This window comes from Microcoleus sp. SVA1B4, from assembly GCF_036700545.1.
GTDB lineage: Bacteria > Cyanobacteriota > Cyanobacteriia > Cyanobacteriales > Microcoleaceae > Microcoleus.
In genome coordinates, this window is sequence record NZ_JAUBPB010000004.1 from 1 (window position 1) to 115,343 (window position 115,343).

Below are 115,343 nucleotides of genomic sequence, written 5' to 3' on the forward strand. Positions count from 1 at the left end.
ATTTTTGACCCCACCCCAACCCTCCCCTTATCAAGGGGAGGGAGTAAGAAATTCACAAATGATTTAGGATGGCTATATAAAATAAAAGGACGATCGCCCAGGCGATCGTCCTTTTATTGGCTGCACGTATTATCCGGTTTTAGGCTTGTCTGAATCCAAGATTATTTGCGGTTGTTGAGCCATTTAGCAGCAACTATTCCCAAAATACCTGCAACAACTGGATTTCCCAAAAACTTCATCAAACTTGGCTGTTCGGCCAGCACTTCTTGGAAAATATCCGGGTGATTGTGATAGGTGAACGAGGCCAACTTGGTAACATCGTCAGCATTCATGCGGCTGGCGTGGTGGGTAGAAAGTCCTAGCTGCTTTTCCAATTTGCGATCGTCCAATCCTCTCTTGCCCAAATGCTTGAAGAATTCCCGCGCTACATCGTCGCGTTCGTTTGGCTTAATTTGGGCGATCGCCTTTTGCAATTCCGGTTCCAACTGAGCCGGCGGGAGGGAGTCGTGATTCAGGGAACGCCCGAATAATTGTTTGCGCTGAGCAGGCGAAGTTCTCTGAGCAAAATCGTCAAAGTTTTCGTAATCTTCACCAGTTGTCTCCGGCATCATTTCTCGATCGCCCTGGGCTAAATCGTTCATGATTTGACGCTTGTAATTATCGCTGCTACTCATGGTAACTCTCTTCCAATCTACACAACATTTCAGTCTTAAATTGAGATTGTTTCGCCTTCAAAAAACTGCGGAATATTAAACCGCTACGCGGCTATCATTTAAGCTTGCTAACTCGGTCAAGACTTGTATTCAATCTGATTTGATTGCTGGTCGTACTTAGCAGTCAAAATCAGTTTTTTGTCAGGAGCGTAAACCAAAACACTTACATCCTGATTTGGGAAATTGCGGTGAAAACCTTGTGCTAAAGATTTGGCCAAATCTTTCACTTCAGTCGGGCGAACTTGCGGGGTAATTACAACTCCCAATTTGTTATTGTCGCGCACGTAAGCATCCTGAACCAAGCCCTGAGCCGTCTTTGTTACCCATTGACCAAAATCTTGACCTGCGGCGGTATTGCCACGTTCTAGCTGCGCGTAATAACCCTGACTGCCACCAATTGCTACAGGTACATCCGTCGGTTTTTGGGCTGAAACGCTGGGCGCGCAGGCAGTCGTAATAGCCAGCATTAAAACCAAGAGTAAGCCCGCAATCATTTTGCGACTCTGCTGCAATAAACTCACCTTTTTTCCTCCCTTCTGAAAACAACTTGAAGACTTGAAAGGGTGAGGTTGCTCGACCCTCTCAATTAGTATTAGGCTTAGTCTAGTTTCTTTTTGAGCTCATCTTTTACATCTTCGATGGCGTGACCAGCTTCAGCTTTTGCCTGCTTGGCTTTGCCTTCTGCTTTATCCTTCGGGTCGCCAGTAACATTACCTAGGGCTTCTTGAGCTTTGCCTGCGATGTTGTCGCCAGTTGCATTTGCTCTATCTTTAGTGGTCATGGGTTTCTCCCTATCTGTATCTAATTTGACGTTTTTTACTTAATGAACTCATCATAGGTAACTAGGAGCTGCGTTGCACTCTACCTCTAGGAAGAAAGAATAAATAACAAATGGAATAGGGAATATGGAATATGGCATAGGGAACAGTTATTTGCAGTCTTGAACTAACTGCGACTTTCATACTTAATTATTGTTTTTCTACCGTTTCTGCTGGCTGCAATCAAGTATTTTTGTAAAAAACTGCTGGAGGGTCGCCCGTGCGTCCAAGACTATTTTTTTAAACCCAAAAGAATTTATGCTTTTAAAATTTTATTTAATTCGCCTTAAAAAGGCGGGTGTGGGCAAGACCGCATCTTACCCACACCCGAACAAATGTCGTATTAGTTTTAATTTACCTTGTGATGACATTCTTCATCTATTCTGTCCTGAAGTTCTTCTTTCAACTGTTCGACAGCGCGCATAGTTTGAGCATTTTCTTGTTTTTGCTGACCGAGGGCTTTTTCTGTTTCCTCGCCGAGCAAGGTTTCCTTTGATTTTGGTAGCGTTACTTGATTTTCGCTGCCAGTGTGGGTCGCCTTTTCTTCAATATTCATTAGTTTTTCCCCTATTGTTTGCAAAATTTATTTTTAACAAGGGTACTTAGAAGTTAACCTTATATTTATCATAAGGGAAATCACGACGGCTTCCCTCTGTCTGAAGGGAGATAGGGGCTGGTGAAGAGTTTTGAGTTTTATAGTTAAGATAAATTACGGAAAATTGCATTAGCCCGAAAGGAGATAGGGGAAGGGGAATAGTGCGTGAGATTGCTTGGTGAGTAGCAAGGCGCGGGCAGTGAATGAGTTGGGGAACGGCGAGGAGGGGGGAGAATTGTTCTGCAGCGCGCGCGATGGCATTAAGTGTCGAATGTTGTTGTATGAGGCTCTTTGGACATCGGTAAAAGATGAAGAGAGAAATGGGAGGCTGTTTAGTCCAGACTTAAGTCTATGCTGAGAGTTTGACCGTTAAAATCAACAGGGTGCAGCAATTTCCAAGTTTGGTGGCGATCGGGTTAAATAATCTGCTAAACAAGATTTAGCCTCAAGGCTAACTTCGTGCAGGATCGAACTAAAATTTCTGTTATTAGTAAAAATTATCTAAAACCCTATGGGAGCAAGGAGCAGTAACCCCCTCGCAGCAGCAGGCTCGACTCGTGAGCCGATCAAAATAGGCGTTTTGCATTCGCTGACGGGCACGATGTCCATCAGCGAAATTTCTGTTAAAGATGCGACGCTGTTGGCTGTTGAGGAAATTAATGCGGCGGGAGGGGTGCTCGGACGCCCCTTGGAAGCGGTTATAGAGGATGGAGCCAGCGATTTGCAAACTTTTGCTCAAAAAGCTAAGCAATTGCTCCTAGAAGCGCAGGTGGCGGTGGTATTTGGCTGTTGGACTTCGGCGAGCCGCAAAGCTGTACAGCCGGTTTTTGAACACGGCAGCGGTTTGCTGTTCTATCCGGTGCAGTATGAAGGGCTAGAAAAGTGTCCGAATATTTTCTACACTGGTGCTGCCCCAAACCAACAGATTGTGCCTGGGGTGAATTACTTGCTGGCACAGGGGAAGCGGAAAATTTTCCTGTTGGGTTCGGATTATATCTTTCCCCGCACGGCAAATCGGATTGTGAAAGTTCAACTGGCGGCACTGGGGGGAGAGTTGGCGGGGGAAGTGTATCTGCCGCTGGGTTCGAGGGAAGTGGGCGAGGCGATCGCACATATCTTAGCAGTGAAACCGGATGCGATTCTCAACACTCTCAACGGGGACAGCAATGTGGCTTTTTTCCAAAAGTTGCGGGAAGCTGGCGTGAAACCCGATGATTTGCCGGTGATGTCGGTCAGCGTAGCAGAAGAGGAAGTGCGGGCGATCGGGCCGTCCAATATTGCTGGACATTTTGTGGTTTGGAACTATTTTCAAACGGTGGATACACCGGAAAATCGGAAATTTGTCAAGGCTTATAAAGCCCGATACGGGGAAAATCGAGTCACGGATGACCCGATCGAAGCGGCTTATTTGGGCGTTTACCTGTGGAAGCAAGCAGTAGAAAAAGCTGGTTCGACAAATGTGGTTAAAGTCAGGGCGGCTGCTAAAAATATTGAGTTTGCAGCGCCTTCGGGGAAGGTAAAAATAGATGCCCAAACTCAGCATATTTGGAAAACAGTGCGGATTGGCAAGGTGAGGCTGGACGGTCAAATTGAGGAGATTTGGAATTCCGGCGCACCGGTTCGGCCTGATCCTTTTCTCAAGGGCTATCCTTGGGCGGCGGCACTTGCTACGAGGGGTATTTCTCTGGGAACTCGGGCGTCTTTGAGCGGGCTGTTTGTCATCTTGGTACTGATAACTTGGATGGCGGTGGGAGTCGGGTGGATGGGTTCTGTGGAGATGAAGAACTATTTGCTGGCAATAGAGGCTGCCTCAGCTCCTGCGGGGGTTTCTGAGGCAGCAATGGCGGTGCTGGTGCAGCAAACTCTGTTTGTGGCGAGCCGCACTCAGCACTGGCTGATGGGGGCTTTGGCTTTGAGTTTGATCGCGGGAATAGGGGGTTTTGTGTCGGTGTCAGCAATTATTCGGAATCTCGGCTTGCTGCGGGAAACTGCCGAACAGATGGCTAGCGGTGATTTGACGGCTCGATCGCCTGTGGTTTCTAATGACGCGATCGGGGTGCTATCTTCTACTCTCAATACAATGGCTCAGCAAATTAGCAGTTTGCTCAACGGTTTGGAGGTGCGGCAGCAGCAGCTAGAGGAACGATCGGAGGAATTGGAAGTCGCTAAGAATGCTGCGGAAGCTGCCAACCGGGCGAAAAGCACTTTTTTGGCAAATATGACTCACGAGTTGCGGACGCCTTTGAATGCGATTATCGGCTACAGCGAGCTGCTGCAAGAAGAGGCTCTGGAACTCGGCGAAGAAGAGTTTGTGATGGATTTGGCAAGCATTAATATGGCAGGCAAGCAGTTGCTCAACATTATTAGTGACATCCTGGATATTTCTAAAATTGAAGCAGGAAAGATGACTCTTTTCTTGGAGACTTTTGAGGTGTGGGATTTGATCGAGCAGGTTGTCACTACTGTTCAACCGACGCTAGGGAAAAATGGCAATACTTTGATCGTCAATTGCGATCGCAATATTGGCACGATCTACTCGGATTCGTCGAAGCTGCGACAAGCGCTGTTGAATTTGGTGAGCAATGCTGCTAAGTTTACCGATCGAGGCAAAATTACGATTAATGTTTGGAAGGAAGAAGGGGAGGTTTTGCCGATCGGCAATTCCGAAGAACTCTCGGCAGATCCTTCTCGGTGTCAAAAGTCTTCGATCGTGTTTCAAGTCACCGATAGTGGCATCGGCATGACTGAGGATCAGGTGTCGAGGCTGTTCGGAGCTTTCGCTCAAGCGGACGATTCTACTACCCGCAAATACGGCGGCACCGGTTTGGGGCTGACAATTAGCCGGAAGTTTTGCCAGATGATGGGCGGAGACATTACCGTTGAGAGCGAGTTTGGCTGCGGTTCTAGTTTTACGATCCAGTTGCCGATTGCGGTTAAAAACCCAAAAGAAGCGCAGGACGATCGAGAAATTGAAGAAATGCAGCCGAAGTCTTGCGAGGAGTTAGAAACGAGTGTAGCGACGACTGAAGCGAAGCAAAAAGCAGTGCGATCGCAGCCGCTGGATTTGCCCGATGCTGCTACTGTGCTGGTGATTGACGACGATCCAGATGCGCGGGATTTGATGACTCGCTGCTTGTCGAAACAGGGATTTCGGGTGCGATCGTCGGCTAGCGGTCAAGGGGGGCTTCTGTTGGCTAAGGAGTTGCTGCCCGACGCGATTATTCTGGACGTGATGATGCCAAGTATGGACGGCTGGGCGGTGCTGTCGGCGTTGAAAGCCGATCAAGATTTGGTTGATATTCCAGTGATTATGATAACTTTTTTGGACGACCAAAATCAGGGTTTGGAATTGGGAGCGGCGGAGTATGTGAGGAAGCCTGTGGATTACAAGCGCTTTGCTGCTTTATTGAGCAAATATCAGGGTATCGAGAAGTAATTAGTTGGCTGTTGACTGTTGACTGTTGACTGTTGACTTTTGTCAGTGGTTATTACAGTCTTGGACGCAACAAATTGTTAGATCCGCTATTGATAAGGGTAAGGTGCATCGCCCGGAAAAATCTGCAAGTTTCATTTCTCATCTGAGGGCGACGCACCCTACAGATTAGCATTTCACTTCAAGAGAAAACCGCTATACATCCCTATCAATTACCAATTACCAGACGTACCTCATTCAACCCAGAAGTGCTATGGTTATTGCTTATTAGTAGCAGGTAACAAATAAGAAATAACCACAGTCAACTGACAACAGTCAACTGTCAACTGTCAACTGACTAATTAATCTAAAAAGCCCATTAATGTTGAGCTATCGTCAATTTCGTTTGAAGCAATTGGCCGATTACCTCCCATTGTCGAGTAAACTTCATCAATATGAAGAGTGCTGATTGCTATAGGGCGGGCACCGGACATACTGAACATTTCGCTGACTTGCATGGCGCTGGAGCCGATCGGGCGATTGCCGATTGTAGCAACCACTTCAAAGTCGCTGGATTCGACCGGGCGATTGCCTACAATGCCGTAGGTTTCGCTGAGGTGCAGGGTGCTAATGCCGATCGGACGGTTCCCCGAAATCGAGACGGTCTCACTGATGGTAAAATCGTCTGGGCCGACGGGGCGATTGTCATGCATGAGTTGCGGCCGATAAAGTTGAATTCCTGTTGCTTTGGCATCCGTGGGTTCTGTCGGTTGGCTTTTGGAACCTCCTTTGCCACGGCGGGCGAGTGCTTTGCCTTTGCCTGTACCTGTGCTCCTCGTATCCATAATTCTTTTCCTCGCTTATTACTGTTGATTGCTGGGTTCGGACAACTGCTACTGCTTTTGTGGGCTTTCTGCTTTCTATTTGGGCCGATGATTAAAATAATATTACCAAAAACTTGGGTTTAAAGCCCCGTCCTTATAGGACGGCTTTGTGTTAGACTTTTAACGTAGCGAGTTCTCACGTAAGATGTTCGTTTTAGAATTCAAGGCTAAAGGCAAACCAAATCAGTACGCAGCAATAGACGAGGCAATCAGAACTGCTCAATTCGTTCGGAACAAGTGCATCCGATTTTGGATCGACAACCGAGGAGTAGGGCAAAAAGACTTGTATCGGCACAGCACTGCGCTCAGAGAAGAGTTTGCCTTTGTCAAAGATTTGAATTCTAGTGCTTGCCAAGCTTCTGTGGAAAGAGCTTATTCTGCGATTGCTCGGTTCTACGACAACTGCAAGAAAGCCGTTCCCGGAAAGAAATGCTATCCGACTTTCAAGAAAAACAGTCGGTCTGTTGAGTACAAAGTCAGTGGCTGGAAACTTTCAGAAACTCGGAAGCAAATAACATTCACTGACAAAAAGGGAATTGGCAAGCTCAAACTAAAAGGGACGTGGGATCTTAACTTCTACCAAATCGATCAGATCAAGCGACTTCGCTTAATATGTCGCGCTGACGGCTACTACGTTCAGTTTGCAATCAGTGCTGATCACAATGTAGATACAACGCCAGCAGGTAAAACAGTTGGATTGGACGTGGGCTTGAAAGAGTTTTATACAGACTCCGACGGTCATACTGAACCAAATCCCAAGTTTTACCGAACAAGCGAGAAACGGTTGAAGTTTCGACAGCGACGTGTCTCTCGCACAAAGAAAGGCTCTGCCAACCGAAAGAAAGCAATTAATCGATTAGGGCGAGCACACCTCAAAATAAGTAGGCAACGTGAAGAACACGCTAAGAGACTGGCGCGTTACGTAATCCAATCTAACGATTTGGTCGCCTACGAAGATTTGAGGATTAAGAATCTTGCAAAGAATCACTGTCTGGCTAAATCGATTAACGATGCTGGTTGGTATCAATTCAGGAAGTGGTTGGAATATTTTGGCGTAAAGTTTGGCAGGGTAACGGTTGCTGTCAATCCTGCTTATACTTCGCAAAAATGTTCTAACTGCGGTGCAATAGTCAAAAAATCCCTATCAGTAAGAACCCACGTTTGTGAATGTGGATTTGTTATGGATAGGGATTGGAACGCCGCGATTAGCATTCTGAAATTAGCCTTGAGTACGGTAGGGCATACCGGAACTTGGGTCAAAGACCCGAACGCTTTGGGAGATTCAACCTCTACTTTGGCTGGAGAAATCCAGTCGCAAGCAAGTTGAGTCTGTGAACAAAGAATCCCCTCGCCTTAATAGCTGGGGAGTGTCAAAAAGTCTAACTATTTTCTTAGAGAAATTGCAGAATATCTGCATTTTTGTTAAGATTTATGGGTAATAGCTACATTTTCCTATGGTAACTGCGGCAGCATCTTTTCAATTGCAAGCGCCCTTCCAGCCCACAGGCGACCAACCGCTAGCGATCGAGCAACTTGTCAAAGGCATCGAAGCGGGCGATCGATTTCAAACCTTACTCGGTGCCACAGGTACGGGTAAAACCTTCTCCATTGCCTCGGTGATTGAAAAAGTCGGCAGACCCACCTTAGTCCTAGCACACAACAAAACCCTAGCAGCTCAACTGTGCAACGAACTGCGAAATTTTTTCCCGAACAATGCAGTCGAATACTTTGTCAGTTATTACGACTACTACCAACCTGAAGCATACATCGCCGTCACCGATACTTTCATTGAGAAAACGGCAGCAATTAACGACGAGATAGATATGCTGCGGCACTCCGCCACGCGATCGCTCTTTGAACGCCGCGACGTAATTGTAGTTGCTTCAATTAGCTGCATCTACGGTTTGGGAATGCCCGCCGAATATCTGAAAGCTGCTATTCCTTTGCGAGTAGGAATGGAAGTCAACCAGCGGCAAGTTTTGCGAGATTTAGTGAACGTTCAATACAGCCGCAACGATATAGATTTAGGCAGAGGCAAATTTCGCGTCAAAGGCGATGTTTTGGAAATTGGCCCCGCTTACGAAGATAGAATTATTCGCGTTGAATTCTTCGGGGATGAAATCGATGCCATTCGCTACGTTGACCCTGTAACAGGTAAAATCCTGCAAAGTTCAACGGCTTTAAATATCTATCCAGCCCGCCACTTTGTCACGGCAGAAGATAAATTAGAGGCAGCTTGTCAAGGAATAGAACTAGAATTAGAAGACCGATTGGCAGAATTTGAAAAACAGGGGAAACTATTAGAAGCTCAGCGGTTGGAACAGCGCACGCGCTACGATTTGGAAATGCTGCGCGAGGTAGGTTACTGCAACGGAGTCGAGAATTATTCGCGGCATTTAGCAGGGAGAAATGCGGGGGAACCGCCAGAATGTTTAATTGATTATTTTCCGAAAGATTGGATGTTGGTGATAGATGAATCTCACGTCACAGTGCCGCAAATTCGGGGGATGTACAACGGCGACCAAGCGCGGAAAAAAGTATTAATTGAACACGGTTTCCGCTTGCCCAGCGCGGCAGATAACCGCCCTTTAAAAGCAGAGGAATTCTGGGCAAAAGAGAATCAGTGCATCTTTGTTTCTGCTACGCCTGGGGATTGGGAAATGGAAATATCTGAAGGCAGAGTTGCAGAGCAAGTAATTCGCCCTACCGGAGTAATAGATCCGACTATTTTTGTGCGCCCGACGGAAGGACAAATTGATGATTTGTTGGGGGAAATCAAGGAGAGAGTAAGTCGAGACGAGCGAGTTTTGGTGACGACTTTAACCAAGCGGATGGCGGAGGATTTAACTGAATATTTGCAGGAAAGGGGAATTAGAGTGCGGTATTTGCACTCGGAAATCCAGTCAATTCAACGCATCGAAATTATCCAAGATTTGCAGGATGGTAAGTTTGATGTATTGATTGGCGTTAACTTGCTGCGAGAAGGTTTGGATTTGCCGGAAGTGTCGCTGGTGGTAATTTTGGATGCGGATAAAGAGGGGTTTTTGCGATCGGGACGTTCGTTGATTCAAACGATTGGAAGGGCGGCGCGGCACATTCAGGGACAGGCGATTTTGTACGCGGATAATTTGACGGATAGTATGGTTAAGGCGATCGACGAAACGGATCGACGCCGGGGGATTCAGCTAGCGTACAATAAGATGCACGGGATTACGCCGCAGCCGATCGCGAAAAAGCGATCGAGTAATGCGATTTTGGCATTTTTGGATGTGTCGCGCAAGCTGAATTCTCAGCAGTTGGAGGAGGTTTACGAACAGGTAAACGAGTTATCTTTGGATGAGATTCCTCAGTTAATCGGGCGGTTGGAAGCGCAGATGAAGGCGGCGGCTAAGAAGTTGGAGTTTGAGGAGGCGGGTAAATTGCGCGATCGAATTAAGCATTTGCGGGATAAGCTATTGGGACATTAAGGAAGAGTGGGAGGATATGATGTTCGATCGCATTACCTTCGATCCAAAAATTATGGGAGGAAGAGCTTGCATTCGAGGAATGCGAATTACTGTTTCTTTGGTAGTGAGTTTAGTAGCAAATGGGATGAGTGTAGAGGAAATTTTGGCAGCTTATCCCTATTTGGAAGCAGAGGATATTAAAGCTAGTCTCCAGTATCAACTCTCAACGTCAATGCTATGAATGCACCCACTCGTTTAGAGTTTCCCATTGCTAAGGCGCAATATCTCTTCAGCAGTGCCACGGAAGCAGGAGTAGGCGGAGATAAGCAGAAATTCTGGGGGGAGGTGATGGGGTTTGAGTCACCGGAGGCGATTCGAGACGCAATTATAGCCCAAATCTCGCTAGAATTGTTACAGCCAGTCGGACAGAATGACTATGGAGAACGCTACCAAGCTATTATTTTAGTTACAGGGCGATCGGAAGTATCTTGGCAAATCCGTACAGGTTGGATTGTTTTATTTGGTGAAGATATTGCTAGATTTGTTACCGCATTTCCTCAACGCTTTGGGAGACAGCAATGAGCAAATTTCAGTTATTGGATGCAGTGACTTTAACCGAAGCAGTCGCCCTCGCTGATGGCGAGATTGCACTGCCACAAACAGCCGGGACAATTGTTGAGGTTTTCAAGAACGGTGAAGCTTATTTAGTAGAATTATTTGGGGGATGGGTGAAAGCAGAAGTTGGCGGGGATTTTGTGCCTGCAACTCAGGATGAACCGGGCGCATTTATGGAAACGATTGGTGTTGAAACAGTTTATCCGCATCAGTTGCAATTAGTAAAATCTGGCGACGAAATGATGGGGATTCGAGAGCATTTACTGTCGGTTTTAAATAATTTACCTGACGAGTTAGTGGCTGAAGTCTGCGACTTTGCGGAGTTTTTGCAGGAAAAACAGCAAAAAGTGCGATCGTATTAAGCATTTAGGTGAAGTGCGATCGCCCTTTACCATTGTCCTATTTTTTGGATGGGAAGGGCGATCGCAGTTTCTATCAGATTCCTAGTCTTTCGGGTGAATATTCGCGTTCCAAGGAGTCGGCTTTTGATAAACCATTGTTATCCCAGGAATCTGACTCATACTCCCATCCACGGTTTTTATCTTTCCGATCCTCATCCTCAGAGTGTAAGCGTTCTAAGGTAGTCACTCTGTCTTTGAGTTTTTGCAGATCGCGCTGAATGTCCGATGCTGTAAGCTCTTGACTGTTTGGGTGCGACCCATAAACCATACGGGCTATCTCCAAACCATTAGGATGATCGAGCAGCTTTTCGAGTAGCGATCGCGGGTGATTTTGTGGTATCATTGTTTTGCATAAATTAAATAACATCCAGAATCCTGAGAACGGCTTAATGCAGTTCAATGCTACCGTTCTAGAATTTGTGGTTTGAATAGAGCGTCCCTAACACCTCCAAGTAGTAAGGACGTTCTTTATTTATTATTAGCACATTAGTTGGCTAGTAGTCAATCAAAAGTTTAGGATAAATTACTGTTTTTTTTCTCCATGCTGTGTTACCAAGAAAGCAGAACGGGAGAGATAAAAATGAAATCGGATAGGAAATGAGATACTAATTGAATGGGAGGTATTAATTAACTTAATTAAGGATTGACACCGCCAAGCGGGTATTTAGCGTTAAATCCTGCATGGTCGCAATTAACCTCAATCCCTATTAGGGATTTAAACAGTTTTATTCTCTGTTAAAAGCGCAACTGGTTGCGTTTTTAAGTGGCAATTAACCTAAATCTCTATTAGGGATTGAAACCGATACATTTAGCAAGATGTGGGACGGAAATTTTAAAAATGCAATTAACCTCAATATTTATTACGGATTGAAACTTGTCCGTCATTATTTTAAAAAAGGTCGATCGCCCAAAACACCACCAAAACCAACTACTTGCTCAACACCGCAGCATCGGTACTGCTAGCCAAAGCCGGACTAATAAACTCATCCTTCTCTTCCAGCGTGATGTAACCTTTATCTACAGCTAGCTGCATCACTTCCTGAAGAAAACCTCTGAGCACATCTAATACGTGAGTGCGATCGAACTCAAACTGCTTTTCCCAGCACGAAGTCCCAAACTTGATCCAAGTGCAGTTAATCTTATTGTCGATCGGTACCAACATAATAGTGAACCAACTCTCACCAAAGTCTATTTCTATTGGTTTACCTTGCGATAGCTTCGCAATTTCCTTGGGAAAGTAATTGTCAATCATCATACAGATATCTGGATCTAAAAATACCTCTTTTTGAGCCTCACCTATTTCTATGAAAACTTTATGGTTGTATTCAAAACAGAAACATCGCCATCCCATTTCAAAATGAGAAAGCTCTCCCAATGGATCTTCAGGAGGATCTGCGTAGTTTTCTAAGAAACGCTCGGATAATTTAAAATTAAATTTTTGACTGCTATTCATCGCTGTTCATCCTAAACAATATAAAAGCTTAATAAGTTGGGTTTCGTTTCGTGAAATCAACCCAACCTACTAATACCAAATTTGCGGTAAATTTCCCCTCTATCTCTTAGTCCGCGCAGGCGGACTTTGTGTGACAAGAAGCGGTTTAAACCGCCGAGATATCTTACGGTGTCGGATTCGGATACTTAGCGTGCACCGCATCGATTTCCGCTATAATCTCCCGATCCAAATTCACCTCCAAACTACCGATATTTTCCTCCAACTGTTCGAGGCTGGTTGCACCGATAATTGTGCTAGTTACAAACCAGCGCGATCGCACATACGCCAAAGCCATCTGCGCCGGACTTATCCCATGTTTTCCCGCAATCTCAACATACGCTTTCACCGCATCGTTCAGATTAGTTTTATCGTAACGCTGGCCGAATCCCGCGAATAAAGCCAACCTAGAATTTTCGGGAATTCCATTCAAGTATTTACCCGTTAACAGCCCAAATCCCAAAGGACTATAAGCCATCAATCCCACATTCTTAAAGCGGCAAGTTTCTGCTAAATTTAGGTGAAATGTCCGATTGCTCAAACTGAAAGCATTCTGAATCGAAACAACTTTCGGCAAGCCATGTTTTTCAGCCAAAGTGCAAAACTCGCAAACTCCCCAAGGCGTCTCGTTACTCAAACCCAAATAGCGGATTTTCCCAGCTTTAATTAAGTCAGCAAACACCTCTAACTGTTCCAAAATCGGTACAGTTTCGTGTTCTTGGGCGATGTCGTAATCGGGCGCGCCAAATAAGGGCACGTAGCGATCGGGCCAGTGGATCTGATACAGGTCGATGTAGTCAGTTTGCAAGCGCTTCAGGCTGTCATTCACCGCTTTTTCGACATTTGGGCGATCGATCTGATTTTTCCCTTCCCGAATCCACTTTAATCGAGTGCTTCTGCCGGCTACTTTAGTCGCTATAATGACTTTATCCCGCTGCTGTTTCGCCAACCATTCCCCGATATATTCCTCTGTTTTTCCCTGAGTTTCCGCCTTTCCAGGAACGGGATACATTTCTGCCGTATCGATAAAGTTGATGCCTCTATCGATCGCAAAATCGAGCTGTTGGGCCGCTTCCTCAACGGTATTCTGCTGGCCGTAAGTCATCGTACCCAAACAGATTTCAGATACTGATAAATCGCTGTCGCCCAGTTTTTTGTATTCCATGAGTTTGATTACGGGAAAAATATCTGATTCTATATTACAGAAAAACCTTGATTTAATTTACAACTCAAGAAAAGTGCGCGAGGCTTTCTCCTCTCTTCATCTGCGCTCTCTGCGACCTCTGCGGTTAAAAACTTTTAAAAGATATCCGCACTTAAATGTTAATATAAATAATTCGTATTCCTCTGATGTATGAGTAGTCGCCAGCCAAAAGTTCCGTTTGTCAACCTCTCCCTGCAACACCAACCAATCCAATACCAAATAACAGAAGCAATTAGAAAAATTATCGAGCAAGGAGACTTTATTTTAGGTCAAGCACTCGCAGAATTTGAAACAGCATTTGCAGCAGCTTCTGGAGTAAAATACGGCGTAGGAGTGGCTTGCGGAACAGATGCGATCGCTCTGGGACTCCAAGCTTGCGGTATTAATCCAGGCGACGAAATTATCATACCCGCTAACACTTTTATCGCTACGATAATTGCCGTCCTAAAAGCCAAAGCTATACCTATTCTTGTAGATTGCGATCCGGAAACCGCCCTGATTGACCTCACAGCAGCCGCAACAGCAGTTACCTCGAAAACTAAAGCAATTATCCCCGTACACCTCTACGGTCAAATGGTATCGCCTCGGCAGCTTTTAGATTTTGCGAAGCGCCACGATTTAATCATATTTGAAGATGCCGCCCAAGCGCACTTAGCCGAAAGAGAAGGATACCGCGCGGGTTCCATTGGAAAAGCAGCAGCATTCAGCTTTTATCCCAGCAAAAACCTTGGTTCTTTTGGCGACGGCGGGATGTTAATTACTAACGATGCACAACTCGCAGAAAAAATGCGAACTCTCCGCAATTACGGAGCACCCAGCAAATATTTGCACACAGAAATTGGTAGCAACAGCCGCCTCGACAATTTGCAAGCCGCCGTGCTCAACGTTAAATTGCCTTACTTAGAAAAATGGAATCGCGATCGCACCGCCGCCGCCCAATACTACAATAGTCTATTAGAACCCCTGAAACGCAAAGGCATTGTACCCATCGCCAACCACAGCAGCAGCGGTCACATTTATCACCTATATGTTATCAAAATTACTGAGGAAAGCTCGATCGACCGCAACACCCTTCAGGAAAAACTCGCCCAACACGGCATTCAAACAGGCATACACTATCCCGTACCTTGCCACCTGCAACCCGCCTACCAAAACTTAGGTAATCGGGGCGACTTCCCCCACGCAGAAACCCTGTGCCAACAAATTTTATCATTGCCAATGTATCCCGGATTGAGCAATACTCAGATCGAGCAAGTTGTTCGGGCGATCGTACTATCATTGAATTGCTAATTGTTCATAAAAGTTATGCGGAACCTGTTTCCAGCAGTAGAGTGCAGTTATAAAAGCATTTAAGTTCCGAATTAACTCACATCAGGCACCCATATCAAAAACCCGTAGGGGCGGGTTCACCAATAGCTTTAAAGGGTGCAGACAGGTTAAATAAACCCGCCCCCACCCTGCGCGAGAGTCCTTTATTGATATTGATGCCTGATGTCGGGAATTAACAAATCTTTAACTCACACTTTAAAACCCCAAAGCGTTGCGAATCCAGCGCGGCAATCTTAAAACTTCTCAAACCATGCAAATCCAGCGCAAAATTCGCATTGTTTTCAAGCGATACCTCCTGGGGGAAGGTATCACGGCGCTCCTAGTGCTGCTGTACGCCCCCTTGCTAGTACACTGGTACGACGGCTGGTTCAACAAAAGCATCAGCCTCGAACACGAATATTTCAGCCACGGACTAATTGGTTTGCCCTACGCAGCTTATATTGCTTGGATGAACCGAAAGTGCTGGCGCAACTTGCCCAATTCACCTCATCCTTTGGGAGGCTTTTTGCTGGTACTAGCCACGCTTTTTTATCTGAGTCGCTTGAGCGATTTAGTAAATTTATCCCTCCCCATAATGCTGGCCAGCATTTGCTTATCTTTAAAAGGAATTCCCGGCTTACAATTGCAGGCGATGCCACTTTTATTCGTATTTCTGGCCTCGCCAAACCACATTCCTTACCTCATAGAACCCTACGCCTTGCCCTTACAGCAATTCATTGCTGAAACATCAGGCTGGATATTAATTAAGGTTGGTATCAACGTGAGAGTGGAAGAAATTTATCTGTACGTAAACGATCGCATTGTAGAAGTTGCTCCACACTGTGCAGGCTTAAAAATGCTGTTTACCAGTCTTTACGTTAGCTTAATTCTGCTGGATTGGACGGGAGTTTGGAACTCGGGCAAAAAAAGTCTTTTGTTTTTAGTGATTACATCCATTATTAGCATCACTTCCAACATTTTTCGCAATACTTTGCTAACTTACTTTCACGGAACCGACAGAGAGACGCTTTTTAATTGGCTACACGCCGGATGGGGCGGAGATTTGTATTCTGCTTGTATACTAGGGTTATTGGTACTTCTCCTCAACGGGATGGAAAAGTATTTCCCAAGTCAGTCTGGCAATTAATGAAACAGATGATTTCAGCACAGAAACTCCTGCGGCGGTATCAATTATCTAAAATTATGGTACTGGTGTTTTTGCTGGTATTAGTTGGAGCAGTAGCAATTCCAGGCTACGCGACGGGAAGGTGGCCTTGGACAAACCCGCCAACCCTTGCCAACCTCAAGCAATTAAGAAGTGTGCGCCAAAACGGGATAAAAATTCCTGGGTGGCAGGTTATAGCCGTTCAGAATAACGTTCAAATTGGCACTCACAGATGGTTAGTTCAAGAAATTAAAAAGGATAAAACAATTGCCATTTTATTGCTGTTGCCTCAAAATTACCCCAAAAACCAGCCCCAAGTAGAATGGCTAGATATCGATGGATTTCACCGATGGCAAACCGATTCTCATCGCACTTTGAGGTTTACAGTTAAATTAGCACCAATACCCGGCCAGCCACCGCCTACTGTCGAGGCGAGGTTTTTCCGAAGCTGGACTCCCCAACAAACTTTTGCTGTCGTGCAGTGGTACGCTTGGCCTAACGGGGGTTCTCCAGCAACCAGTCGCTGGTTTTGGGAAGACAGCATGGCTAGACTCTCGAACCGCCGCGCCTCTTGGGTTGCTGTCAGTATCATCCTTCCCATTCAACCGCAGGGCGAGATTAAGATAGCTCAACCATTGCTGGAATCTCTTGCCGAAAGTGTCCAGGCTAAATTAATTACAGAAACTTTTCGGTTTCAGTAAGCAGGTAGGTGCAAATAAATCAGTCTAGCGCGTGGGCGAGTTTTGCCAAACTCAACTGTTTTTTAGTAAATATCCGGGGGATTCAACTCGCCCCTAAAATATCTTATTGTTTTTTCTAGTCGCTATATTTAGATGAAACTTACAAATCAGGTCATTATTCAAAATATTACTTTTTTAAATCCTCTGAAAATGCGGCAAAAATCCACTATTAAAAATCGCCTCGCTTTTTACTTGGCAGGCCTGCATTCAACTGCTTGGACTCTATCTTTTGCTGCTGTATTCTGGGGTTTTAATAGCAAAAATTTTTCGCAAACGGCTTTAGCTCAATCTGTTGTTCCCAGAGACGAGCGACTCGTGGCGCCACCGCCACCGCCTGTACCGCCACCGCCGCCTGCCAATTTCAACCGGGATATTAACCCAGCTTTTCGGAATCGGCCCTACCGCCTGGGGCCGGGAGACCAGATTTCTGTTCAAGTTCAGCGCTTCCCAGAGCTAGGTTTTACGGGTGCAATCAGCCCTGAAGGGGTAATTGTACTGCCGCTAATCGGAACAGTAAATGTGCGCGGCCTTACTGTCGAAGAATCACAGCAGCGCCTCCGGGAGCGCTTTGGCCAATTTATCAAAAATCCTCAAGTCTCGGCTGCTTTGCTGGTTCAGCGCCCCGTAGTGGTGACGGTGACGGGGGAAGTGGCCAGACCGGGTTTTTATCCGCTGCAAACCCCCCAGCTTCCTGCGGCTTTGGCGGCTGCTGCTGGGACTAATCCTACGGCGGAACTGCGGGCGGTGCGGGTGCGGCGGACTCTGCCGTCCGGTGCTGTGGCGGAGCAAGTTGTTGATATTTTGACACCGTTGCAAACTGGTATTGCTCCACCGGATTTGCGTTTGGAAGATGGAGATGCGATCGTCGTACCGTATAAACAGGTTACGCCCGATCGCAAATCCGATCAAGATTTAGCATCCAGGTACAGCCTCGCTGCTGCTGCTGTCCCCGTCCAAATCACTGTCACCGGAGAAGTCAGCAAACCTGGTTTTTACACGCTTCCGGCGGGTTCTGGTCGAATTTCGGCTGCTTTGGTGACTGCGGGGGGAGTCACGGGAAAAGCCGATTTGCGGGAGGTGCGAGTGCGGCGGACGCTGATGGACGGCTCCTCGGTGGAGGAACCAATCGACCTCTACACTCCCCTAGCAAACGGTAACGATTTGTTCGATTTTCCTTTGGCATCGGGAGATGTGATTGTCATCCCGGAATTGGACGCTAGTACCAAAAACCTAGACTACGATAAAGCTCTGGTTTCGCGGTCTACTCTGATTAAGCCCAGGATCTACGTTCGAGTTTTGAGTTACGCTAGTGGTGGTTTGACCTCGTTCTATGTTGAAAATGGCAGTCGGTTTTTGGATGCTCTCAACAACTTGCCTGTTAATCTTGCTGACTTGCGAAAAATAGCCCTGATTCGGTTCGACGAAAAGCAAGGTAGAGCAATCAACCGTTCGATAGATGCTAAAGCTGCTTTGGAGGGCAATGTTTCTCAGAACCCGATGCTCGAAGATAATGATGTGATTGTGATTGGTAGGAATTTGGTAGAGCGCATTGGTTATGTAATCAATACTTTTACTCGACCATTCCGCGATACTTTGGGATTTATTCTGTTCTTTGAGCAGTTGAGAAATGGGGTAACAGATTTGTTCGGCCCGTCACGTAATGATAGGTAGTCATACCATTTTAGATTTTAGATTTTAGATTTTAGATTTAAGATGGAGAATGACTTAGGCGATATGGGTTTTAATCACCGACCGAAAGTTCTAAGGTTTTTGGGGGATTTGTAGAATTAGTCCGCAATCATTAGTTATCGTTAACACTTAGCAATCTAAAATCTAAAATCTAAAATCTAAAATCGTCATGACTTTATCAGTTGTTAAACGTTATTTAATTGCTTTCGACCAATACAAGTGGGTGGGACTGGCTACTCTCGCGGTGACTGTTGGCGTGTCGGGAGTAGTGGCCGTGCAGCCAAAGCCGGCGCCAGTTTACGTTGCAATAGGTACGCTGGCCTACGACAGGCCGAGCGTGATTTTTTCATCGACTACTACTAAAATTCAACAGGAAGGACAAGAAATAACTAAAGATATGCTACTGGATACAAGGGTGGTTGAACCAGCAGCCGAAAAACTCATCAAACCCGAAGAAAAATTAAACAAAGAAGAAGCGAAAGAAAAAATACAAGCTTTGGCTAAAAAGCTGGAAAAAGATGTGCAGATAAAGATGCCAAGTAAGAATAATGACCCCAGCGCTTTGATTCAAGTATTGTATAAAAATGCCGATCGCCAAAAAGCAGTAAAGGTAGTAGAGACCCTGATGCTCGAAATGGTGGCTCGCAGCGAAACTCTTAATACTTCTAGACTTCGTGAGACGATCAACCAAATTAACAAGCGTTTGCCGACAGTAACTCAGGAACTCAGAGAGACGGAAGCAAAACTTGAAGCCTACGAAAAACGAGAAGGAACTTCAATTTTAGCAGCTCAGAGCGGTGCACTGCCGCAAGCGATTACCAGCAGCCAACAGCAGCAGCGGCAACTTCGCGTGCAGTTGGGAGGAATTGAAGCTCAAATTAACAGTTTGCAGGATCGCTTGGGATTGAATGTGGAGCAAGCTTACGTCGCTCAAGCACTCTCTGCCGATCCAATTATTGCCCAACTGCGAGTGCAATTGTTTTCGATCGAATCTCAGCTCAAAATTCTCCGCAGCGACTTGCAGGAGGAACACCCGAAAATTGTGGAATTGCTTAAACAAAAACTTGCTTTTGAGCAGCAGTTGCAGCAGCGGCAGTCTGAGGTACTAGGCGGTAACGGGGTGGCGGCTCCGCTCAGAAGTGCCGATCGAATTCGGGTAGACTCTTCTTTAGATCCGGCCAGACAGCAGTTAGCTCAAACTTTGATTGCTTTGCAAACGCAGCGGGATACGGTGCAACAGCAACTCCAAGGAATCGAGAAAACTGAACAAGAATTGCGTCGGGAACACGCGACAATCCCCAACAAGCAGTTAGAACAAGCGCGGTTAGCCCAGCAAGTCGCGTTCAAAAAAGCTCTCTACGACAAGATGCAGTCGGCTTTGGTAGATGCTGAGGCGGCGGTAGCTGAGACAACGGGGAGTTTGAGAATCGCCCAATTGCCGCAAACTGATGACGTTGAGTCAAACAAGAGAGGTTTGCCCGTGATGCTGGCGGTGGGCGGCTTTGTGGGATTGCTGCTGGGCGGGGGATTGATATTTTTGTTGGGGATGCTCAACGGCAAGTTTTACAGTTGGGAAGAAGTGCGGGCGGCTTTGGTGGAAAAAGAGGTGCCAATACTGGGAGTTTTGCCTGAAGTGACGGTGTTTGATTCCTACGGCGATGAAATAATGCCGCTCGCCTTGGAGGCAAATTCTCCCTATTTGGAATTTTACGAGCGGTTGCGTACTAATTTGCGCCGGATCGGGAACAAACCGGTGAAGGTGGTGTTGCTGACTTCGGCGGCGCCTTTGGAGGGGAAAAGTTTTAGTGCTTACAATTTGGCAATTGCATCGGCTCGATCGGGTAAACGGACTTTGCTAATTGAAGCAGATTTGCGATCGCCTTCTAACGTTGAATCTTTGAAAATTGCTGCTGATCCTTTGGCGACGGTGGAACCTTTGCACTATTACGGCAATATTAGCGAGTGCGTCCTTTTGGTTCCAGAGGTAGAGAACCTATACGTCGTGCCGAGTCCCGGCTTTTTGCGACAGGCCTCGGCCGTACTCGAATCCAGCGAAATGCGGAGGTTGTTTGAGGATGTTCGCAACCGCTTTGATTTTGTGGTTGTGGATTCTCCGGCGTTGAGCGAGTGCAACGACGCGCTGACGCTGGAACCGTACACGGACGGTATGATTTTGGTGGCGCGGCCTGGTTACACTTTGTCTAGTATGTTGTCTGAGGCTGCAGATCAGTTGCTGGAATCTGAGGATGAGGAGTCGCATAAATCCGGGCCGCGGCTGTTGGGAGCGATTATTAACGGTGCTGATATTCCGGTGAAGTTCCGCAATGATCTTGATATTGATGAATGGGAGTTGCCTGTGAGTGCGATCGGCGATCGGGCGATCGAAGTGCGATCGAGGCAATTACCGCAGCACTCAAAGCCTAAAAATAAGGCTATTAATAGTAAATTTAGATAATTTATCAGGCTTGATTATTGTAAAGCCATCCTCAAGCAAATGTGAATGTTTTGTAGGTGGAACCTAAGCAGGTTAAGCCGAAAGCACCGTTAACAGCCAGTCGATTTTAGATTTGGAATTGATATCAATTCTGGTTGCTGTGGAATGATTAAACCGCAGAGGACACAGAGATCACAGAGTCAGAGAACAGAGAGAGGAATGATTCCTCTGCTATTAGATTTGAGATTTGAGATTTTAGATTGATATCAATTCTGGTTGCTTTGGAATGATTAAACCGCAGAGGACACAGAGAACACAGAGTCAGAGAGCAGAGAGATGAATTATTCCTATGCTGCCGAATTTGACATTAAAAATTGACTCCACAGATTCATCTGGGAGCGTGAACCTTAATCTAAAATTTTTCGCTTGTCAACAGTCAACAGTCAATCGATTTTAGATTTTAGATTTTAGATTTTAGATTGACTTGCGCGAGATAAATGCTCTTTCTTGAGGATTTTAGATTTTAGATTTTGGATTGATTCCACGGATCAATCACGTGGCGGGTACCACCTTTGAAATTCGCTTGTCAACAGTCAACAGTCATTACTTGAAAATGTGTCATCGCACTATTGATTGGATTCCGGGCGTTTGGAGTGTTTTTTCTGGATAAACTGTTCCAAATCGGCGATCGCATCTTCAAAATCCGACAAATTAATTTTCGCAGGTCTAGTCTTCTTCGGCAAACTCGAAGACTGACTCGAAGGTTTAGCCGGAGGCGGTGGAGATTTCGGTTGTGCAGCTTGCGTGCTGTTCGATTCTATAGAATCGAACAATTCATCCAGGGACTCAAAAAATGATTGAGCCGAGGCCCGGCGTAAATCTTTCTGGTCGTCGTCATCCGTCATAAGCCACTCCATAGGGTCTAAAATTTGCCAACAAAGTCTGTCTGCCCCGGCGCGTGCAGATATTAGACATGAAAACCGACTAAAACAAGCAGGAGGACAGAATTTAACCGGGCGATGGGAATGCCTGTGGCTGAACTTGCTGCCCCATATAAAACCCAGGGCTGTTTCATTCTCACCAAAAACGAGGTTTTTGTAGGGGTAGTGCTACCCCTACTCCCCGTGCCTACCCCTGCCACCAACCATCGAATGGGGGTTTCAGCCAAAAGGGCCGGCACGGGGGCACGGCCCCTACCAAGAATGAAACCGCCCTGCTATAAAACCTGCAGCGGGCCTTGTCAGCCTTCAAACTATATTTAACTCTACACCCGCCTACTGAGTGATTTGAGACTTGGTGCAGACCCAGCTCAAAATCATTGACCCTGAAAAAATCTCAGTTAGGGCTCTTTCGTTGTCTAATTAACCCTAGTCTAGTCGAGAATAAGGAGACAGGACTTATGCAACTATTACCGCTGTTCAAGGGTTGCGATGGGAACGCGCCACCCCGAAAGGACGGAAATACGGTGTTTTTTGCTTGAGTCCTAAGATTTCAAAGGCATTAGGAGATTTTAAGGTGACTCAGGGATTTGATTACGATTTAGCAATTATCGGCGCTGGCGTGGGCGGACACGGGGCGGCCATACACGCGGTTAGCTGCGGGCTGAAAGTGGCAATTATCGAAGCGGGCGATATGGGGGGGACTTGCGTCAACCGTGGCTGCATTCCCTCGAAGGCGCTGTTGGCGGCTTCCGGGCGGGTGCGAGATTTGCGGAATGCCCACCACCTGAAGACTTTGGGTATTCAGTTGGGGAGTGTGGATTTCGATCGCGGGGCGATCGCCAATCACGCTAATACTATTGTTAGCAAACTTCGCGGCGACTTGACTAACAGCCTCAAACGTTTGAACGTCGATGTCATTCAAGGTTGGGGCAAAATTGCCAGTGCTCAAAAAATTACCGTCGAAACCGATAAAGGCGAGAAAACTATTACCGCCAAGGATATTATTCTCGCTCCCGGTTCGGTTCCCTTCGTCCCCCCTGGGATAGAAATTGATGGCAAAACTGTATTTACCAGCGATGATGCTGTCAGGTTGGAATCGCTACCGAAGTGGATTGCAATTATTGGTAGCGGCTATATCGGTTTGGAGTTTTCGGATATTTACACGGCCCTGGGCTGCGAAATTACGATGATTGAAGCTTTAGACCAATTGATGCCGACTTTTGACCCGGATATTGCTAAGTTAGCAGAACGAGTGTTAATTGCACCCCGCGATATTGAAACAAAAGTTGGGTTGTTGGCTAAGAAGATTATTCCTGGTTCGCCGGTAATTATTGAATTAGCTGATTTCAAAACTAAGGAAGTTGTCGAAGTTTTGGAAGTTGACGCTTGTTTGGTAGCAACTGGTCGCGTGCCGGTGAGCAAGAATTTGGGGTTAGAAACTGTTGGCGTGGAAACGATGCGCGGTTATATCCCAGTTAACGATAAGATGCAGGTTTTGGCGGCGGGAGAACCGGTGCAAAATTTGTGGGCGATCGGCGATGTTAATGGCAAGATGATGTTAGCCCATTCTGCGTCTGCTCAGGGAATTGCTGCGGTGGAAAATATTTGCGGGCGTGCGCGTGAAGTTGACTATTTGAGTATCCCGGCGGCGGCATTTACTCACCCGGAAATTAGCTATGTGGGGATGACTGAACCTGCGGCCAAAGACTTAGGAAAAATTGAAGGGTTTGAGGTCGGTTCTGTCAAGAGTTATTTTAAGGGAAATTCTAAGGCTATTGCGGAGGGTGAAACTGACGGTATGGCTAAGGTGATTTACCGGAAAGATACTGGGGAGTTGTTGGGAGTTCACATTTTCGGTTTGCACGCTGCGGATTTGATTCAGGAGGCGGCAAATGCGATCGCCCAGCGCGATTCTGTTAATACTTTAGCATTCCGAGTTCACACTCACCCGACGCTTTCGGAAGTGCTTGATGAGGCGTTTAAACGGGCTGCTGGAGCGGGTAGTCATTAATTTGTAGGGGCAGTTTTATTGTTTTAAATCCCCGGCTTCTTGAAGAAGTCGGGGATTTAAGTATTCTGTTTTAGGGCGGTGGTAGAGCAAGTTAAACGAGATGAAAGTGTTCGCAATTGCATCTTTTAGCATTGTCCAGAACAGGCAAGATGCCTGTTCCACAAAGAGTAAGTTTTTTTGTGGGGAGTAGGGTTTGGGCTTTAATTCTTTAATTCCTTGTATATTCAGAAGCTCTGTTAGAACTTTAGTACCTTTTTTGTGGTGATGACTATAATTCGCTCCCCCAAACTAAGAGTGACTATTTATAGTTAACAATCAAACTCGCTTAAATGTCAAGCCTGAGAAGGACTTGATTGGCATTTTGACCTATTTGTTCAATTTATTTTACTGATTTAACTATTTATTTAGCATAGTAAGTAACGAAGAAGCTAATTTTAGCTCAACTTTATTCCCAATCAAACTGCCTCCCAAAATATTGCTCTAATTCCTGATTGTAAGGTCGGAAATAATCGCTCAACCTGTCGCGAACCGATTGCTCGATCGGCTGGTAAGAACCGGGATTAGCATTTTGGTATTGAGACAATTGATATTCCGGCAAATCTAAGAATTCTAAAACTTGCTTGACGGTTGTCGCCGCACCTGCATAAAAATCTTCGCTTTTCAAAATTAACAACTGTTCTTGGGGAAAGAAAGTCCGCCAGTTTTTGATAAATTCTATGTACCTACCGCGAGCTAAATAATTCCCCGGTTCCTCGCCGATGATGTATTCTGGATTTTGATTCAACCGTTCAATTTCATCGCTAATTACTCGATCGAGCGATCGCGCTTCCCAATTTAAGTCAGTCAAGCGGTAGAATTGAGAAATCGCCCGATCGACCGGATTTCGCAAAAGTACAATCAGTTTAGCCTCTGGAAACAGGCTGTAGAGCCGTTCCGGTGCTTCCCGACAGTCAAAATAGCTCGGACTTGCTTCGCCCGTCAAAAATTGCTCTCCCGGAGGCATTGGCGGAAAATGAGCCAAATACCAATCAATCCCTCTGTCAAAGTGCCACGAGAAAAAATCCATCTCCTTTTTAATCGGAGTCAAAATTTGCGGGTGTTGAGCTAAATAAGTATACAGAGAAGTCGTCCCGCACCGCTGACAACCAATAATTATAAAGTTAGGAACTTTGACTGGTTTTAAGTTCCAATTTTGTGGAACAGGCATCTTGCCTGTTTCTTCTTGTGGAACAAGCATCTTGCCTGTCTCTTCTTGTGGAACAGGCATCTTGCCTGTTCTCTTACTGATAAGAGATGCCAAACTTTGTTTGTAACTGACAGTGCGATAAAAATCAATCGCCTCGGCAATTTTACCTTGCCTCGTCAAAGCTTCCCCCAAATTCAGATAAGGCCAAAAAGCCTCCGGTTTAGCTGCAACAACTTCGCGGCACAAGTTCTCAACTTCATCCAGCTTGTTTTGCCTAACAAAAACTTCCCACAAATTGTAATAAAACCACCAAGGAAGATCGGGATTTATTTCTATTGCTTGGAAAAATGCCGCCGCCGCTTCCTCCCAATATTTTTGGTGGCTCAGAACAGCACCTAAATTGTAATAAGACCAGCAATCATCTGGTTTTTGGGCGACAGTTGCACGAGATGACGCTAATGCGCGATCATACTTTTCTTGCTGCTGCAACAACTCCTCTAATTCCGCTGATACATTACCACAAGTCGGCATTGATGTCAAGAGAGCTTGGTAAATAATAATTGCGCTTTTTGGGCGATCGTACTTGGCTAAATTCTTTCCTAACTGCAAATAAAAATCCCAATTTTCCGGTGTAATTTGCAATTGAGATTGTTCTAACACTAAGTTTAAATGCGACTTTGTTTGTCCGAGAGCGTATCCCAACTTCTCGTAAATTCCTGGCAAATCTCTGTCAATTTCAATAGCTTTTAAATACGTAGCGATAGCTTCATCCCACTGTTTTAGTTTAGTTAAAGCGTCGCCTAAATTGCAAAAAGACCAAGCAAAATCCGAGTTGAGTGCAATCTCGCGGCGGTAAGCAACAGCAGCCTCTTCCCATTGCTGAAGTTTCAGGAAAGCATCGCCCAAATTGTGATAAGACCACGAAAAATTAGGATTTAACTCAACCGCTTTTTTGTAAGCAGCGACAGCTTCCTCCCATTTTTCAAGTTTCAGTAAAACATCGCCCAAACTGTGATAAGACCAAGAAAAATTAGGATTTAATTCAATAGCTTGTTTGTAAGCAGCAACAGCCTCATCAAACCGACCGCTTTCTTGCAGAGAATTACCCAAAGTGTGGTAGTAATTATCCATGAAAAACTCCTGCAAGATTTATTAACTTCTCCAGCGAGTTCAAATCCACGCGCATATCTTTATGTCCCAGATATTTCTGAGTAGGGTCATCCACCAAATCGCCCAGTAAATAGTAATGTTCCAAACCGCACAAATTGCTAATCATCCAATAACAATGCGGAACGTAAAGGGGAGAAAAAATCTCAATTACCTTGGTTCCCGGACTGCAAAAAACTAGATTTGTCAACCCCCCTCCGTGGGGTGCGACAACTACTTTAGCAGCAGCCAAACACGATGCTTGTTCCGCTACCGACATCGTTTCCAACTTGACACGGCGAAACCCAAATTTTTCTAAATATTTAATTACCTCTTCATCGTTGACGAGTCGCCGATAGGATGCTTGTTGACGGGTGATATAAATTCGCTCTGAATAGTCTGTGTTTAGTGGCTGTTGTTCATTTAAAAATGTCTGTTTGAGATATTCACACTTCCATTTAGAAACCGCGCCCGATCCGTCATAAGATATTGACGGGACTATTAATTTATCGGCGGTAATGTGTAAATTGCAGCGACTTTCTAAAAGTTTATCTTGAGGAATTCCTAAAGTCTCTAAAGTTTCTGCTTGATAGGAAGAATCGCTGGCATTGACAACAAACTTATCTATAGTTTCTATGAATCCGCTCCGCTGCAAAAGGTCAAATCGCGTCATCACATCAAACATCCAATGAAAATAAGCAGCTCCACCCCAGCGAGCCGATAAAAAAGCTACATTTCCATCAACGTGTTCAGCGGGAGGCAATTTGTCGGAAGTGATTACCAATTCAGAACAGCCCATAGAAATATCAACAACAAGTTTATTGTTTGAAGTAATCACGGCGGTAGTCACAACATCTGCCCAAGCTCGTCCGTTTGGCAATACGGCAACAAAAGCTTTTCTGGAATGACTTTGATGTTCCCAAAATCTGCGGCTGGTGTCGATTGCTTTGGAATCAGATAAATTAATTTGACTCGCAGGATGGATGTCAATGCAGGTGAGGTTAGGATTGGATTCTGCTGCAACAATCAAATCTTCTGTAAACCCACAGTATTTTTTGAGAACACTTAAGGGTAATATTTGATTGCTGCATTTTTCCCGATCGCTCTCATCGGCTTCTCCTTGTTGTTCCAGAGCATAACCTATGTTATCGTAAACTTCAAACAAATCGGGTTTAATTTGCAGGGCTTGAACTAAATTAGTGATTGCAGGTTCCCACTGCTGTTTAGCCATTAAACTCAAACCCAATCCTTCGTAACACCAACAGGATTTTGGATCGAGATTAATACCTTTTTCGTAAATTGCGATCGCCCTTGACAATTCCCCTTGCTTCCGCAGTGCATCACCCAACTTTTTGTACAGCCAACTATGCTCAGATTCTAGCTCAATAGCACGACCAAAAGCTGCTGCTGCTTCGTGCCAATTTTCTTGTAATTCCAGAACTTCCCCCAAACTATTGTACAACCAACAATCATCTGGATTTAATTCAATAGCTTTGCGGTAAGCCACCGCGGCTTCTTCCCAATTTTCCAGTGCAACCAAAGCCCTACCTAATCTCTCGTAAGACCAACAGAAATCGGGATTGAGTTCAACTAGCTTGCGGTAAGCAACAGCAGCTTTCTCGCACTCAGAAAGCTCCATCAGCACATCGCCTAAATTGTTGTAAGTCCAACAAAAATCGGGATTTAACTCAATAGCTTTGCGGTAAGCAGCAGCGGCTTCGTCGTGTTGCTCAATCGCCTGTAAGGTTTCCCCCAAAAAGTGGTAAGCCCAACTAAAATTAGGGTTTAGTGCGATCGCCCGTTGGTAAGCGGCCCCAGCTTCCTCAAACATTTCTTTCTCTTGCAGAGCTTTACCCAACTTGTGGTAGGTTAAGTAGTTGCCAGACTTAATTTTAATAGCTGTTTGATACCGGGCGGTAGCCTCATCCAAATAACCGGAATTCGCCGCAATATCCCCCAATTTTTCCCAACCAAGAGACAACAGAGTTTGCTCTTCGCCCAAACTTTGATTGCCGATTTTTTTGACAATCAGTTGATAGCCTTTGTGTACTACTTCTAACTGACTTCCAAACATCTCCAAAAAAACATCTATCCCAATTTTAGTATCTTGCTCCGGGCTGTCGGGAAACGTAAACTCGTAATCGTCAAAAATCATCAATCCCCCAACTTTCACCAACCTCCAAGATAAAATCGCATCTTGCAGAGCACTGGTGGGTTTATGACAGCCGTCAATGTAAGCAACATCGTAATATTCCGCAGCCAAATTTATTAACAAATCTTGAGAGTAACCTTCTAATTCAATTACCCGATCTGCTGCTCCCGTTTTTACAATATTGCCTTTAAAATGTTGTTGAAAATACAAATCAATACAAGTAATCTTTGCCGTCGGATGAGTTAAAATATTATCCAGCAGCCAGCAAGCCGACATTCCCTGAAAACTGCCGATTTCCACAACTTGAAAATCCGCAATTCCGGTAAATTCCTGCAAATGCCGTTTCCAAATAGGAATATTGTGGGTAAACCAATCTTGGGTAAATTGATAATCTTTCGCCGCACACTCAGGCCAACCCCTCAATTCGCCCGCTTTTTGGTGACAAATAATTGCTTCTTCTAATTCCCCTAATTGCGGTAAAATATTTCCTAAATCGTTGTAAGACTGAGCATTGCTCGGAGCGATTTCAATTTGGTGGCGGTAAGTGGCAATTTGTGCGTATAAGTCCTGTTGTTTCGCGCGAACATCTGTGAGTTGGGCGACAACTTCCGCAGCATTGGGTTCAATTTGCAGCGCCATGCTATAAAATACGATCGCACCTTCCAACAGCTTTTGTTTCGCTAAAATATTGCCTAAATTTATATAAAACTCTGCTCCATCTAACTCAATTCCCAGCAATTTGTGGTAAATTTTCCCGCTGGCAAGTACCTCGATACCTTGACAATAAGTTTCGATTGTGCTGTCTAAACCCGAGGCGCTACGCTTCCGCAAAACATATCCCAACTTCTGATTGATTCCCATCAAATTCGGCTCAATCTGAACCGCCTGCAGGTAAGCGCTAACAGCTTCATCCCAGAATTTTTCACTGGTTAAGGCAATTCCCAAATTGACATAAAACCAAGGAACATTGGGATTTATTGCAATAGCTTTGCGGTAGCAAATAATAGCTTCTGGCCACAGTTGTTTTTGAGCCAAAGCTTCCCCTAAACAATTGTATGTCCAGTAGGAATTATCATTGATTTCAAGAGCCTGACGGTAACATTTAATAGCTTCATCCAACTCGCGCTTCTGCACCAAAACATTACCTAAACCCACGTAAGCACGAGCATAATTTGGATTGAGTTCGATGCTTTTGCGGTAACAGGCGATCGCCCGATCTAATTCTCCCCGCTCCGCCCAAGTTTTACCCAAACTGTGGTAAGATTCAAACGAATTTGGATTGATAGCAATGGCTTGTCGGTAATTGGCGATCGCCTCATCCCACCGTTTTTGGCCAATCAGCATTTCCCCCAAATTGTGATAAGCTGTTGCCAGTTGCGGGTTTAACTTAATTGCCCGCGAATAACATTCAATAGCGCGATCGCACTTTCCCAATTCAACCAAACTATTTCCCAGAGTCACGTGCTCCTCAGCAGTTGCCCAATTCGGCTCAATATTAAAAGCTTGATACCAACAGTCTGCCGCCTCTTCTCGCTTCTCTAACTGCGTCCAAATTCTCGCCAACTGCCGATAAACCGCAGCAAAATTCGGCGCTAGCGAAATCGCTTTTTCACAATTGGCGATCGCCTTTTCCCACTGTTTCCCCTGAGAATACAAAATGCCGAGATTAGCATAAACTTCCGGCAAATTTGGATTGCGATCGATCGCCGCTTCATACCACTGCTTAGCTTGCTCGATTTCACCTCGAACCTGCATCACCTTTCCCAGCGTCTGACAAGCTGCCGCCAAATTCGGTTCAATTTTCAACGCTGACTCGCAAGCAGCAACTGCCTCATTCAACTTTCCTTCGGCTAAATAAACTTCTGCTTGCCGACTCAAATCAACCGCTGCCTTTTCCATCTTCTCAATCGAGGGCATAATTAAACTTGCTCCAGACACCAACTAACTCAAACCCACCACCTCAACCATCCTTTTCAGCGAACTCAAGTTCACTAAAATATCCTCAGTCAGCGAATTCTGATACATCAACTGTCTAATAGGATAGCATTCAAAAGCCTCCCCCGTTAAAAAGTAATGTTCCAACTGCAAATATTGACTGATTCCCCAGTAATAATGGCTGATATAGTGAGGCGACACCAACTCAATTACTTTAGTTCCCTTGCCACAAAAAATTGTATTTGTCAATCCGCTGCCGTGGGCTGCAACTATTACCTCAGCGTGGAAAAAATGAGCAATTTGCTCTGCCAAAGACATCGACTCAGGAAAAATTGAAACAAAGCCAAAGTTCTCCAAAACCTCAACCACATCTTCCTCGTTCAAAACTCGTCGATATCTTGCTTTGCTGCGGCTGATGTAAATGCGTTTTGGATAGCTCGAACTAGGTATAATTTCCTTGAGAAACTCGCGCCTCAAAAAATCCATCGCCCACCCAGAAGGCCAGCCCAAATATCCCGCAAAAGACGGCACAATCAACTCGGTTGCTTGAATGTGAGGCACGCGATCGCTCTCCAAGACTTTCTCTTCTGGAATGCCCAGAACTCTTAGACTTTCCCGCTGAAATTGGTGCTGACAACTATTCACCAAAAACCAATCAATCTCCGTTAAATCCCTACCGCTGAGCCGCAGCAATTCTATCCTCGGCAAAACGTCAACCATCCAGTGAAAATAGACATTCCCCGACAAACCAGAAAGCACCGCCACGCTGCCGTCAATTTGCTTTAAAGCTGGAAAGGATTCTAACTGAAAAACGCTGTGTTTCCTCACATCATGCTTTTCGCATCCCGGTAAAAATCCCGGATAATCTCTCGACACATCAGCCAATAAATAATTGTCAGGAGTAATTACAGCGATCGCCTTGCAAATCAGCCAATAATTTTCCTGCGGCACAATCCAAACTCGCCCGTTGGGAATTGCCGCCACAAAAGTCTTGGGCGACTCCACAGGTAGCGGTTGCGAGTTGGACAAACGGCAAATTCCCCAACCCAAATGCACCGGATCGAACCACTTAGAAAGTCGCTGCAAACACAGCCCGCAAGTTAACCCCGCACAATCGGAATTTGCCAATTGGGAATTGGATCTCGCAAATTGGGAATTAGGAATATTTTCTGCACTTGCTTCGGGTGCAGGTTTCCAAAATATTTCCACATAATTGTCAGCCTCCAACTTAGCATTAACCAGCCAATCCCAACTCGATAAATAAATAGCGTGAGGAGGTTTGATAGAAGTGCTATCTGGCAAGATAAAACTCAGTTTTTTCCACTCTTTCTGCTCCCCATACCCGTGCAATTGCAACTCTAAAACTTTTTGATAATAATCGAGCGCCCGTTCCCAGCGCCCCTGTTTTTCCAGCAGTTTTGCCAACTCAAAATAAACCTGCGGTAAAGCAGGTTGAATCGTCAAAGCCATGCGGTAAACTGCAATTGCTGCAATGAACCGCTTTTGCTGGGCTAAGGAATTTCCCACCCGCCAGTAAATCTCTGCATTTTGTGGCTGAATTTGCAAAGCTTTTTGATAATAAGCGGTGGCAGATTCATGCCCGCCGTACTCTGTTAAAGCATTTCCCAAATGCAAGTAAATTTCGGCTAAATTATCGCAAATTTCAGCAACAGGTAATTCGCAAGCTGCACTTGACAAATATCTAGCCACACCATCTTTTTTATTTACTTTTAAATCTGTTAAATCCGTGACATCCGTGACATCCGTGACATCCGTGACATCCGCTACAAAATCCGTTGCCGAACTTCCCATCAATGCTGTGAGAAATCGATCGCACGCAGCGATCGCCCTTGACAATTCATCATCTTCTACCGCGGCAACTCTGCGCCTGTCTCCTAAGCGGCAGTAAGCCTCAACAAAATCAGGCTTCAGAGCTATCGCCCGCTCAAAATAAGGCATGGCTTCAGCAATTTTGCCCAAAACCATCAAAGAAAACCCGGCGTCTGTATAGCCTGAAATATAGTCGGAATTGAGCTCGATCGCGCGATCGAAACAAGCAAGCGCCGCCGAATGTTCCCCCTGTAATTGCCACGCTTTCCCCAGATTGTAGTGAGCCAAAACCATGTCCGGCTCCAACTCAATAGCTGTGAGGTAAGATGCGATCGCCCTATCGGGATTTTTGTCCAGCAAGGCTTGACCCAAATTATTGTGCAGCGTCGCCCAATCCGGCTTAATCTCGATCGCCCGCTGGTAAACCTCGATCGCCTCAGCAGCCCGATCGTCCTTGAGCAAAATCACACCCAGATTGCTGTAAGCTTCCACGTAATCCGGCGCCACGGCGATCGCCTGTCGGTAGGTATCCATTGCCGCTTCGAGCTGACTATTTTCACCTAAAACCACAGCCAGATTGTATAAAGCATCAAGATAATCCGGTTTTTGGGTGATCGCATTTCGGTAACAGTCGATCGCCCCCAACAAATTACCCTGCTTGTGAAAAACATTTCCCAAGTTATAATGAACTTCTGCCCAATCTGGTTTCAAATCCAGAGCTTTTCGGTAGTGAAAAACCGCCTCATCCAGCCACGCATAGTCGCTATAAAGTTGACCCAAATAAGCATGAGCCAGAAAAAACTGGGGCGAAATCTCCAAAGCTTGCACAAAAGCGTCTCTTGCCGCCGTCGGATCGCCTTGAGCTTCGAGAATTTCCCCTAAAGTCGTGTAAGTCGAGGGCGAAAACGGTTGAAGTTCGATCGCCTTTTTGCAAAACTCGATCGCCTCAGTTAACTTACCCCGGTTCAAATAAATTTGGGCTTGCCGGATATATTCTTCAGTGCTCATTGCTAGCGGTGCAGTTGCGGTTTCTTTACCGCTTCAGTAAAACCTAGAAATTCTAATTTAAAAACTTTCTATTTATATTTGGCCCGATCATACCAATTTAATGTGAAGTTGCACAGATCTCTATCCCCCTAAATCCCCCTTAAAAAGGGGAGTAGGGGTTGACTTCAAGAAGCTTCCGGTCCCCCCCTTCTTAAGGGGGGCTAGGGGGATCGAATTCTATGCAGCCTCATAAAAAATTGGTATCAGGCGATCGATTAATTTGATCAATAACTGTCGATCGATTTTTTTTTACTGCCCCTGCTTCAGTTCCTGCATTGAATATTTCAACCTCACCCCGCTTGTGGCAGAGTGAGGTTGAAATCCTTTAAAACTACCGGCTTTGTGAGAACAGCCCCGAATCTTATCCGGTGCCGCCCCACAACAGCCAGTTGTTTTAGAACAACTCGAAGTTGTTCGAGGTAATAGTCAGGCCAGGCTGCAACTGAGCAATAGTTAGCACGCCGTTGCTGCCGTTGAAGTACAACGCACCGCTTGTTGGGTCGTAGACCAACTTGTTCGTCGTGGCTGTTCCTGGAGTGGCTGCGTTGAAATTAGAAACGACGACAAACTCGCTTGCCTCGAAGCTGCTGCCCAAACCAGCGAACACACCGCCCTGCTTCAAGCGAATCTTATCTTCGCCTGGGGTAAAGTCAGTGATCGTGTCTACGCCGAAATCGCCACCAGCACTCGCGAAGTAGAACGTATCGCTGCCTGCACCGCCGATGAGGACATCGCTGCCTCTGTCGCCAGAGATCAAGTCATTGCCAGCGCCACCATCGACAGTATCGTTTTCTTTACCGCCGTAGAGAATGTCGTTGCCATCGCCACCGCTGACAAGATCGCTGCCTTGGCCGCCAAAGACTGTATCGCTGCCACTTCCGCCCAGTACGGTGTCGTTGCCTCTGTCGCCAGAAACCAAGTCGTTGCCATCGCCACCGTCTACCAGGTCATTCCCTTTACCGCCAAAGATGAAGTCATCGCCGCTACCGCCAGCGACCACATCGTTGCCACTGCCTGAAAGGACGGTATCGTTGCCGTCGCCGCCGCCGACACTATCATTGTTGCCACCCGATATAATCAGGTCGTTGCCAGTGCCACCAGCGATGACATCAGCGGCCTCAAAAGTCAGAATGATATCGCTGCCGGGGCTGCCGTTCAACCTGTTAGCGCCTACGGGGGTGCCAATAATGGTTGAGCCACCGCCACCGACACCGCCTGGTTGTGTAGTTGGTGTTGTTGGATTTGTTACCTGTGTCATTTACACTCCTCCTAAAAGATCAATCATTTTTCTACAATACACTTTTCCCTCCAAAGGGATTCAATAAATGAAACCGGACATCGGTTGAGACCCTAATTGACCCGGCTGCTATAAGCTGTCATGTAATTTAAATTGTCAGCAGCGAGCCTGGGAGCGCGAGTTGAATCCTGTATTCGTTGAGCAGCAAATCTCGGTTGTTTCCTGCTTTTGACTCTCGACTCCACCACTGCCTCCTCTAACACGAAAATATTCCACTTAAACGTTTGCGAGTTTACCATAATGACCATCGATATGGCTAGTCATTATTAAAACAATACCCGGAAGATACACAGAGACCATTTTTAATGGAAGTATGCTCTCCAGATTGAGAAGTTGCACCGGGCCGTTGGCACTGTTGATCGCCGGAGAGTTCGATCGCCCGCAATGAGGCTGGAACTGAGCTGCGATTTTTTTTAAGTACACTGTACTTGACCAGACTTTTGATTTTCGCCAATAGTTCCCCAGAAATCAAAAGTTTGTAACTCGCTTTGAAAGCAAGCCCACGCACGCTGGAGGCCGGATTCAATCAAAAGTGGCTCCCAATACAGTCCCGAACGAACTTTTGAGCCTCATCGCCTTGATGTTTCCAGCCAAATCCCTCACGCTCAATATAGAATTTTGGCTAAAAACCCAGTTTTTCAACCCCCATCCGTCATTTCAACCATGATCCGCATCCATCCGCACAATCAGACAATGTAGCGAGCGTCTTTTGGTCAAAAGTTGGGATGAACGGTGGGCCGGTAGATTTGTGAGGGTAATGTCACTAGATTTTAGATTTTAGATTTTAGATTTTAGATTTAGTCCACAGATGAATCTGGGAACTGGAACTAGGATATAAATTTTTGGGCTGCTGGCGAATCCTGCCCCAGTTATGGGTTAGCCCAATTGTAGTTATGAATAATTTACCTGTTTATCATGAATGCTGAAGCCGTCAATTTTTTGATGGCATCTATCAAAGCCAATGTAAAATTCTTACCTCGATACTCGCCGGATTTATCTCCCATCGAGCTGTAGTGGGCAAAAATCAAAGCGATTTTCCCTTCTGAAGCATATCCACCTTCAAATGTTCTTGATGAAGCGATTACTAAAACTATTAAGGCTCTTACTGATGAAAATGCTTGGCCATCCTTTCATCACTCTGGTCTCTTTTGAGAACAAATTAAATAGTTAATTTTTGCGGTACATTCGATGGCTAGTACCTGTGAGTGAAAATATTGAGTTTTTAGCAAAGACTTTTTTACTAATGGTTGTTAACTTCGAGCTGATCATTAACGATTAGCCAATTCCCCGAAATTTGATCCGGCAGTCATTCAGAGAAAATCTCTACTTATTCCGAGCGGTGTGCTTCTAGTTGCGCGGGTGCCGCGTTGGAATTGCTATGACTGTCGTACTTGTAGATGTGAGCGTGAGAGTCACTCTCGAAAATATAATTGATGGAAGTAGCTCCATAGTATGCCAGCGCTAGCAGCGACAATAGATGAAGAACTCTATAAATTGGTTTCTCAGATACTTCGTTCATTTTGACTCCTACTTTTTATGCAAATAACTAATTTGGATACCGTGACGGCACTTTTTTTTTGAAGTTCCCAAACATCTCGTACTTCCAAAAATTTAGCTGGCTCGCGTTATACACTCCTGATGCCCGATCGCCAAAAATAAGTCGTACTTGAGATTTGAAACAGTTTTTGTTGCCTATTTCATATTGCAGTCTCTGCCTTGAATTGTCTATCTAACTGCGGTAAGAGTTAGGGATTTTGGGCGCAAACGAACTCTACAATTTCCTGTTTAGAGCTGCTACGATTTGAATAAAGGGAGCCCGAAAAGCTTAAATGGCAAAGAGTCTAGCTGTTTTTCCACGCCTAGCCAGGATTTTCCCACCTTCGATTAATGGTACGCAGTGGCCGGAAGTAATGAAAATTCTTAAGTTGGTCAGCGGCCGACGAAAATATGTCTGAAGTTATATTTTTGCAAGCAACAGGCCATGTTAAATTACATATTAATTTTGAGCTTGGTTGAGGTGGCAGATAATTTTTGAGTAAAAAAATTTTGCGGTCGTTGTTCGACAATGTGAGTCTGACAATTTTGCCGGAACAATTTTAACTGAAAGCATCCAGGATACCCGCCACGTGATTCATTCCGAAAGCAGACTCAGTACCCAGAAATAAAAAACCTGTATCCGATAAAGGAACCCCCGAATTTATCTCGCGCAAGTCAATGCTTCAATTCTTTAATCTAAAATCTAAAATCTAAAATCGCGCAATCGATTGACTGAGCCGCACCGTTAATTCACGATGTGACAGAAGAAAATTAGGCATCAGTCAATTGGAGACTTTGGCGTGATACGTGGGCTAGGGCGTGCGTCAATCTCGCTTAGTTCAACGATTGGAGATTTGAGATTTATGCCACAGATGAATCGGAGAGCTTGAACAAGATCCTAAAATTTAGGGCAGCAGCCGACTCCTGTCGGAAACTTGTATCCGTTTTTGGGCTGGATCAAAAAGCAGAAGGCAGAATTTGATAGCGGTAAAAAAATACTGTTTTAGGATTCAGAATTTTTATTTGATTCTACCTTCTAGCTGCATTTTTTTAGTATGAAACAAGATAAATTACTCGCTGCCAAAAGCGATGCACGCCGAATAATTTAGGAAGAGATAAGCGAGTGTGTTGAAGCCAGTTACTTCCAAAAGTTATTATATTTTTTGCTCGCATTGAGCTGTTTGTACAACAGACTTTTTGCTAGTAATTTGCAAAAGGGATAGGGGCAGAACAACAGGCCAAAACAGAGGGCCGATTATTAAGGCTATCCAAGATATCACGTCTTTTTTAGATGTCGCAGTATCATTCCAAAAACTTTTGAACCAAACAAGAAAAACGATTAAGGCAATAGAAAAGTAGCTAATCATTATCATTTTTTGACCTCCCTGTCTATAGATGGGATAGAAGTATTTATAATTATTGTATCTCAGGCGGTGGCTCGCCGATCGCAACTTTATGCCCTGAGCCACAAGCTGCAAGTGTCTTAAACCAAAAGTTTCACAGCTATCCAAGTCCATAGCCTGCAATGTTGAGCGGACTTACTTCCGCTGCGCGGCGGCCTTGGGAACTAAAAGCCTTGTGTTCAGGGCTTTTCGAGGTTTTGTCAAACCTTGAGGCTACCACCCCAATCATAGCTTATGCGATCGAAGTCTTGGGTTTTATGTGATTTAAATCACGTATAATGGCAGACTTCGGTCACAAATCGAGCCAAGAACGATCGCACAGCTTAGCCGACTGCAATCACCCTACTTTTTTCTCAAATGCTAGATATTATAATAGTCGAGTTCAACGAGATTTCATGCAAGCTCTGACTTTAAAATCCGATCGGGCGATCGCTGAACTGTTCTATCAAGTCACCAATTCAGGCAATCTGACTCGCACTCAAAGCCACGGATTGCGCGAACTCTGCCAAAGCGCTCTCAGCGAAGATGCCAGAGATGCAGTCAACCGCCTGCTGCACGCCATCCGCCGCGGATGGGTCAGGATTTCCGATTAGTCTCCTCACACAAAAAGTTGAGATGAGTATTTTTACTTTCTCTCCTGTCAAGCTTTGCCAACAATAAGATTGAAGTGAGTAGGTCGATCCATTAACCCTCTCCAAAAAAAAATTGTAGTGCGATCGAAAAGCTCGAACCGGTTTCTTGAAGAAGCCGGGATTTTTGATTTGAAGCAGCCAGTCGATTTTAGATTTTAGATTTTAGATTTTAGATTTTAGATTGACTTCACAGATGAATGTGGGAGCATGAACTAGAGCTTAAAATTTTGGATCGATGGCCACTCCTGTCGGAAACTTGTATCTGTCTTTGGGCGGGTTATTAAGTATATCCACGGAACAAAGACCACACCAAGAAACTAGGTAAATGTAGGTAAAAGCGGGTTCCTAAACAGGCTAAAAGTTGTACCTTCAATTAAGCCCTGCGATTTAGCTAGCAGTCATTAGTAATCTCTTAATAGATAAATCTTAATTTATTTGTCACCGTTTCTTAACCAAAAGTAGAGATTTCGCAGTTGCCAAAAGCGAGAAATCGGGACGGGGTTTGTGTTTCAAGTTGCGGGGCTATCGAGGAAATATCCGATCCCCAAGTCCGGCTGACACAAATCACTCATCAAGAGCCAATCGATCACATTTACTCCCGTAGTTGAATCACATAAATTTTGGAAAAATTAGTTAATACTGTCAAAAGTGAGTTCAAAAAAAAACACATGATGACAACCCAAACGCTGTTACCTCAATTTACTATTGCAGAGCTAGTCTTTCAGGTATATCACTCCGGTCTGCTGACTCCCACTCACCGACAACAGCTCAAGACAGCGCTGTTAAATGACTGTCTTACCGAAGAAGATCAAACAGCCATCAACCGCTTGCTCCACGCAGTTCGCCGGGGCTGGCTGAAAGTTGTAGATTAAACTCGGTGCTAAATTTTTTGCCACTACTCTTTAAATGCACTGTCACTTGAAGGCAGAATTAAATCCCCTTAAAAAAATTAGGCATTAGCCTAAATGTAGGGTGCGCCATAGGCACCCTGCCGTTTTAACTTCTATTTTCTCAGCTTATTTAGTCACAGATTGTGCCGTCAGGCATCATGGCCTCTCTCAGATTCGCTTCATCCAAATTAGTCCCACGCAAAGAAGCTTGATGCAAGTTTGCTCCCCGGAGATTTGCTCCCTTAAGGGAAACTCCGCTCAAATCTGCTTGATGGAGATTTGCACAGCTCAAGTTAGCTCCACTCAAATCGGCTCCCTTCAAATCAGCTTTTTCCAGATTTGCTTCCGTCAAATTAGCCCAACTCAGATTTGCTTGAGTTAGGTTAGCACGGCTGAGGTCAGCTTGTGTTAAGTTTGCATCGGTTAAATTTGCTTTGCTCAGGTTGATTCCGCAAAGCTTTACTTCTGTCAAGTTGGCACCTTGCAAGTTAGCGTTAACTGCATAAACTTGAATCAAAATTGCCCCCTGAAGGTTTGCATCTCTCATGTCTGCACCCCTGAGACTCGCCCCCGTTAAATCGGCTCCACTGAAGACGACACTCCGCAAGATGGCGCCGCTCAAGTTCGCTCCCACCGCCTCGCATTCGCCAAAATTAGCGGACATGAGGTTGGCTTGGGAGAGGTTGGCTTGGCTGATATCTGCTTGATACAGATTGGCTCTGTAGAGGGTGAGACCGATCGAATTTGCACCTTTTAAATTAGCGTGACTCAGGTCAATATCGCGCAAATTTGTCCTTGACATATTGGCACCGCTCAGGTCTACTTTGTGAAAAACCCGTTCTCCGGCTGCATACCGTCTGAGAAGTTCATCTGCATCCATGTCATTTTCCCCAAAATATTTAATAATACCTTTGATATTTAAATAATATTAGGAATGAGTGACCTTTACGTTTCTTGGGCTGAGTACCATCGGAAAATTGAGGATTTGGCTGTAAAAATTGAGGAATCTCAGTGGAAATTCGATCGCATTGTCTGTCTGGCGAGGGGAGGGCTGCGGGTTGGAGATACTCTGTCGCGACTTTTCGACAAGCCATTGGCGATTTTAGCGGCCTCGTCATACAGTGGGGCTGAGGGAAATGTCCGGGGCGCGATCGAGTTTGCGCGCGATTTGACAATGGTGGGCGATAATTTGGGCAGCCGCATTCTCCTGATTGACGATTTGGTGGATTCGGGAATTAGTTTAGAGCAAGGTATCGCTTGGCTGAAGAGTCGCTACGGCGAGGATATTCAGGAAATTCGGACTGCTGTACTCTGGTACAAGGCTTGTTCTGTTGCAAAGCCGGATTATTATGTAGATTATTTGGCGGACAATCCTTGGATTCACCAACCTTTTGAAATGTACGAAAAGATGAGTGCGGCTGATTTTGCGGCACAAGTTGGGAGTTAGTCAATAAAAAACTAAAATCAGGTCAAGCTTTAATATGGTTTTGCCGATATTTTGCACTTTTTGGCATAGTCCGTCAGGGGTTGAAACCCCTGTCTCATAGCTAAAGTCCTCTGAAGAGGACTGGATATTTATCAAGGTTCGGCAGTCTGTTTCAACTCTGATATTGCACCAGTATCAGCAACAGGCAAGATGCCTGTTCCACAAAGAGTGAATTTTCTTGTGGAACAGGCATCTTGCCTGTTCCTAAAAGGCTTATTGAGAATGGTGCAAGATATAAGTTTCAACCGACTGTCTTCTATGAGACGGGGAATTTATTCACTCCTAGGGCTTGTGGGTAAGTGCAAGTCTGCTGATACAATTAGCGAACCGAAAGAATCCGATCGCCCAATTCCATACTATCTGCCAAAACTTCCTGCCGCGCCCACCTATCTGCCGCCAAAATATCGTCTAAACCAGGACTTTCACAGTTATCGGTTTGATGTTTATCGCACGCCTTCTCAATCAACTTCGGAATATCCAAAAACTGAATCTTCTCCTCCAAAAATAGCGCTACTGCCTGTTCGTTTGCCGCATTCAGCACCGCCGGCATCGAACCGCCCGCACGTCCTGCCGCATAAGCCAACTGCATACAAGGATACTTTTCGTGGTCGGGTTCTCGGAAAGTTAAATCCCCAGCTTTTACCAAATCGAGCCGTTCCCAATCTGTATGAATTCGCTCCGGCCAAGACAAAGCGTAAAGCAGCGGCAAACGCATATCCGGCCATCCCAATTGCGCCAAAACCGAGGTATCTTGCAACTCAATTAACGAGTGAATTATGCTCTGAGGATGGATGACAATATCAATGTCGTCATAATCCATTCCGAATAAGTAATGAGCCTCGATGACTTCTAATCCTTTATTCATCAAAGTAGCAGAATCGATCGTGATTTTCTGCCCCATCGACCAATTCGGATGTTTCAAAGCATCGGCTACTGTTACTCCTGCTAATTTGTCGATCGGCAAATCTCGAAAAGAACCCCCCGAAGCAGTGAGAATAATTCGCCGCAACCCGCCAACCATAACACCTTGGAGGCACTGAAAAATTGCCGAATGTTCCGAGTCAGCAGGTAATATTTTAACGCCGTATTTTTCGATTAAGGGGTTGACAACGGGGCCCCCTGCGATTAATGTTTCTTTATTGGCTAAGGCGATATCTTTGCCTGCTTTGATAGCCGCAATTGTTGGCAGCAAACCGGCACAGCCAACTATGCCAGTGACGACGGCTTGAGCGTCACCGTATTGGGCAACTTCGACAACGCCTGACTCGCCAGCAAGTAAAATAGGTTGAGGGTCGATGTCTGCGATCGCCTCCTTCAATTCCTGTAATTTATCTTCGTCGCAAACCGCGACAATTTCCGGTCGAAACTGGCGAATTTGCTGGGCCAGCAACGTTACATTTCGTCCGGCGGTTAACCCGACAATCCGAAATTGATCGGGGTATTGAGCTACAATATCCAGAGTCTGAGTGCCGATGGAGCCTGTGGAGCCGAGAAGAGTTATTGCTTTCACAATTGTTTAATGTTTTGTGGATTATTCTAATATTACGATTGCGGGGATAAAAATTAGTGGTTAACTATTGCGTGGAAAGCACATTCGATGGAATCATATTTTGAGTGACCACCTAGTGCCAGATTTCATGCAGAATAGGGAAAATTTGGCTGATGACCGTGAGGACATCAGTGTCTCGATCGCCGAAAATATAGAAGAAGGTCGATCGCAGCTACCGTCGAGTTTGGTTTGGGCGATCGCGACTGCTGCGGCAATTTTCTTGTTGTGTAGCAGTTTACGCCACGCTTTATTCCAATCAACTGCTTTCGATTTGGGAATTTTTGACCAAGCAATTTACTTAATCAGCCAAAACCAAACGCCTTTTTCTTCTTTAATGGGGATTCATATTTTGGGCGATCACGCAGCGGTAATCTATTATCCGCTAGCTTTGCTGTACAAAATTTACCCGGATGTGCATTGGCTGCTGTTGGTACAAGCAGTTGCATTATCCCTAGGCGCTTGGCCTACCTGGAGTTTAGCGCGTTTGGCAGGTTTGAATCAAGAACAATCCCGTGCGATCGCATTGATTTATTTGCTCTATCCGGTGGTATTTAACATCAATTTATTTGATTTTCACCCGGAAGTAATCGCTTTACCCGCACTTTTGGCCGCAATTTGGGCAGCGCGTTTAAATAAAATTGTGTGGTTTTGTACCGCTATTGTGTTAGTTCTCAGTTGCAAGGCGGTTTTGTCCATAACCGTTGCTGCTATGGGTTTATGGCTGTTTTTTTGCGAAAAAAAGCAACGTTACGGGGCGATCGCACTTTTGCTTGGTGCAGCTTGGTTTTTGATAGCTTCCCAGAAAATCATCCCCTTCTTTAGCGGCAGCGAAGTCGCTGGAGTCGGGCGCTACAGCTATTTAGGCAAATCCGTACTAGAAATTATCATCAATCTCATATTAAAACCACAGTTAGTATTAGGAAAAATCGTTTCCTTCGATACATTCAAATATTTATTTCTCCTCACCTTACCTGTGATTTGGCTGCTATTGCCATTTTCCGGCAAACTACGCCTAAAATATTTAACAGCGCTAATTCCTGCCATCCCTACCCTGCTGATCAATATCCTCTCTGACTTGTCATTTCAACGCAGCTTAGCCTATCAGTATTCAGTACCTGTAATTCCCTTTTTATTTTTAGCAGTAATCGCGAAGGAAGAAACCAGGAAGAGGGAAGAAATAAAAGGCAACAAGGAAGAAGATCAAGCAAATAAGCAACAGTTTTTAACAGGGGTGAATCTGCCACAAATTAAAAACTTCCGAATTTCTAAACTTTGGCGGGGAATTCAATTGCCGAGAATCATGATAATTTGGTCATTACTAATTTTCCTGGGTGTGGGCGAATATAAAGATTTTTATCTGTACCTAAATAGACTAGATACCTGGCAAGCTACACGCGAAGCAGTCGCACAAGTTCAACCGCAAAGCAGTATTTTAACCGATAATAGACTTGCCCCTCACTTTGCCCACCGCCCAATAGTAAAATTGCTGTCACAAATTTCGCCCCAAACAAATTTAGCTGAATTTCAATACATATTATTAAACCTGCGCCATCCCTGGCCTGATACTGAAAAACTTGGTGATACCTTAGCAAATCAACTGAAAAAGTCTCCCGATTTTAAATTAACTTATCAAAAAAACGAAGTTATGCTATTTAAACGAATCGCTGATTAAACAATAAAATGCTAACTTTAAAATTCCTAAAAACTCATCCAGTATTTTTAATGATTGTCGTGACAACGATAGTCTTATTTACCGCCAGCAGCGCGCGGCACGCTTTGTTTCAGTCAACTGCATTCGACTTAGCAATTTTTGACCAAGCAATTTATTTAATCTCCCAAAATCAAACGCCATTTTCCTCTTTAATGGCAATCAATATTTGGGGCGACCACGCCGCTTTTATTTTCTATCCACTAGCTTTACTTTACAAAATATATCCAGATGTTCACTGGCTTTTTTTAGTACAAGCTGTTTCCCTAGCTTTAGGCGCTTGGCCGAGTTGGAGTTTGGCACGTCAAGCCGGATTAAACGAACAAAAAGCAATTGCAATTTCAGCCGTATATCTGCTTTATCCCGCAGTATTTAATGTCAACCTCTTCGACTTCCACCCAGAAGTAATTGCTTTACCAGCATTGCTAGCAGCAATCTTAGCCGCGAGGCTGAATAAAACCTTGTGGTTTTGTGCTGCTATTGTATTAGTTTTGAGCTGCAAAGCCGTGCTATCTTTAACTGTGGCTGCGATGGGTTTGTGGCTGTTGTGTTTTGACAAAAAACGCAATTGTGGGCTCATAGCTCTCTTTCTAGGCGCGGGTTGGTTTCTGGTAGTTACTCAGGCAGTTATACCGTATTTTAATCAGGGAAGAGAACACGCGGGTATCGGGCGATATCAATATTTGGGAAACTCTGTTTTTGAAATTGCTATTAATTTAATAGTGAAACCAAATCTAGTTTTAGGGCGTTTGTTTTCTTTAGATACTTTTGGATATTTAGCGTTATTGCTATTACCTATAATTTGGTGGCTGTCCCCGCGTCATCTGTCATCTTTAATTAGTGCTGTGCCGATGTTGGCGATGAATATTCTTTCCGATATCCCCGCTCAGCGGGATTTAATTCATCAATATTCTGTGCCGATATTGCCGTTTTTGTTGGTAGCCGTAATTTCCAGTTTGGCAGCTACCAATCAGCAAAAGGGAAAAACAATATTTGAGAGATTGCCACTTCCTAATTATCCCTTGCCTAGAGTCATTGTAATTTGGTCGTTGATTGCTTTCTTAGCTTTAGCGAAATACGGCTATTTTTGGACTATTTATTTAAAGGGGATCGACACTTTGCCGGCTACCAAAGAGGCAATTTCTATTGTGGAAACCAAAGGCAGTGTTTTAACAAATGCTCAGATTGCTCCGCACTTAGCGCACCGCCCTGTGGTAAAATTAACTCAGGCTAACGCGCCACCTGCAAATCTCGCAGAATTTGATTATGTATTGCTGAACCTCAGATATCCTGGCTGGATGAGCGATCGAGAATTTGTTAAAAACCTAATAACTCAACTAAAAAACACCCCACAATTTCAACTAAAATATCAGCGAGACGACATATATCTATTTACTAAGAGTCATTAGTCATCAGTCATCAGTCATTTAACTGGTTCCCAGGCAGAGCCTGGGAATCGATGTCTAGAGGCTCTGCCTCGCTTGCGGAGGAAAATTGGAGGCGGAGCCTCCGGATCTGTGTTACCAGGCAGAGCCTGGGAACCAGTAATGCCCAATGCCCAATGCCCAATGCCCAATGCCCTCTAATCCTCCACTTTCAAAGCCCTTCTTGCCAACTTCACGTAAGTTTTCACAGTTTCATAAGGCATTTCCAAATCAGCAGCAATATCAAACAAAGATTCCCCCAATTCCCGGCGCGCCAAAATCGTCGCCCAAGTTTCAGCAATCTCAGCAGCGCGACTTCCACCTGTACGCTTTCTGTGCGCCATAAACTTCTGTGTCAATTCATCTATTCGCGCCGCCAATATGCTTTGTATCGACACTTCAGGGAGCGCTTCTGTCAACCATTGCGATCGCGTTTGTCCCAATCCAAAAGTTGTTTTGTGGCCCGTGCCGCAGTAAGGCGCTAACCGCCCCAAAGCATAAAATAATTGTACAAAATCAGGACGATTGTGAGCCGATCGCCCTAGCGCAAATTCCACAGCCCCCGTGAATCCCGTTACCATGCCTTTTTTGCCCGCGGCTACCTTTTGCGACTCCAATTTGTGGCGGCTAATAATTGCATTTTCATCAATCCAATTCAAAAATTCTGCTTGGTCAAAATTTACCCCCGAAAAGTTATTCCAGCGGCGTAAATAGCTGTGAAAAACATTTTCGGGAACTGGCAGAGGGAAGTGATGGCCTTTGCTACGAAAGCTTGTAGGAGTCACAAAACTAAGTTTGATGGTTGGCGACAATGCGGGTTCTGCTGTTAATAACTGCTGGTAAATTGTGGGAGCAAAAGCAATATCCCAAGAGCGAATTAGCAGCGGAGCATTTCGCAAATCTATCTCTTGGGGCAAATTTTGCAGCCACTGACTCAGCCACTACACTACGGGCTTTGAAAGTCCTGTTACGTACCAGCGATAAATTCGATCGCCCAAAAGCTGAAATTCTTTGCCGCCGAGGAGCAAATCACCTTCCAATCCCGAAAGAGTAAAGGCTTTTTCTGACAAGCGAATTTCAAAGGTGATACCCGCCACGTGATTTATCCGTGGAATCAATCCCAAATCGAAAATCGAAAATCCTCAAGAAAGAGCATTTATCCGTGGGGTAGCCTCTAAAATCTAAAATCTAAAATCTAAAATCTAAAATCGATTGACTGTTAATCGCGCAAAAGTTGCGATAAATCCGGGTCAGTTTGGTGTACTTGACCTAAAAACCAAGCGTGCAAACCTATAGCATACTGCGCGTACAGATAGCTAGCAGCGCCGGGAGTCAATTCAAGCACTAATGCGACTAACTCGGTGTCAGCCGGCCAAATCAGCCCAGAAGCAGGAGATATTCGATCGCCTGTGCCGGTGCGGTTCGGGGAAGTTGCCATCAGATGCCGTGCCTATAGCCGTCACAGAAAGAGCGCCGTGCTATCTTAGCCGATTTTTATCCCCTTTGGGGGATGATAGTTAAGGGCGATCGATCGCCCAAATCTTTTGGTAGCTCCAAAAACTCGCTCTCCCGCCAGTTTCCCCCACCCTCCGGGATAGACAAAAACCACTAAAAAACCAACAACCTAAAACTCAATCTTTGTCAAGGTTTTCTTCCTTGTAACTAAACAGAAATATACCAGTGTTTAAAATCACATTCTGCGCTACAATTGTCAAAAGCTCGTAGCATCCTCAACTCCGATCCTAAACTATGAACACAACAGAAAAATCTAAACTATCCAACGAAAAAACTTTGGAGGCAATGAAGAATTTCTCCGAAACCTACGCCAAGCGCACGGGAACTTACTTTTGTTCCGAACCTTCCGTCACTGCTGTCGTGATAGAAGGACTAGCAAAACACAAGGATGAACTAGGCGCTCCCTTATGCCCTTGTCGCCATTACGAAGATAAAGAAGCCGAAGTAAAAGCCGCCTACTGGAACTGTCCCTGCATTCCCATGCGCGAGCGCAAAGAGTGTCACTGTATGTTATTTCTGACGCCAGATAACGATTTCGCTGGAACTAATCAGGAAATAGGAATGGATCAGATTCAAGCTGTCAGAGATACTATGTAATTAGTTAAGTAGGCGGTCGTGAAATGGCAGTAGTTTTGAAAATAAGTCGAAATTTTTCTTGTTTTTAAGACTTAGCTATTAAAAAACAATCGATCGCCGCCTACTCAAACACACATCCGCCATCGAAAATCCCCTATCTCCAATCGAATGACAGAGGAAATGCCGATCGACTTTTGGCAAGGTATCGAACAGTTTAACAGCCAAGAATTTTATGCTTGTCACGATACACTAGAGGCTTTGTGGATGGAAGCAGGCGAGCCGGAAAAAAGGTTTTATCAGGGAATATTGCAAATTGCGGTCGCGCTTTATCACTTAGGAAATCAAAACTGGCGCGGTGCAGTAATCTTGCTGGGAGAAGGAATAAATCGGCTCAGTTATTATCAGCCTAGTTATGCTGGAATTGCTGTTGAAGACTTGCTCGGACAAAGTGCTAAACTTTTGAGCGCTTTGCAACAAGCTGGCCCGGAAACAGTTGCTGATTTTTTACCTTTATTCGCAGGTACAGAAGTTGCAGGCTTGCAATTGCCGCGAATTATCAAAGTACCAAAAAGTTAAATAAAAGTTAAATAAATGTTTGTATTAGGGTGCAGTATACTTGGCCTCTACACAGAGGAGGGCTGGCTTTCTTGCCCGCTGCACAAGCAGATTTATTTGCTGTGGAAGGAGCATCTTGCCCGTTCCCGGTTAAGACAGTTGCAGCCACTGAGCAAAATAGCCAATTAAATTCGCTGTTGTCTTGCTAGGATAATTGGTTGAGACTATCGGGTCAATCGATCGACCTCACGGGAATCTTTCTGACCGTTAAGATAAAATATCTAACTGGAGATAATGCCCTTCAGCAATTTCACAAATATTGAGACTCCAAGCTTATGATGTCCTCCGCTAAACTACTCAATTCCCGAATATTCAAAGGATTATCGCTGCTGTTGCCCCTCACTCTGGCAGGCGCGATCGCCTCTCCCACCTACCCGCAAGCCGGCCCTCCCCGCACTCTCAGTGTGCGATCGGACATTCAAGAAGCCGACTCCAAAACCGGCATCGTGACTGCCCGCGGCAACGTCCAAATCAACTATCCCGCCCGCCAAATACAAGCAACCGCAGCTCAAGCTCAATATTTCAGTCGCGAGCGCCGGATCATTCTCAGCGGCGACGTTTATGTATTGCAGCAGGGAAACAGCCTGCGCGGCGAAACCATCACATACTTGATTGACGAGGGGCGGTTTATTGCGCTCCCAGACAAGCCAGGACAGGTAGAATCTGTTTATCTGGTTGCCCCCGAACAAGATGCGGCAGCCCAAAATACAGTTGGCTCCCCACGTCCAACTACAGCCCCCCGGTAACAGTGGCTCGCAGCAGCGAAATTTCGCCTCAGCCAAAACATACTACTTGGGATAGATGCGAAATTTCGTCTTTATAAAACTCACAAACTTGAAAAGGTAAAATTTAAATTAGAGACTCGATCGCACAAAGCTGCAGTCTGAAATTGAGCTTGTAGAGGTTGCCGGGAGCGAAAATGAAAATTGTACTCGAAAATATTCACAAGTCCTACGGAAAACGCAATGTAGTTAGTCGCGTCAACCTGTCAGTAGCCCAAGGAGAAATCGTAGGACTGCTAGGCCCCAACGGTGCCGGAAAAACCACAACATTTTACATAGCAACCGGATTAGAAAAACCAAATCAAGGCACCGTTTGGCTAAACGATTTAGACATCACTAAATTGGCGATGCACCAGCGAGCGCATTTGGGAATTGGCTATCTCGCTCAAGAAGCAAGCATTTTCCGAAACATGACGGTGCGCGACAACATTTTGTTAGTGCTAGAACAAACTCAAGTGCCGCGCTGGGAATGGCGCGAGCGAGTCGATTTCCTATTGCAAGAATTTCGCTTAGAAAAAATAGCATCCAGTTTGGGAATTCAAATATCAGGGGGAGAAAGGCGGCGGACTGAACTAGCCAGAGCATTAGCCGCAGGGCGAGACGGGCCCATGTTTCTATTTTTAGACGAACCGTTTGCAGGCGTCGATCCGATCGCCGTAGACGAAATTCAAACCATTATTGCTAAACTGCGCGATCGTAAAATCGGCATCCTCATCACAGATCACAACGTCCGAGAAACCCTCGAAATTACCGATCGAGCCTACATCATGCGAGACGGTCAAATTTTAGCCTCCGGGGCTGAAGAAGAACTCTACAGCAACCCTTTAGTACGACAATATTACTTAGGTGACAACTTCGTGCGATAGTCTTTTATAGCAACTGCCAAGGGGGCGTCGGATAGATTCCGTAGGGGCGGGTTCGCCTAAATATAAATATCCCAGCCCAGATATCTATAAACCCGCCATCCCCCCTATAAAAACACAATACAGAAATTTCAATTTTAGATTGAGGAGCCAACTGCATTCATCGCCAAACTATGAAAATAGCAATATCCAATTCTTTGAATCCCATCAACTGGCTGCCGAGAATTTCAGTAATGGACTGGTACATTACCAAAGAACTAATCGGCCCATTTTTATTTGGCGTCGGACTCTTTACATCCGTCGCCGTCACAGTTGGAGCCTTATTTGAATTAGTCCGCAGAGTAGCAGAATCCGGCCTCCCCTACGGCGCAGCCATAGAAATTTTTCTCCTGCAAATTCCCTACTTCGTAGTATTGGCTTTCCCCATGTCAATGCTGCTAGCAACCTTAATGGCCTACAGCCGAATGTCAAGCGACAGCGAACTCATCGCCCTCCGCAGTTGCGGAGTTAGCGTTTACCGATTGATACTGCCTGCTGTGATAATGAGTTTAATTGTTGCAGGATTAACCTTTGGTTTGCAAGAGTTAGTTGTACCCGCCGCCAGCTACAGAGCAACTCTGACTTTAGACAGAGCCCTGAAGCGAGAAAAACCGATATTTCAAGATAGAAATATTATTTACACAGAATTTCGCAAACCAGAAAAAGGCGGCGACGAAATCCTGGCCCGCTTTTTTTATGCAGAACAATTTGACGGCCAGCAAATGAAAGGTTTAACAATTATCGATCGCTCCACCCCAGGCCTCAATCAAATCGTTTCTTCAGAATCCGCTACTTGGAATCCCTCAGAAAATACCTGGGATTTTTTCAACGGAACCGCTTATATAGTAGCTCCTGATGGCTCTTACCGCAATATAGTTAGGTTTCAACACCAGCAATTGCAACTGCCCCGCACGCCCTTAGATTTAGCTGCCAGAGCGCGGGATTTTAAGGAAATGAACATTGCCCAAGCTTTAGAGCGTTTGGATATCCTTAAAAACAGTGGCGACGAACCGCAAATTCGCAAATTAAAGGTGCGAATTCAAGAAAAATATGCTTTTCCTTTCGTGTGCATGGTATTTGGTTTAGTGGGAGCAGCTTTGGGCACTCAACCGCGCCGCTCCGGCCGAGGAACGAGTTTTGGTATTAGCGTAGTTGTGATTTTTACTTACTACGTATTTTCTTTCATCACCAGTTCTATGGGCGTGAAAGCTGTTTTGACTCCGATTCTTTCGGCTTGGCTGCCGATCGTGTTTGGTTTGGGAATCGGAGGATTGTTGTTGGTGCGGGCTGCAGCTAGGTAAGTTTTACCACTAACATTGGGAATTGGGAATTGGGAATTGATAATATCGTTTTCGTGGCCCAACTTCCATCATTTAAGGATTAGAAAAAGTATTGATTTCGCCACCGCCAATGTAGCGTCCCGGATCCAGGGAGCCAGGTGTAGCAAAAGTTTGAGGTTGAATTGGCTGCACGCCCTGATTGGTATTTTGGGGAACAACTCCAAAGTTAGGCTGCTGTGGTAAATTAAGCTGACTCGGTGGAGGTGTTTGAAATTGAGAATTCGCTGAATTGGGAGAGAATTGAGGGTTAATTATCTTGCTTCCCCCAATCCCATTCGGAAAGGGAGATGGACTGACATTCGGAAGTAGAGGTGTTGGCGAAGGTATGGCTACTGGAAGTGCCACAGGTTGAACTTCAGTTGCGAAGCCGGAACCAGATAAATCAGTTTGGTAGGGATTTTTCGGCAAAGCCACCGGTGCAGCCCCTGCATTAATTTCGGGGAGGTTCGGCACTCTGGAATTTAACCCCGCCAATGATTCAGCGACTGTAGCTGTCGGTTTTAAGAATTCTTGAGATTCCTTGCTTACAGTATTTGTCGGAGTCACAAGGGGGGGAAGTGCTGTGGGAACATTCACAGGATTGGCTCCACTTTGAGCTGTAGCGGTCGTTGGGAGCAAATTTGTCGCATTTCCTGCTGCCGGATCGGAAGCCGGTCGATCGAGCAATGTAGCCTCGTCTGCAGTTTTCTCACCTGAAGCCGCCGTTGCCGAAGTGTTAGCAACGACGTATTTTTTCATAGCTGCTTGCAGCGGACTCAAAGGCAGAGAATTTTCGTTTTGTTTAGCTGAATTAGCATCACTCGACGCCTCGGATAAAGTTGCTGTCGCTGTACCCCCAGACTCAGGCTTAATCGTTTTTATCCCGGAAGTTAGTCTCTCGCTGCTAGATAAACTCAACGCTGATGTTGCGTTTGAACTTGGCAAGCTGGAATTTTGGGGGTTATTGTTTCCGGCCTCGACAGCAGGATTTGCTAAATTTGGCAAGGAGAAAAATCCGCTGCTTCCTACCTGCTTGGGTGCTGAAGATGGCTGAGGAGTTTCTAAGTCCCGATCTCGAAGTTCCTCGAATAAACCTTTGCTTTTTACTACTGATGAATTTAACAAGTTCAGTTCAGAAGCAGTAGAGCCATTAAACTGATTGACTAGCACTGGTGAGCTGTCGATTTCAGCCGCAATGGCGGTATCTTCAGCAGATAGTCCCGATAGCGAAGCTGGATTGTTTGTGGCTACTTCTTCTTCGCCATCTATGCTCAACCTTTCTGGATTTACAGAGACCTCCCAGATAAATAACCCTCCCGCACACAGCACGGCTAACGGAGCCCAAACCGCCGGTTGCGTCCAGTGGCGCAACCGCGCTATTAGATAGCGGACTGATGTAGGAAATCGCTTAAAAATTGACATAGTTTTGCTTCCTTCCGATCGTGCGGATTTAAAACTATTTTTCCTAGTCTACCACATCAATCTTGATTATTTTTGCTAGACCGGGGTAAGTGCGATCGGGATCATCTCGGTTTGGCTTTTACTGTCGGTGTGCGATCGTCCGGCTCGCTATATTTATAGACTTTGCTGTGCGGGACGGATCGGAGTCCCAAAAAACGCTTTTTACTTTCTGCCCAGATGCTCGGAGTACGATCGAACTTTTGATTGAAAGTTGCGAAAGCTCAATGCAACCGGTGAAAATCCATAAAGCACTGGTAGAAATATGTCTGGCTTTCCTTAAATCAAGGGGCATAAGATGATAAAATTTTATGGGATGCTGTGTCCTGCCAGCCGGGTCTGTCAGCCGATCGACCTCAAACCAAAATGTCAAGGTAAAATTGGCAATTGGTGAGAACAACACCCAAGTAAAGTTGAGAGGAAATTAATGAAAAAAGTAGTTGAAGTATTAGCAAATCGGGAACAACTAATAGATCGATCGCTCGATATTGTGCTGTCGAAAATCTCAGAAGCCATAGCAGAACGCGGACTTTGTACGATCGCCGCAGCGGGCGGAAGCACACCGGAACCACTCTACAGAGCGATCGCAGCCCAAGACCTGGCTTGGGACAAAATTCACGTTTTCTGGGGCGACGAACGCTACGTTCCCCCAGAACACCCAGACAGCAATCAAAAAATGGCGCGCCTCGCGTGGCTCGATCGAGTGAATATCCCCGCCAGCAACATCCACCCCATGCCCACAGGCGCCGGCGACCCCGCAGCCGACGCGGAGGCGCACCAAACCGAATTACAGCAGTTCTTCAAAGTATCCGACGGCGAGTTTCCTGCCTTCGACATCATTTTATTGGGCATAGGAGACGACGCCCACACAGCCTCTCTATTTCCCGGCACAGCAGCCTTGGAAGTCCGGGATGCCCTAGTAACTGTCGGCAACAAAGACGGTCAACCCCGCATTACCTTTACAGTCCCCTTAATCAACCGGGCCCGGTGCGTCATCTTCATGGTCGCAGGAGCCAGCAAACAACCCGCCCTAGCTCAAATTTTTGCCCCCGCAGCCGACGAAATGACCTATCCAGCCAGACTCGTTCAACCAGAAGGCGAACTTTGGTGGCTGCTCGATGCGGCGGCTGGCGAAGCAGTAAAATAGCCGACAGAGCAGCCAGCGTGCCAGCACAGTCAGCATTATCACTAACTCAATCTTGCCCATCACAGCTAACGTCACGGCGTCAGCTCAGTTGCTAGTATTAGAAGCAATATAAGAATTGTGGCGGTTAAAGTTAAAATTTGACCATATACACGAGTATTTTTATGAGGCTGATTTGAAAATCTGGCCGATAGCAAGGAGAAATCGATGATTGTCTGTCCCAATTGCAATCACCAGAACCCCGACGGGGCCAGCCAGTGTGAGGCTTGCTACACGCCTTTACCTGCTACCGCAAGTTGCTCGAACTGCGGTGCAGCAGTTCAGACAGACGCAGCATTTTGCGGTCAGTGTGGCTTTAACTTGCGTCCGGGTTCCATAGTTCCAGAAGTTGAGGTGACAGTAACGTCCCCCTCGCCTGTAGGCCCCACAGTGGTATCCTCACCGGCGCCGGATTTAGTGCCACCCGATCCCCTGATGGCAATGGAACCTCTAGTTACCCTGAATAAGGGGCTTAACTTGGAAAAAACTCCTGCCAGCATTCCGACGATTCCAGATCCCCCGCCTTCGCCCTCGGTTCCTGTTACAACTGAATCGGTGGCAACACCAGTAACTATCTCTCCTCCGGTTCCGGGCCAGCAGCCAGCAGGTGTAGCTAAAACTCAACTGCAACAGCAGTCGGCGCGCCTGCTACACGTTCAGACAAATACGCCGATGGAATTGCCTCACAGTCTGGCTGTGGTTCACATAGGCAAGCCAAATGACTTAGTGCCGCCGGATATTGATGTTTCGGGATTTGCTAATTCTGAGATAGTTTCTCGGGTACACGCAAATCTCCGGGTGGAGGGAGATGCTTGCTACCTAGAAGATGTAGGCAGTTCCAACGGCACTTACGTCAACAATACTCCGCTACCCAAGGGAAACCGCCACCGGTTGCGACCGGGAGACCGCATCTCTCTGGGCAAAGGAGACCTGGTTACGTTTTTATTTCAAATCTCTTAGAGCGAGTTTGGATTGGGCGATCGAAAGTCTAAAATCTAAAATCGCATCTTGAGGCGCTCTACCAAAACTCAATGCTGCCAATGTGATTAAGCTGACCTTGCTACATCCACTCCAGTCTATACCCGTCCGCAGTTGGATCTTTGAAGACGAGCAGGTCGTGCGGATCGGGCGCTCGACAGAAAACCACGTCGTTCTTTTTAGCGCTGTGGTTTCTCGTCGCCACATCGAATTGCGGCGCAGCGGCATAACTTGGGAACTGATCAATTTAGGTACCAACGGCACTTACCTCGATGGTAAGCCGATCGCTAAGGTTCCCATTGTGGACGGTCTGATCGTTCACTTGGCCCGCTCTGGGCCGAAAATTCAAATCAACGTAGGCCCGAATCAATCCTCCGTCCAGTTAGGACTTCTTAGCGTCAAGCCCAGGGAGGCTAAGGAAATTCACGCTCCCTCGGCCGGCGTGCACATGAGCACGATTCCTGTTCCCGACCACAAAGAAGTTGGCACTTCCAGGGAAGAGGACGAGTTAACCCAGGCAGATAATAATCGCCATTATTCGGAAGAAGAATATTAAATCGGCTTCTTTGGACGATCGACATTTTTCAAAGGCGGCACTCAGGAGTTTATTTATGAGTACATCACCACAGATTGTTAGGCGCAGTGAACTGCAGGGCCGCCGCACCATCGACCGCAGAACGGCGGAAGAGGTCGGCAGGGTAGATCGGGTTTGGCTCGATGCTCACTCCCAACGGGCGATCGGCTTTACTTGCAAGTCGGGACTTTTGGGGAGCAAAAAAACTTGGTTCGCTTGGGCGCAAGTTGATACGGTGGGGGAAAATGTTTTTGTCACCATTAACCCGGAACTGCCGGAATTGCATCAGCCGGAACAAGCTGTTTGTCCGATCGGGCTTGAGGTGCTCACGGACGCTGGAAATAAGGCAGGTGCAGTGGTTGACTACCTATTTGATGTCCGCACGGGTTCAGTCACCAACTACCTATTTAAATCGAGCGGCTGGCGCGGTGTTTTAGACGACATTTACTTGTTACCTGTGGCAGCTATTTCGACCATCGGCAGCAAGCGGGCGATCGTCTCTGAAGCTGCTGTATCGGAGCCAGTGCAGTACGCGGAGGGACTGCACAAAAAAGTCGGTCTGGTAGCAGAGTTTTTACATGAAGATTTCGACAGAACTCTCAAAAATGTGGCAGGTGTGAAGCGGGGCGCTCAAAGTCTGGCGGAAAAATTCCAAGATAAAGCTCTCGAAGTCAGGGATGTAGCTCAAGAAAAAGTTGCAGAGTTGAAGCGACAAAGGCAAGAATCTGTCCCGCCAGATCCGAATCCGGAGCCGCCTGAGTCAGATTTGAGCTGAAGTTTGGCCTTCCCGCTCGCTGGGGGACTAATTGCCGATCGCATTTGGGGGCCGCGCGCGAGGAAGGTCGATCGGTATTTTCGCTATGAGAGATTGATGCGTTGTCGCTCAAAATTCCAGTGCTGCTCAAAGCATTGTATTTTAAAGGTATTGCATCAATAAGGAAAATGTTAGCAACTCAAAATGACCTATGCTGTTTGATACAACTCACATCTTGCACTATTCTCAAGAACAGGCATCTTGCCTGTTCCACAAAGAGTGAATTTTCTTGTGAAACAGGCAAGATGCCGCTCCCTAAACAAGTAATTGAGAATGGTGCAATATCTCAGATACAATCCACAAGTATTTTATCTAGAGACCCCAGGATTAATAATTGGTTAACTTCTTTCTTTATAAACAGCAAGTCGTTGAGCAGTGACTGTCGCCCGACCGAGAACACGAATCAGCGGTGCAACCAGCACGGGTCTGAGTTAAATTCTCTGGTTCATCAGCGGCAAAAGGATTATTTAGCCGATCGAATTGAGCGACTCACCCATCGGCAGAATCGCTCCCTCACAGACCAAATTAATCAAGCGGTTAAAACCGTTGTCCATCACTGGGAAGTTCACCCGATTTATCACATCGTGTTTGGTTGTTACCGAGTACCGCAAAAATTTGCCCCTGCGCCAAAAGCTAACCCTCAAAAGTTGCTTCAAATACCTCAAGCAGCCAAAAGTTCGACTTTTAGGGCAGATAGGGGGAATAGTGGCCCACTGACGACGCCTTTAAAAAGCAAATTTTTTGCAGTTTTCTCCCAAAAAATCTCTCTGGAAGTATCCCCGTTGCTGTCTGGCGGTGGAGTGTCAAAACATCAGTGATTACCTTAACTCTTTTACATCCTATCCAGTCTGTCCCAGTTCAAAGTTGGTGTTTTGAATCAGAACCAGTGGTTCGGATCGGTCGATCGAACGACAATGATGTAATTATTTACAGCGCTGTAGTTTCCCGCCACCACGTAGAACTGTGGAATCACGCTAATGGCTGGGAAATTATTAATTTTGGTGCTAACGGCACTTATGTAGATGATAGACCGATCGCTCAGGTGTCCGTTGTGGACGGGATGACAATTCGCTTGGGCAATTCTGGGCCAAAAATCAGGATTCGGGTGGCCGCAACGAATCAACCGGGCAAAATAATCAAGCCACCGCAGCGCGAATTTCGCCAAAAGGACGAAGTTTCAAAAGACAAGTCAACTCCTTTGCCGGGGGGCGTGGGAATCATCGAAGACGATGAACTTGGAGGGATCACTCAAATCGATCTTGACTGACCGGCAGCTATCTATCCCTGCTGGCTCGTTCCGACAAATATCCCGATGCCCAAATCGAGCGTCTAAGTAATACGGTGGTAAGTTGCCTGATTTGTGCCTAAATATCCCTATACATTAATTAACAGCTTCTTTAGTAGGATTTCAGCCTTCTAAAGATAAGATAGGGGGGATCTCGATCGATCTTAGCTCACTTTCGCTGCTTGCCCAGCGGCGGTAATCTAAGAGCAACTGGTGCATCAACCGCTGTTTGACGCTCAGCAGTACACTCTTGAGCAAAGCATTCCCCGTTGCTTCTAAAATGGGTTTGGGCGTCAGCCAAAACGGCGGCGGTAATTCTACTTGCACTTCCAAATCCGCTTTTCCCCTCAAGTATGCTACCCCGCTGCTTTGGTGCACACAAAGCTTTCCTTTGAGATTGAGAGCAAAGCGATCGTTTATATAACCCACGCCACGAATTTCGCAGGCGACGGACTCCAAATTGATTGTGCCATCCGACTGGGCCCACACCCTCATGTCTACTGTGGGTTGAATGCTCAGCATCATAAATTGTAACGGTCGCATTTTTAGGCGGAAACAGTCCTCGCTTAGCTGTTGTGTGCGACTTTGATCGACAAGGGCGTTCACCAGTCGCCTCGGCTGACGCAGATAATGTTGAATGGGAACTCGTTCCTCTGGTACGGCGATCTCAACGGATTGGGAAGAATTAAAGCGGGTATACATGAGAAAATATCAAAATATAGGATTCCTAAGCATATCTTAATAAACTATCACCTTTTTTTAGGTGACATAAGTCGCGTCCTAAGTCGTGTACCCAGCAATGTCATCCGAGAAATCACTGATAAAAGCTTTCGGGACATCGCTAATTTTTCATCATACTTCCTAGCTGATGAGAGTAAAGCAAACATTTGTAACCTAAAATTGCCTGTAAATGAAAATTTCGTTAGCGAAGCCCTCGAAGAGGATCGCACATCTCGGCCCTGTTGGTACAAATGCAGAAACAGCGGCTCTAGCTTATGTCAATTGGTTGAGCCTGGAAACTAACTTGGAATGCACCCTGTGTCCTTATTCCACCATTTCTCAAGCGCTAGAGGCATCTGCCGTAGGGCAGGTTGATTATTCAGTTGTGCCCGTCGAAAATTCGATCGAAGGCAGCGTGACTGTCACCTTAGATACACTGTGGCGACTCGATCAACTCCGCATTAAACACGCCTTAGTTTTGCCAATTTCCCACGCGCTGGTGTCTAATGCCAAAAATTTTAACGAGATTAAAAAAGTTTACTCTCATCCGCAAGCGCTAGCTCAGTGTCAGATATGGTTGGGGCAGTTTATTCCCTCAGCTCAATTAATTCCGGCGAATTCTACCACGGAAGCATTGCAATATCTGGAAGATACAAATGTAGCAGCGATATCTTCGCCAAGAGCTGCTGAACTTTACCATTTGCCAGTGTTAGCTCACCCCATTAATGATTATCCCGATAATTACACTCGATTTTGGGTACTCAGCAGGAGTGGTGGAGAAATCGCCAACGTAGAACCAGGGGAGCACTCATCCCTTAAATCCATTACACAATCTGCTTCTAAGTTGATCCTCGATGCTTCATCGTCTAATTGCACCCATACCTCACTAGCTTTCAGCGTACCTGCCAATATGCCGGGAGCACTGGTAAAACCTTTGCAAGTATTTGCCAGTCGCGGTATTAATTTAAGTCGGATTGAATCTAGACCGACTAAAAGATCGCTCGGAGAATATATTTTCTTTATGGACGTTGAGGCTAACGCCTGCGAAGCATTTGTTCGATCGGCACTCGAAGAATTAAAAAATCACACCGAAACTTTAAAAATATTTGGTTGCTACAATGTACTGTCAGTAGTATAATTTATTTTTAAGTAAAACTTAGGAGGCTGGCGAGATGAATGCTGATGAACTTCTCAAGCGATACGCAGCCGGAGAAAGAAATTTTCATGAAACCAACTTGAAAGAGGCTTTTTTGCGAGAAGCTTTCCTAATTCATATTAATCTAGCCTGTGCAAATCTGAAGGAAATCAATTTTGCTTTGGCGAACTTAAGGGGGGCAAACTTAATAGCTGCCAAGCTAAAGAATGCTTGCCTAGTGATGACCAGCCTAAATGGGGCTAACCTAAGCAGAGCAGATCTAACTTTCGCAAGATTAACAGGAGCTGACCTGATTGAAGCAAACTTGGAAAACGCCAACTTGAGCGACACCAAAATGATTGGTGTTAATTTGAGCGGAGCAAACTTGGAAAACGCCAACTTGATGGAAGCAAACCTCCTAGATGCTTGCTTGGACAATACAAACCTCGAAGAAGCAAATTTAAGCGATGCTAAACTGCGGGGAGCGAGTCTCAGAAAAGCGAACTTGAGAAATGCTTTTTTATGTGAAAGTAACCTGGAGGGCGCAGATTTGAGAGAAGCTGATTTGAGCGGTGCTAATTTGAGCGGGGCATTTTTATGCGGTGCTAATCTGGAGGGAGCTAAGCTAGATGAGGCAAATTTAAGTGGGGCAATACATTTTTGCGTCAGACAAGTTTGAACTCACGGAATATATAACAGAAGAATCCGACAATTAAGGACTAAAAAATATACTATTGACTTGGCTGAAAGTGAAGTCTATTTGCTGCTGTACCTTAGCAAAATGAAGCTGCATCTTGAGGATCTCTTTCTTGGAATTAGCTTGAGCAATCTTACTTTCCAACGCCAGCAAGTTGCGATTGAGAGTTTCTACTCGCACAGTTTGGTAGTCTAAGTCAATTTTTAGTTCTGCCGCCTGATCGACTTGAACCTGCTGGCGAACCACGGCGAGGCGGATTGAATTCTTATCCTGTGTCTGAAGAGCTAGCAAAGCTCGCTGCTGCAACTGGTGGGCTTGAGATTCAGCTTGATTGTACAGCCACTGAATCCGCAGTTGGGCGGAAATCGCACTGCCAACAGCCTGACGCAACTCTTTGAGAGGTTCCTGAATTTCTAAGATTAATAGTTCCCAAAGATTCATCAGTTCGGTGGTAAATTCTTCCCGTTCAACAGAGGCTACCAGTGCTTCTAATAGCAACAAATTTGGTTGCATTTGCTGCGTAATTGTCTCAAATATTAACAGTGCTTCGGACATTTGCCGATCGTAATTTTTTTCGGAGACTGCACCGGATGAGTGCTTTAATATTTTTTCAGTGCTGTCTAACTCAGCTTCTGCATCTGAACTTGAAGCTACAAAGGCCTGTAATTTTTCGCGGGCGATCGCACTTAGCCTTTGTCGCAGCAAATCGCAGGCCGCCCGCTGCACTGGCCCTGTTTCGCTTTGACAAATCTTGATGACTATTTTTAAGCCGGCATCGCCGTAATTCAATGTCTCTCTCAGGGCGGCGATTCGATGTTCGTTGACAGAACTAGACAGCCGATGTTTAACTCCTGCTAGCCCGCCGAGCACTACACCCCCCACAGGAGGTGGCAGTTGACCGCCTCTAACTGCATCGTATGGTTTCGGTTGGTCGTGATTTTCTAACACAAGCATTTACTGCTATAAGGAACCTATCCGAACCTGTTTGAAGTTAAGAATTAAACAGATAGCAGTTCCCAAAAAGAATGGAACTGTAAGCCCGCGATCCGAACCCTTCGTCCATCAGTCAATCGAAAATCAAAAATCAAAAATCGAATGATTTGTGTGTAATTCTTTCTTCAGTGCAGGTCAAACCGATCGTGCTTTTTCCTAGGCAAATTGGCTACTTGAGCGTATCTTTAAGTACAGTCCTCGCTGCCAAGTGATTGCGAGTAGAAGTCAAAATTTCGGTTTCGCGTTCCAATCTCGCAGCAGTATCTTGCAATTCTAAAAGAGTTTGCTGTTCTGTCGCTGCGCCGTAAAGGTAGCTGGCTACCCAGTAGGACAATTCTGTAGGCAAACTGGGAATGTCTTCGGGCAGGTCGATCGGCTGATCCATCAATTTGCTGGAGAGGCGAACTACATCTCTCAGCAGTTGTTCGACATCTTTTCCCAAAGGTCTGAGGTCTTGTTGTGGCGGTGCGTCTTCGATCCATTCTACTAGACCGACTAAATAGGGTTTTTCCCGAACGGCGTCGAGGACTCGGAACCGCTGCTGGCCGAGAGTCATAATTTTCATGCGATCGTCGGGGAGGCGCTGACAGTGAATCACTTCGGCGCAACAGCCAACGGCAGAGACTTTGTTTTGGTTGGGGTCCCACATGAGCACACCGAAACGCCGATCGCCTTCCAGAATCGTATTCATCATGATTCGATAGCGAAACTCGAAGATTTGCAGCGGCAGCGGTCTACCTGGAAATAGAACCACTTCCGGCAACGGAAATAAGGGGAGTTCGCGAACTGCTACAGAGGAAGAGGATGCCATTGTCGCTCAAAGGTGACGGTACTTGCGCTTATTTTTCTTACTTTAACTGATTAAAGGCAATTCCGGGCGGGGTGAGGGGCGATCGGGGGAAATGCGACGCGGGCGATCGCTATCACAGATCGGAGTGATTACGATCACCGTACTACGGTCTCAACAATGAAAGAGTAGATTTTGTGTCGCTTATAAACGATTACTCGTAAAAAAGCAACTTTATATCGGCAGATTTTATGCGCGACGTGAGACAACAAACGGGACTGACTCAAGAGCAGTTTCCCGCACGTCTTGGTGTGGTGTTCTCTAACCTGAACCATTGGGAGAACGGACTGGCCACGCCTTCCTCGCGGGCGATGCAGAAAATCGAGCCGTAGACCAAGCAGTTAGGAGATCAGGGGCAGAAGTGGTTGGAACGGTTCAGGTTAGTTGTGACGGAACAACTTAATTATTTCTAATAAAAAAAAATCAGAACCGAGTGCAAGTTTGATTTTTCTCAATTTACAAATCACCCAAAAAAACACGAACCCCTGATTAACATGATTAATTCCAACATCCAAAAGGCGATTCTTTTCATCGATGCTAAAATTGCCGATTATCAAACATTGGCAGCAGGAGTAGAAGCAGGAACAGAAGTAATTATTCTTGACGCTACAAAAGATGGCATTAGCCAAATTACTGAAGAACTTGCAAATCGCCACGCTATTTCGGGAGTGCATATTGTTTCCCACGGTGCGCCCGGTTGCGTGTATTTGGGAAATGCCCAACTCAGCCTAAATACTCTGAGCAAGTATGCCCAACAACTGAAACAGTGGTTTGTAGCGGATGAAAGAGCATCATCGAGCTTGTTTCTTTATGGCTGTCAAGTCGCCGCAGGAGATGCAGGTACAGAATTTATCGCCAAATTACGGACTTTGATTGGCGCAAATATTGCGGCCTCAGCGAACTTAACTGGGAATGCTGCATTGGGCGGTGACTGGGAGTTAGAAGTCGCTCTAGGAGAAGGCAAGTTTGCCTCTGCGTTTACTCCAGAAGTGATGGCAAATTATGCTTCTGTATTATTGCTCTCTTCTTCTTTGTCAGAAGTAGAAAAAAGTTTAGCAGATGCCAAAGTTAGCATATCTGCCACCGCAAAAAAAGCCCTCCAAGATATCCTCGATACTTTAAAGCCATTAACTTTTGAGATTAAAGCCGATTCAATTACAGCCACTTATAACGGTGCTGGCTCTCTAGCAGATATATTGAAATCTGTGGGAGTTTCTACCACTACAGCAAGTCCGATATTAACCGGATCAATCAACAATCCCAGCTTAACCATAGGCGCTTTAAACACCGACAACCCCACTTATACCTTCTCTGGAGCAATCAGCGAAAAAACCGTAAAATTTGATTATCAAAAAGGTCAAGAGTTAAAAGTAGCCTATACCGGAGATATTTCTTTAGCTGATCTATTGAAAACTGTTGGCGTGACCGACACCCAAGGAAGCGCGATATTAACCGGCTCTATAACCGCTCCCAGCTTGACAGTGGACAGCAGCAAGTCCCCTTCCGCTTATAAGTTCTCAGGAGCAATCAGCGGAAAAACCGTAACATTTGATTATCAAAAAGGTCAAGAGTTAAAAGTCGCCTATACCGGAGATATTTCTTTAGCTGATCTATTGAAAACTGTTGGCGTGACCGACACCCAAGGAAGCGCGCTATTAACCGGCTCTATAACCGCTCCTAGCTTGACAGTGGACAGCAGCAAGTCCCCTTCCGCTTATAAGTTCTCAGGAGCAATCAGCGGAAAAACCGTAACATTTGATTATCAAAAAGGTCAAGAGTTAAAAGTAGCCTATACCGGAGATATTTCTTTAGCTGATCTATTGAAAACTGTTGGCGTGACCGACACCCAAGGCAGCGCGCTATTAACCGGCTCTATAACCGCTCCTAGCTTGACAGTGGACAGCAGCAAGTCCCCTTCCGCTTATAAGTTCTCTGGAGCAATCAGCGGAAAAACCGTAACATTTGATTATCAAAAAGGTCAAGAGTTAAAAGTCGCCTATACCGGAGATATTTCTTTAGCTGACCTGTTGAAAACTGTTGGCGTGACCGACACCCAAGGCAGCGCGCTATTAACCGGCTCTATAACCGCTCCTAGCTTGACAGTGGACAGCAGCAAGTCCCCTTCCGCTTATAAGTTCTCTGGAAAAATTAGCGAACAAGACGTTACGTTCGAGTATCAAAAAGGTCAAGAGTTAAAAGTCGCCTATACCGGAGATATTTCTTTAGCTGACCTGTTGAAAACTGTTGGCGTGACCGACACCCAAGGAAGCGCAATATTAACGGGTGCGATCAACAATCCCAGCTTAACAGTGGACAGCAGCAAGTCCCCTTCCGCTTATAAGTTCTCTGGAAAAATCAGCGGACAAGACGTTACGTTCGAGTATCAAAAGGGTCAAGAGTTAAAAGTCGCCTATACCGGAGATATTTCTTTAGCTGACCTCTTGAAAAAAGTAGGAATTACTGTAGAAAGCGAAGTTGCTATTTTAAACAACTCTATATCGGATGCCAGTTTAAAAATTAGCAACTTAAGTGGCAAAAATACCAGCTATAAACTCACGGGAAACATCAGTAAAAAACCGATTGACTTGGAGTTTTCCAAAGAACAAATTAAAATCACCTATCAGGGAGAGACCTCCCTAGTTGATATCTTCAAAGGAGTTCCTGGTGTAGAAACAATTGCGACAGCATTATCCGTACCCATAACCAATCCCAGCTTCGGAATAGGGAAACTTGATACCCCCAATAAAACTTATGAAATCTCTGGAATTGCCAACTTTAACAAGGGCAATAACGGTCTCGCAGAATTTATTGACAAAAAACTGAAAATTCCACAATTAGACCTAATCACAAAGGTAGATTCAAACGGAGCCAGCCTCAAAGGAAAGTTTAATATAGATAGTCCGCTGTTTGGAGATAAAAACTCGCAGACAGACTTCAGTGCCACCCTCACCGACGCCGCCTTGGAATTAGCAGTTAGAAATGCGACAGCAAGTTTTGGTATTGAGGGAAATGTCCTCCTCAAAAACTACGATCCTGTCCAAAAAAATGAACCAGAATTAAAGCTTTTTGGCCAACTTCGTTTAGAGCCAACTTCACTCACAGCAAGCTTTCAAGTAGGTTCAAGTACGCCTTGGAAAGAACCCTTTGGTTTGCGTAACTCAGAACTCCGAAATTTATCGTTTCAGCTTGGCGGCAGTTATGTAGCCCCCTACATTGATAATATTGGACTCCTTGCAGATTTAAAAGTGGGTGGCTTGGATGTCAAGTCTGCTTTATTCATAGCTCCCAAAGCACCCGATAAATTTGGGATGGAATTAACGGTCTATCAACCAATTGGCTTGGTGGACATTTGGTCGGTGCCCCTTAGTGTTGTAGGAGTTGATAACTCAGGTTTTGTCGGAAAAACCAAGAACTTTTTGAAAGATGTCTTAGATGTTACTATTGTATCTATCGATGGCCCAGATGCAGGTACTGAGCTCGATCCTCTCATCAAGTTTGCGCCGGTGGAAACCACGTTTGCGAAGACTACTTTAACCCAAGGAATTGCCGTCAATGGCAAAGTAAATGCTTGGGGAAAAGAAGCTACTCTAAATCTCGCCGCAAATCCCTTCTCTAGCGCTCCAAGTTTAAGCGGAAATTTGAATATTCCTGAAATTGACTTAGGATTTTTGAAGCTGACAGGAGCAGATGGTTCCACCGATAAGACTTTGAATTTAAAAGTCAACGTAAGTCCAACTGAACAATATCTCAAAGGGGACGGTAAGCTTGTAATTTTTGGGGCTGAAGTTGCGAAAGCGAACGTGGAATTTACAACCACGAGTGCCAAAATCAAGGATTTTGATTTGAATTTAGGACTCGTAGCACTAGATATTAACGATTTTTCAGTTGATATTAAGGAAAAGACGGCGAGTGGATCCGGTGCAGTGAAGATTCTTGGTCGAGAAGTTGCCGGAGCTAAGATAAATGCTGATAGTAATGGTCTGAAAGTTGAAGGAAATCTTGACTTATTTGGGGTCTTATCAATCGAGGAGGCGAAAATTGATATCAAAAGTTCAACCGATATAAAAATCGGAGGGAGAGCCAAAATTTTCGGTCGAAATTTAGGCAGTGCCAACATCAGTCTACAGAATGGCAAGCTAAACGTTACAGGCAGCATAGACATCGATATTCCGCTCGTTGGCAAGGTTGGGGCCAACCTGACGATTACCTCAGATGGTACACCTGATGGTTCCCAGGTAAAGGTAGGTTATCAAGCTGGATCGCTAAAGGGTGACTATACCGTGTCACTAGCTCCGCTCAGAAGTATCGAAGATTTGTTTGACCAAGTGACCGGCGCGGCCCTGGGTGCAGTCACAGATGTTGTAAATGGTGCCATTAATGACGTTGTGAATGGATTTAATAGTGCTACATCAGGTGTACTTGATACCTTCAATAAGGTAGGAAGAGCTTTTGAAAATGCTGCCTATGAAGTTGGGAGCTTTTTGGAAACTACATTTTCTAACAATCGCAATGGTAATGATAAAAACAACGAAATTTATGGAGATGATAAGGATAATCGGATGTATGGTCATCGAGGCAATGACAAGCTCGTAGGGCAGGGAGGTTCCGACCAAATTTGGGGTGGCCCTGACGGTGACCAAGTATGGGCGGGGAATGGCAATGACTATGTTTATGGTGAAAGTGGAGATGACAAGCTTCATGGTGAAAATGGAAATGACGAGATATACGGGGGTGATAACACCGATGTGATCTACGGTAACCGGGACAACGACAAACTTTACGGGGATTCGGGCAATGACCGCCTCTACGGTGGACCTGGTAAAGATTCTCTCAACGGGGGACGGGATCAAGACGAGCTCTATGGTGAAGAAGAGGACGATGACCTGCGGGGTGATGAAGGTTCTGACGTTCTTTATGGTGGGGATGGCAAAGACACTCTCTATGGCGGACCAGACCAGGATCGTCTCTACGGTGACGCAGGCAACGATTTGCTTTTAGGTGAAGGTGGTAAAGACGAAATCCACGGCTCTAACGGTGAAGACACCCTAAACGGCGACACTGACCAAGACGTTCTCTACGGTCAGCAAGGTCACGATTTACTCCAAGGTGGAGACGGGGACGATGTTCTCTATGGCGAAGACAATGGAAAACAGGGACAAACTTATAGTGGGTCTTGGGACAATGACACCCTAAACGGTGACAATGGCAAGGATTATCTCTTCGGAGGTGTTGGTAACGATATTCTCAATGGTGGTAAAGATAATGATGCTCTAGATGGGGGAGCTGGCGATGACAAACTTGATGGGGGAACGGGTAACGACTATCTAGATGGTCGAGAAGGCAACGACTCTCTTAACGGCAGCGCCGGTAATGATACGCTCTATGGTAAAGAAGGGAATGACCTTCTTGATGGCTATCATGATCGAGACTACCTCAATGGGGGTGAGGGCAACGATACGCTCTACAGTCATGAAGGCGATGACATCCTGAAAGGAGAAGCAGGAGAGGACTATCTTGCCAGTGGGATTGGTAACGATACCATCGATGGAGGTTCTGGTAACGATACCTTGATTTTGAGGGGTAATAAGGATGACTATACGTTTACCGAGTTAAATTCTTCCAGCGGTAAAAAGTGGCAAATTACTCGTCAAAATAGTGTAAAAGTTGTTATCGACGTTGAGAACTTTGAGTTTGATAATTCGGTGCCAATTCTGAAGCCAAGTAGTTTTGCCGGCCCTTCAGGTAGCAACTCAGGTACTAACCCAGGTACTAACCCAGGTACTAACTCAGGTACTAACCCAGGTACTAACTCAGGTACTAACCCAGGTACTAACTCAGGTACTAACTCAGGTACTAACTCAGGTACTAACTCAGGTACTAACTCAGGTACTAACTCAGGTACTAACTCAGGAACCAAGGTACCAGCAGCATCATATAGCTATTTCCGGGGGGGTGGCAGTCTCTCCAACGGCCATTTAGCAGATGCGACAGTCTTCATAGATACCAACGGCAACTTCAAACCGGATGAAGGCGAACTGCAAACCACCACCGACGACAACGGACAATACAACTTTGACGAGTCGAAAATTGCTGCATTAGATGTCAATGGAGACGGAGAAATTGACTCGAAAGAAGGACAAATTGTAGGAATTGGCGGCATCGACACAACCACCGGCCTTCCTGCAACATTACCCCTAATTTCTCAAGTCGGTTCGGGAACCGAAGCGACAACCACGACACCCTTAACCACCCTCCAAGCAGTTCTTTCAAGCCAAGGAATTGCGGCGGAAGAAGTCGAAACTTTGCTCGAAAAAATCTCAGGACTTCCCTTAGCTTCCCTCTCTCAACCCTTAGACAACTTTGACCCCTTCGCCGCTATTGGTAAAGATGACACCACCGGCATTAATATTGCCTCTGGTCACATCAAAGTAATGAACTTGTTGCTCAATGGCACAGCATTCCTCAAAGCGGCAAAATATCAAGGTTCAGATGCGGAAATTCAGGTGATTGTTGCCCTGGGTGAAGTATTGCAAAAGGTTGACACCTTTGACTTAAGCAAGGGCGATGACCTGCAAAAACTCTTTACTCAATTAACCGAAAAACACAATCTCTCTATTGCCAGCGAACCTGTAACAGCAGTCGCCGAATTAGTTGCCCAAAGCAACCACTTAGTTGACGACTTAGTAGGACAGGCGCTGACTCGTTCTGTTTCAGATGTTCTACCCAGCATCAGCCCGATCAAAAAAGCCGTCTATAGCACCCTACCCGAAGTCACCCAACAGCTAATCGAAGGAAAAATTACCGCTCAAGAATCCCAAACTCAACTCCAAGAATTACTGAAGGCAGACACCTTCTTAGTGCAGTACGCACTGAACGAAAAGCGTACTGTGAAAGTAACCGCCAGCCCAACCATCACTGAAGGCGATAGCAACAGCCAAGGACAATTTACCATCGCGCTGGGTGAAGCTGCCCCCGCTCAAGGGCTGAAAATCCTCTACACCCTCTCCGGTACTGCCTCTCTGGGACAAGATTACAGCACCAAAGGCGGTCAATTTGGGGAAATTAACATCGCACCCGGAGAAACTGAAGCTGTTATCGACCTCTCGGTGTTAGACGATACCCTCCCAGAAAAGCCGGAAGCCTTAACCCTCAACCTCAAATATGTCGGCACTGGCTACGCCCTCGACCCGGTGTATAAAACTGCTGTCCTGCAAATTGCCGATAACGACCAACAGAACAGCGCTAATAGCCAAAAGGAGAAGCCCCAAACCGGAACCTTCGGCAACGATACCCTCACCGGAACCGAAGGCGACGACAATCTCTCTGGCAATGAGGGTAACGATGTCCTGCAAGGACTAGCAGGTAACGACCAACTGACGGGCGGTGCTGGCAGCGATACCGTGGTAGGTGGAGAAGGTAACGACAAATTAGAAGGAAACTTCGGTGCAGACATCCTCCAAGGCAACGCCGGAGATGATGTGATGGCAGGCGGTGCAGAAAACGACACCCTGGAAGGAAATGAAGGAAACGACCAACTGCAAGGAAATGCCGGCGATGACCAACTGAAAGGAAACACCGGAAACGACTTACTAGAAGGCGGTCTCGGCAACGATACCCTCGAAGGCAACGAAGAAAACGATTGGTTAGTGGGTGACGCGGGACAAGACATCCTCACAGGCGGTGCGGGTGTGGACTTACTCAATGGCGGAGACAGTGCCGATGTCTTCTACTTCAACGCACCCTCCGACGGCGGCGACTTAATCCTCGACTTTGACCCCACCCAAGGAGATAAAATCCAAATCTCCGCTACTGGGTTTAATACTAAATCCCTAGCCGACTTTAGCGTCCTAGCTGGGACTCTGGAATTCAAGGGACAAGAAATCGCGCTGATTCAAAACAACGGACAAACCTACAATAACTTTCCTAACTTAGGTGAAATCCTTGAAATTGTAGACGCACCCACAGCACAGTCTGCCAAGGCTGGGGCTGCGGCTGAAGTGCCCACTCAAGCCACCCCCAGTGTTGCGAATCCCGATTTAGTAAAAAATCCAGAAAAGACGATTCTTGATGACATTATCAAGCGGGGTCAAATTAAACTCGGCACGTCTTCTTCTGGGTCAGAATTTGACTTTGAATTTGTCCGTACTTTGGCGGCAGCGTTATTTGGGGATGCTAGCAAAGTAGAACGGGTAACAACCACGTTTGAAGAAGCCTTTGAACAGGTAGCGGATGGGAATGTAGACATCGCTGCTCAACGCTCTACCCACTACCTAGGAGCGGATGCAGAGGATAACATCGATTTCAGTCCAATTTACTTCTACGATTACCAAGCGGTCGTCGTTCGCAAAGATAGCGGCATTGAGAATGCTTTAGACCTCCAGAACCGTACCATTGGCCTTATTGAAGGCACTAACTCATTAGACGATTTACAAAATCAATTAAGCCCTGAAGGGGTTAAGTTTACACCCAAATTGTTTGACACCCTTGAACAAGTTGTCGCCGCCTACGAGCGAGGTGAAATTGATGCCTACGCCACTGACCGCGCCCTGATTCTGGAGCGCCTCGCTGACCCAGAAAATCACCGTCTGTTAGACGTAGAATTCTCCAAAGAACCTATTGCCCTGGCCTTACCAGAAAATGACTCGCAATGGGCTGATGTGGTGCGCTGGGTTAATTACGTCCCGATTCAAGCGGAAGAATTTGGGATTAGCTCTGAAAACATTGACAAAATTATTGCCGCTAATACTGATAAGAATCCGAATAATGACTCCAGTCCTGCGATTCGTCGTTTCCTGGGCTTAGAAGACGATTTAGGAGCTTCTCTGGGGCTTCCCAATGATTTCGCAGTAAACGTTATCAAACAAGTTGGCAACTACGCAGAAATATACGATCGTCACTTCCCTGGGGTAGATCGCGATCGCAATCTCCTCTGGAATGAGGGAGGTTTGTTGTATTCTCCACCGTTCTCTGGTACTAAGGTTGATGCGACTTTAATTGATAACGACGATCGCAACCTGCTGGCAGAAGTAGTGCAGCGCGGTACCCTGAAGCTAGGACTTCCCGGTAACAACCCCGGCTTTGCCGTGAAGCAAGCGAATGGCGAATATGTGGGCTTTGATGTTGACTTAGGACGTGCTATTGCTGCGGCTTTATTTGGCGATCCTACTAAGCTTGAAATTGAGGTTCAGTCGTTTAAGGATAGTTTCGCCAATACTGCTAATGGTGTGGTTGATGTCTCAGCAATGGGAATAACTCAAAACCTTGTGCGCGATGCGAGTTTGGGTGTTGATTTTAGTCCGACTTATCTTTACACCGGACAAGGTGTTTTAGTCAGGGATAATAGCGGTATAAGCGTTTTACCGGCTCTCAATGGTCGCCGAGTTGGTATTTTGGAAGGAGCCACTTCTTTACAAAACCTCCAAGATTCTTTAAGCAAATACGGGGGTACGTTTATCCCTGTTAAGTTTGCAACCAATGATGAAATGTTTGCAGCTTACGACAAAGGAGAAATAGATGCTGTCTCAAGTGACCTGACTATTATCAGTGCCCGAATTCCTACCTTATCCAATCCCGCACAGCATCGGATTCTCGATGAAGTTCTTTCTAAAGAACCTTTGGGCTTAATAACTGACGAAAATCAATCCAAGTGGGCAGATGTAGTACGTTGGGTTTATAATGCCTTAGTTCAAGCAGAAGAATATGACATTACTTCAGCCAATATTGAGGAGTTAATCACCCAGAATACTGACGACAACCCCGCGAATAACTCTAACTCCGCCATTCGACAATTCTTAGGGTTGGAAGGGAATATAGGTGAAGCGCTAGGTTTGCCAAAGGACTTTGCTGCGAAGGCTATCAAAGCAGTAGGGAACTATGGAGAAATGTACGAACGTCATTTCGATTCCAACGTTTTGCGTCGCGACAGTAACGCACTTGCTGCTGACTTTGGCTTGCAGTATTCCCTGCCTTTTTCTGGTACGACTGGGAACAATACAGTCATGAGCACTGAAGGCAATGACTTACTCAATGGCAACTCCGGCGACAATTCCCTCAATGGTAATCAAGGGAACGATACTCTCTCTGGCGGTCAAGGCAATGATACTCTGTGGGGTGGCAAAGGCAATGACTTGGTTTCTGCTGGCAAAGGCAAGGACATTCTCTTTGGCGGTAAAGGCAGTGATACTCTCAATGGAGATGCCGATGACGACTTGCTCAATGGTGGCAAAGGCAATGACATTCTCTTTGGCGGTAAAGGCAATGATATTCTCAATGGAGGTGCGGGTGACGACTTGCTCAATGGTGGTAAAGGACGCGATACTTTTGTTTTAACGCCTGGAAATGGAACTGATACGATCGCAGATTTTACTATGGGCCAAGACTTATTAGAATTAGCAGGCGGCCTCAAATTTGAGCAGTTAACTATTACCCAAGGTACAGGCACTCAAGCCCGGGATACCCTGATCCGTCTTGTTAGCACTGGGGCAGTTTTAGCATCTCTGACTGACTCATCAGCTAGTTCTATTACTCCGGCAATGTTCACTTTAAACTAATAACGAACTTTCATAAAAAAGAAGGAACAATGTATTTTTCCATTGTTCCTTCTTTCCGAGTTTCCGATGAGTCAATCTACAGCTTGACTTCGATATCTACGCCGGCTGGCAAATCCAGTTTCATCAAAGCGTCAATTGTTTTGGCCGATGGCTGGTGAATGTCGATGATGCGGCGGTGCGTGCGGGTTTCAAAGTGTTCGCGAGAATCTTTGTCTACGTGGGGCGATCGCAGCAAGCAGTAAATCCGCCGTTTTGTCGGTAGGGGAATCGGGCCGATCGCTGTGGCTGCTGTCCGATTTGCTGTATCTACAATCTTTTCGCAGGATGCGTCTAGAATTCGGCGATCGAAAGCTTTGAGGCGGATGCGAATTTTTTGTTGTTGAATTGTTGCCATTTTTGTTTCTTGAATTTTCGAGGTTCAGTTTATTTTTAGTCATTAGTCATTAGTCATTAGTCATCAGTCATTTGTTATTTGTTATTTGTTATTGAACATTTAACCCATAACTACTAACAACTGGCCACTAACCTATAACTACTCACTACTCACTAAATAGCAGAAAAGCCTATTGACATTTGGCGGCTTTTCTGCTATTTAAGCTGTTATGCGAGTCCTACTTGAGGATTTTGGAAACAACGCCGGCGCCGACGGTGCGGCCGCCTTCGCGGATAGCGAAGCGCATTCCTTGTTCGATCGCGATCGGGTGAATCAACTCAACCGTCATTTTGATCCGGTCACCGGGCATCACCATTTCTGCTTCAGTACCGTCATCAGCCGTGAATTGTGCGATCGTGCCGGTCACGTCAGTGGTACGGACGTAGAATTGAGGGCGATAGCCAGAGAAAAAGGGCGTGTGCCGACCGCCTTCTTCCTTCTTGAGGATGTACACTTCAGATTCAAACTGAGTGTGAGGGAGGATGCTTTTCGGCTTGGCAATCACCATTCCGCGTTCAATATCCGCCTTTAAAATCCCCCGTAGCAGTAGACCAACGTTGTCGCCGGCCAAACCTTCTTCCAGAGACTTGGTGAACATTTCTACACCAGTCACTGTAGTGCTGCGAGTGTCCTTAAGACCCACCAATTCGACTGTTTCGCCGACTTTGATAGTTCCACGTTCGATCCGGCCTGTGGCGACAGTACCCCGACCAGTAATCGAGAATACGTCTTCAACTGCCATCAAGAAAGGCTTGTCAACTTCGCGTTCTGGGGTGGGGATGTAAGCATCTACTTCTTCCATCAGCTTGTAGATTTTGTCAACCCACTCATTTTCGCCCTTGACAGTCTTGGGATTAGCAAGCATCGCTTCGAGAGCTTTCAATCCCGAACCTGTGACGATGGGGATGTCATCGCCCGGAAAATCGTAAGAGCTCAAAAGTTCGCGAACTTCCAGTTCTACCAATTCCAACAGTTCAGCATCATCCACCATGTCTTCTTTGTTCAAGAAGACAACCAAGCTGGGAACGCCAACTTGCTTAGCTAGCAGGATGTGTTCGCGAGTTTGAGGCATGGGGCCGTCTGCCGCTGACACTACTAGGATGCCGCCGTCCATTTGAGCTGCACCGGTGATCATGTTTTTCACATAGTCAGCGTGTCCGGGACAATCTACGTGGGCATAGTGCCGACCTGTGGTTTCGTATTCCACGTGAGCAGTATTAATCGTAATACCCCGTGCTTTTTCTTCAGGCGCAGCGTCGATGTCGGCGTAGTTCTTAGCCTTTGCTTGACCTAGTGCAGAGAGAGTCATCGTAATCGCGGCGGTCAAAGTTGTTTTGCCGTGGTCAACGTGACCGATCGTGCCGATGTTTACGTGGGGTTTATTCCGTTCAAATTTTGCGCGTGCCATTCTTGATCTGTTCCTTGTTTCTTTTAGCGATTTTAGACTTGAGATTTTAGATTCTAGACTTTGGATTCAATCCAAAATCCAAAATCTAAAATCCAAAATCATTAGTTCCCTTTGTTCTTAGCGATAATGGCTTCAGCCACGTTTCGCGGCACTTCTTCGTAATGGCTGAATTCCATTGTGAAGATGCCTCGACCTTGGGTTTTCGAGCGGATGTCGGTGGCGTAACCAAACATTTCTGCTAGTGGAACTTTTACAGAAACTTTAGCTATCCCCTGATCCGTCTCTTGACCTTCGATCTGACCCCGACGCGAGTTGAGGTCTCCGATGACGTTCCCGATGTAATCTTCGGGAACTTCCACCTCTACTTTCATCATAGGCTCTAGCAGCACTGGAGACGCCTTCATCACGGCTTCTTTGATCGCCATTGAACCGGCGATCTTAAATGCCATTTCTGAGGAGTCTACATCGTGGAAAGACCCGTCTACCATAGTAGCTTTGAGGTCAATCACGGGATATCCTGCTACAATACCTGATTCGCACGCTTCTTTCATCCCTTGTTCTGCTGGGCCGATGTACTCTTTGGGTACAGTGCCACCAACAATTTTGGAGACAAATTCAAAGCCGCTTCCGACTTCGGTGGGTTCTAGTTCGATCACGACGTGACCGTACTGACCTTTACCGCCGCTTTGGCGGATAAATTTACCTTCGGCGCGGACGGATTTGCGAATGGTTTCGCGGTAGGCTACTTGTGGCTGACCCACGTTCGCTTCTACTTTGAATTCCCGCAGCATCCTGTCAACCAGGATTTCCAGGTGCAGTTCGCCCATACCGGCGATGACTGTCTGGTTGGTTTCTGGGTCAACGTTGACTCGGAAGGTGGGGTCTTCTTCCGAGAGCGACTGGAGGGCTTTGGAGAGCTTCTCCATGTCTTGTTTGGTTTTGGGTTCGACAGCCACCGAGATGACTGGCTCTGGAATAAACAGAGATTCCAGAATCACTGGCGCTCCTTCTTCGCAAAGGGTGTCGCCGGTGAAGGTGTCTTTCAAACCCAAGGCTGCTCCCAAGTCTCCGGCTCGGAGTTCCTCAACTTCTATCTGATCGTCCGCTTTGAGTACAATTAGGCGAGAAACCCGCTCTTTTTTGTCTTTGGTGGAGTTCAGGACGTAGGTTCCTTTTTTGAGGATACCGGAGTAGACGCGAACAAAGGTCAGGCGACCGTAGGGGTCAGCCATGATTTTGAATGCCAGAGCTGACAGGGGGGCGTTGTCGTCGGCAAACCGCTCTGCTGTGTCGCCGTTGGGCAGGAGTCCTTGTATGGGAGGAACTTCCAAGGGCGACGGCAGATAGTCGATGACTGCATCCAACAACAACTGAACGCCTTTGTTTTTGAATGCCGAACCGCACAACATGGGGACGATCGTACCTTCGACAGTGCCATGACGCAGGGCCAAGCGGATTTCGTCTTCCGTTAACTCTTCGCCTTCGAGGTATTTCTCCGTGAGGGCGTCGTTGGTTTCTGCTACCGACTCGATCAGCTTGGTGCGGTATTCTACGGCTAGATCCTTTACTTCATCGGGGATTTCTACTTCCTCGATGTCGGTTCCCGTGTCGTTGTTGTAGATATAGGCTTTCATGTGCACTAAGTCTACAATTCCCCGGAAGTTTTCTTCACTGCCGATCGGGATTTGGATGGGTACGGCGTTCGCTCTCATGCGATCGCGAATTTGGCCGTAGACTTTGTAGAAGTTTGCCCCCATCCGATCCATTTTATTGACGAACACGATCCTCGGTACTTTGTACCTATCGGCCTGTCGCCAAACTGTTTCGGATTGCGGCTGCACTCCCCCTACCGAGCAGAACACTGCGATCACTCCGTCGAGCACTCGCATCGAGCGTTCGACTTCGATCGTGAAGTCTACGTGTCCGGGAGTGTCGATGATGTTGATTTTGTAATCTTTCCAACTGGTGGTGATAGCAGCGGCAGTAATCGTAATTCCCCGCTCCCGCTCTTGCTCCATCCAGTCAGTGACTGCTGTTCCCTCGTGCACTTCACCCATTTTGTGAACCATGCCTGAATAGAACAGAATTCTTTCAGTTGTTGTTGTTTTGCCCGCGTCTATGTGGGCTGCGATGCCGATGTTGCGAGTTTTTTCTAGCGGGACGGTACGTGCCACAGCTACCTCCTTAATCTTGTGTTGCTGTTATAATACTATTATACTACACAGTAACCCTATTTTGCACTCCCCAGTGACTTACAAAAGTCTCTGGAGCTTATTGTTACATTTTAATATTTTTTGCAAGATTTGTTTACAAAAATATTAAGGATGCGACATGGAGGATTCAGAGAGTGCATGAATTTTGAGTGCATGAATTTTGATTTTGAGAGTTTTGAGTTTGCTTCACCAATCGCAACTGCGCCAAGAGAAGCAATCTCAACACTCAAAACTTATTACACTTTCCAATTTCTCACCCGATGCTTTTATACCGCACGATCGCGCTCTTCTCCATGCCAGTTGTTGCAGTTAGTAGCGGTAGTGAGCAAAAGCCTTGTTAGCTTCAGCCATCCTGTGAGTTTCTTCGCGCTTGCGAATAGCACTCCCTGTTTCGTTAGCTGCATCCATCAGTTCGTTGGCTAGCTTGGCTGCCATCGAGCGGCCGGTGCGGGCGCGGGCAAATCTGATCAGCCAGCGGAGGGCGAGGGTGGTACCGCGATCGGAACGCACTTCCATTGGCACTTGGTAGGTGGCGCCACCTACCCGGCGGGCTTTGACTTCGACCAGGGGTGTCGCGTTTTTGACTGCTTTTTCAAACAAGTCTAACGGTTCAGCCCCTGTGCGTTCTTGGATGGTTTTGAGGGCGTCGTAGACGATGCTGGAGGCAACGGATTTTTTGCCGTGCTGCATGATCCGTCTCACCATCATGCTTACCAACCGGCTGTTGTAGGTTGGATCTGGTGGAACTGGACGTTTTTGAATAACTGTGCGGCGAGACATAGTTCTATTTGGGATTTTTGATTTTGAATGATTGAGTTTGGGGTTTTGGGATCACATTTCGATTTATGACGATCGAGCGTGCAATTGAGCGGCGCGATCAGATCTATTTTTGCTTCCCAACCCCGACGATCGGGCGAGTTCCGTGTTATTTTTTCTCTTTAGGACGCTTGGCCCCGTATTTGGAACGACCCTGCTTGCGGTCTTTCACCCCAGCGGTGTCTAATGTACCCCGAATGATGTGGTATCTAACTCCTGGCAAATCTTTTACCCGACCGCCTCGGATCATTACTACCGAGTGTTCTTGCAAGTTGTGACCGATCCCTGGGATGTAGGCGGTGACTTCAAAACCAGAGGTCAGCCGTACCCGAGCCACCTTCCGCAGCGCCGAGTTGGGTTTTTTCGGGGTGGTCGTGTACACTCTGGTGCAAACTCCGCGGCGCTGCGGGCAACTCTTGAGAGCTGGCGATTTGGTTTTTTTCTGCGTTTGTTCCCGTGCTGAACGGATGAGTTGCTGAATAGTGGGCATGAGTTACGGCATTTCTAGCTTTTTGCTGAATATAGTGATTTGGCTGTATCCGCACTGAAAGTCCCTTCCCCTCTGGGGGGACGGGATGAATGAAAATAATTATGGGTAAGTGAGGATACCAGACTCTGTATTGTACACGACGCGTGTTTCTTTGGCAAGAAATTTGCGCGACCCGCGCTCAAACTTCCTTCCTTGCTGCAAGTTGGGAGGGGGCGAGCGCAACGGGAGAATGGTATGTGACATCCTATAATTTAGGCGCAACTATGATGATTGTCACAGCCGTCAGCAAAATTTATGACGATCGCAAAAGCGCGATATTGCGATCGAATTACCATTGTGAGGAGAGGCGCATTAACTCCAGCCTGGGATCGCATCACAGTCTATAGCCGATCTACATCACATAAAGTTATCTAAAATTACCGGACAATAAGAAATATACATTGAGTTGACAGCAGATGACAACCAAAGCTTATATTCCTGAATATACAATTTCCGAACTTTACTTGAACATTTGGAAATCCGGTAAGATCGATCGCACTGTGTTCCAGCAAATTCAATACGCAATTAATTCTCACAGTTTAAAAAGTTCAGAGGATCGAAAAATTGTTAGCAGGCTGCTGTATGCAGTACGGCGGGGATGGGTGTCAGTGATGGACTGAGTTGCTTCGGAGTTTTGAGTCAGGGCGCGAGATTGCTTCGTAAGTCCCCGGGCGTAGCTGCGTCAATGAGTTTTGAGATTGCTACCCACTTGCCATCCACAGATCACAACACACACGGGGTGCAGGAGTTGTGAGCTAAAATCTCATCCATAAAATTTAGAGGACTCCCAAATAGATCCACCCCTGTGGAAAGGCAATATTAAGGTAAAAGGATAGGGTATGTTTAATTCTACAGAACTTCTGATCGAGGCTTTCATCGAACAACTTCAGAACGGTTACAGCCGCACTTACGGAGGCTACAAATCAGACTATGCTGACATTATTGCCTGGGTGGGGGCAATGGCGTTAGAAAACATCGCCAACAGCGACGCTCTTTATCACAATGTAGAACACGCCATTTGCATTAGCTTAGTCGGTCAAGAAATCTTGCGGGGAAAACACATTCGCAAGGGCGGAGTTTCCTGCGAAGATTGGCTGCACTTCATCATTTCTTTGCTGTGCCAAGACATCGGATATGTCAAAGGAGTTTGCCGGCAAGACCAAGAATCAGAAGGATTGTATGCTACAGGAAAAGATGGCATGAGAATTGCACTTACTCCCGGTGCAACGGCGGCCAGCCTAGCTCCTTACCGAGTTGACCGAGCTAAATTGTTTATTGACGAGCGCTTCGGCAACCACAAGCTAATTAATGCTGAGATAATTAAGCAGAACATAGAACAGACTCGTTTCTCGGTGCTTGACGGCAACACTGACGAGGATGCAGTTAATTACTCTAGTTTAGTTCGCGGTGCTGACTTGATAGGTCAGCTCAGCAACCCGCAATATTTGCAGAAAATTGGCGCGCTCTTTTACGAGTTGGAAGAAAGCGGTGCTACTAAACTTTTGGGCTATCGACATCCGGGCGACTTGCTGCAAAGCTACTCTAAGTTTTACTGGAGCGGGATTTATCCTCACATCAGTGAATCTCTCGGTTACTTGCAGTTGACGCAGGAAGGCAAACAGATTGTTGCTAGTTTGTACGCTAACATATTTCGGATGGAACACCAACGTTGCGATTCTTCTGAGGTTGCTTAATTGCAAAAGTGAATTCAGCAGTCAGCCGTCTGTTGTCAGTTGTCATTGGTTATTTTTAGGTGCTAATAACTAACAGCTCATAACGAATAAAAAAGCACAAATTACCAATTACGGAAGTGTATTGCATCCAAATCAACTAATTTCTTCCTCCATTTCTGAATGATATCTGGGACACAACCAATTGCTGGGTACCAAAGAAGGCCATCCCTCCCGTAGCGCTTCCAAACAAACCGCACGCACAGTTAATTGACAGTCAAGCAGTTCTACCCCAGCTTTTTCAACTTGCTTTTTGCCAATTTTTAAAATCGATTCATCGCTAAATTCAAAGGTTTTGTGACACTGAATGCAAACCAGATGGTGGTGGTGGTGCAATTCGGGAAAATTCAGTTCGTAATGTTTGTGTCCTTCTGCTAATTCTAGTTCACGCAAAATTCCTATCCTGGCTAATAAATGCAGCGTTCGGTAGACAGTAGACAAGCCTATTCGTTCTCCTTTATTCTGCAATGTCTTGTATAATTCTTCCGCACTTAAATGATTGCCTTGCGGTAGATTTTGAAAGACACTCAAAATAGTTTCTCGCTGGGGAGTCAGGCGGCAGCCTTTTTGGTTGAGTTCGACTTTGAGTGAGTTAGCACTGTATAAATTCATGTCGGAAAAAATAAAATAGTTGAACGAGGATTGTCATGGATTATCTGTTATTTATTCGTGCTATTTTTTAGAGGCTCCTCAAGTATATTTTCCGTGATAATCCATATAAATCTAGACTCCCCCTTTAGTCCAGGGTAATCTGCTAGCCACCTATCCCCTTTGCTAAAAGTGGAACTGAAAAAGTTGTTTTCGGTATTTCTGCGTAATTTTTGTGAAGTTTATAGCAATGTTGCGGATAAGCATTGATAAAACAAGTCTTAGGTTCAAAGTCAGTCAGTGCAACCGCATCTTCAGTACAAGCAACGCACGGGCGCACTGTAAATGTGAGGCGGTAGTCGTTAGTAAAAAAATCCCAATAACAAGGAATTGGATACAAGCCCTTGATTTGATGCACTCCTTCTGGCAATGTTACGGACAGACTCTACAAAAATAATCAAAGTGGCAATACATAACTATTAGAAAAAGACAGTCATAAACCACCAAAATACATAGCTTTGGCCACCAACAAGAAGGTAGCGACACCCAGCAAAACTAGGCGGATGCCCAAGATGGTGGTCATTTTGTCTGCGTCTTTCCATGTGTAGCCAAAGAAAAAAGTTCTTGCTTCGAGGGTGGCTGGCCCTTTGAGGGAGTAAAAGATGCCGCCGAAGCCGAGAAAGAGGTGAATCGCCCTAACGGGGAAGTACGGATAGTATCGACAATTTTGCCTCCCGCACCCCCGCCCAAGCCGAGTCTGGCTAGGTTTGGCAACAACATTAAGCCTTGTTCGTACATGGGCAATTCTGGGTTAAAGCGGAAAAGCTCCAATAGGGTATAGGCTCCCGCCCAGAAGACGATGAGGCCGGCATGGGCGACGTGGGTACCGAGCAAACGGCCCGAAAGGTTGATTAAGCGGGCGTTGCCGACCCACCAGGGAAATGATTTTCCTTCGGCTGGGAAGGATTTTGCCATGCTGGTCACGGCGATTTACCTCTTGAGAAAGATGTCAGTGGAGTTTTAAGCGATCGCAGGTTATTGATATAGATAATCAACAATTTTAGTATTTTAGTCAAGGGGTATTTGAGAAAAATTTTCACTGATTTGAGTTCTGGTATGTAAATCAGTAGGAAAAAACATCGTTTTATCACGATTATGACTGTTTTTGGCGCTTGATCGGAGTTGGGCCTCTCGTTAGCAAAAATAGCAGCTAAAAGAATACCTCTAAATTTATTGATAAATAATATTATTAAAGAGTATTATGGCTAGAGTATTGTTTAAGTAGCTATCGAATCCTCTCGAAAAAGACAAGGTGGAAAAAGAAATCCGGTACTTTCCTATGGACAAGCTTCTCTAAAAGTACGGTTAGAGGCAGGGCGGTTTCATTCTCACGAAAATCGCGATTTTGTAGGGGTAGTGCTACCCCTACTCCCCGTGCCTACCCCCCACAGACGATTTCACAGTTTCAGACATGGGGGCAGCCACGGGGGGCAGCCCCTACAAGAGAATGAAACCGCCCTGCGGTTAGAGGGGGGTGCAGGATTGTTTTTTTCCAAATCAAGAGAGTTAATGGCTACTTGTTGACATATTCACTCAAACTCCAAACAAGCAAGCCTGAGAGCAAATGCTCTCAGGCTTTTCTAGCGGGATTTTTAACTGCTTGTTGCATCTGGCGGGCTAGCTCAAGCAGAGGATTTGGTTTCTTCAGCTACTTGTTCGTTGTTGGGTAACTCCAGGCAATAACCAGCCCCGTATACGGTTTTGATGTACCGAGGATGGCGGGGATCTGGTTCCATCTTGGTTCTCAGGTGTCTGATGTGTACACGAATAGTTTCGATGTCGTCGTCGGGGTCGTAACCCCACACTTCTTTGAGAATTTCGCTGGGAGAGACTGTCTGACCGTGGCGCTGAAGCAAGCAGTGCAGCAACTCAAACTCTAGGTGGGTCAGTTTGACTGTGTGATCGTACCAAACAGCTTCAAACCTTTCGGGGACAAGGGTCAGCGGGCCGTAATTCAGGATTTCGGAGTGTTTGGCAGCTTGGGGGATGCGGTCTGTGCGCCTTAGTAGAGCTCGCACTCGGGCTAGCATCTCTTCTAGTTCAAATGGTTTGGTCAGGTAGTCGTCGGCGCCGGAGTTGAAGCCTTCTACTTTGTCTTGAGTTTGACTTAAGGCTGTCAACATCAAGACGGGAATGTCTGAGGTGCGCTCGTCACGCCGCAAACGCTGACATACGGTGAATCCGTCTACTCTAGGCAGCATGAGGTCTAGCATGATCAGGTCGGGGAGCAGTTGTATGGCTAGTGCCTGACCTTTGATGCCGTCTTCTGCCTGGGTGACTTCGTAGCCAGCCATTTCTAGGTTGACGGCTACGAGTTCGGCGATCGCCGCGTCATCATCAATAACAAGTATCCGAGGCATCATTATTTATCTCACCGCTAACCGAATGGCAGATCCTACAGCCTTCTGGGGGTTCCAGGTAACTTTAACGAACAATTTTTTAATTTTAAGCTTCATCATAAAAATGGGTAGAAACCCCGTGCTTTTAGCACGGCTTTACATTTAATTTGAATCCCCTCGCGGGGTGGAGGGGTATGGTTGCCCCTCCCGTGAGGTATGGTTGCCTCAAACTCCCATTTCTGGGGTAAAGTTAGCTTCGCTAATGTTTAGTGAGCTTGTTAAGCTAGCAACACTGTCTCAGTGACCTTAAGACTGTTTAGTTGCAAGCGATAGAGCGGAAAACTAGCTTCGCATTCTCCGGTATCGTGACCCAAAAAACGTAGTCAGTAAAGACTTAAGCTGGTCAGGATGGCTTGTTAGATTTCTCTTTCAAGCCTCATGCCTTTAGGCTGAGGTTCCTGACTAAGGATTATAAGGTTGATTAAGAACTTTCGGGACTCTGTAAATATTCTTGTACTAATTATAAGCCCTAAGAGCGCTTATCAGAAAACTGTTGGGCAAAAATCTTGCTGGGGGCAGATTTGGGGTCGGCAAGAACCGCCTTAACTTTTGCAGGGTGCGCTTGGGGCTTCACACGATCGCCCTACCGGTAGTCGGCGTTTTGCATAACCCTGTTAACCGTTAACTGTAATTTTTTTAAGTTAGTTAATTTTGCTTATAAAATTTTTGTGTTTTTTGAGAGGGTAGGGCTTGCTTTTTTCGGGTATTGACCGTATTATTAAATAATAATAATATGAGTATTTATAAAATAAATAAACGATATTGCCATTATTAAATGATATCATATAAAAGTCAAATAATCAATCCCGCAACCTGACAATTTTTGGTCAAATTTTTGCCTGTGGGGCTAATTTTTTTCTCGCCCTGGCATCAGCAAAACAACCGATAACAACCGCTTGCATACATACCTACTGAGGGCGAGTTTGCTATCCTTCTGGCTGACTATTTTTGTTGGGAACAGTCGCCTTAGAGCCTAGTTTTTGGAAATAAAGACCGCCGATGGTGGCTAAGAATATTGTGTAAGCGGCTGCTTGGACGAGATAAAGTCGATCTCTGTATCCAAATAGTGCTTTGAGAACGACTCCCGGAAATTCCCGATCGGGCAAAATTTCCGCTGCATTCCACACCATCGGCCCTAAAATACAAGAGTGGAGTGGTGCGAGGCGATCGTAATAAACACAAATCGCTGCATACTTGCTATTCATCTGCGACAAAATCCCAGCGGCTTGGTCAAAATGCTTGAGTGCAGATACTGCCAAACCTGCCACGATTAACAACAACAAAATCCCCATAAACTTGAAAAACAGGCGGATATCAATTTTGACACCCCACTTGAACAGTAGCGCGCCAATGATTGCCGCCCCAGTCAAACCGCCCAAAGCACCTAAAGCGGGACTCAAACCTTGTTGAAATTGAGCGCTGACAAATATAACTGTTTCAAAACCTTCGCGTAGTACCGCAATAAAAATTAAGCCAAATACGCCCCAGCCGGCATTGCTATTTTCTGTCAAAGCGGCTGTAACTGCTCCTTCAACTTCAGCTTTGAGAAACCGCGCTTGCTGAGTCATCCAAATTAGCATCCAGCTTAGCATTGCGATCGCCACAATTCCCAATACGCCCTCTAATAGCTGTTTAATGACTGGTGCGTAAGGCTGCTGGGATGTTGATAGTGCTGCGAGCAATCCATTGAATAAAACACCCACCAAACCGCTAGCACCAATGCCGGCTGCGACACCTGCATAAACCCAAGAATTGAGGTGACTTTGCTCGGCTTTTTTGAGGCAAGCTAGTACAATTCCGACGACTAAGGCGGCTTCTACGCCTTCGCGCAGGGTAATTACAAAAGTTGGTATTGCTTCACTAAAATTCATTTTTTATAATTATGGGGCATGGTCATGGGGCATGGGTCATTGGTCATTGGTCATTGGAAATAACCAATAACCAATAACCCATAACCAATCACAATTAACTAATGATTAAATCAACTATAATCCCGGAGCATTTTTTTCAGTTCTACTTGGTGTAATTCTTCTTGCCCAATTAGATTTCGGGCATATTCTTCCAAATAAACGCTGGAGTTGGTCACGACTTCAAGTAAAGACTTATACTTTTTGAGGGCTTTTTTCTCGTGATTTAAACTTTCTTCTAACAAGTCTTTCACCGAGTGTTTGTAGGTTTCTTCGATGGGAGCAATTTTCTGACTGGGGTGTCCCTCTAAACCGGTGAGAATTTCTCCTGCTTGTTGGGCGTGGAGTAGAGATTCCGTTGCTTGTGCTTTAAAAAACTGCACGATGGGAATCCGGTTTGGCCCTGTCACCATTAGTGAATAGTGGGTATAGCGCACGACACCTGCAAGTTCCCATTCCATGATGGTGCATAGCAGTTCCTGGGTTTTTTTCTCGTCAAGTTCTTTCATTTGTTGTTTTAGAGGTAGAATGCCTTAGAGGGCGCTGTTTATAATAGCACATTTAAGTTAAAAAGGAAAAGTAAGGTGCTGATGGCGCGCCTTACCGGAGAGATGTTGTATGTGAGCTAGGGGTTAACTTCTAAGGTTCCTGTAGGATCAAACACTACAGTAAACTTAGCGACTGGTGCTGCATTGTTGCTGCTAGTTTCGGGAGATTTGAGGAGATTTGGCAAAGGAGTTTCTTTGGTGTAATCCTTGGCTGGTTGATTGAGGGGCTCGAAATTGCCGTAGCTTGCGGGGCGGAACGCCATCGCCCCATCTTGACTTGTACTGACTCGATAGACTAGATTTTGATTGAATGTAGGGCTAGTTTGCCAACTTCCATCGATGCGATCGTACAGTTTCAGAGTTAACTCATCTAGTTTTACGCCGTAATTTCTGCTGTCTGATTTGTTCCATCTACCGCCTAAACTTTCTGCTGGGCTGCTGATACAGGTACAGCTTGGAGAGTATTATCTGTAGCCCTACTTGCCATAGCCGTTTCAGTAGACATATTAGTGAAAGGTACAACCTCTGGAGACTTGTCAGGCAAATTTTTGGGGTTGTCAACAGCTAAACTGGAATTATTTGCAGCCGGAAGCGGACTGTTACTCGCAATAGCTGGTTAGGCCACCCCTTAGCAACAGCATTAGCGGGATTTTGCCTCTCCATTGTCAAAGACTTGACATGAAAACCGCGAAACATTTATTTTTGGCTAACGCGCGGGAGCATCTCAATGAAAGCAGCAAAGCTAAAAATTGGAGTTTGGAGGCAGGAGGCAGGAGGCAGGAGGCAGGAGGGAAGAGGAAGAAGGAAGGAGCCAGAAGAAGTGTTTTTACAAATATGAGATGTTCCCTAACGCGCCACATTGCGATGGGAAAAGTCAATCGATTTTAGATTTTAGATTTTAGATTTTAGATTAAAGCATTGACTTGCGCGAGATAAATACGTTCGGCAAGTTTCATCGGATACAGGTTTTTTATTTCTGGGTCCTGATTCTGCTTTCGGAATGAATCCGGGGCTTGTATCCTGGATGCTTGATTGTCAAAAATTTAATGTAAGCTCTTCTCAAGAGTGGGAATAAAACCAATTAGGGATTTTCAGTTTTTTCTTGATATTTTTTTTAAATTCTTGCTTGAGCTTGATGGTAAATACATTTGGCAGTTGAATCTGTAAACAAACATTGATAATTCTTATCAAAAAGCTTGAATGTGCGGGTGGTCGGTTATCCGAATAATTCTTCAGGATTATTTAATGTAAAATTTCTCATCCTCGAAATTCTGCCCATGAGGCGCTAATCTATATCCCATAAGCGATCGCCCGCCGCAACTCCCCCGATCGCTCGATCGCAGAAATACCCCCACAGGGGATAGTAAATTTTTGTAAAAAATAGTTGACTAAAGGGCTGGAACTTCTCTCGTTTGGATACATCAATGCACATACCTGATGGTTTTCTTTCACCGCCAGTAGCCATTGCCACCGGCATAGCAAGCGCAGCAGCAATCGCAGTTGCCCTAAATCGAACCCGCGCCAGTCTGGGACTCCGACAAGCCCCAATCATGGGCTTAACCACAGCTTTCGTGTTTGCAGCCCAGATGATCAACTTTCCCGTAGCCGGCGGCACCAGCGGCCACTTGTTGGGAGGGGCGCTCGCATCCGTCGTTTTGGGGAGCCCTTGGGCGGCAACTTTAGCGATGAGCACAGTTTTTATAATTCAAAGCGTCTTGTTTGCCGACGGGGGCATCACCGCCTTGGGAGCTAATATTTTTAACATGGGGCTAGTTGGCATTTGGGTGGGCTGGTGGCTGTTGCAGCCATTGCAGCAACTTTTGGGAGGTTCTAGAAATCGTTTGCCCCTAGCTGCGGGTATTGCCGCTGGCCTCAGCGTCGTGGCTGCTTCGATTAGTGTGGCGATCCAATTGGCAATTTCTGGTACTGTAGGACTCAATATCGCATTGCCAGCAATGGTAGGGGTACATATTTTAATTGGGATTGGCGAAGGGATAATTACAGGCGGCGTGTTAACTTATCTCGTCAAAGTGCGGCCGGATTTACTGCCGGGAGAACAGCCACAATTGCAGAAATGGATAGTGCCAGTAATCGGAGTTTTATTAATTTCCGGGGTGCTTTCACTATTTGCTTCAAGTTGGCCTGACGGGTTAGAAGCGGTAGCCGAAAAATACGGCTTTAAAGATAAAGAAGCTGTGGCGATCGAAAATCCCACTCCTTTAGCAGATTACACAGTTAAAGGATTAGAAGAACAGCCTATTGGTACTAGCATTGCTGGACTTTTAGGGTCTGCCTTCAGCTTCGGCGCGGCTTTTGGGATTGCTCAGTTGGTGGTAAAACCTAAAGATGTCTAAACTCTCCATACCTTTTCGATTGCGAGTGTCTCTCACAATTGTGATTGGCATGGGTTTTCTGAAGACAGGCGCTTGGCTGTGGCTGGGAATTTATGGGGCGATCGCACTTTTTTGGTCGTTTTGGCTCAGGGCTCCGGTGCGAACCCTAGCGCAACTGTTGGGAGCAGAATTGATTTTTCTGTCCTTATTAGTGCTGCCCCAAGGTTGGGAACGCGCCAGTTTTTTGTTGCTGCGTTCCCTAATTTGCCTGCTAATTATGAACAGTTTTCTGCTAACTTTGCCACCCCACAGTTTCGGAATCGCCCTCAAAGGATTACCCCTACCAGCAGGTTTGCAAGAAATTGTACTTTTAACAGGACAATACTTAGAAATCCTGCTGTCCGAAGTCAACCGCATGAAAATATCAGCCCAACTCCGGGGCTTGTCGGGTACCGGAGGATGGCTGCGCTACGCCAGTGCTTCCATGATCGGAGCGCTTTATTTGCGAAGTCTCGATCGGGCAGAAAGAGTACACGCAGCAATGCTAATTCGCGGGTATCAAGGAGCTTTACCTGCCGAATCAAAATCAACACCAAAAGAGCGACTCTGGCTGACAGTAGCAATTGTAATGGCAGCCGGATTAACAATAGCTTCTTATGGTAAGTGGTAATTTAGAAGGGGCAATTGGTAATTGGTAATTGATTAATTCATGCCTCTACCTTTTGCCTTCTCCCTTCCCCTCTCTGCGCCCTCTGTGCTCTCTGCGGTTAAATACTCTTAATCCTAAAATCGAGGCAAATAAAACTTGAGTAGACTAAAATCTGTGCCAACAATCGAAGTAGAAAACTTAGTATTTGGCTATCCCGATCAAAAGCCAATATTGCGGGGAATTTCTTTTAGTTTGCAACCAGGAGAAAGAGTTGCTCTACTCGGCCTGACAGGTGCTGGTAAAAGCACTTTGCTCGAAAACTTGATCGGATTAAAAATCCCTCAAGCGGGCGAGATTAGAGTGCAGGGAAAAAAGTTGGAAGAGGCGACGTTATCCCAGGCGCGCAGGCAGATTGGATTTTGCTTTCAAGATGCTAACGACCAGCTATTTATGCCCACTATTTTAGAGGATGTCATGTTCGGGCCGCGCAATTACGGAGTGCCGCCGGGAGTTGCGCGCGATCGAGCTTTAGCCCTATTAGACGAATTTGGTTTAGTAGAATTTGCCAACCGTTCGGCCCACGAACTTTCGGGAGGTCAAAGAAGATTAGCAGCCTTGGCAGCAATTTTAGCATTAGAGCCGGCAATTTTAATCTTAGACGAGCCGACCAACGGACTAGATCCCTCGTGGCGGCGTCACTTGGCTAAGGTTTTGTCCCAATTGCCGATCGAGGTAATTTTGATCGCTTCTCACAATTTGAATTGGATCGGAAAAACGACTCAAAGGGCTTTAGTTTTGGCGGATGGTGAGATAAAAATTGACAGAAAAACCCAAGATTTGCTGGCAGACAAATCAACTCTCGAATATTACAATTTGCCACCAGATTGGTAATTAACTATTGACTATTACTCATAACATAAAGCAATCATTACTAATTACAAGCGATGGTAACGATGGGGTAGCAATAACAGGCAATGTATATCTGTAATTACAGGTCGAATTTGCGGACGGCTTCATTGTACAGGTGAATAGCTAAATCGCAAATAATTTGTTCATTTTGAAAATCACTTCCTAACTTCTGTTTCGCCGTTTGAACACACATTTTCATCAAGTCTGATGAACTTTCGATGTGAAGTGCGATCGCCCTTTGCTTTTCTTGAAAACTAGCATCGATTTCGGCCACCATTTTGACCGATTGACAATTCGCAAATTCCTCTAAATTTTCAGCCTTTTTTTCCTGCTTTCTCTTTTGTAGTTCCTCGGAAAAACCCCCAGCAATTATCCCCGCAGGTAATGCAAAAATTCCGATTCCCAAAAATGCTAACATGGCTCCTAACAATTTCCCTAAAGGAGTGATTGGATAAATATCGCCGTAACCAACAGTAGTTAATGTCACAACTCCCCACCACATTGCATCGGGGATGCTGCCAAAAGCTTCGGGATGTGCCTCGGATTCAACAAAATACATGATGCTAGAGGCAAATATTAACAGAATAAAAACTGCAAATGCAGTGGCAATCAACTCCTCTTTTTTAGCGTACAATACTGTTCCAAGAGTTCTGACTGACTCTGAATAACGGCTCATTTTCAGCAATCGCAACAAGCGCAGAACACGAATTAAGTTAACGAAGTTTAAACTAGGAAATAACAGCAAGAAGTAAAAAGGTAAGATCGAAATTAAATCTATCAAACTTAGCGGTGTAAGAGCATATCTCAATCTTCCCCAAAGCGGGTGGCTGTATTTGCGATCGACTGTAGACACCCACAGCCTTAAAATATATTCTATTGTAAATACTAAGGAGGAAACAATTTCGATGTTTACCAAAAGCGATGTGTGTTCTGGCGACAATGTGGGGGAAGTAGAAGCAATAAAAGCTGCGACGTTGATCAGAATTAAACAAGTTATGAAAACATCATCGGCTAAACTGTATAAATTGCTTGCTTCTGAGGTTTCTAAAATTTCATAAATTATAGTTTTGATTTTTTTACGCATTTGAGTTGGTCCTAAAAATTTAGCAATTAACGATCGCGCTTTACTACAGTCTAAGCAATTAGATTCAAAAAATTAAGCAGGAGTTGCCCTAAAGCTAAAAAATTGTGTTCTTCAGAGAGGCTCTTGTTACGAAATTCAATATTTCTCATGGAAAGTGGGTTGTTTGGGGCAACGGTATTCTAGTAAAATTTAGAGTTGATCTGGAAAAAATTTCCAACTATTACTGGGTTTGCAGGCAAAAATCATGAAGGTAGCCGTATTCAGCACCAAATCCTACGATCGCACATTTCTGGAAGCAGCGAATGTCGGCGGCAAACACGATTTAGTTTTTTTTGAACCGCGTCTGAACCTGGAAACCAGCGTTTTGGCTGCTGGATTTCCGGCCGTTTGCGCGTTCGTGAACGACTCCTTGGACGCGAAAACGCTGCTTAGCATTGCCGAAAAAGGCGTCCGCTTGCTGGCCCTGAGATCCGCCGGATTTAATCACGTCGATTTAGCAGCAGCGAAGGATTTAAATCTAACTCTCCTCCGAGTTCCGGCTTATTCTCCCTACGCCGTCGCGGAACACGCAGTCGCTCTGATTTTGTCCCTCAACCGCAAAATCCACCGGGCCTACAACCGCGTCCGCGAAGGCAATTTCGCCCTAGATGGCTTGTTGGGTTTTGACCTTCATGGCAAAACGGTGGGAATCGTCGGAACAGGCAGAATTGGCGCAATTACTGCCCAAATTTTGCACGGATTCGGGTGTCGCCTGTTGGGATACGATGTTTACCAAAACCCAGATTGCCTCGCCCTAGGCATGGAATACGTCGCACTCCCGGAACTGTTCGCCGCCTCTGATATTGTCAGCCTCCACTGTCCCCTGATACCGGAAACTTACCATTTAATCGGTGCAGAGGCGATCGAGCAAATGAAACCAGGGATGATGCTGATCAATACCAGCCGCGGTCAGTTGATTGACACTAAAGCTGTTACCAAAGGGCTCAAGTCGGGTAAAATTGGCTACCTCGGCTTAGATGTGTACGAACAAGAGACGGATCTGTTTTTTGAGGATTTGTCAAATCAGGTCATTCAAGACGACGTTTTTCAGCGCTTGCTGACTTTTCCTAACGTCCTGATTACCGGACACCAAGCTTTTTTCACCGAGGAAGCTTTGAAAAATATCGCCGAAACCACGATCGGCAATATCACCGACTTTGAACAAGGACGCCCTTGCCCGAATCAAATCGACCTCGCTCAAGTGAAAAAATGAGTCAAAAGACCGATTTGGCAGCGAAGGCAATTGTTTAAAATCAAGTCATATCGTTATTTTTGCTTGCAATTTGTGAAACTCTGCCTTAGTCTCATCAATTAGTCCCTGCAGCGCGGATGCTGTGCTAATTGCCGGACAATTATACTGGCAGCAATTCACAGCCTGCAATTTTACCTGACAACGGAGGAAGTATTCAATGACACAAGCTAACTTTTCGGACGAGACACAAACCATCACTGAAGTCGTGACAGTAGATCTGGTTGAGGACAAACCGGGGGTCATGGCTACAGTGACCACCACAGAAACAACGGCCAGCCAGTTCCAAGATATTAAAGACCAAGTTATTACAATTTTGTCGGAACTTCCAGCCTATCTCTCCAATTTTTTTGCTGACTACCAAAAGCCCCTCATAACTGTTGGTTTAATTCTGGCAGGCGGTATTAGTATTAAGGTAATGCTGGGAGTTTTAGGTGCTCTTAATGATGTCCCTTTGGTAGCTCCTGTTTTTGAGTTGATTGGCATGGGATATACGGGTTGGTTTGTTTACCGGTATCTGCTCAAGGCTTCTAATCGCCAAGAGTTGTTAACGGAAATTGATTCTTTAAAAGAACAAGTTGTAGGTAAAGATTCTTAAACGAAGGAAGAAGGAAGAAGGAAGAGGGAAGAGGGAAGTTCGGCAACGGATTCGCTCGACGGATGTAACGGATGTAAAGGATAGAAGGAAGAAGGAAGAAGGAAGAATGAGGATTTTTCCCGCTCTCCCCTCTCCAAATCTCGGACTCCTCCCTCTCCCCCTCTCCCACTATCCCACTATCCCGCTCTCAATTTGGATGGCAAACTTGTTGCAAAGTGGCGGTAAAGTCTGGGTAGGAAATGGCAGCAGCTTCTGCCCGGTGAATGTTAGTAATACCTGTGGCGTTGAGGGCTGCGATCGCCAAACTCATCGCTATTCGGTGGTCAGTGTAGCTGTCAACATCCGCGCCGGTCAAAGGAGTTCCCCCGGTAATTTCTAAACCGTCGGGTAACTCGGAAATTTGGGCTCCCATGCGGTTGAGTTCGGCAGCAGTCACGGCCAGTCGATCGCTCTCTTTGACCCGCAACTCGGCCGCATCTCGAATTATTGTAGTACCCGATGCAAAGACGGCCGCTACTGCCAAAATCGGGATTTCGTCAATCAGTCGGGGAATTAAGTCGCCAGCAATGGTGCATCCCCGCAATTGGCCGGAACTACGAACCAAAATATCCGCTACCGGTTCCCCAGCCGCCTCTCGCTGATTTTGCAGTTCAATATCGGCCCCCATCATTTCCAAAGCTTCCAAAATGCCTGTACGAGTTGGGTTGACGCCGACATTTTCGACTACGAGCTCGGAACCCGGGACGATCGCCCCAGCTACTAGCCAAAATGCCGCCGAACTAATATCCCCCGGTACAATCACATTCTGCCCTCGCAGTTGTGTCGGCCCAGTGACTGTCACGCTACAAGTTTCTGGATCGACGCTCAATTGGGCTCCAAACGCTCGCAGCATCCGCTCGCTGTGATCCCGCGACAGAGCGGGTTCTGTGACTGTAGTTTCTCCGCTTGCCATCAAACCGGCGAGCAAAATGCAAGATTTAACTTGAGCCGAGGCGATCGGAGAATGGTAGTGAATCGGTTTTAACTGCTGTCCTAGTATCCCTAAAGGAGCTAAAGAATTACTTTTTCGGCCCCAAATTTGCGCTCCCATTTGTTGTAGCGGTTTAATGACGCGCGACATGGGGCGCGATCGCAGAGAACTGTCACCCGTTACCGCATAAAAACGCCCCGGATGAGAGGCTAAAATTCCCAACATCAGCCGCATCGTCGTGCCGGAATTACCCGCATCCAAGACTTCCACAGGCTCCTCTAACTCGCCAATTCCGACGCCCGTGACTGTCACCCGTTCCGCGTTGAGTTCAGAAACTTTGGCTCCCAAGAGCGAGAAACATTTAGCCGTGCTGCGGGGGTCTTCTCCTAGGAGCAGTCCCTCAATAGTAGTTTCACCTTGGGCGATCGCACCCAACATCAAAGCTCGGTGAGAAATCGACTTATCGCCGGGAACTCGAATCCTCCCGACCAGCGACAAGCCCGATGCCGGTTTTTGAATGCTTAAAGTTTGGCTTTTGTCAAGAAGCGTAGTAGTTATAATGTCAGCTTGCATTGAGATAAACTAGGATTGGATGGCGTTAGCTATCCTACCTTTTTCCCAGTCCTAAGTCAGTCGTCTTTTGTACGGCCTGCGGGTTTTTTCCCAATGTGTCCGGTTAACTTAAAAGCTGATTAAACTCGCCCGGAGACTCCGCTGTCAGTTCTTGATGACACAGGAGTGCGGACGCAACGGCACGGATTTTACATTAATTTCACAAATATTATCCGTGTATCTGCTTAGATTTCATCTCCAGCTCTGAGTTATCGACCAGATGATTGAATTGTGACTAAACAATTTTAGATTTTCGATTGCGAGTTGTAGATTTTTCATTTTGTTAAGCAAAAGCTCCGGAATTTGGAACCCAGCCAATCTAAAATCTAAAGTCTAAAATCTCAAATCTCAAACTGCCCGATCCACCACAACTCCTAAACTTTTATTTATGCTGACCCATCACCGCAAGCCTGTAAGTTTATCGCTCGTCTCCACAGATTTACCTTTGTGGTCAGTCGTTGAAACCGCTGCTACGCTTTATCAAAAAGACCGCGAGCGCTTTCACTTGTTGTTGCATGAACCAGCAATAATCGATCGCGAATTTTCCGACGGTTCCAACGAATCTGCCGAGCAAGTTACAATCTTACCCCCAACTACAAAACCCCGGTTGCTCTGGCTAGAAGTTTCGCCCTATCGAGTCATTATGACCATGCAAGGAAACGGCAAATACAGTTACCGCCACTGCTGGGAACGAGGAATGTACGGCCTGAGCCGTTATTGGCTTCAGGGCGAATCGCTGGCGACTCCCGAACAGTTGCGACTCCGCAACTTCACTCGCAACTTGACGCTGACAGGAAAGCCGGAACCGGATCACTTGCAGTTAGAATACGAGTTGTGGTCGGAGAAAGTGCAACTCGGTCGCTATATTTTGAATCTAGAAATTCATCACTAAATTGGGTAATTGCAAAGCGGTAGATAGTAGGTGAAGGCGACGCATTCCTCAAATTCCTTCACCCCCCGTGGGTTGTTGGGGTTCGCGTGGCCATCTCAAAATTCAAAACTCTTAGCCTTTAGCGATCGCCCTTACAATAATTAATCAGTTTGCTAGTCAAAGCGTCTTGATTTGCGGCTGCTTGATTCGCCTGTTGGCCGGCTCTAATAATATCTGCTTGAGCTGTTTGGATTTGCTCTCGACCTTCTATACTTGTAGAAGCGAGATTTCCAGCCTGAAGGCTTTTGCTTATGTCGCCGAGTGCTTGACTAATTTCCTGGAAGGATTTAACCGATGGCTCCTGAATTTCTTTGAGGGTTGGATCTGTTATTCGCAGAGCTTGAAGTTCATTCGCTATCAGGTTCAAATTTTTAGCTAAATTGTCGGTAGTTGCAGCATCGTTGCTGTCTTTATCAACATCAATGAGAGCGTTGCCTTTGTTGACAATTTCAGTAAATTTAGTACACTGGACAGTTCGACTCTCGCTGCAACTAATCGTCAGCGTACAGCAAGCAACAACTATCAGCAGGATGGCAATCTGTTTGCGAAAAAAGTACATGAACCCTCGGTTGCAAAAAAAGTAGATTCTGGGATTTTGTCGTAGAGTGCGTCACTCGATTTTCGATTTTCGATTTTCGATTTTCGATTTACTTGCGACATTGAATCAAAGGAGCTGGAACTTTGGTCTAAAATTAGGGATTGTCCACAAGGCGAGTGAACGCGGCACAGTATCCGTTTTTGGGTGTGTCAGCGGGCCGATCGATATATCGACTGTCGAACAACTTTCGCGGCATTCAGACACGCTCTACTAAGCTAAACTACGTACCTGTTTAGGAACTATGGTCAAAAACAGCAATAACCTAAAGAAGGGAAGCATTTGGGGATATCTTACCCTGCTTTTGCCTATTTCCTTGACGGCGGTTGCCAGTTTCGAGTCGGGAAGGATGTTTTGGGCGATCGCCACCACAGCGGGCATTGCTTGGGCTTACAAGCTCTACCACCAGCAGCAAAAACACAAACTCGCTCATTTAGACTCGGTTTTCTATAAGTTGATCAAGGAAAATCAAGGGCGAGTTACGGCTTTGGATTTGGCGATGAATGCGAAACTCCCCGGAGAAAAGGTTCAAGAGTATCTCGACGAACGAGCCTCTGAGTTTGCCGCAGATTTTGAAGTGACGGAACAAGGCGGAATTTTGTATTATTTTCAAATAGCTCCAACTGTCAATCAAAGCGAAACAGCTAATGCGGCAATAGCTGTTCAAGAGCCTCCCACAAATCGGGAAAAAACACAAGAGAAAAAACCAAATTTATTCCCCATTGCTCAAACCAAGACTCCTCAAAAGCCCAAAATCTCTTTTACCCAGACGGAACTATCCCGCAGGTTCAAAGTTCACGCAAGTACGATCGGCAAGTGGAAACTTAAGCCGGAGTTTGCTCAGTGGAGTCGCGAAAAAGACCCGGAGGATCTCGCCTGGGAATATTCTACAGAAAACAAGCGATTTTATCCCAAAGATTGAGTGCCTCCGGTATTTGCCAAAATATCTCTATAAACCCGGTTTATACGACGCTCTGCGGTTGGTAACGAATAATTTGGCAACAAACCTGGTTTCTGAGAATTGAGCGCGTCCTGGGCTGATTTTACTGCGATTGACCGAAAGCATCCAGGATACCCGCCACGTGATTCATTCCGAAAGCAGACTCAGAACCCAGAAATAAAAAACCTGTATCCGATGAAACTTGCCGAACGTATTTATCTCGCGCAAGTCAATGCTGCAATTCTTTAATCTAAAATCTAAAATCTAAAATCTAAAATCGATTGACCGCTCGATCTCTTTAGGTTATTTTAAGTAAAATCGTGTTTTGCTGAGTTTGCCAAGTAAAAATCGGTAAGTTCGATCGTCCTATCTGTGACTTTTTTCTCCTATGTCCCAACCAACCTTGCGAGTAGTTGCCCGCCTCGCTGCCTTTCCCGACAAAGTAGCAGAACTTAAATCTCTGCTGCTGAGCATTATAGAACCAACTCGCCGAGAAAAAGGCTGCATCAAATACGAACTCCTGCAAAATCAAGCCGATCCCACAGATTTTACGTTTGTTGAAGAGTGGGAAAGTGCAGATTTGCTCGAACTACATCTCGGTTCAACTCACATTCAAGACGCCGTGCAGAAATTAGACGGTTTGGCCGTTGGGCCTCCAGATATCCGCCGCTATGAATTGCTAGCTTAATCAGGTTTTGATCGCAATTTGATTAAGGTTTATAAAATAGCTTTTACCCCCTACAAAAAAGGGGCGGGCACGGGGGCACCGCCCCTACAAAAGGGGCGGGCACGGGGGCACCGCCCTACAAAAAGGGGGGGATAAGAGTGAGATTTAAAAGTGTAGTAAATTCCTAAAATTTATGATATCTGCAACAATAAAACAGTTATTTATTTATCCAATTAAAGGGCTGACACCGCAAGAAATGTCCGAGTTTGCTTTAACAGCAGGACATGGAATTAAGGGCGATCGAGCTTTTGCCTTAATGTTTGCAGATAATCTGGAAGCTGCAAAGATGCCTGCTGACAATGTGCCTTGGATGAGCAAAAAAAATTTTGCTGTCCAAAACGATTGGCCTCTGTTAGCAGCTTTAGAATGCGATTATCAACCGGAAACGACCGTTTTAACAGTCAAACGTCAAGGAGTTGAAGTGTTATCTGCAGAAACGAACACAGCAGCGGGGCGCGATCGCATCGGCACTTTTTTCACAGAATATCTGGCGGCAATTGAACCCACAAAAGAAGCGAGACACCCGCAGTTTGCACCTTTGCACTTAGTCGGCGACAGCAGCGGCGAAACTCGTTATCCCGATCGAGAACCCGTACACATTTCTTTACTCAGTCAAGCCACATTAGACCAATTAACAGAAATCGCTGTTCAAAACATTGACGTGGGCCGCTTTCGCCCGAACATTGTGCTAGAAGGTATGGCAGCTTGGTCTGAATTTGAGTTGATCGGAAAACAGTTTCAATTAGGCACGGCGCTCATAGAAGTTACAGCACGAATCGGTCGCTGTGTCAATATAGAAGTGAATCCACAAACGGGCGATCGGGATATTTCCCTACTCACTTTACTCCAAAAGGAATTCGGTCACGCACAAACTGGAGTTTTAGCCAAAATTATCAACAGCGGCACAGTTAAAATCGGCGATGTTTTGACTGCTGTAAAATAGTAGGACTTACGGGCGGGCAGGATGCCCAACCCCTACTCCCCACAAGAAAACTCATTCTTTGTGGAACAGGCATCTTGCCTGTTCATGAGAATATCTTGGCTGTTCCTGAGAATGGTGCAAGATGTGAGATGCACCCTACAAGTCAATAGTCTCTTAATAAAAAGCGACATTAAGATTGTGAATGCTGGCTAACTTCCTCTACTGATAAACCCAGTGCTTCTGCCACTTGCTGTGTATTCAATCCCATTGCCAACAACCGAGGGATAGCATCCCGCCGCGCTTGGGCTTCTGCACTCAAAGCCTGCTCTGCTAAGGAAGCTCGTTCTGTACCTGTCAGCAGCAAATTGCCCTCGCTGTCCCACCACCGCAGCCACAGCATTGTCTGGTTTTGATAACTGCCTTGCCACAATCCTAATTCTACGCCCATTGGCGCGATCGGATAATGACCGCGATCGTTCGGAAGCAACTGCTGGTAAAACCCATTGTTCAGGCTGTAAACCTCCAGCCTGCCACTATTGATCTCATAGATGCCATAATACGGAATCCGCATGATCCGCTCATATACCCAAAACTTCCCAGGCCTTTGCGCCGCTCCAACTTCCGAGTACGATAGTGGGGTTGTGTCCCGCTCTTCTGAACCATCTCCTGATGCGAACTCCAAAGCAATCATCGGAGCCATGAATTCCCGCCACAGCACGTAAGAGCGACGAATCTGATTTCCTAGTGTTGGTGGCACGTTCGGCACGTAGAACCAGTCTGGAGCTTCGGCTCCCTTTTCAAGCGGGTCAGTTTCACGCCAGTAGATGCCGCAGTCTTGCCCTATAGCATATTGCCCATCGGGATGAAGCCCTTGCAATACCGACCCGATAGAATCAGTCAAAATAATGCTCTGGGGATGCTCCTGAAAATTCTTCACAAAAGTGCCGTCTTCCTCTGGCAGTTGAGTGTGGTCGGGGAAAGGAGAGGGAAGGACAATCTTTTCGGTTGCCGGGGTCATGCTACCTCTCAAGTATTGCAGCTTACCTGAATATCTTAACTCATCCTGCTTCCGGCACTCTCACCTTATTACCAATCAAGTTCAGAAAACTCGCTCCAAAATGTTGAATCTCCAAAAAATTAGCATAAGCAGGAGTTGACTTGTAAACTCTAAAAGTCCGCATAATTCCTAAAGTCGCCGCGCTTTCCAGCGGGCCGATAAAGCTAGTATCCCTATCCAAAAAATGAGACTGCTTAGCCCAGTGTGCCATCTGTTCCGCATTCAAAAAATAGCAGCCGGAATGAGGATTCAACGCCCGCTCAAAAGCGATTTTTTGTTCCATGATTTTTCCCGTTAACTGCCGCTGCTCCTCTACATTTTGAAACGCAGAAGTCGCTGAGTCTGCTAAATCACCATCAACATATGCTTTAAAAACCGCGCCTTTAGGCGCGATTTCATAGCGATTAGGTTGCAGCAAATTCCCATTTCCTCCGTGATGCGTAAACCAGTTTAATTTACTAAAAAACCACGGATCATGCAGAACTAAATCATCTTCCAAGTAACAGAAATAATCGTATTTGTTAAGACACGCTCGCAAAACTGCTTGACACTCAAACCCCAACAGCAGCGGTTCGCATTTGGTAGCATGGTGCATAAAACATCTGGGCTGCACTGGGAGTTGAGGCAACAGATGATAACCTTGAGTAGTGCAAACAACAATGTCAATTTCGTGCTGTTGAGATTGATTTGCTGGGATAGTTGCACATTCCCTAATGTCAATCATGGACTGAGATTTGCCGTACAAAGCTTGCAGCGATGTCACGCAAGCGGTTAAAGCATTTAGTCGTGGTTGCGGATCATTTCGCTGGGAAGCGTGTTTCCCGTCGCCGCTGGGATTGTAAAAGTGAGCAATAGTGAATAGAATTCGCATAGGTGTGGAGTAAAAATTAAAAATTAAACAATAAAACAGAACGATCGCACAATAACCCTATAAATCTTACCGCACTTAGTCACCAAATAACTCCGGCAGGCGATCGCGCAACTCAGCATTTAAACGTGGCAACTCGTCTCGCATCTGTAAGTACCAATCTCGCCGCTGCCGGTAGTGCCCACACAGTAAGCGGTTGTCCCGCACCCATTCGTAAGCATTCGCGGCTATTTTCCGGCGCCGAGAAGTGTCTGAAATCAGCGAATTTAGTTTGGTTTCAAACTCTTTTTCATATCTATAAATCAATCCGGTTTCACCTTCGACTATGGAATGTTCGTACACAGTGGGACTTGCCAGCACCGCTACTCCCCGCGCTGCACATTCAATAAATTTTAAGTCGGATTTTGTTTCGTTAACCGGGTTGGAAACAAGCGGGAGCAAAGCTATATCGCAACTGTACATAATTTCTTGATACCGTTCGTAACTGCAAAATGGTTCAAATTCTTTTTGCTGTATTTTCAAGGCTTCAAAAAATTTGCTGTCGTGGATTACTTTAACTCGAATCCGGTGCTTTTGTGCGACTAAAACTCGATTGATTGCTGCCATAATCGGCTGCCAATCTTTTTCGCGGTTGAGTGCACCAAAAAAAATTGTGACTGTATCTTCTGCCGGATAAATTCGCGGCGGAGGTAGATAAGCTAATTGATTGGGAAATACAGTAACATTAGGATTGTAAGACCGCAAAATTTTTGCTAGCGGTTCCGTAGAAGTTTGAACGCAGTGACAGCCGCGATAGCTGAGGTAATTATTGTCGGCGTATTCGCGGCGGCGAATGGGGTTGTCGTCAATTTCAGCTACTATTAAATAGCCTTGTTGCAACAGTTCTTTGAGTTGGGGAATATAGCCGGGATATTGCATGATTGTCCGCTGCCAAATGAAGACTTTTTCTTCTTCCGGTAGGGGGGGAATTAATCCTGCTGTTTTCACGCCGGATACGGTGCGGACACCGGGAATTGTGGCGCTAAATTTGTCCGGTTCCAAAACTCGCACACGATCGCACCCTGTAGGAGCCATAATGATAGTCTGAATCAGCAGTCTGCGCGCAGGTAGGGTCGATTTGGTCGATCGCACGATATAATATTCAGCACCGGTTTCCGTAGCAAAACTGCTCGATGTTAGCTCTAAAGCCTGTACCATTGGATGCAGCAATTGCTGAAACTGGACAAAATTTTCGGTTTTGTGTCCCTTCCCTTGAAATTCATAAACCTGCAATCCGGCTTGAGCAAATAGTGATTTAATACTTTCTAGGGTAAACCAGTGCTGCATCTTGTTGTCGGGATTTTCCCACTGTCCCCGCAACAGATTGACAATTCGCCGCCAGTATTGAACATTAGGGATTCTGGCGAGAATTTGCCCCTCTGGATTCAGCAAACCACTGTACTGCTTGAGCACTTCCCAAGGGTTTTTGAGATAGGGTAGCAAGTCGCCAAAAACCAAACAATCGACGGTTCCTGGGGCGATGTCGAGACTTTCGAGAGCAATTTCTTCAATATCGGCTACCGTCACCCAGTTTAGCCGATCGACTGCAATTTTAGCTTTTTCTCGATCGCATTCAATGCCAATATACTGACAATGGGGATTGATCAGCTTGTACTGTTCGCCCGTCGAACCCGTACCGCAGCCAATTTCAACAATGACTTTAGCATCCGGCGGTAGCAGCTTCAAGAGGTCGTGGTTGACGCGATCGATCACTTTGTCTAAAATTCCTGATTAGTTGATCGTAAAATAAAACAGAGCAACCCATGCCGACAGACCACCAGCCGAAGGTTAGCATTGCGATGCCAGTATACAATGGCGATCGGCACATTTGTCAAGCACCCTATTTTCTGTTGCCAACCCTTTCTATTCCCTCTCTTCTCTTCCTCTGCGTTCTCTGCGCCCTCTGCGGTTCATTTAATCTTATTCACCCATCATACAAGCATTCCTATATCTTAGCAAAAATTGAGCAAAATTATAATTTATTCTCAACCCCTACCCTCATTCAGCGCGATAGAAAAACTCAATTAATTCGGCTTTTTCCCAAAAAAAATTAACCCAACAATTTGCTAAATACATTAGAAACTATGAACCCTAATCTAGGAATGAACATCGCCGGCTACATCAGCGGCGAATTTGGCATAGGAGAAGGTGTCCGAGCCAACATCAGAGCCGCAGAAGCAGCCAACATTCCCTTCATTATCAACAATTTTACCCGCAGTCCCCACCGCAAACAAGACACCACCTATCAAAACTTTAGCCAAGACAATCCCCATCCCGTAAACTTAATTCAAGTCAACGCCGATGAAGTTGCAACCTTTATCAAAGATAGAGGTTCCAGCTATTTTGAAAACAAATACAATATCGGATTTTGGGCCTGGGAACTTCCCGAATTTCCCCCAGAATGGCAGCCAGCATTTAATAACTTTCACGAAATATGGACTTACAGCAACTATTGCGCCGAGGCAATTTCAGCAGTCTCGCCAATTCCCGTTATCAAAATCATGCCCAGTATTGCTCTCCCCGCACCTTCCCTGAACAGAGAAGCACTGAATTTACCTAAAGATAAATTTATTTTCTTGTTTGTCTTCGACTTTTCCAGCCGCATCGAGCGCAAAAATAGTTTAGCGACAGTTCAAGCATTTAAGCAAGCTTTTGGGGAAGATAACAGCGTATTATTGGTCATCAAATCTTCTAATTCCCACAAATTTTCAGCGGCGCAAGCATCCTTAAACTCAGCCCTAGCAAATAATTCAAATATCAAACATCTAGACGGGTATTTGTCCAAAAATAAACTTAACGGCTTGCTCTATAATTGCGACTGTTACGTATCGCTGCACCGCTGCGAAGGCTTCGGCTTAACAATGGCTGAAGCCATGTTTTACGGAAAACCCGTAATTGCCACCGGCTATTCATCAAATACAGAATTTATGAATGTCGGAAATAGCTATTTAGTCAAGTATAAGTTAATCCCAATTGAGCAAGATTGCGGGCCTTACAAAAAAGGCAATGTTTGGGCCCAAGCGGATGTCGAACACGCTGCGGATTTAATGCGGTACGTCTTCAACAATCACCGGGAAGCTCAACAAATTGGAGCGATAGCCGCTGAGGAAATTAAGACTTTACTCAACCCGCAAGTTACAGGGAATAAAATTAGAAAACGTCTCGAATATATTGCCGAGATTACCGATAACTTTCAAAGCATACCTCTGTCAGGAACAGCCAAAGCGAAGTCTGCCAAAATTAGGGCTAACTTGCCGCCATCACAGCAACAAAGTCAAGCAAAAGGAGAACTGCCAAACGAGCAGCCGAAGGTTAGCATTTGCATTCCGACATACAACGGAGAAGCATTTATTGGGGAAGCAATCAAAAGTGCTTTGGCCCAAACATACCCTAACATAGAACTGATTATATCCGATGACGGCTCCACAGACCGCACAATTGCGATCGCCCAATCATTCCAATCACAAACCTCAGTCGATTTCCGCATCATACTGCACCGCAACTACGGCTTATCACCAAACTGGAATTTTTGCATATCCCAAGCAACAGGTCAATACATTAAATTTCTCTTTCAAGACGACTTGCTCGCACCAGAATGTATTGAAAAAATGGTCGCACTCGCCCAAGAAAACCCCAAAATAGGTATGGTTTTCTCCCCGCGTGGCATCACCATAGCTGACAATGAATCTAACCCAATTTTGCGGAAAGCTTCCCAATCAATTAAAGATTTGCATAAAAGTTGGTCTAATTTAAAATCTATTCAGCCAGGAAAAGAATTACTCGCAGATACTAAATGCTTGAACAACCCGATAAACAAAATTGGCGAACCGAGTACCGTCTTAATTGCCGCGCGAGTCTTTGAAGAAATAGGATTATTTGATTCGGGATTATCTCAGTATGTAGACTTAGATATGTGGTGGCGAATCATGGGTAACTATCACATCGGATTTGTCGATGAAAAACTGTCATCACTGCGGATTCATCCCGAACAACAAACTTGGAAAAACTTCGCCGCTGGGGAAAACCATAAAGATGTAGTCAGATTTTACAAAAAACTACTAAATAGTCCTGATTACAGTTTCCTGGATCAACAAATCAAACAGACAATCCGCCATAAGTTGGCATTGAGAACCCAGCCGAGTTTATCAGAATTATCACCACTGCTCGATCAATACAATAAATTTCCCTCAAAACAGCCTCTTCTCGCGCTGCGCCCATACCGCCAACAGCTAGCGGAATATTGGCTGAATTTGCCAGCGGAAAAATTAGAAAGTGCTTACTCGAAAGACATGGGGAAAGCTCATAAATTGCTACTAGATAGCGCCCTCAAAAATGAAACTTTAACTGAGTCAGAACAAAGTTTTGTCCAGCAGTTATCCTCGAAACTTGCTGCAGGAGGGGAAATTGCCGAGAAGATGCCATATCTCCTCGCAGCGATGCTGTACCGCGACGCTTATCAGTTGCCACTTGAGTATAAAAATGCAGCGATTCCCCAGTGGTTTTTTGACGATTTTCTGAAATTCCTATTTCAGTCACCGAATTATTTTCAAAGGAGAGGTGGCATTGTCAAGAACGGGCAAGATGCCCGTTCCACACAAGATGAATTTTCTGGTGGAACAGGCATCTTGCCTGTTGGTTCCACAACAGATGAATTTTCTGGTGGAACAGGCATCTTGCCTGTTGGTTCCACAACAGATGAATTTGCTGGTGGAACAGGCATCTTGCCTATTGGTTCCACACAAGATGAATTTGCTGGTGGAACAGGCATCTTGCCTGTTGGTTCCACAACAGATGAATTTGCTGGTGGAACAGGCATCTTGCCTGTTCCTAAACAAGTAATTGAGAAGGGTGCAAGATATCAGTTTCAACCCAAGTCGGAAGTTGAAATGTACTCAGAATATTTCCAGCAGTTAATCAAGTACGTCGCAGCTAATATCGCCAGTTTCCCCGATTCAGAGGTTTGGCGTTATTTGGCGGATTTTATTGCGAAAAATGTTAGATTCCAAGCTTTGTATTTGAGCGAGGTAAATCTGCTCAATATATTGAGTCAGCGAGCTGATATTCTGGAATTTTATTTGAAAAATATCGGCAGTCAAATAGAATGGAATTTTCCTCAGAGAGAACCTGAAAGAACTAAAATCAGAGTTGGCTTTTTGCTGGATAAAATTAGTGAGGAATCCGAGACTCGTGCAGCAATTTCGAGTTTTGAATATTTAGACAGAAGCAAATTTGAAATTATCGTGTACTATTTCCAGGTACAAGACGAGCGACTGGGGAAATATTGCGAAAGTTGCGCCGACAAACTGGTGCAACTGTCAGAAGCTTTGCCCAATCAAGTCCGAGAAATGCGATCGCACGATTTAGATATTCTGCTAATCTGCACCAATACTACCGACACTTCTCAACCAAGCGCGCTGCTGTGCCTGCACCGACTAGCGCGGGTGCAAATAGCTACTGGTGCATCAACCCCCGCAACCACCGGAAGCCGAAATATCGATTATTTCATTGCTGGAGATTTGACATTGCCCGCAGGTGCTGCAGCAGAGTATCGCGAAAAATTAATTACTTTAAAAGGGTCGGGAGTTTGTTTAAGCTATACTGTAGGATCAGCACCTGCCACAGTTGAACCGACTCGCAGGAGTTGGGGAGCTACAGACGAATCTGTAGTGTTCATGTCCGGCGCTCCAGCTTTAACAATTATCCCAGAATTGAGAGAAACTTGGGCCAAAATTATTGCGGCGGTACCAAATTCTATTTTAGTTTTGTATCCCTTTAGTTCCCGCAATGAAAACTATCCGACGGTGCCTTTTTACAACCAAATTCGATCGCTCTTTGCCGAATTTGGGATTGACAAAAAGCGCTTAGTTGTGATTAAGGCGCTGCCATCTCGCGCCGATTGCATAAAATGTCTGGAATTGGCTGATATATATTTAGACTCCTATCCATACAGCAGTGGCTGCTTCTTAGCAGAACCCCTGTTGGTGGGGTTGCCTGTAGTGGTAAGAAAAGGGCAAAAAACTCGATCGCGACAATCAGCCGCAGTGCTCGAAGAACTACTAATTCCGGAACTGGTAGCTGACAGCGAGAACTCTTATTTAGAGCTGAACACAGCACTGGGAACCAACCCAGAACTGCGCCGGCACTACCGCGAGCGAATCCAGCAAAAAATGGCAGCAAACCCCAAATATCTCGACAGTCGCGCTTGCTCGACCCAACTCGAAGCACTCTTTGAAAGACTATTCCGAGAGTGAAGGATGAAGGAAGAAGGAAGTTCAGCAACTAAGCAGTGTACGGGATTTAACGGATAGATGTTGAGGGAAGATTTTCCCACTCTCCCACTCTCGCATCCCGTTACCATTCTGAGCCCCGCGGGGAACCCCTCGCTAGGCAGAGCGTCAAGAAATAGACAGCAATAGCGCTAGCCCACTGACGGTCTGCTATCATCGGGGAATCGAGGGGTTAGTGGTTGTCGCTCTTTTCCTGCCACAGCTAAATTAAAAGGGGAAGCGCAAGTCAGTTGGAGAAAAAAAAATGACAGGACTTTTTCAAATAGGCGATAAATTACTGCAAGCTCAGGATATGCCATCGCTCCTGAAGCGGTATCAGTTGATGCCACAATTCTTGCGGGGTGTAATAGTAGACCAAGCGATCGCATCCTTTAGTTGCAGCGACGAAGAACGAAAATCCGCTGTCCTTGACTTTCTGGCACAACACCAACTGACAGCCCCGGAAGCCAAAGAAGCTTGGCTGCGCGGCCAAAATATGACGGAAGAAGAACTTCAAGAGATGGCCGTTAGGCCCTTGCTGATCGAAAAATTTAAGCAAGCCACTTGGAGACCTAAAGTAGATAATTATTTTTTAACCCGCAAAGCCAGCCTAGACCACGTAGTCTATTCCCTGGTACGCACCAAAAATCCAGCACTGGCAAACGAACTTTACTTTCGCATCCTCGAAGGGGAACAAACCTTTGCTGAAGTGGCCCGCGACTATTCCGAAGGGCCGGAGTCCAAGTCAGGCGGCTTGTTGGGCCCAGTACCCCTCAGCCAGCCCCACCCGGCAATCAGCAAACTTTTGTCTGTCAGCCAGCCAAATCAACTCTGGACGCCGCGTCCTCTGGCAGAATGGATGGTAATTATTCGACTAGAAAAGTTCATGCCGGCCCAGCTCGATGAATCGATGCGGCTGCACTTGATTAACGAACTATTTGAAAGCTGGCTCGCCGAACAGATATCGCAAATAGGCCCGCTACAGCCCCTCTCCTCCGTGTCTTCAATTTCATGACAATCAAGCAAGTTGGTCAGGGGCCCCCGGATTTATCCGTGGAGACTTGAAAAAGCGTAGCATCCTGACAAAAACCCCCTGGATTCAATCTAAAATCTAAAATCTAAAATCTAAAATTGGATGACTTCTTCCGCTGTTTCCCTCTCCCAAATTCAGGATTTCCTAGCTCAAACACCTCCCTTTGACCGAATGTCAGAGACGGCTCTGACAGCCTTGGTGGCTAAATGCCAACTCCTTGGCTACCGGACGGGGCAACCCCTGTTTGAACGGGAAAAAATGCCGACTCAGGTGGCAATTATCTATCAAGGCCAGGCCCGGCTGCTGGGCTTTGACCAGCGCTCGCAGCGCCACGTAAGTTTACGCTTGGTGCAGTCGAAGGAAATCTTGGGCTGGGCTGGCTTGCTCAGAGGAGTTCCCTGCGAAACGGCGATTGCTTCTACAGATGTGATCGCGATCGTCCTACCTGCCGAAGATTTCCTGAGCGTACTGGAAAAACAGCCGACATTTGGAGAAGCCTTTCGCGAACACTGTTCCTTGAGCGAAGTATTTGAACTGTTGAGCCTGGAATTGCAGCGCCAAGCCGACGGCACTTCCAATCTCAAGGAACTCACCCTGCAAGCTTGGCAAGATGCGACAGTTGTCAACGTACCAAACGGCAACAAAAAAACTCAAGACATCGCCAAAGAGCTAGATGCCGATCGAATTTGGCTCGTCAGCAGCGGCGTCTTGGGCGACTTTCCCACCGGCAGCCGCTTCTCTGTGGAAAACGCAGCCAAATCCTTAAAAGTAGAAGGCCGCCTCGGCGCCCGCTTGGTCGGCTTCCGGGAACCCCCCGAACCCCAACCCGAAACAGACTCATTAAATGGCACGACAGAGACAGGAGGCTCTGGGCAGAATCCGCCCAACGGAACCTCGATCACGGTTATAGACGCCCCCGATCGTCCCCCAGAACCCAAAACCGACCAACCAAAGGATGCCGGGAGATACCCAGTTTTCCGCGCCAAAGGGCAGATTGAGGCCCCGCTTGCTTGCTTCCAGATGTTGAGCAAGTATTTCGGCCTCAAGTTTCGTCGAGATATCATCCGCAAAGTTCTAGAAAATCAGTTAAAAACCGCCGGTTCTATCAGTATGCAAGCCTGCGGGGCGATCGCCCAAAGCATCGGCCTCACGCCCCAATTGGCGCAAGTGCCCGCAGAAGCCATCAACCGCATCAAAGCTCCCGTAATGATTAAATGGGAAACCAGCTTTGCCATTATTTACAGCATCACCGAGCAAGAATTGGTGATGGCCACGCCCGAAAAAGGGTTAATGCGGAAGCGGATACCTCAGTTTAAAGAAATCTGGGGAGAATCAGGAGAAGTCCTGCTGCTGCAAGCTCCGCAAGTCGAACAAAAAGAGCAGTTCAGCTTCTGGTGGTTTGTGCCGGCGCTGATGGAACACAAGACAGTGTTTTTTGAGGTGTTGCTCGCTTCGTTTTTTGTACAGTTATTTGGTCTAGCCAACCCATTAATCAGCCAAGTAATTATTGATAAAGTATTAGGTCAGCGCAGCATTGACACCTTGGATATTTTGGGAGCATTTCTGTTAGGTGTTGCCCTGTTTGAAGGACTGCTCAACGGTTTGCGTACCTTTTTGTTTATAGATACCTCAAACCGCATTGATGTCAAATTGAGTGCAGAAGTCATCGACCACTTGCTCCGGCTGCCCCAGAATTACTTTGACAATCGGCGCGTCGGAGATCTGGTTTACAAATTCAGCATGATGGGCCAGATTCGGGAATTCATGACGAGTACAGCTCTGACAGTGGTTCTCGATGCGGTATTTTCGGTGGTTTACGTCGCCGTGATGCTCTCCTACAGCGTGCAGCTAACGTTTGTATCTTTGGCAGTGGTACCGGTACTAGGGCTGATGATTGTTCTAATCAATCCGCTGGTCCTGCGCCTGATCAAACAGAGAAATATGCGTTTTGCTGACTCTCAATCTTATTTAGTGGAAGTAGTCAGCGGGATTCAAACTGTTAAGGCTCAAAATATTGAATTGAAATCCCGCTGGGAGTGGTCGAGCCGCTACGCAAAATACATTACAGCCAGTTTTAAAACAATTATCACGGGGACTACGGCCGGTACGATTAGCGCCTTTTTAAACCAGGTGGGTAACTTAGCTCAGTTGTGGGTGGGAGCTTATTTGGTACTGGGAAATGAGATTACTTTGGGTCAGTTGATTGCTTTCCGAATTATTTCCGGGAACGTGACTGGTTCGCTGCTGCGTTTTGTGAGCGTCTGGCAGAGTTTCCAAGAAGTCTCGATGTCGATCGATATGCTCAAGGATGTGGTCGATACGCCGACGGAAACCAGCGATGAAGATCGCAGCAATATCCCGCTGCCGGCAATTCAAGGGCAGGTTACCTATGAGGAGGTTTCCTTCCGATTCCTGGAGAGCGGGGCACTGCAATTGGCTAATGTTAATTTGGAATTTCCCCCTGGGAGTTTTGTGGGAATTGTGGGGGGAAGCGGTTCCGGTAAAAGTACGGCGATGAAGCTGTTGCAGCGTCTTTATCCGCCGCTGTCGGGCCGGATTTTTATTGACGGCTATGACATTGCCAAGGTGGAATTATATTCGCTCCGCAGCCAACTTGGGGTGGTGCTGCAAGATACTTTGCTGTTTAACTGCTCGGTACAGGAAAATATTGCTCTGAGTAATCCAGATGCGAGTACGGATGAGATTGTGCGAGCTGCGAAATTAGCGGTAGCTCACGATTTTATTATGGGCTTGCCTGCTGGCTACAATACGATAGTCGGAGAGCGTGGTTCGTCGCTTTCTGGGGGTCAAAGACAGCGTTTGGCGATCGCCCGGACGATTTTGCAAAACCCGAAACTGCTGATTTTGGACGAAGCTACAAGCGCCCTCGACTACCATTCCGAACGCCAAGTTTGCAATAACTTAGCAGAAGCTTTCGCCGGCCGCACGGTGTTTTTCATTACTCACCGCCTGACTACCATCCAAAACGCTGATGTAATTATTATGATGGATCAAGGTTCTGTAGTCGAGCGGGGAACTCATAAAGAATTAATGGCTCTTAAAGGGCGTTACTACTGCCTCTTCCAACAACAAGAGTCATCGAATACCTAATCTCTAACAACTCACAACTGATCGCTAACCCTTAACAACTGAGAACTAACAAATGGCTATGAAATCGTTAATACTTTCTGAGCAACCAGTCATTCTCGAAAAACCAGCGATTTGGTCGCACTTGTTTTTGTGGATGATCATGCTGATGACCACTTCTGCTGTAGTTTGGGCTTATTTTGCTAGCGTAGAGCAAGCTGTCCCCGCTGTCGGCCAATTGGAACTCAAAGATGGTGCTAGAGACATCCAAGCACCTGCTACGGGCGCTGTGGTGAGACTTCACGTTGAAAATGGCGATCGTGTGGAAAAGAACCAGCCTCTGCTCACTTTCAACCCCGTTGCACCCAGTGCCGATTTAACATCGGTTCAGAAAACTAAAGAAGCTCTGGAAAAGGAAAATAAATTTTACGAAGATGTTGTCAACGGCAAAATTCAAGGCCCTGTTCCTTCTAACCTAGAATCAACAATCAGGGACAGACAGAGCCTTACGGCACAAAATCAAGTGCTGCAAGCTTTGATTGACGAACTGTACCTCAATCGGGGAGCCAGCGGAAATTTTGCTCCTGCTCAGCAAGGACTTTATGCTAATTACAAAGATGAATTTCTGTCTCGCGTCGCTACAGCCCAAGGGCAAGTTCAGGAGTTAGAAAAACAACTGAAGCAAGCTCAGGATGCTGAGAAAGCTGCCGGCGATCAAATGATAGTCGCACAGCAACAATTGGGTTTTGCCCAGAACCAATTAAATTATGCCCAGCAGCAGTTAACTTCTTCGCAAGAGCAAGTAAAATCCGCCCTGGCTCAGAGAGATTTGGCCCAAGAACAGTTAGCGAAATCGCAACAAGTATTGAAGTCGAATCAAAACATTCTAGGCAGACTCGCCCCCCTGGTGGAGGAAGGAGCCATCGCTGAACTGCAAAAAGAACGTCAAGAACAAGATGTTTTTAGAGGCCAAAGCGACGTTCTCAAACAGCAAGATCAAATCAAGCAGCGCGAAGGTGAAATCAACTCTCGCAGGGGCGAAATTAACACGCGCCTCGGTGAAATCAATACGCGCCGAGGCGAAATTAACGCGCGTCAAGGCGACATCCAAAAAATTAGTGCTGACATACAGCGCCAGCAAGGAGAGCAAGCGCGCATTCAGGAGTCCATCGCCCGCGCTCAAGAACAGTTAAAAAATACCAAGGATGCCTGGGCGAGAGAACTTTATACCAAAATTGCTGAAAACGAGAAACAAATTGCCAGCAGCGATTCTCAGCTAAGCCGCTTCAAAGTGGAAAACCTGAAAAAGTTGTCCGAGGTGAACGCTCAGCTAGAAAAGGCTCAACAAAACCGCGACACTCAAGTTCTGAAAGCTCCGGTATCCGGTGTTATCTTCGATTTGAAGCCTTCTACGAAGGAGAAAGCTAAGTTGGATATGGCGAAAGATCCGATATGCCAATCCATTATTAATTCGGTGGTGAAACCGGGCGAACCGCGCCCAGCACGCTGCGAAGAAGCTTATTACGAAGCACAGCAAACTGAAAAGCTGCTTAAAGTTTTGGATGACGACAACGGTTTGGAAGCAGTTGTTTACCTGGAAAACAGCAATGTGGCTCTGGTATTGGATGCTTTGAGACAGAAGCGGGCAAAATTGGAGCCGTATCACGGCAAGCAATTAGACGGAGAAAAGATTGACTGCGAAATAGGTAAAATTTGCGTTTGTCCAGAGAAGGAAATTAACAGAGAGAAACTGGGTTTGACGAAATACCAATGCGTGCCTGTGGAAGTGAATGTAGAAGCTTTCCCGGCGATGGAGTTTGGTACTGCTCAGGGTGAAGTGATAGAGATTAGCAGCGATGCTGAGCCTCCTACTGAACTGCGGAAATACTATGCTTTCAAAACCAAAATTAAGCTCAAAAATCAGAAGTTTGTTTTGAACAAGGGCAAGGCAAATGAAGTGGAGGTTGGTTTGCAGTCTGGAATGGCAGTGAGTTCTAATATCAATATCGGCAAGCGGACTGTTTTGCAGATGTTTATTAACCGATTTACTGGGAAAATGGATACGTTCAAGACTATTAAGTAGCGAACAGTTGACGGTTGACGGTTGACTGTTGACCGTTGACGGTTGACGGTTGACTGTCAGTCAAAAATCTGATGATATCATGTCCGTTCGAGCGATCGCGATTTATGTAGGGGCGGGTTCACCAACAATACTTGCGAATAATTGACAATATCAAAAACCCGCCCCGACCGGGATATTATGGTTAATCGATCGGACATGATATGACTAGATTTTACAATTCCGATGCTACCGGATTGGATATTAATGAAAAAAATCATATTATTTACTCTATATCTGATTCCTGTCCTCTTATTAATCGGATTTGTATCGAATTTTAGCGTTAACGTTCCCGTTGATGACGAGTGGAGGTTAGCTAGCCTTTTTGAAAAAATAGCTGCGGGAAATGTAACGTTTAACGATTTTTGGGCTTTGCACAGCAACCACCGCATAGTTTTCCCTAAAATAATTATTGCGGTGCTGGCTTTTGCTTCCCGATGGAATATTAATTATCAGTTGTGTCTCAGCATAGGTTTGGCTGCGATAACTTTTATCGCTATGTACAAGTTATCCTCGATGCAGCTTAAGAATGTCGGGGATGATTTGTGGCATTTAGCTAATATTTTAACTTGTATTTTGCTGTTCTCTCTAGTTCAGCACGAAAACTGGCTGTGGGGATTTCAAATCGCTTGGTTTTTCGTAAATTTTTGTTTTGTCGCTGCGGTTTATGCGCTGGTTTCAAATCACAAATTATTGCCTAATATTAGAATCTTTATTGCTGCTGTATTATGCTTTGTTGCGAGTTTTTCCCTCGCGCAAGGCTTGCTGTCTTGGTTGGCTGCAATTCCCGCTGTGGCGGCTGTAGAAGGAAATGCGGCGCAGAAAAGAAAAAGACTTATTGTCTGGATGCTGCTGTTTGCGACAACTTGTGCTGTTTATTCAATAAATTATCATCCTAGTCGCAAAGCAAGTATTATTTCATTGTTGAATAAGCCGCTTGTAGTTATTGATTACTTTTTAAGTTTGCTGGGTTCGCCAATTGTGCGATCGCCTGGAATTTCAGCATTAGTTGGATTAGCCATATTTGCAAGTTTCTTATTTTTTGTGTTCCACTTTGGGAGAAAGATTACCGAGCATCGTGAGGCTTTACCTTGGCTGTCAATAGGTGGTTTTTCGGTTTTATCGGCTCTGTTTATTACGGCGGGGAGGGCAGAATTTGGGGCAATTCAGGCGCTAGAATCGTCTAGATATACGACTAATTCGATTTTGCTATTAATTGCTGTGGTTCAGCTAGGGCAATTGTTTGTTCTAGGTAATTATCAAGAAACAAAAGCAAGGTTAAAGCGTAATTATAAATTTATTTATCGGGTAGTGGCAGGGCTGTTAATTGCCACAATTATTGTTAACTCTCAACAGGCGATCGCCCAAACTAGATTAGCAGTTATTTACAAACAAGGCGCTCAAGATTGTTTGCAGTTAATTAACTATCTGGAACCGTCGGATTTTTTTGATAATTCGCCGGAAAGCTGTTTGAGGGTGCTGAGCAAAAAAACTTGGCTGGTGAGAGAAGGCGCTGCAATTATCGACAAAATAGGTTGGATCAAGTTCGCGAAAAATGTAGAGTTTATTTCTAATACGGAGAAAGTTTACGGTTATTTAGACAAACCTCAAACTAGCGATAAATCCTTGACTGTTAAGCAAAATGAGGCTGTCAAGGCTGCTGGTTGGGCGGTTTTGCCAGAAAAATTGCAACAGCCCAATATTGTACTGCTATCTGTCGGGGATAAAAAATCTTTTTTTGCTAACGCTTATGTAAATTTGGACAGTCCCGACATTGCTGAGAGTTTAAAATCTGAGTTATACAATAATGCCAGGTGGGCTGTTGATTTGTCGGATAATAATTTGCCGATCGCCCAAACAGAAATTAAAGCTTGGGTGTATAATCCTGTTGACAACCAGTTTGTCGAGTTGCGCGGAGGATGAGGAGTGAAAATTTCTGTGATTATACCAGCCCACAATGAGGAGGGCTGTTTGTACGGTACTGTGCGGGCGATCGCCCAGACGCTCGATTTAGAAGGCATTCCGCACGAAATTTTGATTGTGAATGACAATAGTGTCGATCGAACTATTGATATTTGCCAGGAGTTGTCAGAGACTTTTCCCACAGTGAGATACATCAACAATCAACCTCCCAACGGTTTCGGATTTGCGGTGCGTCGGGGATTGGTGGAATTTGACGGAGATGCTGCGGCAATTGTGATGGCGGATGCTTCCGACGATCCGATGGATTTGGTAGCAGGATACCGCAAGTTGCAAGAAGGATATGATTGCGTTTTCGGTTCCCGCTTTATCAAAGGTGGTTTTATAGTTGATTATCCCATTCACAAGTTAGTAATTAACCGCTTAGCAAACTGGTTTGTCAAAAGTATTTTCGGCTTGCGGTACAGCGATGTCACCAATGCTTTTAAAATTTACCGCAGAGAAGTAATTGAAGGCGTGCAACCGATTCTGAGCCATCATTTTAATTTGACAGTGGAACTGCCTTTAAAAGCAATTGTTCGGGGTTTTTCTTATACGGTGATTCCTCTGAGGTGGTACAATCGGACTGCTGGTATTTCTAAGCTGAAAATCAAAGAGATGGGCAGTCGATATTTGTTTATTGTCTTGTATGTCTGGCTCGAAAAACATCTGTCTCGCGGCGACTACCACCGGACTAGAAAGATAGCAAAGTTGAAAGTGAATGCCTGATAAAATTTTAATTGTTGGTGGTGCGGGTTTTATCGGCAGTTGTTTGGCAATTGGCCTGAAGAAACTGCACCCGGAATGGCAAATAATTTGTTTAGATAACCTGCGTCGCCGGGGCTCAGAATTGAATCTGCCTCGCCTTAAAAGTTGCGGTATTCAGTTTGTTTACGGGGATATTCGCACAGCGGCAGATTTAGATCCAGTTGCACTGAATGCTGACTGCATTATAGATTGTGCTGCGGAACCTTCTGTGCTGGCTGGTTTTAGTTCGCCTCAGTACGTTTTGCAGACGAATTTACTGGGCACTGTGAATGTTTTGGAGTTGGCGAGACAAACGGGTGCGAGTTTGCTGTTTTTGTCTACGAGTCGGGTTTATCCGATCGCCAGTGTCAAATCTGTTAAACTGTTAGAGTTGCCCAATAGATTTGCGATCGCCCCTGAGCAAACTTTACCCGGTATATCTGAGTTGGGCATATCAGAAGACTTCCCATTAAAAGGACACCGTTCGCTTTACGGAGCCACTAAATTAGCTTCGGAATTGCTGATTGAGGAATACAGGGAAGCATACAATGTACCCGCAATTATTAACCGCTGCGGGTTAATTACTGGTGCTTGGCAAATGGGTAAAGTAGATCAGGGAGTTTGCGGTTTGTGGGTGGCGGCTCACTATTTTCAAAAGTCGCTGAGTTATATCGGTTTTGGTGGCAGTGGGAAGCAGGTTAGGGATTTGCTGCACGTGGAAGATTTGTTGAGGTTAGTTAATTATCAGTTAGAAAATTTTGCTAAATTTGACGGCGAAGTTTTTAATGTAGGCGGTGGTTTTAGCAACAGTCTTTCTTTGGTTGAGACAACTGATTTGTGCCAAAAGATTACGGGTAAATCGATTTCAATTAATCCTGTTTTGGAGGAACGCGCGGGGGATATTCCGATTTTTATTACTGATTCTTCTAGGGTGATGGAGAAAACAGGAT

92 protein-coding genes and 1 pseudogene (1 of these 93 running past the window's edge) are annotated in these 115,343 nt (G+C 45.8%); 51 read left to right on the top strand and 42 right to left on the bottom strand.

Annotated elements, in window-relative coordinates:
- Positions 1 to 161 precede the first annotated feature (161 nt).
- From QT987_RS03045 to QT987_RS03060, 4 genes are all read right to left on the bottom strand, one after another.
- Positions 162 to 674: a hypothetical protein gene (locus tag QT987_RS03045; RefSeq protein WP_333237131.1), complete on the bottom strand. Its 513-nt coding sequence runs from the start codon at positions 672 to 674 to the stop codon at positions 162 to 164.
- A 116-nt stretch (positions 675 to 790) separates the two neighbouring features.
- Positions 791 to 1,234, bottom strand: coding sequence for a hypothetical protein (locus QT987_RS03050; protein ID WP_333237133.1), 444 nt, complete (start codon positions 1,232 to 1,234; stop codon positions 791 to 793).
- A gap of 77 nt (positions 1,235 to 1,311) precedes the next feature.
- Complete coding sequence (locus tag QT987_RS03055) at positions 1,312 to 1,494, bottom strand: CsbD family protein (RefSeq protein ID WP_333237135.1); 183 nt, start codon at positions 1,492 to 1,494, stop codon at positions 1,312 to 1,314.
- Between the two features lie 386 nt (positions 1,495 to 1,880).
- Positions 1,881 to 2,087 (bottom strand): hypothetical protein, encoded by a 207-nt coding sequence (locus QT987_RS03060; RefSeq protein ID WP_333237137.1) that lies wholly within the window; start codon positions 2,085 to 2,087, stop codon positions 1,881 to 1,883.
- A gap of 550 nt (positions 2,088 to 2,637) precedes the next feature.
- Between QT987_RS03060 and urtA the strand changes: the two genes are divergently transcribed.
- Entirely contained in the window at positions 2,638 to 5,562 is a 2,925-nt protein-coding gene (gene urtA / locus QT987_RS03065) for an urea ABC transporter substrate-binding protein (RefSeq protein WP_333237140.1), read from the top strand.
- Between the two features lie 338 nt (positions 5,563 to 5,900).
- Here the strand turns inward: urtA and QT987_RS03070 are convergent, their stop codons facing one another.
- Entirely contained in the window at positions 5,901 to 6,383 is a 483-nt protein-coding gene (locus QT987_RS03070; protein WP_333237142.1) for a hypothetical protein, read from the bottom strand.
- Positions 6,384 to 6,567: 184 nt separating this feature from the next.
- Between QT987_RS03070 and QT987_RS03075 the strand changes: the two genes are divergently transcribed.
- The 5 genes from QT987_RS03075 (at position 6,568) to QT987_RS03095 (ending at position 10,845) form a co-directional block, all read left to right on the top strand.
- Entirely contained in the window at positions 6,568 to 7,749 is a 1,182-nt protein-coding gene (locus tag QT987_RS03075) for an RNA-guided endonuclease InsQ/TnpB family protein (protein ID WP_445299702.1), read from the top strand.
- Between the two features lie 127 nt (positions 7,750 to 7,876).
- The gene (gene uvrB / locus QT987_RS03080) at positions 7,877 to 9,889 is read left to right on the top strand and encodes an excinuclease ABC subunit UvrB (protein ID WP_333237145.1); all 2,013 of its coding nucleotides are present in this window, start codon (positions 7,877 to 7,879) and stop codon (positions 9,887 to 9,889) included.
- Between the two features lie 16 nt (positions 9,890 to 9,905).
- The gene (locus tag QT987_RS03085; protein WP_333102431.1) at positions 9,906 to 10,109 is read left to right on the top strand and encodes a DUF433 domain-containing protein; all 204 of its coding nucleotides are present in this window, start codon (positions 9,906 to 9,908) and stop codon (positions 10,107 to 10,109) included.
- On the top strand, positions 10,106 to 10,450 hold the full coding sequence (locus QT987_RS03090) for a DUF6883 domain-containing protein (protein ID WP_333237147.1): 345 nt from the start codon (positions 10,106 to 10,108) through the stop codon (positions 10,448 to 10,450). Before QT987_RS03085 ends, QT987_RS03090 begins: the two co-directional genes overlap by 4 nt.
- Positions 10,447 to 10,845 carry a DUF2281 domain-containing protein gene (locus QT987_RS03095; protein ID WP_333237149.1) on the top strand — a complete coding sequence of 133 codons (399 nt, stop codon included), beginning with the start codon at positions 10,447 to 10,449 and terminating at the stop codon, positions 10,843 to 10,845. The genes QT987_RS03090 and QT987_RS03095 overlap by 4 nt, the downstream gene beginning before the upstream one ends.
- Before the next feature lie 73 nt (positions 10,846 to 10,918).
- Here QT987_RS03095 and QT987_RS03100 read toward each other — a convergent pair whose 3' ends face one another.
- The 3 genes from QT987_RS03100 to QT987_RS03110 form a co-directional block, all read right to left on the bottom strand.
- Positions 10,919 to 11,227 (bottom strand): hypothetical protein, encoded by a 309-nt coding sequence (locus QT987_RS03100; protein WP_333237151.1) that lies wholly within the window; start codon positions 11,225 to 11,227, stop codon positions 10,919 to 10,921.
- A gap of 585 nt (positions 11,228 to 11,812) precedes the next feature.
- The gene (locus QT987_RS03105; protein ID WP_333237153.1) at positions 11,813 to 12,337 is read right to left on the bottom strand and encodes a hypothetical protein; all 525 of its coding nucleotides are present in this window, start codon (positions 12,335 to 12,337) and stop codon (positions 11,813 to 11,815) included.
- A 163-nt stretch (positions 12,338 to 12,500) separates the two neighbouring features.
- The gene (locus tag QT987_RS03110; protein WP_333237156.1) at positions 12,501 to 13,538 is read right to left on the bottom strand and encodes an NADP(H)-dependent aldo-keto reductase; all 1,038 of its coding nucleotides are present in this window, start codon (positions 13,536 to 13,538) and stop codon (positions 12,501 to 12,503) included.
- A gap of 189 nt (positions 13,539 to 13,727) precedes the next feature.
- On the opposite strand from QT987_RS03110, the gene QT987_RS03115 reads away from it, so the two are divergent.
- The 5 genes from QT987_RS03115 to QT987_RS03135 all read left to right on the top strand — a co-directional run bounded on the left by QT987_RS03115 (position 13,728) and on the right by QT987_RS03135 (position 20,934).
- Positions 13,728 to 14,867 (top strand): DegT/DnrJ/EryC1/StrS family aminotransferase, encoded by a 1,140-nt coding sequence (locus QT987_RS03115; protein WP_333237158.1) that lies wholly within the window; start codon positions 13,728 to 13,730, stop codon positions 14,865 to 14,867.
- Positions 14,868 to 15,156: 289 nt separating this feature from the next.
- Positions 15,157 to 16,032, top strand: a complete 876-nt coding sequence (crtB, locus tag QT987_RS03120) for a cyanoexosortase B (protein WP_333237161.1) — start codon at positions 15,157 to 15,159, stop codon at positions 16,030 to 16,032.
- Positions 16,032 to 16,751, top strand: coding sequence for a cyanoexosortase B system-associated protein (locus tag QT987_RS03125; RefSeq protein ID WP_333237163.1), 720 nt, complete (start codon positions 16,032 to 16,034; stop codon positions 16,749 to 16,751). The genes crtB and QT987_RS03125 overlap by 1 nt, the downstream gene beginning before the upstream one ends.
- Positions 16,752 to 16,883: 132 nt before the next feature.
- A complete protein-coding gene (locus QT987_RS03130) occupies positions 16,884 to 18,461 on the top strand; it encodes a polysaccharide biosynthesis/export family protein (protein ID WP_333237166.1) in 1,578 nt (525 codons plus the stop codon).
- 187 nt (positions 18,462 to 18,648) lie between these two features.
- Complete coding sequence (locus QT987_RS03135) at positions 18,649 to 20,934, top strand: lipopolysaccharide biosynthesis (RefSeq protein WP_333237168.1); 2,286 nt, start codon at positions 18,649 to 18,651, stop codon at positions 20,932 to 20,934.
- A gap of 605 nt (positions 20,935 to 21,539) precedes the next feature.
- Here the strand turns inward: QT987_RS03135 and QT987_RS03140 are convergent.
- Positions 21,540 to 21,830, bottom strand: coding sequence for a hypothetical protein (locus tag QT987_RS03140; RefSeq protein WP_333237170.1), 291 nt, complete (start codon positions 21,828 to 21,830; stop codon positions 21,540 to 21,542).
- Between the two features lie 598 nt (positions 21,831 to 22,428).
- On the opposite strand from QT987_RS03140, the gene lpdA reads away from it, so the two are divergent.
- Positions 22,429 to 23,865: a dihydrolipoyl dehydrogenase gene (gene lpdA / locus QT987_RS03145; RefSeq protein WP_333237172.1), complete on the top strand. Its 1,437-nt coding sequence runs from the start codon at positions 22,429 to 22,431 to the stop codon at positions 23,863 to 23,865.
- A 445-nt stretch (positions 23,866 to 24,310) separates the two neighbouring features.
- Here lpdA and QT987_RS03150 read toward each other — a convergent pair whose 3' ends face one another.
- The 5 genes from QT987_RS03150 to QT987_RS03170 form a co-directional block, all read right to left on the bottom strand.
- Positions 24,311 to 26,182: a tetratricopeptide repeat protein gene (locus QT987_RS03150; RefSeq protein ID WP_333237175.1), complete on the bottom strand. Its 1,872-nt coding sequence runs from the start codon at positions 26,180 to 26,182 to the stop codon at positions 24,311 to 24,313.
- Complete coding sequence (locus tag QT987_RS03155; protein WP_333237177.1) at positions 26,175 to 30,266, bottom strand: tetratricopeptide repeat protein; 4,092 nt, start codon at positions 30,264 to 30,266, stop codon at positions 26,175 to 26,177. Before QT987_RS03155 ends, QT987_RS03150 begins: the two co-directional genes overlap by 8 nt.
- A 24-nt stretch (positions 30,267 to 30,290) precedes the next feature.
- A complete protein-coding gene (locus QT987_RS03160) occupies positions 30,291 to 33,122 on the bottom strand; it encodes a tetratricopeptide repeat protein (RefSeq protein WP_333237179.1) in 2,832 nt (943 codons plus the stop codon).
- Between the two features lie 433 nt (positions 33,123 to 33,555).
- Positions 33,556 to 34,419, bottom strand: a complete 864-nt coding sequence (locus tag QT987_RS03165; RefSeq protein ID WP_333237181.1) for a calcium-binding protein — start codon at positions 34,417 to 34,419, stop codon at positions 33,556 to 33,558.
- 1,366 nt (positions 34,420 to 35,785) lie between these two features.
- Complete coding sequence (locus tag QT987_RS03170) at positions 35,786 to 35,977, bottom strand: hypothetical protein (protein ID WP_333237183.1); 192 nt, start codon at positions 35,975 to 35,977, stop codon at positions 35,786 to 35,788.
- Positions 35,978 to 37,675: 1,698 nt separating this feature from the next.
- On the opposite strand from QT987_RS03170, the gene QT987_RS03175 reads away from it, so the two are divergent.
- Positions 37,676 to 37,990 carry a hypothetical protein gene (locus tag QT987_RS03175; protein WP_333237185.1) on the top strand — a complete coding sequence of 105 codons (315 nt, stop codon included), beginning with the start codon at positions 37,676 to 37,678 and terminating at the stop codon, positions 37,988 to 37,990.
- 710 nt (positions 37,991 to 38,700) lie between these two features.
- Positions 38,701 to 38,901 (top strand): hypothetical protein, encoded by a 201-nt coding sequence (locus QT987_RS03180; protein WP_333056545.1) that lies wholly within the window; start codon positions 38,701 to 38,703, stop codon positions 38,899 to 38,901.
- Positions 38,902 to 39,049: 148 nt separating this feature from the next.
- Here the strand turns inward: QT987_RS03180 and QT987_RS03185 are convergent, their stop codons facing one another.
- Positions 39,050 to 39,799 (bottom strand): pentapeptide repeat-containing protein, encoded by a 750-nt coding sequence (locus QT987_RS03185; protein ID WP_333056487.1) that lies wholly within the window; start codon positions 39,797 to 39,799, stop codon positions 39,050 to 39,052.
- Between the two features lie 54 nt (positions 39,800 to 39,853).
- Between QT987_RS03185 and QT987_RS03190 the strand changes: the two genes are divergently transcribed.
- Positions 39,854 to 40,366: a phosphoribosyltransferase family protein gene (locus tag QT987_RS03190; RefSeq protein WP_333237187.1), complete on the top strand. Its 513-nt coding sequence runs from the start codon at positions 39,854 to 39,856 to the stop codon at positions 40,364 to 40,366.
- Between the two features lie 358 nt (positions 40,367 to 40,724).
- Here QT987_RS03190 and dxr read toward each other — a convergent pair whose 3' ends face one another.
- The gene (gene dxr / locus QT987_RS03195) at positions 40,725 to 41,915 is read right to left on the bottom strand and encodes a 1-deoxy-D-xylulose-5-phosphate reductoisomerase (protein ID WP_333237190.1); all 1,191 of its coding nucleotides are present in this window, start codon (positions 41,913 to 41,915) and stop codon (positions 40,725 to 40,727) included.
- Between the two features lie 127 nt (positions 41,916 to 42,042).
- On the opposite strand from dxr, the gene QT987_RS03200 reads away from it, so the two are divergent.
- Together QT987_RS03200 and QT987_RS03205 are read left to right on the top strand one after the other, a co-directional pair.
- Entirely contained in the window at positions 42,043 to 43,626 is a 1,584-nt protein-coding gene (locus QT987_RS03200; RefSeq protein WP_333237192.1) for a DUF2079 domain-containing protein, read from the top strand.
- A gap of 8 nt (positions 43,627 to 43,634) precedes the next feature.
- The gene (locus QT987_RS03205; RefSeq protein ID WP_333237194.1) at positions 43,635 to 45,071 is read left to right on the top strand and encodes a DUF2079 domain-containing protein; all 1,437 of its coding nucleotides are present in this window, start codon (positions 43,635 to 43,637) and stop codon (positions 45,069 to 45,071) included.
- 173 nt (positions 45,072 to 45,244) lie between these two features.
- On the opposite strand, the gene cas6 is transcribed toward QT987_RS03205, so the two are convergent.
- The 3 genes from cas6 to QT987_RS03220 all read right to left on the bottom strand — a co-directional run bounded on the left by cas6 (position 45,245) and on the right by QT987_RS03220 (position 46,524).
- Positions 45,245 to 46,024, bottom strand: coding sequence for a CRISPR-associated endoribonuclease Cas6 (cas6, locus tag QT987_RS03210; RefSeq protein WP_333237401.1), 780 nt, complete (start codon positions 46,022 to 46,024; stop codon positions 45,245 to 45,247).
- A gap of 3 nt (positions 46,025 to 46,027) precedes the next feature.
- The gene (locus QT987_RS03215) at positions 46,028 to 46,183 is read right to left on the bottom strand and encodes a hypothetical protein (protein WP_333237196.1); all 156 of its coding nucleotides are present in this window, start codon (positions 46,181 to 46,183) and stop codon (positions 46,028 to 46,030) included.
- Positions 46,184 to 46,305: 122 nt separating this feature from the next.
- Positions 46,306 to 46,524 (bottom strand): hypothetical protein, encoded by a 219-nt coding sequence (locus QT987_RS03220; protein WP_333237198.1) that lies wholly within the window; start codon positions 46,522 to 46,524, stop codon positions 46,306 to 46,308.
- 311 nt (positions 46,525 to 46,835) lie between these two features.
- On the opposite strand from QT987_RS03220, the gene QT987_RS03225 reads away from it, so the two are divergent.
- From QT987_RS03225 to QT987_RS03245, 5 genes are all read left to right on the top strand, one after another.
- Positions 46,836 to 47,198: a ferredoxin-thioredoxin reductase catalytic domain-containing protein gene (locus QT987_RS03225; protein WP_172186333.1), complete on the top strand. Its 363-nt coding sequence runs from the start codon at positions 46,836 to 46,838 to the stop codon at positions 47,196 to 47,198.
- A gap of 147 nt (positions 47,199 to 47,345) precedes the next feature.
- Positions 47,346 to 47,753, top strand: coding sequence for a DUF309 domain-containing protein (locus QT987_RS03230; RefSeq protein WP_333237200.1), 408 nt, complete (start codon positions 47,346 to 47,348; stop codon positions 47,751 to 47,753).
- Positions 47,754 to 48,067: 314 nt separating this feature from the next.
- Positions 48,068 to 48,538 carry an LptA/OstA family protein gene (locus QT987_RS03235; RefSeq protein ID WP_333237202.1) on the top strand — a complete coding sequence of 157 codons (471 nt, stop codon included), beginning with the start codon at positions 48,068 to 48,070 and terminating at the stop codon, positions 48,536 to 48,538.
- 173 nt (positions 48,539 to 48,711) lie between these two features.
- Positions 48,712 to 49,440, top strand: a complete 729-nt coding sequence (gene lptB / locus QT987_RS03240; protein ID WP_333237204.1) for an LPS export ABC transporter ATP-binding protein — start codon at positions 48,712 to 48,714, stop codon at positions 49,438 to 49,440.
- A 170-nt stretch (positions 49,441 to 49,610) separates the two neighbouring features.
- Positions 49,611 to 50,777 (top strand): LptF/LptG family permease, encoded by a 1,167-nt coding sequence (locus QT987_RS03245; RefSeq protein WP_333237206.1) that lies wholly within the window; start codon positions 49,611 to 49,613, stop codon positions 50,775 to 50,777.
- A gap of 72 nt (positions 50,778 to 50,849) precedes the next feature.
- Here the strand turns inward: QT987_RS03245 and QT987_RS03250 are convergent, their stop codons facing one another.
- Positions 50,850 to 52,217: a hypothetical protein gene (locus QT987_RS03250; protein ID WP_333237208.1), complete on the bottom strand. Its 1,368-nt coding sequence runs from the start codon at positions 52,215 to 52,217 to the stop codon at positions 50,850 to 50,852.
- Positions 52,218 to 52,680: 463 nt separating this feature from the next.
- On the opposite strand from QT987_RS03250, the gene pgl reads away from it, so the two are divergent.
- From pgl to QT987_RS03280, 6 genes are all read left to right on the top strand, one after another.
- The gene (pgl, locus tag QT987_RS03255; protein ID WP_333237210.1) at positions 52,681 to 53,400 is read left to right on the top strand and encodes a 6-phosphogluconolactonase; all 720 of its coding nucleotides are present in this window, start codon (positions 52,681 to 52,683) and stop codon (positions 53,398 to 53,400) included.
- 204 nt (positions 53,401 to 53,604) lie between these two features.
- Entirely contained in the window at positions 53,605 to 54,396 is a 792-nt protein-coding gene (locus tag QT987_RS03260; protein WP_333237212.1) for an FHA domain-containing protein, read from the top strand.
- An 82-nt stretch (positions 54,397 to 54,478) separates the two neighbouring features.
- Positions 54,479 to 54,970 carry an FHA domain-containing protein gene (locus QT987_RS03265; protein WP_333153305.1) on the top strand — a complete coding sequence of 164 codons (492 nt, stop codon included), beginning with the start codon at positions 54,479 to 54,481 and terminating at the stop codon, positions 54,968 to 54,970.
- Between the two features lie 55 nt (positions 54,971 to 55,025).
- A complete protein-coding gene (locus QT987_RS03270) occupies positions 55,026 to 55,763 on the top strand; it encodes a PRC-barrel domain-containing protein (RefSeq protein WP_333226425.1) in 738 nt (245 codons plus the stop codon).
- A gap of 284 nt (positions 55,764 to 56,047) precedes the next feature.
- Positions 56,048 to 56,620, top strand: coding sequence for a hypothetical protein (locus tag QT987_RS03275; RefSeq protein WP_333237215.1), 573 nt, complete (start codon positions 56,048 to 56,050; stop codon positions 56,618 to 56,620).
- Positions 56,617 to 57,069: an FHA domain-containing protein gene (locus QT987_RS03280; protein WP_333237217.1), complete on the top strand. Its 453-nt coding sequence runs from the start codon at positions 56,617 to 56,619 to the stop codon at positions 57,067 to 57,069. The genes QT987_RS03275 and QT987_RS03280 overlap by 4 nt, the downstream gene beginning before the upstream one ends.
- 141 nt (positions 57,070 to 57,210) lie before the next feature.
- On the opposite strand, the gene QT987_RS03285 is transcribed toward QT987_RS03280, so the two are convergent.
- Complete coding sequence (locus QT987_RS03285; protein ID WP_333237219.1) at positions 57,211 to 57,789, bottom strand: DUF1997 domain-containing protein; 579 nt, start codon at positions 57,787 to 57,789, stop codon at positions 57,211 to 57,213.
- Positions 57,790 to 57,997: 208 nt separating this feature from the next.
- Between QT987_RS03285 and pheA the strand changes: the two genes are divergently transcribed.
- Entirely contained in the window at positions 57,998 to 58,945 is a 948-nt protein-coding gene (gene pheA, locus QT987_RS03290) for a prephenate dehydratase (RefSeq protein ID WP_333237222.1), read from the top strand.
- A 34-nt stretch (positions 58,946 to 58,979) separates the two neighbouring features.
- Positions 58,980 to 59,621 carry a pentapeptide repeat-containing protein gene (locus QT987_RS03295; protein ID WP_333237225.1) on the top strand — a complete coding sequence of 214 codons (642 nt, stop codon included), beginning with the start codon at positions 58,980 to 58,982 and terminating at the stop codon, positions 59,619 to 59,621.
- A gap of 33 nt (positions 59,622 to 59,654) precedes the next feature.
- Here the strand turns inward: QT987_RS03295 and QT987_RS03300 are convergent, their stop codons facing one another.
- Positions 59,655 to 60,593 (bottom strand): PspA/IM30 family protein, encoded by a 939-nt coding sequence (locus QT987_RS03300; RefSeq protein WP_333237227.1) that lies wholly within the window; start codon positions 60,591 to 60,593, stop codon positions 59,655 to 59,657.
- A gap of 208 nt (positions 60,594 to 60,801) precedes the next feature.
- The gene (locus QT987_RS03305; protein ID WP_015174045.1) at positions 60,802 to 61,443 is read right to left on the bottom strand and encodes an LON peptidase substrate-binding domain-containing protein; all 642 of its coding nucleotides are present in this window, start codon (positions 61,441 to 61,443) and stop codon (positions 60,802 to 60,804) included.
- Positions 61,444 to 61,670: 227 nt separating this feature from the next.
- Here QT987_RS03305 and QT987_RS29840 point away from each other — a divergent pair, with 227 nt between their 5' ends.
- Complete coding sequence (locus QT987_RS29840) at positions 61,671 to 61,811, top strand: helix-turn-helix domain-containing protein (RefSeq protein WP_445299371.1); 141 nt, start codon at positions 61,671 to 61,673, stop codon at positions 61,809 to 61,811.
- 162 nt (positions 61,812 to 61,973) lie between these two features.
- Positions 61,974 to 72,029 (top strand): DUF4347 domain-containing protein, encoded by a 10,056-nt coding sequence (locus QT987_RS03310; protein ID WP_333237229.1) that lies wholly within the window; start codon positions 61,974 to 61,976, stop codon positions 72,027 to 72,029.
- 76 nt (positions 72,030 to 72,105) lie between these two features.
- Here the strand turns inward: QT987_RS03310 and rpsJ are convergent, their stop codons facing one another.
- The 5 genes from rpsJ to rpsL all read right to left on the bottom strand — a co-directional run bounded on the left by rpsJ (position 72,106) and on the right by rpsL (position 77,389).
- On the bottom strand, positions 72,106 to 72,423 hold the full coding sequence (gene rpsJ, locus QT987_RS03315; protein ID WP_006632193.1) for a 30S ribosomal protein S10: 318 nt from the start codon (positions 72,421 to 72,423) through the stop codon (positions 72,106 to 72,108).
- A 217-nt stretch (positions 72,424 to 72,640) separates the two neighbouring features.
- A complete protein-coding gene (tuf, locus tag QT987_RS03320; protein ID WP_242724596.1) occupies positions 72,641 to 73,870 on the bottom strand; it encodes an elongation factor Tu in 1,230 nt (409 codons plus the stop codon).
- Positions 73,871 to 73,971: 101 nt separating this feature from the next.
- Entirely contained in the window at positions 73,972 to 76,044 is a 2,073-nt protein-coding gene (fusA, locus tag QT987_RS03325; protein ID WP_333237232.1) for an elongation factor G, read from the bottom strand.
- Between the two features lie 348 nt (positions 76,045 to 76,392).
- Complete coding sequence (rpsG, locus tag QT987_RS03330; RefSeq protein WP_006632196.1) at positions 76,393 to 76,863, bottom strand: 30S ribosomal protein S7; 471 nt, start codon at positions 76,861 to 76,863, stop codon at positions 76,393 to 76,395.
- A 145-nt stretch (positions 76,864 to 77,008) separates the two neighbouring features.
- Complete coding sequence (gene rpsL, locus QT987_RS03335; RefSeq protein ID WP_006632197.1) at positions 77,009 to 77,389, bottom strand: 30S ribosomal protein S12; 381 nt, start codon at positions 77,387 to 77,389, stop codon at positions 77,009 to 77,011.
- Positions 77,390 to 77,625: 236 nt separating this feature from the next.
- Between rpsL and QT987_RS03340 the strand changes: the two genes are divergently transcribed.
- The 3 genes from QT987_RS03340 to QT987_RS03350 all read left to right on the top strand — a co-directional run bounded on the left by QT987_RS03340 (position 77,626) and on the right by QT987_RS03350 (position 79,122).
- Positions 77,626 to 77,775, top strand: coding sequence for a hypothetical protein (locus QT987_RS03340; RefSeq protein WP_333237234.1), 150 nt, complete (start codon positions 77,626 to 77,628; stop codon positions 77,773 to 77,775).
- A 69-nt stretch (positions 77,776 to 77,844) separates the two neighbouring features.
- On the top strand, positions 77,845 to 78,048 hold the full coding sequence (locus QT987_RS03345; protein ID WP_333058222.1) for a hypothetical protein: 204 nt from the start codon (positions 77,845 to 77,847) through the stop codon (positions 78,046 to 78,048).
- A gap of 219 nt (positions 78,049 to 78,267) precedes the next feature.
- Positions 78,268 to 79,122, top strand: a complete 855-nt coding sequence (locus QT987_RS03350) for an Npun_R2479 family HD domain-containing metalloprotein (protein WP_333237236.1) — start codon at positions 78,268 to 78,270, stop codon at positions 79,120 to 79,122.
- A gap of 132 nt (positions 79,123 to 79,254) precedes the next feature.
- On the opposite strand, the gene QT987_RS03355 is transcribed toward QT987_RS03350, so the two are convergent.
- The 8 genes and pseudogenes from QT987_RS03355 to QT987_RS03390 form a co-directional block, all read right to left on the bottom strand.
- A complete protein-coding gene (locus tag QT987_RS03355; RefSeq protein ID WP_333237238.1) occupies positions 79,255 to 79,770 on the bottom strand; it encodes a transcriptional repressor in 516 nt (171 codons plus the stop codon).
- Between the two features lie 469 nt (positions 79,771 to 80,239).
- Positions 80,240 to 80,721 (bottom strand): annotated as a pseudogene (locus QT987_RS03360) (hypothetical protein).
- Positions 80,722 to 81,428: 707 nt separating this feature from the next.
- Positions 81,429 to 82,166: a response regulator transcription factor gene (locus QT987_RS03365; RefSeq protein WP_333237403.1), complete on the bottom strand. Its 738-nt coding sequence runs from the start codon at positions 82,164 to 82,166 to the stop codon at positions 81,429 to 81,431.
- 965 nt (positions 82,167 to 83,131) lie between these two features.
- On the bottom strand, positions 83,132 to 84,076 hold the full coding sequence (locus QT987_RS03370; protein WP_333237240.1) for an FTR1 family protein: 945 nt from the start codon (positions 84,074 to 84,076) through the stop codon (positions 83,132 to 83,134).
- A gap of 110 nt (positions 84,077 to 84,186) precedes the next feature.
- Positions 84,187 to 84,621: a ferritin-like domain-containing protein gene (locus QT987_RS03375; RefSeq protein ID WP_333034807.1), complete on the bottom strand. Its 435-nt coding sequence runs from the start codon at positions 84,619 to 84,621 to the stop codon at positions 84,187 to 84,189.
- 116 nt (positions 84,622 to 84,737) lie between these two features.
- Positions 84,738 to 84,923, bottom strand: coding sequence for a hypothetical protein (locus tag QT987_RS03380; RefSeq protein WP_333237242.1), 186 nt, complete (start codon positions 84,921 to 84,923; stop codon positions 84,738 to 84,740).
- 155 nt (positions 84,924 to 85,078) lie between these two features.
- On the bottom strand, positions 85,079 to 85,204 hold the full coding sequence (locus QT987_RS03385; protein WP_333237244.1) for a hypothetical protein: 126 nt from the start codon (positions 85,202 to 85,204) through the stop codon (positions 85,079 to 85,081).
- A gap of 746 nt (positions 85,205 to 85,950) precedes the next feature.
- Entirely contained in the window at positions 85,951 to 86,082 is a 132-nt protein-coding gene (locus tag QT987_RS03390) for a hypothetical protein (RefSeq protein ID WP_333237246.1), read from the bottom strand.
- Between the two features lie 2 nt (positions 86,083 to 86,084).
- On the opposite strand from QT987_RS03390, the gene QT987_RS03395 reads away from it, so the two are divergent.
- The 3 genes from QT987_RS03395 (at position 86,085) to QT987_RS03405 (ending at position 88,533) form a co-directional block, all read left to right on the top strand.
- Complete coding sequence (locus QT987_RS03395; RefSeq protein WP_333237248.1) at positions 86,085 to 87,014, top strand: energy-coupling factor ABC transporter permease; 930 nt, start codon at positions 86,085 to 86,087, stop codon at positions 87,012 to 87,014.
- Positions 87,007 to 87,663: an energy-coupling factor transporter transmembrane protein EcfT gene (locus tag QT987_RS03400; protein WP_333237250.1), complete on the top strand. Its 657-nt coding sequence runs from the start codon at positions 87,007 to 87,009 to the stop codon at positions 87,661 to 87,663. Before QT987_RS03395 ends, QT987_RS03400 begins: the two co-directional genes overlap by 8 nt.
- Positions 87,664 to 87,798: 135 nt before the next feature.
- Complete coding sequence (locus QT987_RS03405; protein ID WP_333237252.1) at positions 87,799 to 88,533, top strand: ABC transporter ATP-binding protein; 735 nt, start codon at positions 87,799 to 87,801, stop codon at positions 88,531 to 88,533.
- Between the two features lie 97 nt (positions 88,534 to 88,630).
- On the opposite strand, the gene QT987_RS03410 is transcribed toward QT987_RS03405, so the two are convergent.
- Positions 88,631 to 89,635 (bottom strand): ion transporter, encoded by a 1,005-nt coding sequence (locus tag QT987_RS03410; RefSeq protein ID WP_333237254.1) that lies wholly within the window; start codon positions 89,633 to 89,635, stop codon positions 88,631 to 88,633.
- 244 nt (positions 89,636 to 89,879) lie between these two features.
- On the opposite strand from QT987_RS03410, the gene QT987_RS03415 reads away from it, so the two are divergent.
- Positions 89,880 to 90,887 carry a 2-hydroxyacid dehydrogenase gene (locus QT987_RS03415; protein ID WP_333237256.1) on the top strand — a complete coding sequence of 336 codons (1,008 nt, stop codon included), beginning with the start codon at positions 89,880 to 89,882 and terminating at the stop codon, positions 90,885 to 90,887.
- Positions 90,888 to 91,083: 196 nt separating this feature from the next.
- The gene (locus tag QT987_RS03420) at positions 91,084 to 91,521 is read left to right on the top strand and encodes a CAAD domain-containing protein (protein ID WP_333237259.1); all 438 of its coding nucleotides are present in this window, start codon (positions 91,084 to 91,086) and stop codon (positions 91,519 to 91,521) included.
- A 187-nt stretch (positions 91,522 to 91,708) separates the two neighbouring features.
- Here QT987_RS03420 and aroA read toward each other — a convergent pair whose 3' ends face one another.
- On the bottom strand, positions 91,709 to 93,064 hold the full coding sequence (gene aroA / locus QT987_RS03425; protein ID WP_333237261.1) for a 3-phosphoshikimate 1-carboxyvinyltransferase: 1,356 nt from the start codon (positions 93,062 to 93,064) through the stop codon (positions 91,709 to 91,711).
- A gap of 427 nt (positions 93,065 to 93,491) precedes the next feature.
- On the opposite strand from aroA, the gene QT987_RS03430 reads away from it, so the two are divergent.
- The gene (locus tag QT987_RS03430; RefSeq protein ID WP_333237263.1) at positions 93,492 to 93,995 is read left to right on the top strand and encodes a hypothetical protein; all 504 of its coding nucleotides are present in this window, start codon (positions 93,492 to 93,494) and stop codon (positions 93,993 to 93,995) included.
- Between the two features lie 118 nt (positions 93,996 to 94,113).
- Here QT987_RS03430 and QT987_RS03435 read toward each other — a convergent pair whose 3' ends face one another.
- On the bottom strand, positions 94,114 to 94,593 hold the full coding sequence (locus QT987_RS03435; RefSeq protein WP_333053342.1) for a hypothetical protein: 480 nt from the start codon (positions 94,591 to 94,593) through the stop codon (positions 94,114 to 94,116).
- Between the two features lie 280 nt (positions 94,594 to 94,873).
- On the opposite strand from QT987_RS03435, the gene QT987_RS03440 reads away from it, so the two are divergent.
- The 3 genes from QT987_RS03440 to QT987_RS03450 all read left to right on the top strand — a co-directional run bounded on the left by QT987_RS03440 (position 94,874) and on the right by QT987_RS03450 (position 97,239).
- On the top strand, positions 94,874 to 95,551 hold the full coding sequence (locus QT987_RS03440; RefSeq protein WP_333237265.1) for a hypothetical protein: 678 nt from the start codon (positions 94,874 to 94,876) through the stop codon (positions 95,549 to 95,551).
- Positions 95,552 to 95,957: 406 nt separating this feature from the next.
- Positions 95,958 to 96,257, top strand: a complete 300-nt coding sequence (locus QT987_RS03445; protein WP_333237267.1) for a putative quinol monooxygenase — start codon at positions 95,958 to 95,960, stop codon at positions 96,255 to 96,257.
- A gap of 172 nt (positions 96,258 to 96,429) precedes the next feature.
- Complete coding sequence (locus tag QT987_RS03450) at positions 96,430 to 97,239, top strand: MOSC domain-containing protein (RefSeq protein WP_333237269.1); 810 nt, start codon at positions 96,430 to 96,432, stop codon at positions 97,237 to 97,239.
- A 169-nt stretch (positions 97,240 to 97,408) separates the two neighbouring features.
- On the opposite strand, the gene QT987_RS03455 is transcribed toward QT987_RS03450, so the two are convergent.
- The 3 genes from QT987_RS03455 to QT987_RS03465 form a co-directional block, all read right to left on the bottom strand.
- Positions 97,409 to 98,236 carry a Uma2 family endonuclease gene (locus tag QT987_RS03455; RefSeq protein WP_333237271.1) on the bottom strand — a complete coding sequence of 276 codons (828 nt, stop codon included), beginning with the start codon at positions 98,234 to 98,236 and terminating at the stop codon, positions 97,409 to 97,411.
- A 40-nt stretch (positions 98,237 to 98,276) separates the two neighbouring features.
- A complete protein-coding gene (locus QT987_RS03460; protein ID WP_333237273.1) occupies positions 98,277 to 99,146 on the bottom strand; it encodes a calcium-binding protein in 870 nt (289 codons plus the stop codon).
- 75 nt (positions 99,147 to 99,221) lie between these two features.
- The gene (locus tag QT987_RS03465; RefSeq protein WP_333237275.1) at positions 99,222 to 100,895 is read right to left on the bottom strand and encodes a methyltransferase domain-containing protein; all 1,674 of its coding nucleotides are present in this window, start codon (positions 100,893 to 100,895) and stop codon (positions 99,222 to 99,224) included.
- A 371-nt stretch (positions 100,896 to 101,266) separates the two neighbouring features.
- On the opposite strand from QT987_RS03465, the gene QT987_RS03470 reads away from it, so the two are divergent.
- From QT987_RS03470 to QT987_RS03500, 7 genes are all read left to right on the top strand, one after another.
- Positions 101,267 to 105,433: a glycosyltransferase gene (locus QT987_RS03470; RefSeq protein WP_333237277.1), complete on the top strand. Its 4,167-nt coding sequence runs from the start codon at positions 101,267 to 101,269 to the stop codon at positions 105,431 to 105,433.
- Between the two features lie 280 nt (positions 105,434 to 105,713).
- The gene (locus QT987_RS03475; protein WP_333158023.1) at positions 105,714 to 106,463 is read left to right on the top strand and encodes a peptidylprolyl isomerase; all 750 of its coding nucleotides are present in this window, start codon (positions 105,714 to 105,716) and stop codon (positions 106,461 to 106,463) included.
- A 120-nt stretch (positions 106,464 to 106,583) separates the two neighbouring features.
- Positions 106,584 to 109,592 carry a peptidase domain-containing ABC transporter gene (locus tag QT987_RS03480; protein ID WP_333237279.1) on the top strand — a complete coding sequence of 1,003 codons (3,009 nt, stop codon included), beginning with the start codon at positions 106,584 to 106,586 and terminating at the stop codon, positions 109,590 to 109,592.
- Positions 109,593 to 109,650: 58 nt separating this feature from the next.
- Entirely contained in the window at positions 109,651 to 111,651 is a 2,001-nt protein-coding gene (locus QT987_RS03485; protein ID WP_333237281.1) for a chromosome partitioning protein ParA, read from the top strand.
- 243 nt (positions 111,652 to 111,894) lie between these two features.
- A complete protein-coding gene (locus tag QT987_RS03490) occupies positions 111,895 to 113,610 on the top strand; it encodes a hypothetical protein (protein WP_333237283.1) in 1,716 nt (571 codons plus the stop codon).
- Between the two features lie 3 nt (positions 113,611 to 113,613).
- The gene (locus QT987_RS03495; RefSeq protein ID WP_333053356.1) at positions 113,614 to 114,375 is read left to right on the top strand and encodes a glycosyltransferase family 2 protein; all 762 of its coding nucleotides are present in this window, start codon (positions 113,614 to 113,616) and stop codon (positions 114,373 to 114,375) included.
- On the top strand, positions 114,368 to 115,343 hold the 5' portion of the coding sequence (locus tag QT987_RS03500; RefSeq protein WP_333053357.1) for an NAD-dependent epimerase/dehydratase family protein. 89 nt of this gene lie beyond the right edge of the window; only the first 976 of its 1,065 coding nucleotides appear in the window; it begins with the start codon at positions 114,368 to 114,370; the stop codon falls past the right edge of the window. Before QT987_RS03495 ends, QT987_RS03500 begins: the two co-directional genes overlap by 8 nt.

Bases quoted from the DNA above. Each gene is read 5' to 3' on its own strand.
- QT987_RS03220 (WP_333237198.1), bottom strand. From the start codon at position 46,524: ATGGCAACTTCCCCGAACCGCACCGGCACAGGCGATCGAATATCTCCT.
- rpsL (WP_006632197.1), bottom strand. From the start codon at position 77,389: ATGCCCACTATTCAGCAACTCATCCGTTCAGCACGGGAACAAACGCAG.
- QT987_RS03260 (WP_333237212.1), top strand. From the start codon at position 53,605: ATGATTGTCTGTCCCAATTGCAATCACCAGAACCCCGACGGGGCCAGC.
- QT987_RS29840 (WP_445299371.1), top strand. From the start codon at position 61,671: ATGCGCGACGTGAGACAACAAACGGGACTGACTCAAGAGCAGTTTCCC.
- QT987_RS03275 (WP_333237215.1), top strand. From the start codon at position 56,048: ATGCCGCTCCCTAAACAAGTAATTGAGAATGGTGCAATATCTCAGATA.
- QT987_RS03070 (WP_333237142.1), bottom strand. From the start codon at position 6,383: ATGGATACGAGGAGCACAGGTACAGGCAAAGGCAAAGCACTCGCCCGC.
- QT987_RS03225 (WP_172186333.1), top strand. From the start codon at position 46,836: ATGAACACAACAGAAAAATCTAAACTATCCAACGAAAAAACTTTGGAG.
- QT987_RS03480 (WP_333237279.1), top strand. From the start codon at position 106,584: ATGACTTCTTCCGCTGTTTCCCTCTCCCAAATTCAGGATTTCCTAGCT.
- QT987_RS03150 (WP_333237175.1), bottom strand. From the start codon at position 26,182: ATGGATAATTACTACCACACTTTGGGTAATTCTCTGCAAGAAAGCGGT.
- QT987_RS03450 (WP_333237269.1), top strand. From the start codon at position 96,430: ATGATATCTGCAACAATAAAACAGTTATTTATTTATCCAATTAAAGGG.
- QT987_RS03435 (WP_333053342.1), bottom strand. From the start codon at position 94,593: ATGTACTTTTTTCGCAAACAGATTGCCATCCTGCTGATAGTTGTTGCT.
- QT987_RS03110 (WP_333237156.1), bottom strand. From the start codon at position 13,538: ATGGAATACAAAAAACTGGGCGACAGCGATTTATCAGTATCTGAAATC.
- QT987_RS03295 (WP_333237225.1), top strand. From the start codon at position 58,980: ATGAATGCTGATGAACTTCTCAAGCGATACGCAGCCGGAGAAAGAAAT.
- QT987_RS03185 (WP_333056487.1), bottom strand. From the start codon at position 39,799: ATGGATGCAGATGAACTTCTCAGACGGTATGCAGCCGGAGAACGGGTT.
- QT987_RS03310 (WP_333237229.1), top strand. From the start codon at position 61,974: ATGATTAATTCCAACATCCAAAAGGCGATTCTTTTCATCGATGCTAAA.
- QT987_RS03445 (WP_333237267.1), top strand. From the start codon at position 95,958: ATGTCCCAACCAACCTTGCGAGTAGTTGCCCGCCTCGCTGCCTTTCCC.
- QT987_RS03305 (WP_015174045.1), bottom strand. From the start codon at position 61,443: ATGGCATCCTCTTCCTCTGTAGCAGTTCGCGAACTCCCCTTATTTCCG.
- QT987_RS03085 (WP_333102431.1), top strand. From the start codon at position 9,906: ATGATGTTCGATCGCATTACCTTCGATCCAAAAATTATGGGAGGAAGA.
- QT987_RS03230 (WP_333237200.1), top strand. From the start codon at position 47,346: ATGACAGAGGAAATGCCGATCGACTTTTGGCAAGGTATCGAACAGTTT.
- QT987_RS03165 (WP_333237181.1), bottom strand. From the start codon at position 34,419: ATGACACAGGTAACAAATCCAACAACACCAACTACACAACCAGGCGGT.
- QT987_RS03355 (WP_333237238.1), bottom strand. From the start codon at position 79,770: ATGAATTTATACAGTGCTAACTCACTCAAAGTCGAACTCAACCAAAAA.
- QT987_RS03245 (WP_333237206.1), top strand. From the start codon at position 49,611: ATGAAAATAGCAATATCCAATTCTTTGAATCCCATCAACTGGCTGCCG.
- QT987_RS03075 (WP_445299702.1), top strand. From the start codon at position 6,568: ATGTTCGTTTTAGAATTCAAGGCTAAAGGCAAACCAAATCAGTACGCA.
- pgl (WP_333237210.1), top strand. From the start codon at position 52,681: ATGAAAAAAGTAGTTGAAGTATTAGCAAATCGGGAACAACTAATAGAT.
- QT987_RS03370 (WP_333237240.1), bottom strand. From the start codon at position 84,076: ATGAATTTTAGTGAAGCAATACCAACTTTTGTAATTACCCTGCGCGAA.
- QT987_RS03485 (WP_333237281.1), top strand. From the start codon at position 109,651: ATGAAATCGTTAATACTTTCTGAGCAACCAGTCATTCTCGAAAAACCA.
- QT987_RS03470 (WP_333237277.1), top strand. From the start codon at position 101,267: ATGAACCCTAATCTAGGAATGAACATCGCCGGCTACATCAGCGGCGAA.
- QT987_RS03395 (WP_333237248.1), top strand. From the start codon at position 86,085: ATGCACATACCTGATGGTTTTCTTTCACCGCCAGTAGCCATTGCCACC.
- QT987_RS03475 (WP_333158023.1), top strand. From the start codon at position 105,714: ATGACAGGACTTTTTCAAATAGGCGATAAATTACTGCAAGCTCAGGAT.
- QT987_RS03430 (WP_333237263.1), top strand. From the start codon at position 93,492: ATGCTGACCCATCACCGCAAGCCTGTAAGTTTATCGCTCGTCTCCACA.
- QT987_RS03045 (WP_333237131.1), bottom strand. From the start codon at position 674: ATGAGTAGCAGCGATAATTACAAGCGTCAAATCATGAACGATTTAGCC.
- QT987_RS03200 (WP_333237192.1), top strand. From the start codon at position 42,043: ATGCAGAATAGGGAAAATTTGGCTGATGACCGTGAGGACATCAGTGTC.
- QT987_RS03105 (WP_333237153.1), bottom strand. From the start codon at position 12,337: ATGAATAGCAGTCAAAAATTTAATTTTAAATTATCCGAGCGTTTCTTA.
- QT987_RS03095 (WP_333237149.1), top strand. From the start codon at position 10,447: ATGAGCAAATTTCAGTTATTGGATGCAGTGACTTTAACCGAAGCAGTC.
- QT987_RS03365 (WP_333237403.1), bottom strand. From the start codon at position 82,166: ATGCCTCGGATACTTGTTATTGATGATGACGCGGCGATCGCCGAACTC.
- QT987_RS03175 (WP_333237185.1), top strand. From the start codon at position 37,676: ATGGCAGACTTCGGTCACAAATCGAGCCAAGAACGATCGCACAGCTTA.
- QT987_RS03055 (WP_333237135.1), bottom strand. From the start codon at position 1,494: ATGACCACTAAAGATAGAGCAAATGCAACTGGCGACAACATCGCAGGC.
- QT987_RS03135 (WP_333237168.1), top strand. From the start codon at position 18,649: ATGACTTTATCAGTTGTTAAACGTTATTTAATTGCTTTCGACCAATAC.
- rpsJ (WP_006632193.1), bottom strand. From the start codon at position 72,423: ATGGCAACAATTCAACAACAAAAAATTCGCATCCGCCTCAAAGCTTTC.
- QT987_RS03460 (WP_333237273.1), bottom strand. From the start codon at position 99,146: ATGCGAATTCTATTCACTATTGCTCACTTTTACAATCCCAGCGGCGAC.
- QT987_RS03375 (WP_333034807.1), bottom strand. From the start codon at position 84,621: ATGAAAGAACTTGACGAGAAAAAAACCCAGGAACTGCTATGCACCATC.
- QT987_RS03490 (WP_333237283.1), top strand. From the start codon at position 111,895: ATGAAAAAAATCATATTATTTACTCTATATCTGATTCCTGTCCTCTTA.
- QT987_RS03415 (WP_333237256.1), top strand. From the start codon at position 89,880: ATGAAGGTAGCCGTATTCAGCACCAAATCCTACGATCGCACATTTCTG.
- QT987_RS03420 (WP_333237259.1), top strand. From the start codon at position 91,084: ATGACACAAGCTAACTTTTCGGACGAGACACAAACCATCACTGAAGTC.
- QT987_RS03235 (WP_333237202.1), top strand. From the start codon at position 48,068: ATGATGTCCTCCGCTAAACTACTCAATTCCCGAATATTCAAAGGATTA.
- QT987_RS03115 (WP_333237158.1), top strand. From the start codon at position 13,728: ATGAGTAGTCGCCAGCCAAAAGTTCCGTTTGTCAACCTCTCCCTGCAA.
- QT987_RS03390 (WP_333237246.1), bottom strand. From the start codon at position 86,082: ATGTATCCAAACGAGAGAAGTTCCAGCCCTTTAGTCAACTATTTTTTA.
- QT987_RS03130 (WP_333237166.1), top strand. From the start codon at position 16,884: ATGAAACTTACAAATCAGGTCATTATTCAAAATATTACTTTTTTAAAT.
- QT987_RS03345 (WP_333058222.1), top strand. From the start codon at position 77,845: ATGACAACCAAAGCTTATATTCCTGAATATACAATTTCCGAACTTTAC.
- QT987_RS03300 (WP_333237227.1), bottom strand. From the start codon at position 60,593: ATGCTTGTGTTAGAAAATCACGACCAACCGAAACCATACGATGCAGTT.
- QT987_RS03140 (WP_333237170.1), bottom strand. From the start codon at position 21,830: ATGGAGTGGCTTATGACGGATGACGACGACCAGAAAGATTTACGCCGG.
- QT987_RS03380 (WP_333237242.1), bottom strand. From the start codon at position 84,923: ATGGCGTTCCGCCCCGCAAGCTACGGCAATTTCGAGCCCCTCAATCAA.
- lptB (WP_333237204.1), top strand. From the start codon at position 48,712: ATGAAAATTGTACTCGAAAATATTCACAAGTCCTACGGAAAACGCAAT.
- QT987_RS03155 (WP_333237177.1), bottom strand. From the start codon at position 30,266: ATGCCCTCGATTGAGAAGATGGAAAAGGCAGCGGTTGATTTGAGTCGG.
- crtB (WP_333237161.1), top strand. From the start codon at position 15,157: ATGCAAATCCAGCGCAAAATTCGCATTGTTTTCAAGCGATACCTCCTG.
- QT987_RS03270 (WP_333226425.1), top strand. From the start codon at position 55,026: ATGAGTACATCACCACAGATTGTTAGGCGCAGTGAACTGCAGGGCCGC.
- QT987_RS03100 (WP_333237151.1), bottom strand. From the start codon at position 11,227: ATGATACCACAAAATCACCCGCGATCGCTACTCGAAAAGCTGCTCGAT.
- uvrB (WP_333237145.1), top strand. From the start codon at position 7,877: ATGGTAACTGCGGCAGCATCTTTTCAATTGCAAGCGCCCTTCCAGCCC.
- QT987_RS03455 (WP_333237271.1), bottom strand. From the start codon at position 98,236: ATGACCCCGGCAACCGAAAAGATTGTCCTTCCCTCTCCTTTCCCCGAC.
- QT987_RS03090 (WP_333237147.1), top strand. From the start codon at position 10,106: ATGAATGCACCCACTCGTTTAGAGTTTCCCATTGCTAAGGCGCAATAT.
- QT987_RS03285 (WP_333237219.1), bottom strand. From the start codon at position 57,789: ATGTATACCCGCTTTAATTCTTCCCAATCCGTTGAGATCGCCGTACCA.
- QT987_RS03180 (WP_333056545.1), top strand. From the start codon at position 38,701: ATGACAACCCAAACGCTGTTACCTCAATTTACTATTGCAGAGCTAGTC.
- QT987_RS03205 (WP_333237194.1), top strand. From the start codon at position 43,635: ATGCTAACTTTAAAATTCCTAAAAACTCATCCAGTATTTTTAATGATT.
- QT987_RS03060 (WP_333237137.1), bottom strand. From the start codon at position 2,087: ATGAATATTGAAGAAAAGGCGACCCACACTGGCAGCGAAAATCAAGTA.
- QT987_RS03440 (WP_333237265.1), top strand. From the start codon at position 94,874: ATGGTCAAAAACAGCAATAACCTAAAGAAGGGAAGCATTTGGGGATAT.
- QT987_RS03125 (WP_333237163.1), top strand. From the start codon at position 16,032: ATGAAACAGATGATTTCAGCACAGAAACTCCTGCGGCGGTATCAATTA.
- rpsG (WP_006632196.1), bottom strand. From the start codon at position 76,863: ATGTCTCGCCGCACAGTTATTCAAAAACGTCCAGTTCCACCAGATCCA.
- pheA (WP_333237222.1), top strand. From the start codon at position 57,998: ATGAAAATTTCGTTAGCGAAGCCCTCGAAGAGGATCGCACATCTCGGC.
- aroA (WP_333237261.1), bottom strand. From the start codon at position 93,064: ATGCAAGCTGACATTATAACTACTACGCTTCTTGACAAAAGCCAAACT.
- tuf (WP_242724596.1), bottom strand. From the start codon at position 73,870: ATGGCACGCGCAAAATTTGAACGGAATAAACCCCACGTAAACATCGGC.
- QT987_RS03250 (WP_333237208.1), bottom strand. From the start codon at position 52,217: ATGTCAATTTTTAAGCGATTTCCTACATCAGTCCGCTATCTAATAGCG.
- urtA (WP_333237140.1), top strand. From the start codon at position 2,638: ATGGGAGCAAGGAGCAGTAACCCCCTCGCAGCAGCAGGCTCGACTCGT.
- QT987_RS03160 (WP_333237179.1), bottom strand. From the start codon at position 33,122: ATGAGCACTGAAGAATATATCCGGCAAGCCCAAATTTATTTGAACCGG.
- QT987_RS03400 (WP_333237250.1), top strand. From the start codon at position 87,007: ATGTCTAAACTCTCCATACCTTTTCGATTGCGAGTGTCTCTCACAATT.
- QT987_RS03190 (WP_333237187.1), top strand. From the start codon at position 39,854: ATGAGTGACCTTTACGTTTCTTGGGCTGAGTACCATCGGAAAATTGAG.
- QT987_RS03170 (WP_333237183.1), bottom strand. From the start codon at position 35,977: ATGAACGAAGTATCTGAGAAACCAATTTATAGAGTTCTTCATCTATTG.
- QT987_RS03410 (WP_333237254.1), bottom strand. From the start codon at position 89,635: ATGCGTAAAAAAATCAAAACTATAATTTATGAAATTTTAGAAACCTCA.
- QT987_RS03350 (WP_333237236.1), top strand. From the start codon at position 78,268: ATGTTTAATTCTACAGAACTTCTGATCGAGGCTTTCATCGAACAACTT.